Origin of the sequence: Endozoicomonas sp., assembly GCF_965196975.1 — a bacterium.
Classification (GTDB): Bacteria; Pseudomonadota; Gammaproteobacteria; order Pseudomonadales; family Endozoicomonadaceae; genus Endozoicomonas.
This window is the reverse complement of the sequence record NZ_OZ239981.1, coordinates 4,334,277-4,449,619: the sequence shown is the minus strand read 5'-3', so window position 1 is coordinate 4,449,619 and position 115,343 is coordinate 4,334,277. Positions and strand designations below refer to the sequence as shown.

The following is a 115,343-nucleotide window of genomic DNA, read 5'->3' as shown; positions in this document are numbered from 1 at the left end:
CCAACCCCTACCAGAAAACCCTCAGTCCCACCAATTCAGCACAGACCTTCCGACACACCATTAGCATTGGTGACCCGCAAATCGGTTCCGGGTGGGAGATCAGCCGGATTTTGTATTTTGCCAAGGTGGATATACGGCTTGAGGTCAGGAACCTCTACCGCTATGACAGCAAAGCCTGGGGGCAGGACAAGGTAAAAGGACGGGCCAGGGTGCGACTCCCCAATGATCGGGGCGAATACAACACCTACGAGAAAACCACGTCCAATGACTCTTTCACAAAAGAGTGGGAAGTCACCTGGTTTACGGATATTTCCATGCGCTGGGAAGATGTGGTTCACAAAGACGGCAATATCTACCCGGAAGTGGAACTCTGGGCAGAAAGGGCCGGATATGACGGACAGTCACAGGCTGGCAGTTTTTACGAGCCAAACTACGTTCCTTCCAGCCAGGCTTATGTTCATATCCGCGAGATTGCTGCCACGATCTATTACCAGCGGGCGCAACCGGTCAGTGATGCCCCGCTTAACAATTTCTACTGGGACACCACCGCTTATGACCTCGGTGCCACCGATGTCAGCGTAGCCGACGCCATTATCCACTGGACGGCCACCGGCGAATAAACGGCCACGGGCTAATAAACAGGAGACTCACCATGGGCATGACACGTTCACAGGGACTCACCCGTCGGGGAATACCGGACTCTGGCATGAGTTACGGCCTGACCGGCAACAGTGCGTATCAGAAAAGCCTAGACCAGATGGGGAACTTCAATACCTTTTCACTGGGAGGCAGTAACAACCATCGCAACAGCGGTAACGGTTACGGGTTGCCCGATATAACACCCCGCTATGCCTACGATGACAGCGAGCAGCGTTACCAACTCAATATCGATGCAGCCACCGATGTGGCGGACCAGCTAAAGGAGTATGGCGACAAGCTGTTTGACGTGTTCGACAACTACCAGCCCAACTTTCAGTACCTGGGCGACAACGCCACGGTATCGGATGCCCAGTTGGAGAGCCGGTTAGGCGAGGCGACCAGCGACTATCAGGCCAACGCCGACCTGCAACAATCCGAGTACGAACGGGATATGCGCCGGATTGGCGTGAATCCCAATTCGGCACGGTTTGCCGGGTTTGGCACCAGCAATGCCCTGCACAAGGCGGCGGGACTCTCGGCCATCCAGAATCAGGTGCGGGACACCGCCAGAGAGGAAAGCTGGAACCGCAACCTCGATGTGGCGGAGCTGGGGCTGGATACCGCCAAGACCGCCACCGATGGCCTGAGCAGTGCCGCCAATGTCTACAAACTGGCGGCGGATATGTTCACTGACAACAAGATCAAGTACGACCAGCTCAATGAAGCCGCCCGTCAGTACGATCTGGGTTATGGCTTCAAGCAGGACGAGATGAAACTGGCGGCGCAGAACCAGGCGTTTAACCAGGCAGCGAACCGTTGGCAGAACGGACTGGTGCAGACCTACGATAACAACGGGCAGTGGAATTACCGCGAGTCGTTTGATTACGAGTATTAATTCACAGGGTCAGGGAGGATCACCATGTATATCGGACCGGATGGCAGGGTTTATCAGAACAAGTTTGATTCGATTGGCCACAGCACCAAAGTGCCAGGCTACGCCGATGAACAGCACGCCATCAACCAGCGCCTTGGTGAGCTGCGCAGACAGCAACAGGAGTACAATGGTCAGCAACAGCAGCAGGCTTTGAACCAGCAGCAGATAGATCGGACGGAAACTGACAATTTCTACAACCGCCAGCGGCAACTGGCCGAGGTTCAGGGTCAGCCTTATGGTGGTTATGGACAGGGCAACCCGAACAATAGAGGTCAGGCCGGACAGCCGCAAGGCAGTGGCGGTCAGGCCGGTTACGGAATGCCCATGGAGCGCAGGGAAACGGTGCAAAGCCCCCTGACGCAGGACGCGGGAAAGCTGAACCGGATGCTGCAAAAGTATCATCAGGGGCAGGACCCACGGGATGCGCAGGACGCCATCGAGTTTATCAACCAGCATCCCGGCATTAAGGCCAGTAACGTCAGCGGTATCCGCTTCAATCACAGCGACCGCAATGAAGACCCGCTGGTCAGCCTGCTCGGTGACGATGGTAATCCGGTGAAGCAGTTCTACCTCAGTTCCCTCTCCAACCTGAACAACTTTGCCGGTCAGAAGAAACAGACCTTTGATCCGGGCAATAAGGTCAATGATCCCGGGAAGTTGATCGAGCAATTACAGGAAGTCGCTGCCCAGCAGGCACAGGCCGATGTAGCAGGGTTGAGCCTCAAAGACCAGAAAGCCCAGCTACCGGAAGCGATTCAGGATCACTATGGGCAACTGATGAAACAGTATGGCCCCCGCAATCCGGGCTATGTCACCACCGGTGAGGAAACCCCGAACCGGACACCGGGCTTTGACCTGTTTGGTCAGCAGCAACAGCAGCAGCAACAGCAGCAGGACCCGCTGGCGGCTTTGAAGCAGGCATTGGGGGGCGGGGATGCAATGACACCGCCACCACCCCCTCCGGTAACGCCCAATGCCGCCGTGCCGAAGCAGGGGCAGGGTTATGGCTATTCCGGTTACAACCCATTGAACCGCACCCCCGGCACCTTCCGTCACTTCCATCCCTCAGCCGGACGATAACAGACCACTTCCCGCCTCCCGCCGCCCGCTTCCCGAAAAAGACATGCAAAGCAACTGACCCGCTTTTATGGGGAACGGGTAGCGGGTGGCGGCCAGCGTTTTTTCAAGGACGATTCTATGAACTGGAATGATTTCAGCTCGACCCCGCTGTTTCAGCAGGGGGACGATCAGGAACAGGAACGGTTGCGCGAGCAGTATTGGCGGCACTATCTCAAGCCCCAGATACCGGAAGGCTACCATCGGGAAGCCCGTTCTCTGTTTGACCAGCACACCCGCCGCAGGGGTAACCCGGACAGCAGCTATGCCGGTGACCTGTGGGATGCCCTCTGGCATGGCGGTTATGCCGGTGCGGCTGACCTGGTATCCGGTGCGAGCCGACTGGTGGGCGGCGATGGCCATAATGCCGCCAGTGGCTGGCTGCGGGAGAAATCCGAGGAACAGCTCGACAATATGTCCCCGTCCAGCATCGAGGCGATGCAGGGGTTCGGGGTCGAGCGCAAAGGCGACGGGGGTTATGGACTGACCGAGGGCAGTACCGCTGCCGGTTTTGGCCTCCAGTTTGCCTCTGGGGTTGGCTCTCTGGCACCGTCCATGATACCCGGTGGTGTGGCCAGTAAAGGGTTGTCGGCACTGGGCATGAAAGGGCTTCAGGCATCCGGTCCAGCGGCAGCAGTGACCGGTCTGGAAGATGCCAGACGTGTGCAGGGGTTGGCGAATGTCATCGACAAGGGCAGCCATGCCATTGGTTATGGGGCAACCGGTGGCCTGATGATCGGCGGGGCCGGTGCCGAGGACGCCAAAAGCCAGATCATGGGACTGGGCTATGAGCAACTGAAAGACCTGCCGAGGTTCCAGGAGCTCTACCAGCAGACCTACGAGCAGGCCGGAGGCGGCGATACCCGCCAGCCTTTTGAGCAGGCCAAAGCCCTGCTGGCCGAAGAAGCGGCACAGGCCTCCTTTGCCCCGGCTGCCGGGGTGGGGGCGCTTTCCATGGGGCTGGCGGGTCCGGCCATGGAGAACCTGATCCTGAAGAACGCCGGCACCCGTGGCCTGAATGCGGCCAAGGGGTTCCTGACCGAAGGGGCGCAGGAGTTCGGAGAAGGGGTTGGCCAGCAGATGGCGGCCAACTACGGACAGCAACAGGTGGGCAGGGAGGTAGGACTGACTGATGGTGCGTTGGAGCAGGGACTGTCCGGTGCCATTGTTGGAGGTCCGGTGGGTGGACTGGTGGGCGCTGCCGGTCGAACCCGCAATATGGACGACATCAGGGAGAAGCAGCAGAGGCTTAACGACCTGATGAGCCAGCATCAGACCCTGCAAGACCAGATGCAGGAACCTCACGCCGATCAGGCCATGCTGGCGGAGCAACTGCGGCAGAACTCGCTGGCCATTGCCGGACTGGAGAGCCAGCTCCATGAGTTGGGGGAAACGCAGGCGCAGGAAGAACAACCGCAGGCACAGACTAAACCGGAGCTGACCATAGACCCGTCCCAGTGGTCACCGGGCTGGCAGGCTGGGCCGGTGCAGCAGACGCCACAGATTGGCAGCGACAACGCCATCTATGTGAACCCCACTGGCCCTGTACAGCGAGGGGAAACCACCTTTACCGGCCCTGGCTTTGAGCAGCAGACCCGACAGCCAGAACCTTCACCGCAACAAAAGGCAAGCGAACCCCGGCAGCAGGCACTGCCTTACTCCCCGCCTGCCGACTTCACTGGCAACCGTTACGGCACTGTGGATGCTGACCCGGAAGCCGCACAGCAGGACAGCCAGCAACGACGACAGGACCAGATCGATAGGGCTACCCATCAGCATCCGGGTTCAACCGAGTACACTGGCAACCCTGAACGTGATCTGACCAGTTACACCGAACGGATGAACGGCCTGAATCGGTTGTTCCGTTCGTTCAACTGGAAGAAAGGCGACGACAACAAGAAACGCCGTGTCCGTAAGCTGATTGAAGACCAGCGCAGGCTGGAAATGAACGCCCGGAAAAGTGGACGAGGCTTTACCCCGACCTCCATGAAAGAAACACTGGCCAACCTGAAGTCGATGGTTGAAAGCGGGGACGGTATCCGCTTTGAACGGGAAGTGAAAGCCATCGAGGCGCGCCAGCAGCAGGAAGGGATGAGGCTGACAGCGCAAGAGAAGTCAGGAACCCCTTCAGGAAAAAAGCCGGTACTGGGCAAGGCCGACGAATCGGTGATGGCCGATGAGCGTGAAGTCAGCACCCAGTATGCCCTCTATGAGCAGTCCGACCTGATTGCCAGCCATAACGACACCGGCAAGGTAAACCCTCAATACCCGGCAGAGCTGCAACCACGGGATCGGGCACGGCAGGCCAGTGAAACCCAGATCAGGGGGATTGCCAGCAAGCTGAACCCGAAGAAGCTCGGCGCCAACCCATTGGCCAGCAGCGGTGCGCCCATCATTGGCAGTGACCGTGTGGTGGAAAGCGGCAATGGCCGTGTGTCCGCGATCCGCAAAGCCTACCGCAACCATCCTGAACGGTCAGCGGCTTACCGCCAGTACCTGAAGGACAACGCTGAAGTCTTTGGCCTGAAGCCAGGGGATGTGGATAAATTCAGCCAGCCGGTACTGGTTCGCCAGCGGCAGGGCACGCTCGATACCGAAGATCGGGTGTCGTTTACCAATGAGGCCAACAAGCCGGAAACCGCTACGATGTCTCCGGCTGAAAAAGCCAAACTGGACGCGGCTCGCATTACCCAGGAAGACCTGAGCCACTTTGATACCGATGGCACGGGCGATCTGCTGCACCGCAGCAACGACATCTTTCTTGCCCGATTCGCTGACCGGCTGGGTGATGAGGCCGGAGAGCTGAAGACCAAAGAGGGCAACTGGAATAAACAGATGCGTGACCGTGTGGAGTCGGCCCTGTTTATGAAAGCCTACGGTGATGACCGTCTCAACAGCCTGTTTGCCGAGGACGACAAGCCTGACCTGAAAAACCTGATCAAGTCACTGGCCATGGCGGCTCCCCACTTTGCCAGGGCTAAGGGTATTGATCCTGAGCTCGGTGGCTATGGCGTCATTGATTCCCTGGTGGAAGCCAGTCGCATTTTGCAGGACAGCCGCAACCGTGGCCAGTCGGTGGATGAGATTCTGGATCAACGCTCCCTGCTGGACAGCTTCAGCCCGGAGACTGAACTGTTTGCCCGTTGGCTCGATGCCAACCTGAATAAGAGCAAGCAGGTAGGGCAGGCACTCAGTGAGCTGGCCAACCAGATAGAGCAGTACCTGCAAAAGCAATCACAAGCCGATGGGGATATGTTCGGTACCGCAGAGGCGACACTGGACGATCTGATTCAGCAGACCAACCACCAACTGGAGAAAAACCATGGCGATAAATCCACACCGATCATCGACCCGAAGCCGACCCCCAGGGAAGGGGAAAGTCCCACCAAGCGCCCGGAGCGCGACTGGGAGGCCCAACAAACCGGACCTGTTCAAACTGCTGAAGGAAGCAACCGAAGCAGTGATCCGGAAGAACGGACCGGAAGACCAACTGAATCTGCCAGAGAAGCCAAAAGGGACGAAGTAGACGATCTGCTGGATGCGGTTGATCACGGCACTCTTGATAGCGATGAGTGGACGGACGATGACTTTGCCGGGATTGAGGAAGACAAGGCTCAATACGACCCCCAGGATGGGGGAAGTGCCACCAAGCGCCGGGCACCCGAAGGGCATAGAAAGCGCGACAAGTACGCCCCCCAGGACGGGGGAAGTGCCACAAAGCGCCAGGAGCGCGACTGGTACAACAGCCGCAATGCGCCTCACTACTCGGTACCTGGGATCAAGAGTCTGGGCGGTGCTGAACGGGCAGCCATCAAACAGTACCTTGATAACAGAGCTGATAAACCGGAAGTTATCGCAAGACTGAAGAAACTGGCAGACACACCCTGGGCAAGGAAGACCGTGCAGTCCATGCTGATTCGCCAGACCATTGATGACCTGGTGGCCGGACGTGAGGTGGATTACCAGTCGCTGTTGTCCCAGAAAGATAACGCCTCGATCCTCAAAGCGCTTAAAGATCATGGCGAACCCGGACTCTGGCGTTACCTGCACACAGAGGATGTCATGGGGCATGCCGGAAAACCGGAGAACAGCATCAATGGCAGCTTTGTCGATTGTATGCCCAGCCGGGACTGTGCTTCTTTCTGTTATGCGACCAAAGGCAATTACCGGTTCAGTAATCCCATCATTAAATCGGAAATCGTGAACTGGGCGGTGGAGAAAGACCCGGTCAGAACTGCCCGGATTGCGGCCAACGATTACAAAGGCACTCCGGAGTTTTACCAGAACAAAGCCCTTCGCCTGTTTGATATGGGTGATGGCTCCATGGCATGGCTGCCCTTTATCCGAACCATGAACAAAGAGGGTATCCGGCTCCAGATCTTCAGCAAGAATCCGGAGTTCCTGAAGCAGGTGCCCGAACAGAACTGGCGGGCACTGTCGGTGGACAACAGCAACTTTGAACTGGCCGCACAGCACCCGGAGCTGCCACTGGCGGTGGTGTTTGACGGTCAGCAGAAAGGCATTGACTTCGTCCGATCCAATCTTGACCGAATACTGGTGATTCTGCCTATTAAACACGGTCAGCGAGTCCTGGGCGATAAAGCAGCCCTGCGTCGTATGCTCGGGCTGGATGCCATGAAGCGGTTATGCCCTGTCGATGGCGGCTGGAAAAAGATCAAGCACCCCACTGATCCGAAGAAGAACTTTAACTGCACTTCCTGCGACCAATACGGCGGTATGGGTTGCTTCCACGGCAATGTCACCCGCCAGGTGATGAAAGCCGCCACGGAAGCCCCCCACGATAAACATCTGCAACGGCTGAAAGAGGAGATAGAGAATGACCCTGACCGATTCGGTGGCAAAGCGAGCGCGGCAGAGCTGCTTGGAAACCTGGGCAAAATCCGATCTGCGCTACGGGCATCTGCTGACACCCGAACAGAAGCAACAGATGCAGGCGGCCAGGGACAGGAAGCTGAAGGCACAATTGGAGTTCGACAAATTGATGAGGGAACCGGACGCTACCGAGTCGGAGAAGGCGAAGAAGGAAAAATAGAAGAACGCAAACGGCGTGGCAAAAAATCCGATCTGGAAGATGCCGGTCAGAAAGACCTGTTCGCCTCCCCTGATCTCTCCGGTGACGAACGGAAACAGCAGATCATCGAGAACCAGCGTGTTCTGGTTAGGCACGTTGAAACGGGAACCATCAGAGCCGGCACCGACACCATTCACACCTACGATGACCTTGCCCACTTTATTGCCCCGATCCGAAAGCTGGCGCAGGAGGAAATGATCGCCATTGTGCTTGATGGCAATAATAAGGTGATCAATGTCATTAAGCACAGCAAGGGGCAGAAAGCCTCTGCTTCCGTATCCCCATGGACACTGGCCGGTGCTGTGGTGGCGACACCCAATGCAAAATCCGTCTGGTTTGCTCATAACCATCCCTCCGGTGATCCTGAGCCCAGTATGTCGGATGTGCATATTACCCACAGCCTGAACGACGTGCTAGACGGCAGTGGCGTAGTCAATATGGGGCACGCCGTGGTGGGGACCACGGGCCATGCGAAAATCATGGATGCCGATGGCACGGTGCTGATGGGCACCGTGGCTCCCAAACGCATGGCTCGCAATAAGGCATTCCCGATTACCGAACGGCGGCTGCGCTTTAACCGGCCTTACATCAATTTCGGGTCACCGGAAGCAGTGCGCCCCTTCCTCGATACCATCAGCCCCAATGCCGTGGTGCTGCTGGATAGCAAATACAATGTGACAGGGGTTTTGCCACTGTCAGAAAATGACCTGAAGACGTTACGGCATCCCACGAAAAATCCCGCAGCTGCAAGGATCATGCAGGCACTGGACAGCACCAACAGTTCGTCGGTCATCCTGAAAAGCAATGGCTCACCACTGGCCATGAAAGGCACCCGGAACCTGATCAACTTTTTCAATCGGGCCGACCGTATTCAGGTGCTGGATCACTTTACCGGCAGGGACGGCAGCTACCAGTCTGCCGCCGAAAAAGGGTTCCCCGACCTGAATGAACGGGGTTCCTTCTACGCCCTGCGCAAAGACAGCAGCGCCCGTGGCATCCAGTCCGGTCCGCTGCGTCTGAAACTGAAGCCGCTGGAGCAGAAACTGGGGCAGTCCATCCACGTGCTGCAATCAGAAACTGAACTGCCCTACAGCCTCTACCAGAAGGTAATCAGCGACAAGGCTCAGGGACGGGGGCGGGGGATGTTCGACCCGGAGACAGGCGAGACTTACCTGATCGCAGCCAATCTGGACACCACCGGCGAGGCGGTGCGCACCGTCCTCCATGAACTGGTGGGTCATAAAGGCGTACGTGGCCTGCTGGGTAAACGGCTCGATACCGTGCTGGATGAAATCCACCGGGATATGAACGACCGGCTGAAGCAGGCACTGGGCAAGCGGTACGCCCGGCAGACCGAAGGCAAGAGCGAGGCGGAAGCCAATCGGATCATTGCCGAGGAATACCTGGCGCACCTTGCCGAGAAAGACCCGAAAAACGGCCTGTTGACCAAAGTGGTCAGCATGATCCGCAATGCTTTGCGCCGGTTGTTCCCCAACATTAAATGGACGGATGCCGATGCGGTGGAGCTGCTGAGTGCGGCCCGTGGTCATCTGAAGCGCAATGGTAACCTGAATGCCGGTAACGCTAAGGGGAATCGCTACAGCGATTCAGGCATAGCCCCGACCTTCTACTCCGCCGTCGAGCGCAGTGCCGCTGCCGTGAAGTCGGACAAGCTACCTGCCCAGAGCTGGCTGAATGCCATCAAGAAAGGCAACAACGTGCAGGACGAGGAAGTCCAGTGGCTGGGCCTTGACCTGTGGCTGGCGGATAAAAAAGGTGAGAAGCTGACCCGTGCCGAGGTGCTGGACTTTATCCGGCAGAATGAAGTGCGGATCAGTGAAGACTGGAACGTGGACAGTTTTGATGAGCAGGAGCTGGAAGACCGGCTGGAATCAAAGCAGCGGGATTTTATCCGTGAGCGTATTGACGATTATGAGCACGGCTATTCGCTGGATGAGCTGGGCGATGCCCTGGAAGATGCGCGGGAAAGTTTGCGGGAGGACGAGTACGACTACCAGTATCAGGAACTGAAGAATCGGTTTGACGACGAAGCCCTTGACGACCATGAAGTGGATACCCTGGTGGATGACGATGGTTATCTGGACGAGTCTGCCCTGCACGAAGAAGCGCAATGGCGAGCCAATAACAGCGTCGATAATATGGACGACAAGGAGCTGGTACGGGACCACATAAGCTATTCCGACAAGGAAGATGCCGCGCTGGAAGCCTGGGAGAACGACTACGAGTCGGACGTTCGCAGTGACCTGGAAGCGGAGCTGCGGGATGAGTCCGACGTTCAGTACCGCAATTATGCCATGCAAGGTGGTGAAGATTATTCCGAACTGTTGCTGATTCTCGATAACAACAGCCACGTATTCCCCGCTGATCCGAATCACAAGAACCTGAGCCCCATTTCCGAAGAAGAAGCCAAGGCACTGGCGCAGGGCATGATGCCCGCCGGTATGAAGGTGGACGATGTGGGCTGGAGTCAGGCGTTCCGGGATTACACGCTCTACCGTCGCAATGGTGATGACAAGACCATGATCACCACCGGCCATGCCACTGAGGCCTCGGCCATTGCCGCTGCCGTCAGCGAGCATCAATCCTTTGCCCGATGGCGACAGGACGACTATGACGAAAGCCACTGGGGGACGACGGAAAATGTACTGGCTCATGTGCGCTTCCAGACCTTTGATGAAAACATCCATGGTCGTAATGAACGGATTCTGTTTATTGATGAAGTGCAGAGCGACCTGCATCAGGCCGGTCGGGAAAGTGGTTACCGCACGCCAGAGTCGGTACGTAAACAGGAGCAGCGCAATGCCCGGATAAATGCAGTCGATGACAAGATTCGGTCCGTCGTTAAACAACGAGATGAGTTTGGCAAACAGCATGCTGAAACCGGTACCCGGCGTGATGAGCTTACCCGTCAGCTCAAACAGGCAGAGCAGGCCGAAGATCAGACGCAGGTTGATCGGCTGAATAACGAATTGAGCACGGTTGCAGAGGATGTAGAGAACCATTTCCAGCAGTGGGTGGATGCCGAAGCCCAGCTGAAAGCACTGCGAGATGAACGACAGTCACTTTTCGATACCGACAAACACCGGTTCTACCGTCAGGTACCTAATGCGCCCCTGAAAGAGAGCTGGCCAAACCTGGTGATGAAACGGATGATCCGCCACGCTGCCGAAAACGGCTTTGACCGGATCGCCTGGAGCAGTGCGGCACAGCAGGTGGAACGGTATCCCAGCCTTGGGCAGGTGGTAGAGCAGATGAAGGTATCCCCCCAGTTTACCCACGAAGGCCGACTGACCCATGTCACCTTAACGATCAAAAACAGGAATGGCAGCAACCGCAGAGAACACATTGCAGAGGAGCGGCTGGACGCTTATGTGGGTCATCGTCTGGGAGCGAAAATACGGGAGGACAGCCACTCCGTTTATGAATCCTTGCAAGAGGAGCGCAGCCAATGGTCCACCGAGCAGGATAACGACGATCAACAGAAACGCTGGTTTATCCGCGATACCAACGGTGAGGCCTTGCATTCATCGGACGGTTCGCTGCTCTATTACGACACACAGGACACCGCTGATCAGGATCTGGACCGGCTGGTCTTCGCCGAGCACAGTGCAGACTTTACCCTGGAAAACCTGGACGAGCTGATGGGCGACGGTGCCAGGGGAATGCGCGAGTTCTACGACAAGCGTCTGGCCAATTATATGAAGAAGTACACCAAAAAGTGGGGAGCAACGCTGGAGCCTGTCGAGATCCATTTCAACGGCTCGCAGTACCCTTATGGCACCAGGCCCGATAAAGTCTGGTCGGTGACTGTCACCGACAAAATGCGGGATTCGGTATTGAAAGATGGTCAGCCGTTGTTTGCTTTGAAAGATAATAAAAAAGCAAAACAGGATAATGTTCCCCGCTATTCCCTGAAAGACCTCCCCGACGATGTGCAGTCCGTGATCAACGACATCCACGGTGGCATTGCCCCAAAGCCGTGGCACGACCGGTTGCGGGAGTGGTGGGACGCCAAACCGCTGAAAGAGCATATCAAGCGGGGATTGCTGCACGTCAATCAGGGCGTATTCACCGATGCCGCCATTATTGAACAGCAGGAGAAGCTGCTGAACGAGGGCAAGCTGATGGACGCAACGGTGTCTGCCAGCAAAGCCGTTTACCTGGCCCGTAATCTGGACAACGTGACCGATGCTACCTTCCATAAAGGCACCCCGATGCTGAAAGAGGGCAGCATTGTGATCAAGCCGGGCAGCAAGGGGTTGTTTGAACTGCTGAAGCCGGTCACCGAACGGGATGAGCTGGCCATCTGGGAAGTGTACGAAGGCAGCCACCGTGCGCAGCGAATTATGGAGGAAGACAAAGTGGCCAGGGCCAAAGGCAATCAGTTGCTGGCCCAGGGGCAGGCACTGAAAGAAACGCTGGATGCCACGGCACCGGATGAGTATCAGGGCGGTCGCTCGGGGTGGAACCGTGACCGCAGACAGATGGAGAAAGACCTCAAGCTGGGCAAGGAACTGAGCCAACAGAACCGGGAGAACCTTTACGACCAGCAACGGATCGACACCATTCAGAACTGGGTGCATACCCAGCCGGAACTGGCGAAGCGGTTCAAGCAGGTGATGGACGATTACCAGCAGCACAATCGTGACCTGCTGGATTTTATGGAAGCCGCCGGCACACTCGACAAGGAACAGCGTAAGCTGTTCGATACCGGCGACTACATCCCTTTCAACCGGATACACGACCTGGAATACCAGGAAGAAAACCAGCGGTTTATTCGGCCGAAAAAAGGACTCGGCGGCCAGACCACCGGTATTCAACGGTTAAAAGGTGGGGTGGAAAAGATCGCGCCACTGGAAGCGATGGTGCGCAATACCCGTTCCATGCTCGATGCGGCCCTGAAGAATATCGCCCAGCAACGGGTGATCGACAACGCCCTGCAACTGGGGGCCGTGGAGAAAATTGAGAGTGCCATTACCGTTACCGACGACGATGTAAAGGCCGCCCTTCAGGGGATCGGCGTCAGTACCGACCTCACACCAGCGCAGATGCGCGGCTGGAAGTCACTGATGGCCAAATACGAAACCCTGAAAGGGACCACCAGTGTCTCGCGGGGTGGCAAGCTGGAAACCTACGCGGTGGATGATCCATTGCTGCTGGCCTCCATTCAGGACATCGGGCCTGAACTGCACAGCGGCTTTATGAAACTGGTGGGCATTCCCAGCCAAATAGTCCGGCGCGGTGTCACGGCGATGCCTGCTTACTGGTTCCGCAACTTGACCCGGGATACGCTGTCCACGGCTGTGCACATTGCCCCGGACGTTAACGGCAAGGTCGTAGGCATGAACCCACTGGCCGGTGCCATTCGAGGTTTCAGAAAATCCCTGGATGAGGATGAATCCCTGTGGGCGATGAAAATGGCGGGAGGGAGCAGTAGCAGTGGTCACTACCGCAGCAACTACAACAACATCCGCAAGAAGCTATCCCCTGCAGAGCAGAAGCGCATTCTGAGCACGCCCGGCAAACTGATCGACTTCTGGGACAGCATTGGCGCACGGTTTGAGGATTCCAACCGGCTGCACGTTTTTGAACGGGTAAAGGAAGAAGGCGGTTCCACGGCGGAAGCCGCTTATCAGTCGCTGGACGTGATGAACTTTACCCGTAAGGGGCAGTGGGGCATTGTCCGGTTCCTGACCCAATCCATCCAGTTCACCAACAGTTTGCTTCAGGGCGTGAACCGCATGTGGCGAGGCGTGAAGCCCGGTGATGAACTGCACTGGAGCGCCTTATCCGGTGAGGTGCTGACGCGGGGGCTGATGTATGGCTTTGCCTCCTGGTTGCTGGTGCGACTGTTTGAAGACGATGATCGTTACAAGGAACTCAGCACCGACGAGAAAGTGGCCTATCACCACTTCTGGATTGGTGACGGTGAAGACGGTCATTTTAGAATCCCCAAACCGTTCGAGGTGGGGCATGTCTTTGCCACTATCCCGGAGTTTCTGTGGCAGGGCATGATGGGGCATGAGGATGCCAAGTGGACAAAGGATGCCATGGTGACTTTGGGGATGGCGATGTTTAACCTGGAATCCACGCCCATACCTCAGTTCGTCAAACCGATCTGGGAAGTGGGTGAGAACCGCGACCGCTTTCGTGACCGGGATATTGTGCCCATGAGCTTGCAGCACCTGAAGCCGGAAGCCCAGTATGATCCGTACACCAGTGAGACGCTAAAGGAACTGGTGCAGTACCTTCCCGAAGGTGCACCGGAGTGGATGCGATCCCCGAAAAAGCTGGAGCACCTGCTTAAAGGCTATTTCAATGCCTTTGCCACAGGAACCCTGGCGGTGACCGATGCGGTTACCCGACACCTGACCGGTGCTGGGGAAAAGCCGGCATGGAACAAACAGGACTACCCAGTGGTGGGTTCCTTCTTTGGTGATCGCATCAAAGGCAGCACCCGTTACACCAACGAGCTGTATGAGATGAACAAGGATGTAAATGCCATTGCTTCGTCCATCAAGCACTATCAGGAAACCGGGGAAACCCAGCGAGCGAAGGAACTGGAACAGTCAGCCAGCGTCAAACTGAAAAACAAGACCGGGCTCAACAAGGCCAGCCGGGAGATCAGCAAGCTGCGCAGGGAGGTTCGAAAAGTGATGGAAGACCGGATTATGGATCGTCATACCAAACGGGAATGGCTCGACCGGCTGAATCGGCAGATTAACCAGGTGGCCACTAATGCTGTGAAGCATTACCAGAAATAAAGAGCAGCAGCCGTTCCGATAGATAACCGTCAGACAAGGTCTCAGTCGCACCTTTTTAGGTGCTACTACCAATTTCGGAGAAGTGCTGTTTTCAATAGGATGCACTCGTCCTCACGGAATAGGCGCTGTTCCTAATGAACCATGTTTCTTGGGGCACAGTTTACCTACTGTGAATTTTGCAGAGAAAACCTTATCTCACGGGCTTTAGGGTCAGTTTTTTTGTAACTATTCAGCACCCTTCATATAAATCTGGAATTTTCTGATTTTTCGACCATCATCTTATACTCAATTTTTCTAACAAATCTCCAGTATGGAACCAGACTTCCCAGCTACTCCGTTTACCGAAGCTCTCCTTAAAGAGAATGAAGAGCTTCGGACCGAGAATGCGCTTTTACGGGAACGTTGCAGCGAACTGGAAGAAAGGGTTAATAAAAACAGTCAAAACAGTAGTAAGCCACCATCGTCAGATGGTTATCAAAAGCCCAGTAAAAAAGGGAGTGATAAAGGTGATACATCTTCCAAAGAAGCCCCCTGCTCCTCACAGGAAACACCGAACCCCAAAAGCCTTAGACCATCTTCAGGCAATAAACCAGGTGGCCAGAAAGGTCATCAAGGCTCTTGTTTGAGACGTGTCGCCTTACCCGATTATGTCAGGCATCTGAAGGTTGAAAAATGTTGCTGTTGCCAGTCTTCGCTTATCGATATTAAACCCACCAAATACATTGAGCGACAGGTTTTTGATCCAGGTAGACCCGGAGAATTTGAAGTTACCGCGTACTGGGCAGACGTTAAAGTATGTCCTTGTGGTAAACGGAACACCGCTGAGTTTCCCCAAGGAGTGAAAGCCGCTGCTCAATACGGAGAAGTGACTCAGGCAATGGCTGTTCATTTAAACCAGTATCACTTCATCCCATATCACCGGGTGTCTGAGTATTTCAATGCTATTTATTGCATGAGTGTCAGCGCAGGCTCTGTTGCCAATTTTGTTGCCTATACCCATGAGAACCTGGCCTCTACTGAGCAGAGTATCCGCGATGCTTTACAAGAAAGTCCGGTTGCAGGAGCGGATGAAACTGGCATGCGGGTTGACGGTTCACTGTGGTGGTTACACATTATGCGAGATGACCAATGGACGCTTTACTACCTCTCAGAAAGGCGAGGTTGTGAAGCAATGGATGCAATGGGCATCCTGCTGACTTTTGCAGGCATTCTGGTTCACGATCATTGGAAGTCCTACTTTGCCTATGCGGCAGTGCATGTGCTTTGTAATGCCCATCATCTGAGAGAGCTTCAGGGAGTTGTCGATAGGGATGCGAATAAGCTGGCTCTGCGGCTGATGAAATTGCTTACGCTCTCCTGGCACTTCTGCAAGAAATACAAAGCAGCCGGTCTGACTCAAATGCCTGGTGCAATACAGCTTCGCATTGAGACGATATACGACCAAATCCTTCAAAGGGCTCTCACGAAGGAAACCGCTTATATGGAAAAACAACGACAGGTGCTTGGACGTAAGAAGGTCAGGAATACCAAGGCCTACAACCTGTTCAAAAGGCTTATTGAGTTTAAGGTTGAAACGTTGCGCTTCATGTCGGACTTTTCAATTCCCTTCGATAACAATGGCAGTGAACGTGATGCCAGGATGGCCAAACTTAAGCAGAAGATCTCAGGCTGCTTCAGAAGCGAAGACGGAGGTACCATGTTTACCCGAATCCGAAGCTATTTATCATCTGCTAAAAAGCAGGGGTTGAACATATTTCAGGCGCTTCTTAAAGCGGTTCGAAATTACAACAATACGCCTTTGCTGGGTGCTGAATAGTTACGTTTTTTTTTTGCAAAGACGGTTTATGTCGTATTGAAAATGACACACTAAAATACCGCCTCTTACGGAGGCGAATCGGTCAGATCACCAGGGCTGTTATTATTTTTGACAGGTAAACTCTCCAACTTCCTCCCGCCCCACAACCGGCTCATAGATTGTCTCACCCATCACAAGGATCGCTCCCGGCTCTGACTGCGGTTGTTATTAGCCCCACTTTGCCGCTTGGGTATCTCACGCAGTATCAGGTTCAACTGGCTTCTCAGTTTTGAATTGAGCCAGTATTTACCTAACCATGCCATCAAACGTAGGCTGTTAACAATACTGACTTGTGAAACAAGACAAAGCAGGATATAAATTTGCCATGGAGTTTCTTGCTGATACCTGTCCCCCAGATAGTGTCAGCTTTTTTCCCCTGTTCCTCCCTCCATCATATATCCCATCCCCCCTCATACTTCTCTTTTCGACCATAGACTGACTGAAATTTCAGTAGCATCAGAAATGCAAATCCGCCGATAATAAGTATTGATACGTATCAAGGTTTTTGGATCTCGTCTGGTGAATAATTGCGCACCGTCGGAAAGCTGGCCGCTGACGGACAATGATTGCCACAAAAGGGAGATCGCCGGTTATGATGAGCATCGAAAAATACACCCAGAAAGACGGTCAAACCGGTTGGCTTGCGCATATCTCCCAGAAAAAGCGGAATCGTAAATCTTGTGCTCTGACCCGTCGCTTCAGCTCAGCACAATATGGCGATGCGGCTTTTCAGAAAGCCCTGGCCTGGGCGGAGGATCACCAGGACGAAAGGGCGCACTCCTGATGTGACCAACCTGCGACCGAGCGCCAGAGCAGTCTCGTCAATGCGCCTGGCTGCTCTTTATTGCATGGCCATGCAACGCTGTTTAATTCAATACTCCACGCTGCTGATCAATAAAGGCATCAATACAGTGCTGGCATTCATCGTTATCAATGCAGTATCGGACGTTGTAAACCGGTGCATTATCTGCCTCCAGTAATGTGCGTTGAGTGACCTCTATTTTACTGTCGGGCCGTTTCTCCTTGCAGATATGGCAAGTCCAGGCAAGCGCCTCGCCGGTCAGATGATCAAAGATCAGGTAGTCGCGCTGAACCCGTTGGTGGGTATCCAGCTCATCAAAGGTTTCAAAACAGCCGGTCCAGTCGTGGCCATGATGGGTTTCCATTAACTGGCGGGCATCATCGCGGGTGGGCGCCGTAATACGCACATAGCCCGGGTAATCGGGGTGGTCTGCACCTAAAGAGAGGTAATAATTATTCATCTTTGTTTCCTCAACAATGGTGGGAACTTGATGTGTGGAGCTTTGCACTGAACCACACTTAAATGCTGGCAGAGAAAACAGCTGCAATACCTTATTGTGCTAGTGAGCTGAACGAAACTCTTCGTTAAAGTCCCTCGCCATGGCCTGGAGGCTGACCGATAATAGCACCCGTAGCGAGGAAAACAGAAAATTTTCAGAGCAATTTTCTGGCTCCGCAGTAGGGCAGTCCATTCCCGGTCAGCACTCCTAGTGCTATGACTCGTCACTTTATCTTTATGTCCTTTAGGGTATTGTCTTTCAGCTCAGTTCACCAAGCATAAATTTGATGGGTATTACTTTCTGAGTTTTGTATAGACCACACTGTTATCACTGCCGTAAGGGTTGGGCACGTAGTCGTCTGTGTTATGGTCGTTCTCCCAGATGGTCTCATCCAGCAGATAACGGAAATGGAGGGCTTTGATGCCGGGCAGTTTTACTTTGGAGCGGAAGGCGTTTTCTTTCTTGTGGTATTTCATGGAGACGGGTTGCCACTGGTTAAAATCCGCAACCAGCGACACGGACTTGATGCCCGGTTGAGCAAACTCAAACGTCACTTCGGTTTCCGCTGTTTTTTTGATCGTTTTTTTCTTCAGCATGGCCAATCAATCCTCAAGGTTTTCACGGCGTGAAAAACTACGTTACAGCGATCACTAACCGTACAGCGATCACTAACCGTGGGCAAATGAATGTTGGTAATTCCGATTTTTACCGACCTTGAGTGGTGCAATCTGTTCTTTCTCGAGTAATGATTGCTGAAGTATGCAAAGAAATGCAATTTTTTGTATTGTAATCCTTATGTATGCTGTTTACGATGTTTTCTGGGCAAGCAGTTTTCTTCTCAAACATTACGGAACCCAGTCACATGGACGTAGATTTGGAAGCAGCTGTAGCAGACGGCACTGGCAAGCCTCAACAGGAAACAGACAGGTTAAGTTCACGGAAGGTCAATGGGGTGCTGGATAATTTTATCCCCCTGCTGGATGAGATGAGTGACCGGGAGCTTTGGGTTGTGTTTGTCAGGCTGCAACAATACCGGTTGTTAAGGGTTACCCGTTATGAACCACCCGGACATTGCCGATAGACTGGCAAAATCCATGGAGCTGGCAGGCATTGCCAGTATTCCCAAGCTGGCCCGGAAATCCGGTATTGACCAGAATTACCTCTATCGCCTGGCCAAGGGGGAAATAGGTAACCCGCAGAAGTACCTTGAAGTGTTGACCAGAGCCCTGGGGGTGAGCCCTGTGTGGTTTTCCACAGGCCGGGGTGACCCCCATGATCATGAGTCCGTGGTACACCGGGAGGATGCCTGGCAGCAGACCACCATGCTTACCAAGGTGATGGTGGTGCCCACCGAAGGCGACCTCTATGACGTGATTGCCAGGGTGCCGGATTTGTTCAACAGTCCTTACCATGCATACCGGCAGCCCAGTGCTTACCGTTTTTTTTATGTGCCGGAAATGGTGGAGTCCTTCCCCGGTTGTACCCTGCTGACCGTGGAAAAGGAACTTCGCCCGGGCCCCGGCCTGTTTCTGGCCTGGAAAACGGTTCATGGCCATAAACGGTTATTTACGTTTACCTGCACCTATTCCGGACTGGAGGTCAGCAGTACCCAGCAGCCGGACTGGGAAGTGGTTGGTCGGGTACGTAATATGGATTACTGGAAGATCGAGTTGCCTGACTGAGAGCTTCCCAGTTATCCACAAAATCCGTGGATAAACCGGTATACAACCTGTTAACCCATAATCCCACGTCGGATGTTCCGTGCAGCCCAGAGGAGGCTGAACGGTAGATCAACAGCTTTATCATTTTTTAGCCGGGTGTGGTATCCCGATAACGGTAGCCTATTCAGTTGTCCGGGCTGTCGAATGGCCACTTCCCTTGTGCTGCAAGTGATGTAAGCGATCTATAAATTTCATACAGGTACGAAACCTAATGGAGAAATTTACATCATTCGATCGCAGTACTGACACCATTACCACCATCGACCAATTCGACGTGACCAGCAGCTCTGATATTGAGTCTTTTATCCGTTCCGGGAAAATGGCAACGCAGTCATGGCAGTGCAAGGCGAGGCTCTATCCGTACCTGAAAGGGCGTAAGGATATTGTTGCAGACCGTGGCGTAGGTGGCGGCCACAATTTTTCCCTGGTGGGTGATCAGCCGCTGCTGGTCTACCTGTGGGGGCTGTATATGGCCACACTGATTCTATGCCCGCTGTTGTTCGGTTCCCACTTTGGCTGGTGGAGCGTAGATTTTACCCTGGCGTCATTACTGTTCCCGTTGAGCTTCTGCTTTCTTAATCCGGTTTCGGAGTTATACGGTCGGCGTAATGCACGACGACTGTTGAACTCGACAGTGTGGGTATTAATGACTCTGTCGATGCTGGGATGGGGGATACAGACCCTGGCGCTATGGCTGCCAGTGTTTGATCACACCGGGTTCAGCCACGAAACGCTGGTATTTGAAGAAGCGATAGGCCATTACCCACAGGCTGGTATGCTGAACTGGCCGTAGCCCTGTGGATTACCGACAACATCAATATCTGGTTTTTCCAGTTGTTTCGCCGGTGGATGAATCCGCAGTGGTTTGAGCTGCGTGCGTTTTTATCCAACAGCCTGGTTCAGGTGGTGTTCACGCCAGTGTGTGCCTTGTTTCTGTTTGGTGCCTTCTGGCAGAACCCTAAACTTCATCAGCAGGTGTGGGGCATTGCCTGGCTGAAGGTGCTGGTGGTCACTGCTGTCCGGTTAAAAAAACAGAGATCGCAGGAAATGCCTGTCCTAACTGACTTTCGGTAAAATAGCGGTTGCCGAAACAGCTACTTCACAAAAAGCAAAGGACAGGCATGAAGCATAGTAACAGCGTTTTCCATCAACTGCTCAAACACCTTCCCCGCCACCAATTCCAGAAGGCTGTTGACCGTCACAAAGGTGATCACCGCGTACGTAGTCTGCCGTGCTGGACTCAGCTTATCAGCCTGATGTTTGCCCAAATGACGGGCCGAACGTCTCTCCGTGACTTGGAGGAGAACTTCAATACCAAGCGTAATCACCACTATCACCTTGGCGTAGAGCGTATAAAGCGGTCATCCCTGTCCGATGCCAATAACAATCGCCCTTCCGCTATCTTTATGGAAACGTTCTTCTACCTTCTCGGCAAAGTCAGGGGAGAGCTACCCAGAAAAGTGGAAGAAGAGATGGTTCGCCTGATTGATTCCACAACCATTGACATGAATCTCAATCAGTTCGAATGGGCAAGCTTCCGAAGTACAAAGGCGGGCATCAAGCTGCATACCGTTTACGATCCGGATGCAGACATACCGACCTATTTTGAAATGACGGCGGCCAAGATAAATGACCGAAAAGCAGCGCACAAACTTCCCATTATACCGGGAGCAACCTATGTCGTAGACCGCGCCTACAATGATTATGGCTGGTACTACAGCTTGACGCAGCAGGGCACACGTTTTGTTGGACGCATGAAATCGAATGCTATTTATGAGGTCATTGAAAACCGGGAAACCACCGCCAGCCACATTCTGGAGGATCAGATTATTCGTCTCTCATCGGTTAAGGCTCAAAAGGATTGTCCAACAGACCTGAGAAGTGTAACGATAGTCAGAGAGGACGATGGAAAGGTGCTGTCGTTTATCACCAATGACCTTGTCAGAACGGCTCAGGAGATAGCGGATCTCTATAAATCCAGGTGGCAGATAGAACTGTTTTTCATATGAATCAAGCAGAACCTGAAGATCAAACGGTTCCTTGGGCAGAGCGAAAATGCAGTCAAAATCCAAGTGCTCTCAGCCATGATAGTCTACCTGTTGCTGAGGCTTACCCAGATCACAACACACTGTAAATTATCACTACAGCAAATAGCCCGCAGAGTCGGCCTGAACCTAACCAGTCGCTGCTCGTTGTTAGAGTTATTCACCGATCCGCCAGAGAAAAACAAAGTCAATTTACACCATAATCAGGGGAGCCTGGAGCTGGTTTATGCTTAACCGGACAGTAGTGGCTGGTGGTGGTGATTTATCTGCCGTTGTCGTCGTTGGTGGTACGTAAGGCTGGGCAGTGGGGCCAAGAGATTACCTGGTGAGTTAATAATGAGCCCGAAGATCCTATGGTCTTCGGGTTTACAAGGGGCAGCGGTTAGGCATCCATTGAGCAACTGAAATAAGACCCATTTAAAAAAGGAAGGAATGACATTTTAGGGAGCGTGTTAGGTGGGGCATACTTTATTCTAAGTGGCTTCTGAACTATTTCTTATTTGTATCAAAAATGCTGGATTACGGCGAATATGTTGTTGACTAATAGTCGTGTATTTTTAACAATTTAATTGTTTATTGTTGCATTGCAGCATAAAAGATTTTCAGGAGAGATGTTATGCTTGAGCAGATCACTGAGCAGTATCAAAAATCCATGAAACCAATGAGCGAGCTGGCTGATATTAATGCCAAGGTGTGTGAGCAGTTGTTGCAGAAGCAGACAGGCCTAATAACCCGAATGATCAAAGGCTATGTTAATTATGCTCAGTCTGCGGGTCATCCTGACGATGTGTCTGGAGTTATGGAGGCTCAAAAAGCATACGTTGAGAGCCTGCAGGATAATATTGTCACCACTGCGAAAGATACCTATGCCGTGATAACTGAAGCTCAGGAAAAAGTAGGTGAATTGATGAAAGACGCTTTCACCGAAGCTAAGGAATCTGTTGCTGATGTGACATCCAAAGCCTCCAAAGCTTCACTCAAAACTACTGCTGCTACGAATCTTAAGGTATTCGAACAGCTAATGAAGCAGCAAGCCGATTGGCTGACAGGGATGGTTAAAGACAGTGCTAGCTTTGCTCAGTCTCTGGGGCGTCATGAAGATATGTCAGGAGTCATGGAGGCTCAGAAGGAATACACTGAGAATCTGCAGGAAAAAATGGTGAACACTGCAAAAAACACCTACGCAGTCATGTCTGAAGCCCAGGAAAAAGTGGGTGAAATGATGAAAAGTGCTTTCACTGAGGCCAATAAATCGGCGGTTGATGTGAGGGCTAAAGCGGCCAAGTCTACGACAAAAACTTCAGCGGCTACCAATAAGTAGTAAAGATCACCGTAGCTCTTCTCTGAAGGGCTTTTTAACTGGCTTCAAGCTGTTATGCCTGTCTAATAAAGGGTGACCTATGAGATACGAGGCATACGATTTCTATAATAAAAGTGCCAGCGCCATGCACAATATATATGGCCTTATACTGGATATTGGCACCCACCCACTCAATCCATACAGTCATACTCCCATTGGGCGAACGACCAACGCTGCGTTGGAGTTTGCAATGCGCCTGACCAAGAGTTATGAAAAGCTTGATTTTGATATTGATAGCGTGTTGATCAATGATAAAACTGTTCGCGTCCGAGAGGAGGTTGTGCTCTCAAAATCCTTTTGCGAGTTAGTCCATTTCAAGCGAGTAGGAAGGGAAGATAAAAACAAGGTCCTACTGGTAGCACCGTTGTCAGGCCATCACGCCACGCTGTTGAAGGGCACGGTGGAAGGACTCTTGCCCGATCATGAGGTCTACGTTACTGACTGGTTAGACGCTCGGGAAGTACCTTTAGATGAAGGAGCATTTACCTTTGACCTTCATGTCAGTTATCTGATCGATTTTCTTCAGTTCCTTGGTCAGGACGTTCATTTGGTTGCCATCTGTCAGCCAGCGGTGCAGGCACTGATTGCCACTGCCGTGATGGCGGAAGAAAAAAGTACCTCTACACCAAAAACCTTGACGCTAATGGCGGGCCCCATTGATGTCAGTAAAAATCCTACCCGTGTTAATAAATATTCCCAAGAGCACAGTATGGATTGGTTTCGTGGATTTGCCATTATGACGGTGCCGCCAGGTTACCCCGGTGAAGGACGCGAAGTCTACCCAGGCTTCCTGCAGTTGGGCGGTTTTTTATCGATGAATCTTGACATGCATATTTCTAAGTACCTGGGTTTTTTTCAGAACTTGCTTGAGGGCGATGAGGAAGACGCTGATTGTTTCCGAGCCTTCTACGATGAATATATGGCCGTATTAGACATCCCCGCAGAATTTTATTTGGAAACTATAGAACGTGTTTTTAAAGCTAATGCGTTGGCTCGCAACTCCATCACCTACAATGGCAAGTCCGTCAATTTTGGGGCGATCAATAATACGGCTCTACTGACGGTTGAAGGTGCTAGTGATGATGTCTGTGGCATAGGACAAACGCAAGCGGCGCACGCTCTGTGTAAAAACATACCCGAGACAATGCGCTGTCATCACTTGCAGGAGGGGGCTGGCCACTATGGGATTTTCAGCGGCTCCAGGTTTCGAAAGTATGTACGTCCTTTGGTGACTGAATTTATTCACGATTACAGTTGAGGGTGGAATAAACTCATGAGTTTGAGTGAGCAACACGCGAATAGGCCTGTCGCACTGGTGACCGGTGGGGCAAGTGGTATAGGTGCCGCTATTGCCAGAGAGCTAGCCCGCGATGGTTTTTATGTAGTGATCAGCGATATCGACCTGAAGGCAGCAGAGAGTATAGTCGCAACTATATGTGAGCATGGCGGTAGTGCATCAGCTTTGTATTTAGATGTTACCCATCAAGAAAGTATCGATGCTTGTAGAAAAAACATCAAGGGAGAATTTACTCGACTTGATGTGTTGGTCAATAACGCGGGCATTCAGCATGTGGCAAAGTTGGAAGAATTTCCTGTCGATAAATGGCAGCTGGTTATCGATGTGCTATTGGTAGGACCTGCCATGTTGACCCGCGCTTTTTTGCCAATGATGAAAGAACAAAAATATGGGCGCATTGTGAATATAGGCTCAATTCACGGTTTGATCGCATCACCCTATAAGAGCGCCTATATCGCAGCGAAGCACGGTCTGCTCGGTTTTAGTAAAACCATTGCGTTAGAAGTGGCCGAGTACGACATCACCATTAACACTATTTGTCCAGCCTATGTAAAAACGCCGCTAGTGGAAAAGCAGATTGCTGACCAGGCTAAGTACTACGGTATCAGCGAAGATGAAGTGATCAGTAAGATTATGCTGGCCCCGATGCCGAAGCAAAGTTTTATTTCTTTGGAAGAGGTTACTGGTAGCGTTTTGTTTTTGTTGAACCCAGTGAGCCGAAATATGACGGGGCAGACAATAGTGTTGGATGGAGCCTGGACCGCCCGCTAATTCATCGGCTTATTTTTCCTCATTATCTGAGTCTTGGTGGGTGAATTTTTGCCAAGTGTCGAGGTTTTGTTCCATGATTTTACTGATCATGCCGATAGGACCAGCATCAATCATATTTTTAAGCAAGCCTTGCATCGTATCCTGTTGCTTGAGGAAGTGGTTCAGACTCTGCTCCAGGTATTGACGTAAAAAAACTTGCATATCATCGCCGTAAAAACGAATCAGTTGTTTCAGCAACGTATCTGTAAGCAATGATTGCTCGTTACTACTCTCCTGTTCACTGATGATCTGCAGGAGAATGCTCTTGGTGATGTCATCGCCAGTTTTAGAATCAACTACTGCAAAGTCAATATGCTCCAGAGTTAATAATTTTACATAGTCAAGATTAACGTACTGACTCTGAGATGTGTCGTACAATCGTCGGTTGGGATACTTTTTGATTGTGATCAAAGCCAGCTCCTACATGGTGAAGGTTGAAGAAAACATTAAGGGAGCAGGTAACTTCAAAGTAGCGGTTCCCTCAATATCCCGTTGGAGGATAAATTCACAGCATAAAAAACCACGATTATGATGGATCGTGGCATTAATGAGAATACTGATTGGTCAATAATTACAGGCGATATCAATCTTGATATTGTTTTAAATCCGCACTTTTACATAGCTACCAGGAGCGGGTTCCAGCGCTGGAAAATCTGGATGTATCCCAACTTTCTGAGCATCGACTTTGTCACCTGAAAGGCCTGCCAGCCAATGATACCAGTCGCACCACCAGGAGCCCTCCACCTTGGTGGCCTCGTTTAGCCAAGCGTGGGGATCTTCCGGTAAACCTTCATTGCCGACACTGCTGTCGCAGGCCCAGTAAGGGTATTTACCCGATTCAGCGGGGTTGATAATGCCAGCAATATGGCCGGAGCCAGCTAAGATGAAGCGCTTCATGGCTGCCTGGCGGCTGATTCCGTCGCCAAGACGGCGAGCACTTTGGTAGGCGCTTTCCCAAAGAACAATGTGATCAGCTTTAGGGGCTACAAAGTAAGTGGGTAGGTTTATCGTAGACAGATTGATGGGTACCTCATTGAGGATCACGCTACCGGCCTCAACAAAGCAGTTGTTGAGATAGGCGTTGCGAATATAGAAGTTAAAGGTATTGGCGGGCAAGTTGGTTGCATCGCTGTTCCAGTATAAGATATCAAATGCGGAGGGTGTTTCCCCTTTGAGATAGTTGTTAATATAAAATGGCCAGTAGAGGTTATTTTCACGCAAAAGACTAAAGCTCATACCCAGAATACGACCATCCAGCACACCATGAGTGCCAGTCTCTTTTTCTAAATGGGATAATATTTGTTCGGAGATAAAATTTCCTATTTCTCCTGGCTCATCGTAGTCGAGAAGGGTCGTGAAAAATGTCATGCTGTTGATACGTTCGTCGCCAATATTTTGCAGGTAAGATTGCGTAGTGGCCAGCAGCATACCACCAACGCAATAACCAGCGGTGTTGATCTTATTCTCTCCCGTGATAGCTTCCACTGCATCAAGAGCTGCCACCGGACCTTGAAGCATGTAATCGTCAAACTGCTTATCAGCCATTTGCGCCGATGGATTGACCCAGGAAATCATAAAGACGGTGAAACCCTGTTTAACGAGCCAGTGCACCATCGATTTTTTATGATCGAGGTCAAGAATGTAGTACTTGTTGATAAACGGTGGCACAAACAACAGTGGTCGCTGTAGGCATTTTTTGGTATCCGGAGTGTATTGAATTAACTGCATCAGGTCATTTTGGTAGATCACTTCACCTGGTGTGGCGGCAAGATTTGTACCGAGTTCAAAAGCCTCAAGATCCGTTTGCAAAATATTCAAAGCATCGGCTGGGCTTTGTTTGAGGTCACGAACTAGATTTTCCATGCCTTTTAGTAAGTTGGAGCCCTTGCTTTTGAGGATTTCGCGGCAAACTTCCGGGTTACTGTATGCGAAGTTCGCAGGTGAAAGAGCACTGACAAACTGACGGGTGAAGAACTTCGTTTGTTGCTTGAATTGGGGATCTTTAAATTCAAACTGCTCGACGAGATCTTCCAGCATTTTTGCGTTTAACAGATAGGCTTGTTTTAAGAAGTAAAACACAGGCTCTGTGTTCCAGTCACTATCCTGAAAACGAGGGTCGCGCTCGCCCTCGTCAGTAAATTGAGACAGGGTCTGTTTTTTAAAAAAAGCCTGGCCAACTTGTTGCCAAAGCTGCCGCTGATTTTCCATAAAATCCATCTGAAGCTTAATCAGTTGAGCTGCGTCCATTTGTACGGGTTGCTCTCGCCACTGTTTAATCAGATTTTCGAGGATAGCCTTGGGGGTTAACCGGTCGTGCCGGTTTCGCATGGCATGGGAGAGACTATTATCCAGAAGGTTTAAGAACCCTTCAGCTACTTCTTTCACTAGGGGGCTGCTGAATAGCTGCTCGAAGTGATCACTCTGGTTTACCAACCTTACCTCCTCCCAATTAATGCCCCCCAAAGTATTGAGGTACTTAGGTGTCAGCGAATCAATAAGTATCGACTGTCGATTAGTACATGTGTTGGCCGCCGTTAACAGAGAGTGTAGAACCGGTGATAAAACCAGCGTCATCGCTGACTAAGAAGGCCGCTGCTCGGGCAATATCTTTAGGTGTACCCAGTCGACCAACGGGAATACTATCGGTGATTTTTTCCAAGATGGCTTCAGGTAACGCGCGAACCATATCGGTGTCAACATAACCCGGGGTGATGGCGTTGACGGTGATGCCTTTGGCCGCACTTTCAAGCGCCAGTGCTTTGGTGAAGCCCTGTATACCGGATTTTGCAGCGGCGTAATTGACTTGGCCGTATTGGCCTGACTGCCCATTGACTGAACCAATATTGACAATACGACCAAAATTCCTGGAACGCATATTTTCGATCACGGCCTTACAGGTATTGAAGCAAGAGGCAAGGTTGGTTTGAATGACGGCGTCCCACTGTTCGACGTCCATTCGGTGCATGGTTTTATCGCGTGTAATGCCTGCGTTGTTGATAAGGATATCAGTAGGGCCGAAGTCTACTTCGATCTGCGAGATACCCTTTTGGGTGGCTGCAAAGTTACTTACATCAAACTTAATAACAGGGATACCGGTACGATCCATAAATGCTTGTGCTGCTTGATCATTGCTTACGTAATTTGCAATAACGGTGTAACCTAGGTCTTTGAGGTGAGTACTGATTGTTTCACCAATTCCTCGAGTACCACCTGTCACGATCGCTATTTTGCTCAATTGTATCGCCTCCAAATCACGATAATAAATATCAAGTATTTATAGATAAAGCCAAATGCTATAAGCAAGTTTGCAATAAATCGGTTTAAGCGTGTTTTCGCCTATCCCTCTCTAGGGAGTTAACCAAGTAAAATCATATTTTCTAATTGAGTAAGGCTGGCTCACATATACAATTTCAGTTGGTTGTACATATTCTGTCAGTCCAGTGTACAAGCATTAACCAGTAAAAAATTCGTACTAAAAAATTATAGACGTCTTTAATCGTTTAGGTTCTATTTGATATACTTTCATATATATACTTACAATTTCTTTAAAAAAGTAGCATCTGGAATTTTCTGAAAATATCGAGAGAGTGAGTCTATAAAACAGAAGTCGGTAGTCGTATAAATAAAGTGCGAACAACCCAGTCCATTTCATAAGTTGATGGGTTAATCCTTTTCAAACTGGCCTGCTTCTCAGGTTTTGATGGAAAAGTCTCTAATATTCACACACAAATGGTAATATCTTACAGTTTTCGGGCGGGTCAACCCTATGCCCGAATCATTTGACCAAACCTGACGATATTCGCCAGCCCAAACAGTATTGCCAGCTTGTTGTCGTTTTTCTCAAGCCCTTTTTAGATGGCTTTCACAAAACCAAACTGGCATTTGATGATTCTGAAGGGATGCTCCAAAAATGCCCTGATACTGGCCTTGTTGTATTCCAATTTCAATGCATCATTATTCTTTCGAGGGTGCTTTTTCAGCTCTTTGAGCCGGGATGGAATTTCAGCGATAAACCACTCAGCAGACACATCCTGCAACTCGGGGCGTTGTTCTGCTCCATGGTAACCGGAATCACTGAATATAAACTGCTCAACCCATGGAGCAGTTCTCCTGTCTGATTGAGATCATGCTCATTGGCAGAAGTGGTTGTAAGACTATGAGTCAGCACGGTACAGGCATCAACGCCAATGTGAGCCTTCATACCGAAGTGCTACTGATTAACCTTTTTAGTCTGGTGCATATCAGGATCACGCTGCTTATCTTTATTTTTGGTCGACGTCGGTGCTTCGATAATGGTGGCATCCACCAGGGTGCCTTCTTTCAGGATGACACCAGAGTCCGTAAGCCAGTTATTAATCTCAGTAAAAATCGCTCGCCCCAGCTGGTGTTTTTCGAGCAAGTGCCGGAAGTTCATGATGGTTGTGCGATCAGGGATGGCTTTGTCCAGCGATAATCCGGCAAACAGACGCATGGATGAAATTTCGTGCAATGAATCTTCCATGCCCTCGTTGCTGAGACTGTACCACTGCTGGAGGTAATGAATACGAACCATCACCTCCAGTAGGTAAGGGCGACGACCATTACCAGGCTTTGGGTAATAAGGCTCAATGACACTGATAATTCTTTGCCATGGCACAAGCTTTTCCATTTTGGCAAAAAAGCGCTCTTTTCGGGTTGTTCTGCGTTTTTGCAAAAACTCACTATCTGAAAAACTGAGCTGACTCATTGATAGAAACCCAAGCTGGAAGCGGTAGAAATATTATCTCATGACCCGAGACTTATTCGCACTTTCCCTAACTTTATTCCTGATGCCGGTTCCAAAAATGATTTAACTCTATTTGCTACAATTAAGCGACAGATAATGAGTAAAGAGAGTAATTATGGCTATGAAAACTACTTATGAAAGCCCTGTTGCATTTGAAACCGACCTCTCTGCCGATTTGCTCAGCAAAGCCAGAGCGCTGCATGTGGATGTCCATGCCGTGATTCAACGAGCGGTGGCAGCACAAGCGAACCTTTCCGACATTGAACGACAGATCGCCCTTGCCTGTGAACAGCAGAGCAGTCAGATTTATCATCATTTGATTGACAGTTACCCCCTGAAAGAGGTCGGCATCAGGGACTGTTACCGAAAGAGCCGGTAACTTCATCAACATAGCCTGCGCCTCATTCAGTCACGGTATGCGTGCTGTACCGGTCTTTTTTGCTTCAAGTGATACCCAGGTTTGATTCGTTGATCATTTCACGGAGAGACTCGTTGATTGCCTTTCAGGCTACAGGCCTCGTGGGAGGCGTGCATTTGTATTCATGGAACCAAGGAGGCGGTTGTGTTGCCCTGCTGTCTGATCCGATCCGATGTCTTCTTTCTTCCTCTCTATCCATAACGGTGGGATGTCTACTATGTCCATTTTTGCGCAATACCAGCAACGGTATGAAGCGGTTCAACAGGAAGAGCTGAGTCTGCTGGACTATCTCAAACTCTGTAAAGAGGACCCGTCGGTCTATGCCAATGCGGCCGAGCGCATGCTGAAAGCCATTGGTGAGCCAGAAGTAATTGATACCGCCCGTGATCCGCGACTGAGCCGCATCTTCTCCAACAAGTTAATCAAACGCTACCCGGCGTTCAAAGAGTTTTACGGTATGGAAGAGGCCATTGAGCAGATGGTCTCTTATTTCAAACACGCGGCTCAGGGGCTGGAAGAGAAAAAACAGATACTCTACCTGCTTGGCCCGGTGGGAGGCGGCAAGTCTTCTCTGGCCGAAAAATTGAAGCAGTTAATGGAACGGGTACCGTTTTACGCCATCAAAGGCTCGCCGGTGTTTGAATCCCCGCTGGGGCTGTTCAATCCTGATGAGGATGGGGTTATTCTCAAGGAGGAATACGGCATTCCCGGTCGCTACCTCAATTACATCATGTCTCCCTGGGCGGTCAAACGCCTGAACGAATTTGGGGGCGACCTCACCCAGTTCCGGGTGGTTAAGCTCTACCCAAGCCGGCTGAATCAAATCGCTATTGCCAAAACCGAACCCGGTGATGAAAACAACCAGGATATTTCCAGCCTGGTGGGCAAGGTGGATATTCGCCAGCTGGAAGAGTATTCCCAGGACGATCCCGACGCCTACAGTTTTTCGGGGGCGTTGTGCCGGGCCAACCAGGGCATCATGGAATTCGTGGAGATGTTCAAGGCGCCCATCAAAGTGCTGCACCCGCTGCTGACCGCCACCCAGGAAGGCAACTACAACAGCACCGAAGGGTTGGGGGCGATTCCCTACGAGGGGATTCTGCTGGCGCACTCCAATGAGTCCGAATGGCAGTCCTTCCGGAACAACAAGACCAATGAAGCCTTCATCGATCGGGTCAACATCGTGAAGGTGCCGTACTGTGTCCGGGTCAGTGAGGAGGTGCACATTTACCAGAAGTTGCTGGAACACAGCTCGCTGAAGGCCGCGCCCTGTGCCCCGGATACCCTCAAGATGCTGGCCCAGTTTACCGTGCTGTCACGGATCAAGGAGCCGGAGAACTCTTCCATCTACTCCAAGATGAAAGTGTACGACGGCGATAACCTGAAGGACACCGACCCCAATGCCAAGCCATTGCAGGAATACCGGGATATGGCCGGGGTGGATGAAGGCATGAACGGGCTCTCTACCCGGTTTGCTTTCAAGATCCTGTCCAAAGTATTCAACTTCGATCCGACTGAAGTGGCGGCCAACCCGGTACACCTGCTTTATGTCCTGGAACAGCAGATTGAGCAGCACCAGTTTCCGGAAGAAATCCAGGACCGTTACCTCGCCTTTCTCAAAGAGTATCTGACCCCCAAATACATTGAGTTTCTTGGCAAGGAGATCCAGACCGCGTACCTTGAGTCATACTCCGAATACGGTCAGAACATCTTTGACCGCTACATTACCTACGCTGACTTCTGGATTCAGGATCAGGAATTCCGGGACCCGGATACCGGACATATTCTGGATCGGGGCGCCTTGAGCGAAGAGCTGGAAAAAATCGAAAAACCGGCGGGCATCGCCAATCCCAAGGATTTCCGCAACGAAGTGGTCAACTTTGTACTGCGGGCCCGGGCCAACCACGACGGCAAAAACCCCAGCTGGTTAAGCTACGAGAAGATGCGTACCGTCATTGAGAAGAAAATGTTTTCCAATACCGAAGACCTGTTGCCGGTCATCTCTTTCAATGCCAAAGGGTCGCAGGAAGACCAGCGAAAACACGCGGACTTCGTTTCCCGTATGGTGGTCCACGGTTATACCGAGAAACAGGTACGGCTGTTGTCAGAATGGTACATCCGGGTCCGGAAGTCTCAATGATTCCGCACTGACTGACCCGCCCTGTCGCGGACCCATCGCCAGCCCCTTCAGCGGGGCTGATCCACCGAGCACTGCAGCTATCGGGAGTGCGTTCATCATGAGCCTCATCATCGACCGGCGCCTCAATGGAAAAAAGAAGAGCACCGTGAACCGGCAGCGGTTTTTGAAGCGCTACCGGCATCATGTCAAAGCCGCCGTCCAGGATGCCATTGACCAGCGTTCCATCACCGACGTTGACAGTGGCAGTGACGTCACTATTCCCAGGAAAGACCTCAGTGAGCCGTTTTTTCACCACGCACAGGGGGGGCACTGCGGCCACGTGCATCCTGGCAACCACGAGTTCCACCGTGGAGACCGCATTCAGCGGCCACCGGGTGGCGATGGACAGGGCAGCGGTACGGGGCAGGCCAGTGATGGTGGCGAAGGGGCAGATGAGTTCGTCTTCCAGATCAACCGGGACGAGTTCCTGGAATATCTGTTTGATGACCTGGAGCTGCCCAACCTGCTGAGAAAAGAACTGAAAGACAGCACCGACTATCAACTCAAACGGGCCGGGTTTACCACCGCTGGTTCCCCGGACCGGCTGAATATTGTGCGCTCACTGCGGGCTGCCCATGCCCGTCGCATCGCCCTGTCCGGTAAAGACCGGAAAGTGATCCGAACCCTGAAGCGACAACTCAGGGCCATGGAAGTGAGTCCGGACCCTGCCGATCAGCAGCAGGCCACCGCTCTTCGGGAAGAGATCAAGTCGCTCAACAAGAAGCTCAAACGACTGCCGTTTATTGACGATTTTGACCTGCGCTTTAACAACATGACCAAGGTGCCCCAGCCCTCCAGCAAGGCGGTGATGTTTTGTGTCATGGATGTTTCCGGGTCCATGACGCAGGAGATCAAGGACATGGCTAAGCGCTTTTTCCTGCTGCTCTACCTGTTCCTGGAACGCAACTACGAAGCCGTGGAAGTGGTCTTTATCCGGCACCACAGTGAGGCGAGGGAGTGTGATGAGCACGACTTCTTCTACGCCCGGGAAACCGGGGGCACCATTGTCTCAAAAGCCCTGCTGCTCACCCATGACATCATTGAACGGCGGTACCCGCCCAGCCAGTGGAATATCTACATTGCCCAGGCCTCGGACGGGGATAACTGGGGCGAAGACTCCACAAAATGTTATGACATCATCCTGGACAAGCTGTTACCGGTTTGCCAATACTTCGCCTACGTAGAGATTACCGACCTGCACCACCAGAACCTCTGGTACGAGTACGCTACCATAGCCGAATCTTACCCGGATCACTTCGCCATGCAGCACATCCACAGCTATTCGGATATCTACCCGACCTTCCGGCGTCTGTTTGAAAAAAAGGAGGGCTCTCATGTTGGTCGCTGAAGCACCAGAAAAGCACACCATCCGGCGAAAACAACCGCTGTCCACCGGGTCTGAATGGACGTTCGAACTGCTGGACCTTTACGACCGCGAGTTTGCCCGGTTGGCGGATAAATTCCGGCTGGACACCTACCCCAACCAGATTGAAGTGATCAGCTCTGAACAGATGCTGGATGCCTACTCATCGGTGGGGATGCCCCTGATGTACAATCACTGGAGTTATGGGAAAACCTTTCTCAATAACCAACAGAACTATCAGCGGGGGCGGATGGGGCTGGCTTACGAAATCGTGATCAACTCCAACCCCTGCATTGCCTACCTGATGGAAGAGAACACCATGCCCATGCAGGCCCTGGTGATCGCCCACGCCTGCTACGGCCACAACTCCTTTTTTAAAGGCAACTACCTGTTCAGGCAGTGGACGGACGCCAGCGCCATCATTGATTACCTGCTGTTTGCCAAGCACTACATCGCCCAGTGCGAGGAGAAACATGGCGTTGCAGCGGTAGAGGAGATGCTGGACGCCTGCCATGCGCTGATGAACCAGGGTGTCAACCGCTATGTTCGCCCCGCCCCGGTCTCTGCAGAACAGGAACAGGCACGCTTGCGAGAGCGTGAAGCGTACATCCAGCGCAACCTGAACGATCTCTGGCGCACCATCCCGGTCAGCGAGCAATCACAGTCGCACCAAGATGAACGGTTTCCGAAAGACCCGGAAGAGAACCTGCTCTATTTCATCGAAAAAAACGCGCCGTTGCTGGAGACCTGGCAGCGGGAGATCATCCGCATCGTGCGTAAAGTGGCGCAGTATTTCTACCCGCAACGGCAAACCCAGGTCATGAACGAGGGCTGGGCAACGTTCTGGCACTATCACCTGATGCATGAAATGTACGATGAAGGGTTGATCACCGAAGGCTTTATCCTGGAATTTCTGCATTCACACTCCAGTGTCGTGTTCCAGCCGGCCTTTGATGATCCGCGGTACAGCGGGATAAACCCCTATGCTCTGGGGTTCAATATCTTTCGGGACATCCGCAGGATCTGCGAACAGCCCACGGAAGAGGACCGTGAATGGTTCCCCGATCTGGCGGGCAGTGACTGGCTGGACGCCGTGCACTTTGCCATGAAGAACTTCAAGGACGAGGGATTCATTCTTCAATACCTCTCCCCCAGGGTTATGCGGGACATGCGCCTATTCAGCATCGATGACAACGACATCAACCCCTATCTGGAAGTGGATGCCATCCATGACGAGCAGGGCTATCGGCAGTTGCGGGAAAACCTGGCCGCCTTGTACAACCTGGGCAACCGGGAGCCCAACATACAGGTGTACGACGTGGATGTCCGGGGTGACCGCTCATTGACCCTGCGCCATTACCTGCACCAGAATCGTCCGCTGGACAGGGACAGTACCCATGAACTGCTAAAACATCTGCACCGCCTGTGGGGGTTTGATGTCAAACTGGACTCGGTAGACCAGGATAACATCGTCCAGTACACCTTTATTACGAAAAACACCGGCAGCAAAGAACAGGTTAAGGTGACGTCAAAGAAGCGGATCAACCGCTAGAGCTCACAGGCAGGATGCGTCATAGTGGGGGGGGGTGCCCGGTGCAGGTTACACCGGGACTTGGTGCTCCAACGCAAAGGTATGTCGATGAACGACGGTAGAATCATAGTTCATCGACCAATAATCGCAACCCCGGTTCTCATACACCGTGCAACTTCCGAGATTGACCGGAGTTGGCACCGGGCAGACCAGTTCACAGGAGCGTAGCGATGCCTGAAGTTACCGCCAACATGCTGAGACATGCCGCCATGAACCTGATGGTGCAGAAAAATTACACTCACGACGAGCTGGCGCAAAAACTGTCTTATCTCTCTGATAACGATGAACTCATCCTTGATGTGCTTGACCGGCTGGAAAAAGAGCGGCTGTTGAGTAATGAGCGCTACGTGGAAGGCTTCATTCAGCACAGAGCGGCCAAAGGGCAAGGCCCTTCCCGCATTGCCCAGGATCTGGAAAAAAAAGGCATTGAGCCGGAGATGATTGTCGATGCCCTGAAAGCGTCCGGAATTAACTGGCAGGACCTGGCAAAATGGGCTCGTGAACAGAAGTTTGGTCACAAACACCCAGTATCCTCCCGGGAGATCAATGAGCAAAGAGAATTTTTGCACAGCCGGGGCTTCCCACCCGAACTGCTGGCCACCCTGTTTTGATGATCAAATGAGCAGTGTCGTTTTGTCTTGTCCGTCGACGAACACCGGGCATGATGCGCAGAAAACTGACTTAATACTTCCGGTTATGACAGGCCATGTTTTAGTAAAGCAATAATCTCAAAAAAAAAAAAAATAATAAACGACATTGCTATAGTTAAATTCACTGGAATTACGATGGGATCGTGGTGTTATTCTGATGTCTCCGGTGGTCAACCTGCGATTTATCGGCGATGACCCACTTGGCGAGGGCCAGCGAGACCATCGGTGAGATCAGAAATAATGACCTGTCCATCGGATTCCGGTACCTAACGCTTGCCATTTGAGAGTATCGACATGACGGCCTCAACATTGAAAGAAGCGGCAACCGGCATCAAACCTGCCGAAAAAAACGAACTGGCCCAGAAACTGGTGGCTGCCTACAGTGAGCAGCAGGCTATTGTGAACCAGATCAAGGCGGCCCGGTGGAACAATCAGGGAGCTCGTGCTGCTGAGTTTGCGCAGCTGCTGGCGGCTGCGGCTCCGGAAGCGGCCTGCCAGCCCTCCCAATACCAGGCTCGACAAAACCAGACGGTACAACCCTTCCCACCATCGTATCAGATTGCTGAGCGTATCAGCGTGTTCGGGCGTCGTGTGCCGTCTGACTACAACGAATTGTTTGAGTACTCCCGTATTGAAGACCCTCAAACCCAGGAGACGTATCAGAACGCTGAAGCGATAGCGAAAGCCTGTGAAACGTTCGCTCAGACCGCCCGGCATACCATCAAGCTGGCCCAGCAGGCAGACGACCCGGTCACAGCGCAAGTCATGACGGCGCAACTGCAAACGGCCGAGCAGCTGGCGACGCAATTGAGACGATTTGAGTAATGACGGGTAAGACAGATTAGGGGTCAATATAGGTTCATAAGAGATTCCGGTGTTGGTCTGCAGTCCGCACCGGTTTTTTTTCCACCAAGGCGAATTGGCAAAAAACTCCAGATGCTCGGGGCGGGTCGTGTTGTACGCCCCTTTTTTATGTCTTTCCAATTTTCTCCCGCTATGCAAGTTCCTCGACTAGGTAAGACTTGGCGATGTGTTGGCTGGTATTGGCTTTTAAGCTTTGTATGTGGCTTGGCCGAGATGGCTCATGCCGCTTCACCTTTGACACCAGGCTACTTTAACAAGCAATTTAACCAGTTAATCCGAACCACCTACCCACACTGGTGGGGGAACTGGAATTTAAGCTCCAGCATAAAGGTGGGTGCCATCGGCATTATTGATGCCACAACGGGCACATTCAGGTATTCCGGTGTCGACATAGATGACCCTGAGATAGAGTCGATCCCACTGAATAAATCGTTGGTGCTGACCAAAGGTCACGTGCAGCAATCAGGCTTGAATCTGGGGGCTGAGCTTGACGCTGTTGAGGCTTCTGGTAACGCTCAGATGACCTGGGCATTTGCCAAACGCGGATCAATGGTTGCCCAGTGGGCACTTCAAGCTCAACAGGTGATGAGAAACCCTGTTGATACCCTGCATCGAGAAATGAACATACTGAAATCGGTGGCTCATAACAACAACATGCTGGTTGATAACGGAATTATTCAGGGGTTTGGTGTGATTACCAGTGTTATCATGGCCGACGCCGGACTGTCACTGGGCTCAGAATTGAATAACTCTGAATTTCAAATCAGCGGCAGTGCTGAACTACTCAAAGGACTAACAGGTCAGGGTAGTGTGTCTGCTGGTTATTATCAAACGCATGTGAGCGGGCAAGTTGTCAGTTTTATATGGCCTTCGGATCTGACCGATGTGGTTGAGGCTGTTCCCATCGCCTTCACCTTTTCATCCATTGATGGAGAGAGAGTCATCCCGAATTGGCTCAAGCCCATCTCATTTTTTGAAATTAAAGTTAATAACCACGGCAACTATTCCATTCACGCTGACCTTGATTATGAGTGTCCTGAGACTGGTAAAACGCATCGATCCGCCAGTATCTACGCCTATTCGGGGATAACTTTAGGTGAAATTCCATTGGATGCGACTAACGTTGATCTCATACTCAATTATCGAACCATATTTTAATAATTCGGAAACAAAAAAGCATTATTTCTGGAAATCTTTGTTGGGAATATGGCCTGTGGGCAACAAAGCTATCGATATCAGTGGGCACTGGCCGCATGATCTTGAATTTACCGAAAAATAGGCTGTCAATGCTTAGTTTAAGGTAACTAACGATAAACAACTGGGTGATTTGAAATGAACGTAACCTTGGTGTCTGGCATAGTGGCAACCAGTGCCATCCTGTATTCACTGACCGCTTCGTCCGCGGACTATCGTGTAGGTAACTTCAGTCGTTTATCAGGCATACAGGCTGAAGCCATGGATGTGAATGGCGGTTTGGATGCTTTGGAACTGGGACCCTATGATCGTCTTTATGTTGATCTTACCGGTGATGAAGACCCATATGCCGAAATCATGTCAGCCTTTAATGGTGGTGCAACAATCATTCTTTCCAGTCCGGACTTCGTTCAGGCAGGTCCTGCCTCCATACAGACCATGGAGCGGATACAAAATAAATTGATTCAGTTGACGGGGGTAGCGGTGAGTGCACCGTATGTCGTCCTCAGGTCGCAAAACGGTCAACCAGAGTTTAGACTGGCAAGCAGTTCTGAAGCCCTTCAGGCACTGATCGTTGATATGGAATCTGATCTACCCAGCGCCCTCACGCAAGCCAGAGACTACGAAATACCATTTTCCATGACATCTGCCAGGAGTGTTGGGAATCATGTCCCTTACATTCCCGAGAAAAATTTCAACCTCAAGTTAACTCGACGAAACATTCGCTGCAATTTGCACGACTCTAAAGACTTCAACGGAACCATGGATTATTGCCAAGGTGATGCCTCCATTGATGTCAATGTTAATGTATCCATGATCCGTTCAGTGGTTGCACCGAAACCCGATCACTCAGGTAACACACGAAATGTCAAACTGGTGAGATTTTCCGTTTCTGATGGGAATACCGGTGCCGGCATACATCTCAGGGATCGTTTACTTCAGGAGAATGCCTGGAAGCAAAGCAACATTCACAGACATACCCGTCTTGGCCCCTTTGCGCACTCTTATTCAATGAGCGTTGAGCCGGTCAGTGGTGTTCAACCGACAATTATGTCAGGGCTTCCAAGTAACGAAAATCCTGAGTATAACCACCAACAGGTCAGTACCGTCAGCATCGGTGTTAATGGTAAGGTCGGTGCTGAACTGAGTGCTGAAGGACCAAAAGGCTCTGCTGAAGTGGGTGCCTCCTTTGGACTCTCGATGTCACGATCGCTCTCCTGGGATACAAAGGAGTACCGAATCAGAAACAGCAGCAGTCAGAATAATTTTTCCGTTACTTGGGAGCGGAGTCTTGACGAATGTCAATTACTACTGAGGAATGAGTTGGGGTGCTATTTTACCGCCGGTATTGCCTGGGGCGGCAAGATGTGGGATGAAAACAAAATTAACCCTATAGCGTACAGCAACTTCGTACCTAACATGGACGTAGTGTATGAAGTATCGCCAGAGCAAAACGGCACCACCAAATTCCTTGTGACGGCGGCCACAAATATTAAGGCTCAGTTTGGCTATGTTGGCTGGGACTTTCTGTTTGGCTGGTACCAACCCGCAGGTGCTTCCAGCCTGACCCAGTCCACTCAGGCGTTTGTAACCGTTGATTGGTCTCACCCCATATTTGAGCCTGAAGCACATGTAAAACTTCGGTCACTGTATGCTGATAACCTTTGCCTGACAAACCAGAATGGACAGATTATCGCTAAGGCGTGCGTACCCAATAATCGCCATCAAACCTGGGGGCTTGATGCTAAAGAACGTTATAAAAGCCGAAGTGGCAACAACCAGTGTTTGGGTATAGATGATAATAACGGCCTTTATGTCGGCACCTGTAATGAAAATCTGAGTCAGAAGTGGTATTGGGAAGATGAAAAACTGGTCTCTCGTAAAATTGACGACCATGGTCATAATCTGGTTTTGCAATGGCACGGTGAAGAAAGCGATCAGATCGAAGTCATTTCTGAACCTTTGTCAGATGGCCTGAATTCGTCATGGCGAAATGAATTAAGTGTATTGATGTGACTGTGGCCTTTAACAAGTAGCTGGGCATATGGCATCGAATATTTCTGGTTATTTGATATGGTATTGTTTTTTGGGGTGAATGACCAAAAGAATAACTCTGTCTAATTTTTTGGCTCGTTCGTGTTTTCATTAATTATGGAAGTTAGGGGATAAAAAATTAGAGGCAACTGTCAAAACAGCGAATTAAACGGTAATGAATATAAGTTAACTTTTGGTGGGAATAATGCAGCTTCATAGTTATAGTCGCGCTGGTATGTCATCGTTTATAGATGGGCAATGCGAAACCACTCGCCTTGTGAAGACTGAGGATCGCCGCTTTCTTGGTAGGAGTTTAAGTACTAGAGGTGATTTTTTTCGATTTATTAGTGATTCTAGAAACAAAGGTTTGAAATTGGGAGATGTTGTCACCAGTGTACAGGGGCAAGGCATATTCGACAGAAAACTAAAAATACAGAAAGAAGATGGAGTTGATGAACTTGATTGTGTCGATGCTGCTATAAGACCAGCTGAATATAAAGCAGAAAATAGTGCTGGTTTCGGAAATGAAAGAGAATCGTTATTTCCCAGAATGGAAAGAGAACTGGATGAATTGAAGAATTTATTTACACGATTACTCGCATCGGAGAGTGTACATAGGCCGAGTGATGTGGGTGGGGTCATTGGTTTGACAGAATCCACTATACAGCAAGAAGGTGGACTTGATGGTGACGTTGCTACTGGAAGACCAGCTGAATATAAAGCAGAAAATAGTGCTGGTTTCGGCAATGAAATAGAACCGTTATTTACCAGAATGGAAGGAGATTTGGATGAATTGAAGAATTCATTTACACGATTATGCACATCGGAGGGTGAGCATAAAGCGAGTTATGTGGAAGGGGTTATTGATTTGGCAAAATCGACTGCGTCCACCTTGGATAATTTCAATTTAATAATAAGCTCTATTGATAGTAAGGATAGTAATAAAGAAAATATAAAATTTACGGGTGCTCTCTCTGAATGATTGAAACAATAGTGCTCTATTTTCACAGCTACTATGGGAACACCACTCATAATAGTTAACTGTCATGCCCGCTTCTGTTATTTCCAGCTCTACCAAAAGCATCGTTTTGCAAATTGAAGTTTCTATAGATTCAGGCAACATGCTGAATCTTGAAGATAGTTTACAGCGTGCACTCAATGAAGCCGGGCAGCTTGGAACAAAAGAGTTATTGGGGCTATTTGAATCACCCAATAAAGAACCTATCGTCGTTAATCAGCAGAAGTGGAACTACAAAGGAAAGGTTCTTAAGCACTATGAAACCTTATACGGTCGTATACCTTTGGAGCGCTCCGTATATCAGGGTGTCAGAGGTGGCAGTACTCTGGCAGCACTTGATCTTCGTGCCGGTATTATTGGTTCAGCTACCCCCAAATTTGCCAAGTCTATCGCCTGGAAATACAGCCAGATGCCAGCGCCTGCGGTAAAAGAAGATTTTGAGACCAACCATCAAAGGACGCTTTCAAATTCTTATATCAAGCATTTATCGGACAGAGTAGGTGCATTAATTGAAGACCAGCAAGACACTCACTACCACCTTCCTCCACTAAAAGAGCCTGTTGAAACAATAGCCATTGGTCTGGATGGAACCTGCATGCTGCTTTGTGAAGAAGGCTGGAGGGAAGCCATGTGTGGGACATTGAGCCTATATTCTGCAGATGGAGACAGGCTCCACACGATATATACAGCCAGTTCGCCAGAGTATGGTAAACAAAGCTTTATGAGCAAGCTCGACGAGGAGATTGCAGATCTAAAACGACTCTACCCAAATGCCACATACATCGGGGTAGCTGACGGGGCTAGAGAAAACTGGAGTTATTTGAAACAACATACCTCTGGGCAGATACTCGATTTTTATCATGCATCTGAATATTTAGCTGGAGCAGCGGAAGCACTGTTTCCAACCAGTAAGGCGAAGCGACACCAGTGGCTTGAAGACAGGCTACATAGTTTGAAAAACAAGCGTGGAGCAGCCAAAAAAATCCTTCAGGAAATTGAATCAGCCGAGCTCCCGAAAAAGACAATCGCACTGACAGAGAAGCGCTACAAAGCTGTGAGCTATTTTACAAACAATCACCAGTTAATGAATTATCATCAGGCGCTTAAACGCCATTGGCCAATAGGTTCAGGAGTTACTGAAGCGGCTTGTAAGACTCTGGTAAAGCAACGATTATGTGGTTCTGGAATGAGGTGGAAAGCAACAGGAGCGGAAGTGCTTTTGACAACAAGAGCACTGATCCAGAGTAAGGGGCGCTGGGAACAACTTTGGTCTGAGTTCATGACTGGAAAGGTTGAAGCTAACCTATGAGTCAGTTATCAAATTGAGAGAGCACCCAAATTTACGGAATCGATGATTGACTGTCTTGAGCGTATTTACAATACAGTTTTAAGTGATGCTGTAGTTGTTCTGGTTAAATTGAAATCTCTAGATGAAGACATTTCTCTTGTTGAAAAAGCTGAGGTTGATTTGCTAATTGGTAAATTAGAGAGTTTTAAACTTGATTCTTTATCCAGGCAATATAAGGATGGAAGAATAAGGAGAATTGCTTCCGCTTTGGAGCCATATAAGACACCTCTAATAGAAGCAGGCGTGTTGACTACTATGAGTACTGCCATTGCTGCAAATTATAAAGGGCTCGCCGACAGCCTTTCTAAATGTTTGGATCAGAGTAAGCGAGGTTGCGAAAATGAATATGCCTTGCTGTATGGTCCTCTTCTAATCCTTGGCTTTACTGTTCTAATTGTTATTATAGAAAGGTGTTGTAACTCAAAGTGCTTATCTAGAGATCGTCATTCGGGTAGAGATTACCCAAGAGATGGTTTAGAAGAAGTTTAAATATATTCAATTAGTGAAAAATTACTTTAGTCGTGATGTATGATGCTTATCAATGAAATATTTCCGGCGGTGGAATCAGCCAGCAGAGCGTGGCGAATGGCCTTTAATTCTGGTGATCTTATCGGATTTTCCGCTTTTTATGAAAAAAATGCAGTATTACATATTTCACCTTTTGGTTCTTATTCAGGTGTCGATGAAATCAAGGCGTTTTGGCAAAGTTTGATTGACCAAGATCTCAAGGTACTGGAGTATTTTGGTATTCAGATGACGAGGGTAGCTGGTGACCAAATCATATTGCGAGGTAGCTGGACGATGAATAAAGCAAGTGGTTTAATCCATAAAGAGTTGTGGGCTTTACAGGATAATGGTTATGTTTTAATGCGTGAAGCCGAATTAGAAGCGGTCGTCTAATGCGGTTATATATTTGGCTAGTTGGTAATGAGTATCGATGTGGACTCTCTCTGAATGATTGAAATAATAGAACTCTATTTTCACAGCTACTAACGCGAAGGCCGACTTTTCATAAGGCATGACTACACCTTAATCTGCGCTCTAAACAGATTGCTCATATAGCCGGTGACAGTCATGCCTGAAGAAGAGTTTATCATCAATGTCTTTTGTCTGATTGATGATTTATTCAATAAGCTTTTTCCCAGACCTTTACGTACTCGTGGCTATGAGCCCAAGCTCAGTGATAGCGAGGTTCTTACCATTGAAATAGTGGGCGAATGGCTTGGACATCACAAGGACAAGGATATCTGGAAATATTTTCGACGACACTGGCTACACTTTTTTCCAGGCATTCCCGCCAGAACCAAGCTGGCCTCACAGGGGGCGAACCTCTGGGCTGTAAAGCAAAAAATCACAGAGCGTCTGGTGCAGATATTGGGCGCTGACAGTGATGATGTTCACCTGATTGATGGTTTTCCCATAGAGGTGTGCAAGCGGGTTCGGGCAAAACGTCGGAAAATATTTAATGACGAAGTGGCTTATGGCTACTGTGCTTCAAAAGACAAGAAATTTTTTGGCTTTCAGGGGCATCTGTTAATTTCAATGACGGGCATTCCAGTTTCACTGAGCCTGACACCTGCGAACGTTGACGAGAGAGACGCAGCTTACGATTTGATAGAAACGATAGCCGGGTTGTTGTTGGGTGACAAAGGCTACATTAAGCCGATTTTCAAAGAAGATTGCGAAGCAATTGGTATCGACCTGCAAACGCCATTGAAAAAAACATGAAAGATAACCGGCCAAAAAAATTCGTTAAACTGATCATGCGGGTCAGGCGCAGAATCGAAACTGTCATTGGACAGTTGGCACATTATTTCGATATTGAGCACAGTGGCTGCCGTAATATGTGGCGCATGACGGCAAGAATAGCCCGCAAGTTACTGGCTTACAACGTAGGTGTATTCCTAAATGTACTGGCTGGTAAGCCTGCTATTCAGTTTGAGAGTTTAATAACTGCTTGAAAACACGGTTTTCGGGCATGACAGGCAGTGTGCATTCAAAATGGGTTTTCGGTCGGCCATGTAGTATTTATTTCTTGTTCTATAAGTCAAAAGTCGGTCTTCGCGTAGCTACTAGTAGCTACTATAGGAACACCTCTTATGATAGTTAACTGTCATGCCCGCTTCTGTTATTTCCAGCTCTACCAAAAGCATCGTTCTGCAAATTGAAGTTTCTATAGATTAAGGGAACATGCTGAATCTTGAAGATGGCTATGTTGTCGTTAGTGGTTGAGATATTCGTAATCTTTTATTCACTGCGCCCCATTATGGGAATTCGAGTATTAAGACCGATTATATTCGACGAAAACAGAAATAACCGGTTTAGCCATTATTCACTAAGCCTGATATTTTTACAGTTTATAAATATCATGGCTCACTGTACACAACAATTTTCATGAAGCTAGGACTTTCGCATTGACAGGCAGCTGTAAAAATTGCTAGATCAGCAAAAAATAGCGGATGTCGTCGTGCGTAGAAAGATAACAAGACCTACAACAGCTGGGTGTGATTTGCCGAAATATACAGGGTTTCTATTGTGTGAGCCGAAATCAGCAACCTGTACTCGCCTTAGTGAGATCGGAGATATGTCACACCACAGCGTTAACCGTTTTCTACAACGTGAAGACTTTGCTCCCAATGACCTTTTCATGGAAGTAGCCGCAAGGCTGATTCTTGATGGGGGCACGCTATCGGTTGATGATACGGTGCTGGATAAGCCGTACAGTAACTACACGGCATTCATCGGCTATCATTACTCGGGCAAGCATCATAAAGCCGTCAAGGGCATTAATCTCATAACGCTCTATTACACCGATATCAAAGGCTATAGCCTTCCTGTCAATTTCCGTATCTATGACTCTGCGGACGGAAAGTCCAAAAATGATTATTTTCTCGAGATGCTGAAAGAAGTACTTGTATGGGGCTTACGACCTGCATTTGTTACGGGGGATTCCTGGTATAGCAGTGCCGCAAACCTGAAGACTGTGAAAAACAACGGTCTGGGTTTTATGTTTGCCGTTAAAAGCAACCGTACTGTTTCTATCCAAAAGGGTGACTACCAACAAGTGCAGAGCCTGGAGATTCCTGAAGAGGGAATAACCGTTTGGCTACGTAATTTTGGTTCTGTGCGTTTGTACCGGACGCGGCTAAAAAACGAGCTGCGCCATTACGTCGTCTACACACCCCATGCTGGATCAGAGGTATCACCACAGGTAGGCTTTAATGAACTTCACCTGCACCATTGGGCGATCGAAGAGTATCACCGGGCGCTGAAACAACTCTGCAGTATTGAGCGCTTTCAGGTGAGAGGAAAGCAGCAGGTCAGGAACCATATTTTTGCCTCTATCTTTGGGTATGCCTGCCTTCAGGCCAAGAAAGTATCTGAATCTCTCAGTAGCATCTATCGCGTTAAGAATGATGCGCTCAAGGATGCTATTTGGGACTTCATTAAGAGCTTCTCTGATGGTAAAGACTGGCTGAGACCATCTTTTATCAGAGCTGTCAATGCGTAAGTTCTAGAAGCCTTCTCCCACCTGACTTCAAATAGCAGCTCCACTGCTCCACATATTTCTTCCAGCCATTTATCAACGTGATGGAGAATTCTGGCAAGATAATCCAGTCCTGTACGGAAGATGGATTGCGCTTTTCGGCCATGACTTTTTAGCTTGACCGGGGTTGCATCGTTTATCCAATCTCCCGTCTTATATGCTCAGCAGAAGGCTAATGCCAAGGCACAGAGCAACTTTGATATTTTATCCCGATCCTTCAGGTGAGTTTCCTCAAGGTTAAAACCTCTGCCTTTCATAGCTTGAAACATGGTTTCTATTTGCAATCTTTGGAGATAATCTTCAATGGCACGCCAAGATTCAGTATTGCAAATGATCACCATTGGATCATTACCTTTTTTAGAGGCCGCAAGATAGACCATTTGCCCCCACACTTTTATTGGCTGTCTGATGGCCATGGTTTCACCGGTTGTCAGTAAAAATATTCTGGTCACCGGTAATAACCGGTTTTGGTGTTTATTGGGGACCAATGTGTTGCAGGGAACCCTGATGCAAAAAGGCCAGTTCCTATGAACCAGAAATTTCAACCAGCGCTTGCCCTTAAACTCCCTGTCCATGAGTAAACGCTGTATCGCTTGTTCAGGAAATATCTTTTGAAATTTCTGTAGCAGCTCAATGCGCTCCGCCGTATTCGAGCACCCCTTCTTGGGCAGGAGCGTCCATAAAATCGGGATAGCCATGCCCTTGTAGTTACTAGCCAGAAACAGGATGTTGATTTTGAAAATCCCAAACATCCAGTTAGTTCGATCCATGCTGAGTTGCCCTTTGCACTAAGGTGCAATCAGGCCAGCGATTATCCTGGCTGTAACAGCGTCCTCAAAAACCACTTCGAGAAAGAATCGCTGAATGCGGCGGTAACAGGATGCAGTCTGTGACTTTCCGGGAAAGGTGGTTGCAAGGTGTGTGAAGTTTACAATCTGCTTTTGCAGCAGACTCAGCACAAGATGGGCGAGGACGCTCAGTCGGCACTTGTTCCAGTTCAGATAGGTTCTACACTGCGTAATGAGTAAGTCGGCAGGTTCCATTGTCGAGAGGAGTTTTGTGGTAAAAACCTCAAGATAGAGGATCCCGCTGACACACTTCTGATTTTTGTCGTGTACAGTGTCCGGACATATTGAAAAGCGTGAGTTTGAATATAAGCGTCACGGGACTTAGGCCCTGCTGGCAGGAATGGATGTGGTAACGGGCAAGATTATTACTTTGGTAAGAGACACCCGGACGGAACAAGATTTTGCAGGCTGGCTTGATAGCATGCTGATGAGTGATCCAACTGCTACAGGTTGGCATTTTGTCATGGATCGTCTGAATACCCATATGTCAGAGGCTGCGTTCAGGGCGGTCGCCAGAATTGAAGGTACAGCAGAAAAAGAGCTGGGAGTTAAAAAGAAATCCGGCATTCTCAAGAACATGAAAACACGGGCTGCTTACTTGAGCGATGTGTCCCACAAGGTGGTGTTCCACTATACCCCGAAGCACGCATCATGGCTGAACCAGATAGAGATATGGTTTTCGATTCTGGTGAGGCGCTTTCTGAAACGAAACAGTTTTACATCGACCGCAGACCTGAAGGCTCGTCTCCAGCAGTTTGTGGACTTCTTCAATGAGAAAATGCCCAAGCCTTTTAAGTGGACAGTATTTTCCAATCCAGAAATGAGCTTAAAGGTAGGTAGTAACACCTATGCTTCAGCTTGTCGTTCATGAACTGATTTAAACAGTGTTTGCCGTGCTCGTTGAAGCTGTTCAGCAGCTTCATTATCGCTCATGGCTTCCGCTTCTGCCTTCAGCTGTTCCAGAGTGATTCCTTCTTTCAGATACTGCTCCGGTTGGTCAAGCGACAGGAATTTCTCATAGGGTGTCATCATGTTTTCATAACGGTAAACCTTCTTTTCCTTCCCTTTCTTATCGATTAGGGTTTCAGGGTAGAAGCAGGGGCGATGGTAGTTGATGTAAGGGTTCAGATACTTCTTATCAAACTCGTTAAACTGCTCCGCATGGTGTTGTGGTATATGTGCATGACCCAGCAGCTTTCTGATCACTGAACCATTCTTGCTTTCAACCAGTGCGTTGTCATTGCTGTGTCTGGATCGGGACTTGGACAAGGCAATATTGAGCTTGTTCAGCAGTGCCGCTACCTGATGATTAATGAACTCTGAGCCATTATCCGAGTGGAATTCCAGCAGCCTGAATGGAAAGCCTGCCAGCAGGCCTTCAAGCACTGGCACCAGGTATCGCTCGCTGATTTTCTCAACGGTGCATACCACTTCGTACTGGGTCACCTCATCAACCGCATTGATGTGATAAAGCCCCTTAACGCCGTCTTTATCGCCCTGGTGTACCGTGTCAACCCGGATATAGCGCGGTCGACCTTGAGGATCAGGCCTGCGACGCACACCAATCGCTCTTTGCGTTGAGCGTGTACTGTTTTTGTTCCCTCTGGTTCGTTCATAGGTCTTGGATTGCCTGAGGTTATAGAGATGAGAAATGGAGATGGTTGCCAGCCGTTCATACCGGCCATCTCCCTGCTGAAATGCTCGTTCACAAATTTTTTTGATGGCAGGCCCACTCAAGTCGCTGTGTAGCCGATCAGTGTGGGCAAGAAGGCGAATATCGGCTTTGGTATATCTTGTCCTGAAGCCATTGTTGGAAGAGTGATGCCGCTTAACAGTGCCTTTATTGGTGTACTGGTTAATAAGCCGGGTTACTTGAGCCGTCGAATAGCCGCTGGCTACGGTCAGGTAACGCCTGATAAGCCCCTTACCCTCTCTACCAAGAGAGCGGTATTTAAAGTGACTGAGGGTTTGCTCTATCCACTGATAGCATTCGTCTTTGGAGTCCCAGCCGGGCTCAAGACAAGCCTCTTGTGACAAGAGGGTTTTCACATCGTCAAGCGTTTTTATGAAGTGGGTGTTCATGATGATTTTCATGTCCTCATCATGAACGACTGTACAGAAAACTACAGGCTCATTTCGTGCTAGAAACAAGCCTGCCCTTCAGGCTCATTTCATATTGGAAGAGACTTGGACTCATAAAAGGTCGGCCATTACAGATATAATACTGTATGGGGGTTAGCGCTTGGCTGCACTAGCCGTGGCCGTTACTTCTTGACGGAAATTTGTCTGACCCATGCCCGTGGTTTTGTGTCGGTTGCACAGGACTCTCTTCCTTCCCCCTATTTCCCTCCTCAAGCTTGAGTGCTCCTTTCATACGGTTTTCTCCTATTTTTGAATAGCTTTTTGCAGTGATGCGGGCAGGTCAAATGCATCCCGGTTGGCGGCTCCATTGTCTGTGAATGTTTATCATGTCTCCGGTCTGTTTAAAAAGTGGTACAAAATTCAGCAAACAGTGTTGAAATCTTCAGGGTGAGTTAATACGATAGAACTTACGCATTGACAGCTCTGATAAAAGATGGTCTCAGCCAGTCTTTACCATCAGAGAAGCTCTTAATGAAGTCCCAAATAGCATCCTTGAGCGCATCATTCTTAACGCGATAGATGCTACTGAGAGATTCAGATACTTTCTTGGCCTGAAGGCAGGCATACCCAAAGATAGAGGCAAAAATATGGTTCCTGACCTGCTGCTTTCCTCTCACCTGAAAGCGCTCAATACTGCAGAGTTGTTTCAGCGCCCGGTGATACTCTTCGATCGCCCAATGGTGCAGGTGAAGTTCATTAAAGCCTACCTGTGGTGATACCTCTGATCCAGCATGGGGTGTGTAGACGACGTAATGGCGCAGCTCGTTTTTTAGCCGCGTCCGGTACAAACGCACAGAACCAAAATTACGTAGCCAAACGGTTATTCCCTCTTCAGGAATCTCCAGGCTCTGCACTTGTTGGTAGTCACCCTTTTGGATAGAAACAGTACGGTTGCTTTTAACGGCAAACATAAAACCCAGACCGTTGTTTTTCACAGTCTTCAGGTTTGCGGCACTGCTATACCAGGAATCCCCCGTAACAAATGCAGGTCGTAAGCCCCATACAAGTACTTCTTTCAGCATCTCGAGAAAATAATCATTTTTGGACTTTCCGTCCGCAGAGTCATAGATACGGAAATTGACAGGAAGGCTATAGCCTTTGATATCGGTGTAATAGAGCGTTATGAGATTAATGCCCTTGACGGCTTTATGATGCTTGCCCGAGTAATGATAGCCGATGAATGCCGTGTAGTTACTGTACGGCTTATCCAGCACCGTATCATCAACCGATAGCGTGCCCCCATCAAGAATCAGCCTTGCGGCTACTTCCATGAAAAGGTCATTGGGAGCAAAGTCTTCACGTTGTAGAAAACGGTTAACGCTGTGGTGTGACATATCTCCGATCTCACTAAGGCGAGTACAGGTTGCTGATTTCGGCTCACACAATAGAAACCCTGTATATTTCGGCAAATCACACCCAGCTGTTGTAGGTCTTGTTATCTTTCTACGCACGACGACATCCGCTATTTTTTGCTGATCTAGCAATTTTTACAGCTGCCTGTCAATGCGAAAGTCCTATACGATAAACATTCGGTAGGTAGTTTTCATAAACGAACTGCAGGACTTTCTACATGGACGTAGATGGCACACCGAACCTTCCTCTGGATCTCAACGAGATGAATCAGTCGCTGACCATCATCGTTACGGAGCTGGATAAACTGGACCGCCGTGGCGAAAAATGGCTGGTCATCGCACTGGATGTTATTCGCTGCCGTTATGGGCAGGAGGGCAGGCACCATGAATCACCCGGAGATGGCCAGACGGCTGCAACAGGCCATGGAGTTGGCAGCCATTTCCAGCGTACCCAAACTGGCCCGTAAAACGGGCATTGACCGGGGGTATCTTTACCGGTTATCCCAGGGCGAAATTCGTACCCCTCATAAGTACCTCGATACCCTGGCGGAAGCCATGGGGGTAAGCCCTCACTGGCTGGGCGCCGGAATTGGTGAACCGTACGACCATGAACGCACGGTTCCCCGGCATCGCCGCTACTTCAGAACGGTAACGGTCGTACCAAACGAAGGCGACAGTTACGATATCGAGGCGGAAGTACCGAATATTTTCAGCAGCCACCGGCATATACCGGTGGAGGAGGAGCGGTATCGGTACCTCTATGTTCCGGAGACCAATGACTATTTTCCGGCCTACACGCTGCTGACGGTAGAGCAGGAATCGCGCCCGGGCCCAGGTTTTTTTGTTGCCTGGATCAACGGGGAGGGGCGAAAGCGACTGGGCAGTTTTGTTGCCCATTACCAGGGAATGGATTGCGTGTATAGCAAAGATCCCGATATGGAGGTGATCGGCAGAGTGAGAAACATGGACTACTGGCAGGCAGAACCCAGTGAGGAGGTGATCAGAAAGTAAAAGGGGTGATGATGGACCATGAACAATAACAACAGGGCTGTTAACACTATGCGATTAATCGATTACGACCCGGAAAAGGATGAGGTGCTGGTCGTCAAGGCCGGTCTGACCACACACCGCAAAATCCGAACCTTCATAGAAACCGGTCAGGTGGATGAATTGAACCGACAGGATCGGGCCAGGCTCCACAAGATGTTGCAAGGCCATCCGTTTGTGTTCACCGATCATTGCACCTTCGGTGGACACTCCTTCTCAGTCTCCTCACAACATACCCTGCTGCGGGTATTGCGCCTGGCGTATATGGCGGTGGTCATTCTCTGCCCCCTGGCGTTTCTCGGGCAGACTGAGTTGCTGGGTGTTATCCTGACTGGCGGATCACTGTTTTTTTCGCTGTCCTTTACGTTTCTGGATTGTATTTCAGAACTCTATGGGTATCGCCGGGCCAGAGGCTTGGTAATCGATGTCTCTGCTGTGCTGATGGTGGTCGGTCTGCTGGGACAGTGGTGGGCTGAATGGATGGGGTTGGACCCGCTGATCAGGGAACTGACCGGTAATTTTATGGCCCTGGGATGTGCCCTGTTTGTGACCGATATGATCAATATCGGGATTTTCCATAAGCTTCGCAAAAAGATGCAGAACCGAGGCTTTGTGATTCGCTCGGCTTTATCGTCTGTGATTGCCATGGTGGTTTTTGCGCCCGTAGGCGGTTTTATTCGCTTTGGTGAATTTTGGCATAATGATGCAGTGAGCGAATTGATCAAGGACACCACGTTGTCAAAGATCATCCTGTCGCTCTGTTTTCTGGTTATCGGCACGGTGATTGTGTATGGAACCCGGCAGTGGCGTCGTGAATACGTGAAGTAGGGCTTCATTATAAACTGGTCGTGTACTCAACAGGCAGAGACCCGAGCGGTAAAGTGGGGCTAAATAGTCGCCGCAAGCCAGAGTCGGGTCAGTCGATCCTTTTGCAATAGGCAATCTGGCCCTGGTGATCTGGTTATCGTCAGCGGCTATTCAATGTCGGGCACACTGACCCGTTCAGACATTGGTTAATCAAGCTGACCGGGCACATCATCGAACGCTTCGATTTGTGGCTGATAGTATTGCCGTTCGATCCATTCCAGTGCCTTCTGAAAGGCCAGCGCACCGTATTTGGCACAGCTGAAACGACGGGTGTGAACGGTCTCCGATGTGTCGCCTTCCTCAAGCTGAAATCGTGCCTGCCAACCGGTTTGCCCATCCCGCAGTGTGTATTTTTCAATTTTTATCATGACTGGTGATGATTCCCTGTGTCGTGGGTTGCAGGTCTGGCGTCAGCCTGTCCTCCTGAAGGTGCGCGATTATTAACCACTTGGAAGGTGTAAGTATTGATACGTATCAATACTTATTGTTGCCACGTTTTGACAGGGGAGTCCATGGTTGAATCGTGTTGCAGATTAATAGCTTTCCAACTCTGATATGGCCATCTGTTTCCGTTCCGGGCTGGTGTGGAGGTATTTGGCGGTGACATCCAATGACTCATGGCCCATGAGCTCCTGGATGGTGACAAGATCCACTCGAAGCTCAGCAAGGCGGGTGCCGAAGGTATGCCGCAACCCATGGAAATCGATTTTGCCGGTCAGTCCAGCCGCTTCCCTGGCTTTATACCAACGGCGGTCAATGTACTTGTGACTGGCTCTCTGGCCAGAGCTATTTGGGAAGACCAGGTCGGTGTGGCCTGTTTGGTCGAGCCAGACTTTGAGTATGCTGGATGAAACATGATTCATCGGAATGTATCGGGTCTGGAGTGATTTGGTGCGTGCTTTCTTTTTTGGGTGGCTGTCGGAATGATCCCCCATACCCACCACGGTAATGACCCCGGACGAGAAATCAATGTCGTTTACTTTAAGGTTGAGCAATTCACCTTTGCGCATGCCGGTGTGGATGGCCACCATGACTAATGGCCGGAGCATATCGGCAAACTTGCCTTCGTACTGGTTATCCAGTTCCCGACGGTACTCGTCGTATTGATCCAGACCGGCCATGAGTTTTTTCTCATAGTCACGGGTCAGGTATTTGATCTTTTTGCTCTTGTCCTCTTTGAGCCGTTTGACTTCGGACATCGGGGTTTTCTCCAGATAGCCAGCCGCGACGGCTTTGGTCAGAATGCCCCGAAGATCGTTCATAATCCGGTTGCCACCCGTGGGGGCGCCGGGGTAATTGTTGAGCCACTTGCTCATATCAAAGGCGGTAATCTGGGACATGGGCTTATCAAGCCACTTTGCGAAATGACGTTTGATGTTTTTCTCGGCTTCGTCCGCCGTTACCTCAGGGGTGACGCTTCTGAAGTCGCCTTCAATAAAAGCCCGCAGGGTATTTTGTCGGTTTTTTTCAATCGCCTTGCGACGCTCTCGTTTTTGTTCCTGCGGGTCGTTACCCGTTGCCACATCCCCAGAAGCTGCTCTTGCCATTGTCCGGGCCTGTTCGACGGTAATCTCCCCATGCTTGCCAAGGGGGTGTTTTCGGTTGGTTCCGGTAACGGGGGATTTGTATTCGTAGTAGAAGTACTTGCCGGTTTTCTTTAACTGGCAGGAGAACCCACGGATCTCATTGTCCCTGAGGGCTTTCTCACCCATTTTTGATACACTGCTTTCAGTGATTTTCTTGATCATCTCCATCAACCCCAATCATTGCTCATTGATTCGGAATAGATTCGGACTCAGTCTGCCGAAACGGTATTGCAACTTTCTGGTATGATCTTACTAATTAGCTCAGAGTGCCAGATATATCAAGGGGTGTAGGGTTGTTCATTATTGGTGATATAGTACCTAATAGCAGGGTTTCTACGACCTTCCCTCTCCATGTGAGAGTAGGTCATCGCCAGGCACCAATTAGAGAACCCCGATAGAGCAATCTGTCGGGGTTTTTGCTATCTGAAATAATACAAATGATTTTCACGCATATTTCAAATATGCTGCCACGACTTCACTTTATTAAATTCATGGACAGGCAGTATATCGATGATAAGAAAAGCCATTGCAAGCGATTGTGAGCAGATAGCGGATATCTACAACAACTATGTCCTGAACACTACTGTTACCTTTGAAGTTGACCCAGTTACTGCTGAAGAGATTGCCGAAAGGCAGGAGAAAGCCCACTGTTTTCTGGTTTATGAGCAGGATGAATGTGTGCTCGGCTATGCCTATGCCTCAAGTTACCATTCACGGACAGCCTATCGTTACACTGCCGAAGGGTCGATTTACCTGAAAAATGGAGCTGAGGGCCGTGGAATGGGTACCTTGTTATATGAAGCGTTATTCAGTGCTGCAAAAGAGCTTGGGATTCGGGAAATGATAGGCGTGATTGCACTGCCTAATAAGAGCAGCGAGGCATTGCATCAGAAGCTGGGATATCGAAAGGTGGGAGTAATGGAGCGCTGTGGTTTTAAGTTTGATCAAGCCATTGATACATCAATCTGGCAGCGTTCATTATGAGAGAGCATGGATAAGTTGTTGTGCAGCACGTAAATACATGCTGCACAGTTTCATTCTCAGGCCGCTGCTTCTTTCTGGATAAGATGAACATCCCTCTGAGGGAATGGAATTTCAATACCTGCTTCATCAAGAGCCATTTTTATATTTTCATGAAGGCTGAAGTATACATCCCAATAGTCGCTGGATTTTGCCCAAGGGCGAACAGCAAAATTTACGGATGAATCTGCCAACGCCAATACACCAATGGTCCATGCAGGGTCTTTAAGGACTTTTTCATTAGATTGAAGCACTTGCTCAATCACGGTTTTGGTTTTTTTAAGGTCAGACGAGTAGCCGACACCAATAACCAGATCAATTCTTCTTTGGCCGGTTCTTGTGTAATTAACAATATTACCGCTTAAAACGTTGTTATTAGGCACAACAACCATTTTGTTGTCGGGTGTAATGAGAACTGTGGTAAAAATCTGTACGGATTCCACAGAGCCTGCGACACCGGAAACTTCAACAAACTCTCCTTTCTTAACCGGACGAAAAATAATCAGTAGTACGCCAGCAGCAAAATTGGACAGTGAGCCTTGCAGAGCAAGACCAATAGCCAGACCTGCGGCACCAATGATCGCGACCAGAGATGCCGTTTGGATACCAACGCGACTAAGTGCTGCTGCAACCACAAATGCCAGTATCAGATACTTGGTCATGTTACTGGTAAAGCTGGCAACAATACCGTCGACCTGCTTTTTCAACATGATTTTATAAAGGGCATTACTGATCATTCGAGCAATCAGAATACCGATAACCAGTGTCAAAAGAGCAGAGACGATATTGACGCAATACTCAATTAACAAGGTTTGATTATTCTGTAGCCAGTCAGTTGACTGGCCTACAAGATCAAGGCTCATGATTGACTCCTTGTATAGGCAATAGGTATGAAAAGATATTTGGAGTGAGAGGATATCAGAAATCTAAAAGTCGTCAGTCGTTTTTTACCACTACGAATTCCAGTAGATGAAACTCGTAGTCACCATACCTTAGAATAGAGAAAATTAGTCTTGGGCAATGGTTAAATCGCCAAAACCATCATCATCACCTCCGTCCTGATGACCATCCATTTTAATCAGCAGGCGCATATTGTTTGATGAGTCAGCATGTTGGATAGCTTGTTGTGTCGAAATTTTTCCAGCTTTGAAAAGTTTAAATATAGACTGATCAATCGTCTGCATACCAGACTCTTTTGAGCGTTCCATTAAATCACTGATTTCATCCACTTTTCCTTTTTTAATAAGCTCTGCCAGAGCCGGTGTGTTTAATAGAATCTCATGAGAAGGGAAGGCAGTAGAACCATCCTCCGAGCCAATCAGCTGTTGCCCCAGTACACCCTGTAAACTTAGCGATAAATCGAGAAGGACTTCTTCATGCTGTTCCTGTGGGAAAAAGTGAATAATTCTTTCCAGGGCCTGGTAAGCGGTATTCGCATGGAGCGTTGCAATACAGAGGTGACCCGTTTGAACAAATTCAATGGTGTGTTTCATGACTTGAGGGGAGCGTATCTCTCCGATAACCACCAGATCTGGTGCCTGACGGAGGGCATTTGACAAGCCCTCTTCATAGGTTTTTGTATCCAGTCCAACTTCACGCTGAGTTACGATGCACTTATTGTGTTTGTGAATAAATTCAATTGGATCCTCAATAGTAATGATATGTCCTTTACCAGCGTTGTTTCTATGATTGACCAGAGATGCCATCGACGTTGTCTTACCTGCTCCTGCTGGTCCGGTAATCAGTATCAGGCCCCGCTCCTTGAGAATAAGGTCGCAAAATACTTCGGGAAGCCCTAGCTCTTGAGGATCGGGGATATGATGGTGGATTCGTCGAATCACCATCCCGGGTTCACCTTTTTGAAAAAAAGCACTAATACGGAAGCGTCCGGATTCTGGGTTCTGAATGGCGTAATTACTTTCTCGGGTATCACGAAAATCCTGGAAGCGCTCTACACCCATTATATTTTCAAATATCTGGTAAGCCTGTTCACTGGCTAGAGAGGCTTTGGCTATGGATACCAGTTGGCCATTGACTTTCAGGCAGGGTGGGTAGCCGACCGTTAGGAATAGCTCGGAGCCATTACGATCAGCCAGTAACGAGAGTGCTTTATTAATATCCACAGTATAAGAGTTTCAAGTTGTTGAGACTCTTAATTTGTCGGCCTGTTCAACTCTCTCTTAATGCCTTGCAGATATCTTCTTGCATATCTTCTGGTTTGGTCGTTGGAGCATAACGATCAATAATCTCGCCCTTACGGCTGACCAGAAACTTGGTAAAGTTCCATTTGATATTCTGTGTTCCCAGTAAGCCTGGTGCCTCTGCTTTCAAGTCTTTGTAGATTGGTGCAGCAGAATCACCATTTACATCAATTTTTTCAAAAACAGGAAAAGTTACCCCATAGTTTTTCTCACAGAAAGCACCAATCTCATTACTGTCCCCAGGCTCCTGCCGGCCAAACTGGTTACAGGGAAAACCCAAAATCACCAGCCCCTGATCCTTATATTTGTTGTATAGCTCTTCAAGGCTCTGATACTGAGGAGTAAAGCCGCATTTACTGGCGGTATTGACGATTAAAATGACCTTATTTTGGTAGTCGGACAGTTCTTTCATTTGCCCATCAAGCAAAGGCATTTTGTACTTCTGTAGTTCCATGGTTGAACCTCGGTATCGGCTCTTCTTCTGATTAGACCAGTGCAGCATAATTTCCATACAAAGGGTATTGATGAACCAATACCGTGCTGCACACTCAATACATTAAATGTCAGCTTATCAATAATGGACAGAATCTGTTCCAGAAACAACAAAAAAACGGCCTGAAAACCAGGCCGTAAAGATGAGGATTTGCGAATCACTGGCATTAGCCAGTTAGTCAGGTCTGAAATTTCGTTCGATGGCAGTCCCTCCATAAGTCAACTGGTTAAAGTGCTTGGGGTGGCTCAACAAAGGCTTGGGGAGAGTCTGATTGAGCCGAGAGTTATTAAATTATTAACCTTAATGAGAATGGTTATCATTCTAGTATCAGGTTCCGTGATAATGCAAGCCTTGAATGCAAAGAAAAATAGTTTTTTGTTAAAACATGATAATGACCCCTTTGAAAGTGATCAGAGTGGGCATTTGTCTTGATAAATCGTATGCCTGATAGACAGGAGGGTATTGCTGACTTCGAGCTGATCAAGGCCATGGCTAATCATGACAGTTCTTGTTGCTGTTATAGACTGTATAAGATGGGTAAGAAAGAACTGCGAACGGAGGCGATGGAATTGAAGAAACGTTTGGGGATCTTATTGTGTGATGAGCACCATCCAGACTCGATTAAGAGGTTCGGAACCTATGATAATGATTACAAGATGATGGTGGATGCTGTAATGAAGGGGCGATGGCAGTATTCAGTATGGCGCTGTTATGAAGGCAGTTTCCCATCAGGCATTGATCAGTGTGATGCATGGATTATCAGTGGCAGTAAATCTGCCGCTTATGATCCAGATTCATGGATTCAGAAACTCAAGGCATTGATTGTAGAGATGGAGAAGAGCGATGCAGTGCTGGTTGGTATTTGTTTTGGTCATCAAGTGATTCATCAGGCCTTGGGAGGTCAGGTCCAAAAGTCCTCTATGGGGTGGGGGGTTGGTGCTTATCCGGTAAGGGCTCTATCAGATTTTGGTAGCTTCAGGTCCGGTGACAATATTCGTGTTTTGGCAGTTCATCAGGATCAGGTCACTAAACTGGCAGGAGGCTTTTCTCTGCTTGCTACCTCAGATTTCTGTGAGAATGCTATTACCAAAAAGGGAGCTTCAATCCTTACCTGGCAGGCGCACCCTGAATTTGTGGATGGTTTTTTTGTGGATATTTGTGCAAGGCTTCGCACAATGGTGGATGATCGATTGATTGATAAGGCTTTGGGTGACGTTGGACTGCCTGATGACCGCTCTCAAGCAGGAGAAGTCATTGTACATTTTCTTGCAGGAAATGGCCTGAGCTAATGTTGAAGCAGTTCAAGCAATGTTAGTTTACCGTAAGGGTCTCTATAGAGCTCTGCCTGGCAGTTTTTGCCGCTACTCATTTGAAAGGTCAGGAAATAACAGGTACCAAGGATATGTTGAACTTTAGCTTCCGTTACTTTGAAAACGGAATCAAGTTGTAGGTCTCTGGTTGCAAACCTTGCCATCTCTAACATCTCAGGGGTTGCCTTGACTGTTTTCCAACTATTTGTATTTTTTTTACTGCTGGTCACTGCATTTCCTGTAAAACAGGCCGTGAGTAGGGCTGTAAATGTGACAATAACAGAAAGTTTTAACATCACTTTTCAAGTCAACAGAGCTGAGTGCATCTCAAGCATTTTAGATGAACTTCGTCGCTTTAGTTGGAGCTTTTGATTTTTTTCCCGGCTTTGAGGCAAAGTGTATCCAGTAAAACCCCGCAATTACCCTCAGTGACCTGATCACGGGGGATCATTTCGATCCATCCGCTTTTTCCTGATACCACAATAATATTGTCTTCTACCGTGATCATCTTTACTTGCTTATAGGGGCGAAATGCCGGTTTCAATAGTGAGGAGCTGATTTTGATGCCTTTCTCTTCAAGGATAAGGGTGCGGGTTTCCAGGTCAAGGTCTGGTTGGTAGTGGAGACTAAAGCGCTTATGAACGGCAAACTTCAGGCCAAGATTCAGTATCCAAAAGGTAATGAAGGCAGAGCCAAACAGGCCAGAAAGCAGAATGGTGCTCAGACTGTTCCGAAAGACCAGAAGCGGAATCAGTAAACAGGAAAGTGAAGCAACCCATATCACCAAAGTATGCTTCGGGCTGTATTTAAGCATCAACTGATTGATGCGATTCTGGGCTCGCCCGGTAATGTGATAAGTAATATGCATCAGAGCGCTTTGCGGTATTTACCTTCGTAGTCGAACAGCTTATCAATGATCTTCCAGTAATGTTTTTCTTTCTGGGCTATCACAAAATCAGGCTTGCGAAATTTCTTCCTGCTGTGGATAACATTATCCACAGTTGACGCCCTGAATGGCTCCGCACGATTAATCAAGGCATGCTTGCCAAAATGATGGTAGAAGGCACCTTGTTGGGATGGCGTATCCAGTCTGAAAAATTCATTAATTTCGGCGCCATCTTCATCATGGTAGGTGATCTTGATTCTCTGTTTGCCCTGAGGATCTTTATCAGCACTCATTTCCATACCAGAACACCGGATCACCATGCAGTTCTTAAGGTTCAGAGCCTCTCGAAGTTTTTTATCCGGGTCTACCAGTCCGTTCTTGCAGCTGTGGCACTTCCTGGCAGCAATATCATTTTCAGCACCACACTGATTGCACTCTTTAAAACGGTAGCGGAACTCACATTGTTCTTTTACTTCTCTACCGTTGTCATCCAGAAACGCTTCAAAGCCCTGGCAGCGCCGACCATAGTGTTCAACCAGATCGCCGTCACTATCGGTAACGCCCCAGAAATTATTCTCGTGTCCACAGGCCGGGCAGGGAACCGTTACCGGTACAGCTTTGGAGTCCGGTTTGGGTTCACCGACTTCCGGGCTGTATAAACTGAAGCGGTTGCCGGCATAATCAATAATCAGGCAGTCTTTTTTATCGGGCGCGAGACGCAGCCCCCGACCAGCTATCTGCTGATAAAGGCTGACGGACTCTGTTGGACGCAGTATGGCGATCAGGTCAACATGGGGTGCATCAAAGCCTGTAGTGAGTACTGAAACATTCACAAGGAATTTGAGCTGCTGCTGTTTGAAGGCTTCGATCAGGCGATCCCGCTCTTTTGATGGCGTATCACCAATAATCAGAGCGCTCTCATCTTCTGGAAGGTAACCCATGATCTCACGGGCATGGTCTACCGTAGACGCAAACACCATGACGCCTTTACGGGTTGTCGCTTCTCTTTTTACCTGCTCAATGATTTCGCGGGTGGCCCGGGTTTTTCCTTTTAATAACTGATTCAGCTCCTGCTCCCCATAACGTCCAAAGCTGTCTCTGGATAGCTGGCTGAAGTCATAGAAAACAATAGGTGCATCAACGACCTCTGGTGTCGTGAGGTAACCATTGTCAACCATGTAGGCGAGTGGTAGTTCAAACAGACACTCTTTGAAAAAACGAGGCTCTTCTGTTCTGACGGCCCCTTTGTTCTCAGAGCTTTGGTGATACTGGTACAACCAACCCATCCCCAGGCGATAAGGAGTTGCTGTTAAACCGAGAACCTTAAGGTGTGGATTCAGACGTTTAAGGTGTTCAATGACTTTGTGGTAACTGGAGTTTTTTTCCATGGATACCCGGTGGCACTCATCAATAACCAGCAGGGTGAATGTTTTCTCATCCGGCGTGTTTTGAAACTGCTCCAGGTTTCTGACAACGCTTTGTACACTGCCAAATATTACCTGTTCAGAGGCCTCTTTTTGCCCAAGTCCTGCACTGAAGATAGAAGCCTTCAAGTCATAGCTTTCATACTTGGCGTGGTTCTGCTCTACCAGTTCCTTTACATGAGCCAGCACCAGAACACGGCCTCGGGCGATACGGGCCAGTTCAGAGATAATCAGGCTCTTTCCTGCCCCTGTGGGCAGTACAAGCAGGGCCGGATCATCGGATTTGCGAAAATGCCGTATCACACTGTGAACGGCATCTTGTTGATAGGGGCGGAGCTGGTAGACCATTAATCAGCCAAATCTCTTTTGAAGATATTGGATAATATCGCCGGACTCATACATCCAGGTGTCGTCTTTGCCCTCTTCCAGAATACGCAGACAGGGTACCTGAACCTTGCCACCCATCTGTTGTAATTCATTACGGGCCTGAGCGTCATTCATGGCATCCACAGTCTGTATATTCAGTCCCAGTTTATGAATAGCCCTGCGAGCTTTGATACAGAAAGGGCAGGCCTTGAACTGGTAGAGCGTCATATTGGCTGTTTGTGCATTCACCTGGGCTTGCTGTTCTGGTGAGCGAGCCATCGCTTTAGGGCGGGTAAGCTTATCCGCAGCCGCAATACCGTAGCCTAATACATTACGAATAATTTTTAATAGCATAGGTTTCTAATACCAGTGGAAAAACTCATTGTATCAGCTAAGTCAAAGCTTATGACTGATGCCTATGAGGTTTATACGAAATCGAATACTCGGTGTATGATGTGGCACGGATAATAAATGACAATTAAATTTCTACAAGGAAATGCCATGAAGCCGGAAACCATTGCCCTGCATGCAGGCTATGAGGGGGATCCAACAACCCGTGCTGCCACAACACCCATCTATCAGACGGTATCTTACACCTTTGATGATACCCAGCACGGTGCTGATCTGTTTGATCTGAAGGTTGCGGGCAATATTTACTCGCGAATCATGAACCCAACCAATGCTGTGCTGGAAGCGAGACTGGCTGCCCTGGAAGGCGGAATTGGTGCGCTGACGGTTGCTTCCGGCATGATTGCCATCACCTATGCTCTGCAGACCATTGCGGATGCAGGCAGTAACATTGTTTCTACCAGTCAGCTCTATGGCGGGACTTATAACCTCTTTGCCCACACGTTCCCGCGCCAGGGCATTGAAGTACGTTTTGCTTCCCATGACGACTACGATGGACTGGAAGCGCTGATTGATGAAAACACCCGAGCTGTTTTCTGTGAGTCCATTGGCAACCCTGCCGGTAACATTGTCGACATCCAGAAACTGGCCGAACTGGCGCACCGGCACGGTGTAACGCTGGTGGTGGATAACACGGTCGCAACGCCTATCCTGTGTCGTCCAATCGAGCATGGTGCCGATATTGTGGTGCACTCCCTGACCAAGTACGTGGGTGGCCATGGTACAACGCTGGGTGGTGTGATTATCGACAGTGGCAAGTTTGACTGGGCTGGAAACAAAGAACGTTTTGCCATTCTCAATGAGCCGGATCCTTCTTATCACGGTGTCGTTTATACCGAAGCACTTGGAGAGGCGGCCTTTATCGGCCGTGCCAGAGTAGTTCCATTGCGGAATACCGGTGGAGCACTGGCGGCGCAGAGTGCTTTCCAGTTAATGCAGGGGCTGGAAACCCTGGCATTACGGATGGAACGGCACTGTGAAAACGCAGAAAAAGTCGCTGCTTTTCTACAGAGTCACCCTCAGGTCAGCTGGGTCAATTATGCGGGGCTGGATGATAGCCCTTATCGTGCAACGGCGGATAAGATCACCGCTGGTAAGGCTTCCGGAATATTAAGCTTTGGGATTAAAGGTGGAAAAGAAGCGGGAGCCCGCTTTATTGACGCCCTGCAGATGGTTCTTCGGCTGGTGAATATTGGCGATGCCAAGTCTCTGGCCTGCCATCCGGCATCCACTACCCACCGACAGCTTAACCCTCAGGAGCTGGAGTCTGCTGGCGTTTCTGAAGATATGGTTCGCCTTTCCATCGGTATTGAACATATCGACGATATTATTGCGGATGTTGATCAGGCGCTGCAGGTCAGCATGGCTTAATGATCCTGTGCCAGACAGACTCCTGTCTGGCTTTCCCTGCTCAGGCTTTGTACGAATTGCTTGAAGCAATATCGACGTGCTAGCGTTCGGCTTCTTTAAAAACAACGATGGAGGATGGGTTGATGATTGTAGTAACCACTTGCCGGACGCAGATGGAAATAAATCTCTAATCGAGTTTTCTGGTCCGGTCTTTTGTTACCGGGGCCTTACCGCCCTTTGATAAACAATCGTTTACAAGATGATGTCGTTTACTTTGAACCTATAAGTAACGCGTCAGGGCTTTTATTCATGTTGAATTTACTCGCATTAAACCACCTGGGCTGGCGCCCTTTCTTTCAACAGCAGTTATCACTGGATGAACTGAAAGACCACAGTGTTGCCAGAGTGATGGAGCATCATCGCTCAAGCTATGAGCTGATGAGTGATGAGGGTTATATGGCTTTGCCGGCAAATCCCAACTATCCGGCGATGACGGTTGGTGACTGGGTACTGCTGGATAGAGAGCATCGTCTGATACGGTTATTGGAGCGACAATCACTCTTCAGTCGTAAAGCTGCAGGGTCCAGAGTGACTGCCCAGCTGATCGCTGCCAATGTGGATACCGTATTTATTGTCTGTTCAATGAATCAGGATTTCAGCCTGAATCGAATTGAGCGCTACCTTGCACTGGCACATGAAGCGAATGTAGAACCGGTGATTGTTCTTACCAAGGCGGATCTCTGTGACGAACCTGAACAGTATGTAGAGCAGGTAAGACCGCTGGATTCCCTGCTTATGGTGGAAGCCGTTAATGCACTGGATATATCGAGCGTTGAGGTTCTGATGAGCTGGTGCCGACCAGGGCAGACGGTAGCCTTTCTCGGGTCTTCCGGTGTTGGAAAGTCCACACTGTTTAATTCGATCTTTCAGGAGAATAGCCAGCACACCAGCGCTATTCGAGAGGAAGACAGTAAAGGCAGGCATACAACCACGGCAAGATCATTGCGTTGTGCTGCGGGTGGTTTTCTCCTCATGGATACTCCGGGAATGCGTGAACTGCAGCTGGCAGACTGTGAGCAGGGAGTTGAGCAGACATTTGCTGATATCAGTGACATTGCCAGTCAATGTCGTTTTTCTGACTGTCAGCATGACGGTGAGCCAGGTTGTGCCATCAATGCCGCCATTACCAATGGTACGCTTGATCCTCGCCGGTTGAGCAGTTACCAGAAGCTGATGAGAGAGCAGGCCATCAATGGAGCCAGTATTGCAGAACGACGCGCAGCGGATAAGCAGTTTGTGAAAATGTGTAAGACCATCCAGTCAGGAAAAAAGGCAAGAAAGCATGAGATGTAAATAAGTCTTTCTAGGAGCCTGGGGATAGAGTCTGAGTAGCTGCTCAGACTCTATCTGTTTCTTTCAGCAGATCCGTGATCAGTCTGGCTGTCTTCTATACGCTCAATGCTGTTTTCAAGCGATTCAGCTTTTCTTCCAGAATGCTCTTTGGGCAACCAAGGTTCAGACGAATAAAGCCACGACCATCCTCACCAAAGCAATACCCCATGCTGGGAATGACGCCAGTGGCATGAACTCTCTTTTCCAGATCTTCATCGCTTAACTTCAACGTTCGGCAATCAAGCCAGGCAAGGTAAGTGGACTCTTGTGTGCGATACTGAATATGCGGCAATTCGGCTTTGATAAACTGCTCAAGAATACGACTGTTTTCGTGCAGGTAGGCAACGGTTTGATCAACCCATTCAGTACCATCTCGATAGGCTGTCTGGTTGGCTGCCAGACTGAAGGCACTGTAAACATCAATCCCGTATGCCTGAAGCTTGTTCTTCAGCCCGGTTGATTCCTGTTCATTAGGAATCATGGTGTTGGTCAGACGCAGTGAAGGCAGGCCAAAGGTTTTGGTACCGGCAATACAAACCGCCATTCTCTGCTGGTGTTCTTCTCGGGTTCGAAGGCAGCTGAAGAAACGGTGTTCAGAGAAATCGATATCTGCCCAGATCTCGTCAGAGATCAGGTAAACGCCGTATTGATGGCAAAGTTCACAGACACGAGTAATTTCCGCTTCAGTCCATACCCGCCCAACCGGATTGTGTGGGTTGCAGAAGATCATCACTTTGACGCCACTGCGGAATTTACTTTCCAGATCATCAAAGTCGATGGTGTAGTAACCGCTGTCGATGATCAGCGAAGAAGTGGCGAGTGTTCTCTGAGTGTTGGTGATGGTTCGGAAAAATGCATGATACACCGGAGTTAATACCAGCACCTGATCACCGGGCTGGCTCCAGCTTTCGACCAGCATGGCGATGGCAGGCAGGCTGCCGGGTGTTGTGTGAAACCATTCTTTCTGCAGGTGTACCTGATGCCGCTCACGCCACCAGTCAATCAGTGATGAGAAATACTCGTCACTGCGCTCAGAGTAGCCAAAGATGCCATGATCCAGACGTTCCTGAAGTGGCTTCAGGATAAAGTCCGGTGCCTTGAAATCCCAGTCAGAAACCCAGCTTGGCAGTGCTTCGCCCTTTGGGACACCCAGCCACTTTTCCATATAGTCCCACTTCAGGCAGTCCGTACCATAGCGGTTGATCACAGCATCCAGTTCAGGGTGCATAAATATACCTCAGTAAGAAAGCCCCGGTGGGGGCTTTCCTTTCACTAGCAATTGTTAAGCGGTAGCGGGGTTGGCTTTAAACCTGGCTCTTTGGCATCGTTGTTAAGTCTGGCGATACCGATATTCATGGTGGCCAGAATCATGGCAAAGATCACGCCAGCGTAGTTCTGGATGGCCCATGGCAGGTAATCCAGGGTCGATACACCCAGTGTGGCGGCCATGAACACACCGGCGTTTGTCCATGGAACCAGAGGCTCTATAACAGTTCCGGCATCTTCAATGGTGCGGGACAGGTTTTTGGCATCCAGTCCCATGCGCTTATAAGTATCACGAAGCAGTTCAGAAGGAATCAGTAGAGCCAGCTTGCCATCAGATGTTGTACATACCACGGTAAAGGTGGTGGCAATGGTTGCAGCAATCAGGCTGGCGGTGCCTTTGATGCCTTTGATGCCTTTTGCCAGCATGCCTACCATAACCTTCAGGCCACCGGTCAGTGCCAGGGTACCGGCGAATGAAAAGGCGCAGAACACCAGCAGAACCATGCCCATCATGGAGAACAGGCCGCCTCGGTTTACCAGAGTCATAACATCGCTGATGACAGTGATATTGCCCAGACCCGCATCAGCAAACATGCTGCTGTTGAAGCCGTTCAGCATGGCGCTGAGTGCCGTTGCCAGACTGAAGCCCTGGATAGCAACCGCATTGATAATACCAACGACAATGGCCGCGATCATCAGAGGGATGGTTGGCAGCTTGCGGATAGCACCCCACAGGATAATAACCGGTGGCAGCAGCAGGAAAATATTCAGGGTAAAGAGCTGATCCAGGTTGGCCAGAATATGAACAACCTTTTCCGGGGTTTCTGAAGAAACACCGCTGGTGCCTGAGAAGAAGAATACCGTTGCTGCCAGGATAAATGCAGGAAGTGTCGTCCACAGCATGTGCTGAATGTGCGAGTAAAGGTCAGTTCCTGCAACAACCGGGGCAAAGTTGGTACTGTCCGACAGTGGCGAAATCTTGTCACCAAAATAAGCACCGGAAACCACAGCGCCAGCAACCGCAGCAAGATTAGCATCCATTCCAGCGGCAACCCCCATCAGGGCAACACCGACGGTACCTGCAGAACCCCAGGAAGTGCCGGTGCAGAGAGAGACCAGACAGGTAACGAGGAAGGAGGTCAGCAGAAGGTATTCCGGGCTGATAATTTTCAGACCGTAATACACCAGCATGGGGATAGTACCGCCAATCATCCAGCTACCAATCAGGCCACCAACCAGCACCAGAATGAAAACCGCTGGCAGTGTTTTTGCCAGTCGTTCAACAATGGCTTCCTGAATTTCATCCCAGCTGTAACCCTGTTTCCAGGCAACACCGGCAGCAATAATGGCAGAAGTGAGCAGCAGTGCTTCAATAGGCAGCCCGTAAACACCATAGCCAACCATCAGCAACAGCAGCATGGAAAATATGGGAACAAGGGCCAGGCCCGCAGAGGTTTCTTTAACCGTTTGTGAAGTACTCATGTAATTTACACCGCCAGATGATCACTATTTCACAGATGCGCGCATCATATTCGCATTGTTGATCCCGTTTTATGATGTAAATCAATGAAAGAATGTGAGGGGATTTGATGTAATTTACATAAGAAGTAGAGAGTATCTCCATGTCGACCATTAATGATGTTGCGAAAGCCGCCGGTGTTTCAACCGCTACGGTGTCCCGGGTCATCAACCGTTCCCCAAGTGTTCTGCCAGAAACCATTGCCCGTGTTGAACAGGCCATGGAGCAGGTGGGTTATCAAACGAAAGATAATCGTCGTCTGTCCATAAACCAGGGTGGAGATACGATCGGACTGATCCTCAGTAACTTCAACTCACCGTTCTTTGGTTTGTTGACTCAGGGCGTAGAGAAAGTTGCCCGGAAATACGGACGTAAGTTAATTGTTGCCAGTGGCCAGTACGATCCCGAATTGGAAGAGGAGGCACTGAACTATCTGTTGAACAAAGGCTGTCGCAATATCGTGATGCACAGTAAAGCGATGAGTGATGATCAGTTAATACGGATTGCCAGCAAGCTCCCAGGGTTTGTCATTGTTAACCGCTATGTTCCGGGTATGGAAGAGCAGTGCGTCTGGCTGGAGAATCGCAAGGGCACGTATCTGGCAACCAAGCATTTACTGGATCATGGGCATCGAAATATCGCGTATATCAGCTGTGAACTTGAAATTGACGATAAGGCTGAGCGCTTTTTCGGGTATCAGAAAGCTTTGGAAGAAGCGGGTATCAGCGTTAATCCTGACTGGGTTGAAGAAGTACCTTTTGGTGAGCATGGTGGTGCATTGGCAGCAACCAACTTGCTAAATAAAGGGCTTCCGGTGACTGCACTGGTTGCTTACAACGACTTCTTTGCTGCTGCAGCTATCCAGGTATTTGCTGATCACGGCATTTCAGTACCGGATAGATTGTCTGTGGTGGGCTTCGACGATGTTTTGCCCCAGTGTTACTTCACCCCGAGACTGACCACTGTTCGCAGCCCGATTGAGAGCATGGCAATTCATGCCGCAAGATTGTGTGTGGAAGGTCCTGAAAGTGGTGTATCAACACGTTTTCAGCCCTTGCTGGTGCGACGGAGTTCAGTATCGCAGGCCTATGAGGGGTTGTGAGAGCTATAGATAGAGTGTTTTTATTGTTTTTTTAACTAAAAAAAGGTGGTTGAAGCTCCTGTTGGTAAACAGCGATGGCATGACAAAAAAGCATTGTTTATTAGTGCCATCGTTGGAAATCTTAATTAGTTCCCCAGTAGTTAGTGATAGTAACCATATTGTTATCTAAAAAAAAATAACTCCATTGTAAGTTATAAGGAATTAACCAATAACGACTGTTTGAGCAACTCTCTTGAATAGATTCTAATACTTTAGTGGTAAATGAATTCTGGTCGGTTGGAGTATACCTACTGCTTAACCTCAGTCAGATCAGGACAAATACCAGGGATGGAGGTTTAATATGTTGACCAGCACTGTAGTAGCCAATGATCACGTGCATTTATCTTCTCCAAGTCATTCGGATGCCATTTCAGCCAGAAAAGAAGTGCCTTGTTTTTCTTCTAAAAGAATGTTGGAGAGCATTGATGTAACGTCAAAATATACGTCTGTAGATGATTTTTTGAATAAGAATAAACTCCACCAAAGAAGAGAATTAGGCCGAGGTGACTTTGGTAAAGTTCATGCTGTGGATGGAGAGAAGACTAAGAATTTGTGTGTAATGAAAACTGCTATTAGTCATCAGAAAGGGCTGGACTTTTCTGAGCTGAACCCACTTCAGATTCATGATAAAAATGTTGCAGAAACGTACATGGGGTTGGTCAAAGATAAAGAAACCGGAGAGCTGGAAGTTATTACATCTCTGGACTCTATTGAAGGCAAAACCAAAACCAGTAAGCTGATGCTGGTTCTGTCTGAGTATGCTTCAGGAACTGACTTATCCAAATACCTGGATGACTTTGCTGATAGAGATGAATTTATTCCTTATGACTTAGCACGAACAATTGCAGCTAAAGTTGGTCAGGCCATATCGGCAGTTAATAAAAATTTTGTCTATCTGGATCTTAAATCTGACAATGTGAGGGTTAATGTTGATAAAAAAACAGGTGAAGTCACCGTTAAGCTGATTGATTTTGGCAGCTCTTGTCCAGAGAGTCAGGTTGATAAGCTTAGTGCTCAAACAAGTAAAGAAGGTACGCCACTGGGAACTCAGGGGTACATAGCCCATGAAGCCTGGAATCATAAGTACAGTAAAAAAGCAGACTCCTGGAGCTTTGGTGCACTCCTTACAGATCTTATTATTATGAAAACACCGGATCAGATTTATGGAGAGAGTAGTGATGCAGACGAAAAAGGTCTTAGTGACGAAACTCTTGGAGGGATAGATTATCTGAAAAAGATAGCCTTGTTTGCTGACTGGAGTGATGAGCAAAAGGCTGAAGAAATACTTGCTTATTTCGATGAAGATGTTGCTGGGGATTACAGAGAATTAGTGGATGCTATTGTTGCACTGACAAAATCGAATCCTGATGATCGAATCTCGACAGAAGAAGCCTGTAACAGGCTTCAGAAAATTGCAGGATTCCATGGGAAAGAGGTTCATGATGAGATAGCCTCTGACAAAGACTCATCAGAACAGGTAGCTCCTACTAAAAGCAAAGAGGTCGAAGCTGTCAGCAATGATCCGTACTCAGAGGGTGCTCTCTCTGAATGATTGAAACAATAGTGCTCTATTTTCACAGCTACTATGGGAACACCACTCATAATAGTTAACTGTCATGCCCGCTTCTGTTATTTCCAGCTCTACCAAAAGCATCGTTTTGCAAATTGAAGTTTCTATAGATTCAGGCAACATGCTGAATCTTGAAGATAGTTTACAGCGTGCACTCAATGAAGCCGGGCAGCTTGGAACAAAAGAGTTATTGGGGCTATTTGAATCACCCAATAAAGAACCTATCGTCGTTAATCAGCAGAAGTGGAACTACAAAGGAAAGGTTCTTAAGCACTATGAAACCTTATACGGTCGTATACCTTTGGAGCGCTCCGTATATCAGGGTGTCAGAGGTGGCAGTACTCTGGCAGCACTTGATCTTCGTGCCGGTATTATTGGTTCAGCTACCCCCAAATTTGCCAAGTCTATCGCCTGGAAATACAGCCAGATGCCAGCGCCTGCGGTAAAAGAAGATTTTGAGACCAACCATCAAAGGACGCTTTCAAATTCTTATATCAAGCATTTATCGGACAGAGTAGGTGCATTAATTGAAGACCAGCAAGACACTCACTACCACCTTCCTCCACTAAAAGAGCCTGTTGAAACAATAGCCATTGGTCTGGATGGAACCTGCATGCTGCTTTGTGAAGAAGGCTGGAGGGAAGCCATGTGTGGGACATTGAGCCTATATTCTGCAGATGGAGACAGGCTCCACACGATATATACAGCCAGTTCGCCAGAGTATGGTAAACAAAGCTTTATGAGCAAGCTCGACGAGGAGATTGCAGATCTAAAACGACTCTACCCAAATGCCACATACATCGGGGTAGCTGACGGGGCTAGAGAAAACTGGAGTTATTTGAAACAACATACCTCTGGGCAGATACTCGATTTTTATCATGCATCTGAATATTTAGCTGGAGCAGCGGAAGCACTGTTTCCAACCAGTAAGGCGAAGCGACACCAGTGGCTTGAAGACAGGCTACATAGTTTGAAAAACAAGCGTGGAGCAGCCAAAAAAATCCTTCAGGAAATTGAATCAGCCGAGCTCCCGAAAAAGACAATCGCACTGACAGAGAAGCGCTACAAAGCTGTGAGCTATTTTACAAACAATCACCAGTTAATGAATTATCATCAGGCGCTTAAACGCCATTGGCCAATAGGTTCAGGAGTTACTGAAGCGGCTTGTAAGACTCTGGTAAAGCAACGATTATGTGGTTCTGGAATGAGGTGGAAAGCAACAGGAGCGGAAGTGCTTTTGACAACAAGAGCACTGATCCAGAGTAAGGGGCGCTGGGAACAACTTTGGTCTGAGTTCATGACTGGAAAGGTTGAAGCTAACCTATGAGTCAGTTATCAAATTGAGAGAGCACCCTACTCAGATTCTGACCTGGATTTAAATGAGTGGGAGGTTTGTGCACATCTCGATGAGTTTGAGAAACGCGAAGCTGAAAAAAGTGCTGAGTCTTTAAGCTGGCTTAATTTTGGGTTACCAGAGTGGCTGTTTAGTACTTCAAATAATAATTAACCTAATGACCATGAAAAACCATCCATATGGATGGTTTTTTGCTTTTCTCTACACAGGTTATTGCAGTAGGGATATAGGAATTAACCGTGGATATCATTATTTACTCACCCTTTATAGGTATTTGATAATGCTTCTTATTAATTGGGATTTGTTAGGGTGAAAAAGAGAATATTGAGGCAGAATTAAGCATCGATAAATGTGTCAAAATTCTGTGACTTTGATGAAAATAGAAGATGTATGATTTTATTAGTCAATACTTTAATATGTTTGAGACAGGAAATAAATGATAGGGAAGCCTATGTCAACTACGATAACTTGCTGATTTACAGTTGTTGTACAGTTTAGATTTTAATGGTTTATTCTTAATAATTACTTAATGTCTTATTTTAAATGCAAGACTTAGATTGCTAAATTATAGTGTCAATCATATAAGATTAAGTGCCTCAATGGGGTGATCAAATATCACAGTCTTTGATATCCCATTCCAGGGAAGGAATAGAAAATGAATATTGATCCAAATCAATCTGGCTATATATTAAGCTCTGATAGTTCTCCTGTTAAAACGGGTGAAACATCTGCAGAGGTATTCAATAAAAGAAAAATTGAGATTGCAGAGGTTGGTAATAGCATTCCTATTCGTGATTTTTTAAAAGAAAATGGTTTTGTTCAAGACAAGCACTTTACAGGCATGGGAGCATTTGGTCGAGTATATCGTGTTACATCAACAACAGGTGAAAAACAATTTGCTTTAAAAGTTAAGCGTCGTAATCCACTTGATAAAAGTGAATTGAGTTCTTTTTTAGTACAGAATAAAGGAATTCCTGTTGTTGAAGCTTATTTTGGAGTGATCCGACATAAAGCAGACAAACATATTGAAACCATTTATTCGATGGAGGATTTTGAGCTAAAGTCTAAAGATTTTGATCTTGAGGCAGTTGCTCTTGAATATATTGATGGAGAAGATTTTGACAAGTATCTAAAACAGTTTGATATTTCTGGAACGCCAATGACAGAGGATGAACTTCGTACCCATGCGTTGGAAGTATGTCGAGGAGCAATGCTGTTTAACGAGAATAGTTTAGTGCATCGTGATCTGAAACCACAAAATTTAATGCGTGTTGAAAGAGATGGTAAGGTTGAACTTAGATTCATTGATTTCTCTACAGCTGTACATGTTGATGACGCTAAGAATAAAGAGAATGATGGTGTTACTGGATCTGATGGATATATGTCGCCTGAAGCCTATAAAATTAATGGTTTCCCTGATGTTAAGGATGATTCATGGGCAGTAGGTGCAATTCTTTGTTTCATGGCATTTGGAAAAACACCAAATCAAATCTTCGAAGACCATGTTGATGGAGAAACAGGAAGCTTTGAAAAGGATACTGCAGGTTTTGCTGAATTAAGTCCCGATAAAAAAGAAGAGATACTCCTGAAAGAGCTTAAAATACCCCTTACTCCATGGACAAGAGACTATATCAGATGCATTATTAATCTGACCGATAACGATACAGATAAAAGAGCAACTACTGGGGAAGCGTATCTACAATTAAGTGCCGAACCAAGGGTTGATGATGGGTTTGATGAGCCTGTATCTTTTGATGCAACTATTGAACAGGAAATACCAGTCTCTGTTTTAGAGAGAACAATGTCCAGAGACTCAGGAATTGATACACCAGAGCAAATAGTTGATGAGTTGTCATTTGATAATCTTCCAAGTGGTAATCTTGCTGGAGTTGGCTCGGAAGCAGAAAATAGCAATCTCGAAGAAAGCCCTGAAGAAAAGGCTGTTATTCCTACGAATGCTGAAGTTGAATCAGATGATAGTGCAGAACAGTCCACAGAAAAAGCAAAGAGCCCGCTGGAGATGACTTTCCTTGAAAGGCAGGCTGATGCTGCAAATAAAAGGAAAGACAGAGAAGCTCAATATAAGACACGAGCAGAGGCGGAAAAAGAATGGGTTGAAGGTTTTAGGGGAAATAAGACAAAAAATAAGGTAGATAGGAATGCTACCAAGGGGAATAATCAGAAGAAGCAGTGAGTGGAAAATAGCAAAAAGGCCGCATTAAATGCGGCCTTTTTGCTATAGCTTTAGTCACCATGCTTTTTTAGCTATAAACCTTGTCTGGCAACCAGGTTGCCAACTCTGGCCATACAGCTAACGCACACAAAACAAGCAATTGGATAATAATGAACGGGATCACCCCTTTGTAAATATCGGATGTGGCCACTTCTGGCGGTGCAACTCCGCGTAAATAGAAAAGAGCAAAACCGAAAGGCGGTGTCAGGAAAGAGGTTTGCAGATTGACCGCAATCATAATCCCCAACCAAACCGGATCCAGCCCCATAGCCAGCAGCACCGGTGCAACCATGGGCACGACGACAAAAGTGATCTCAATAAAGTCGAGAATAAAGCCCAGCAGAAACATCACCAGCATTACAATCAATACGGCAGTAAATACTCCGCCGGGCATGGCCTCAAAATAACTGTGAATCAGCTCTTCTCCATTAAAGCCTCGAAACACCAGGGAAAAGATGGAGGCTCCAATCAAAATCAGGAAAACCATGCAGGTGACTTGTGTCGTTGATCGAACCACTTCTCTCAATGTATTGATGCTGAGTTGTCTGCGCAGAATCGCCAGCAGGATTGCGCCTACGGCACCGACACTGGCTGCTTCTGTCGGTGTTGCAGCTCCCGCCAGTATTGAGCCCAGAACAGCGACAATCAACAACAGAGGTGGTAACAGACTGAACAAGAGAGAGCTGTTACTGCTCATGGCTTCCAAGTCATCATCAGTCAGTGCCGGTGCCGCATCAGGTTTGACGCGGGCAACAATGATCAGATAAACGACATAACAAAAAACCAGCAGTAAGCCGGGAATAATGGCTCCGACAAACAGATCACCAACTGAAACCGTATCCGGTGAAAAGATGCCCATTTTGATCTGTGACTGCTGGTATGCACTGGATAAGACATCGCCCAGCAGAACCAGGGCTATGGAGGGAGGAATGATCTGCCCAAGGCTACCCGTTGCACAGATAGTTCCGGTCGCCAGCGCGGGGGAATATCCCCGACGGAGCATGGTTGGCAGCGATAACAGTCCCATGGTGACGACTGTGGCTCCGACTATTCCGGTACTGGCGGCCAGCAGCATACCAACAACGGTGACCGAGAGGCCAAGCCCCCCCCGGGTTTTACCAAACAGCCGGGCCATGCTTTCCAGCAGGCTCTCTGCCACTTTGGATTTTTCCAGCATCACCCCCATAAAGACAAACAGCGGTACAGCGATCAGCGTCTGGTTGGTGATCACACCAAACAGCCGGCTGGGCAGGGCATTCATTAACGAGAGATCAAATACGCCAAACAGCGATCCAGCTCCGGCAAACAGCAGGGCTGTTCCTGCCAGTGAAAACGCCACGGGATAACCAGCCAGCAGTACCAGGCAGACGGTGGCAAACATCAAAAAAGGAATGGCATCCATCATGATCTGTTCTCCTGACTGACGTCATTACCGGTAATGATCATCAGGGAACGCATCAGCTCGGCAATGCCCTGAAGCAGAAGGGTAACCACCATCACCAGGAGAAGGCTTTTCAGCAGATAGATAAAAGGCAGCCCTCCGGGATCCGAAGATCGTTCCAGAATGTGCCAGGAGCGTGCGATATAATCCCAGCTCATCACGCCAACAAACAGACAGACCGGTATCAGCATGAAAACCGTGCCCAGGCTGTTAACCAGTGCCTGCTTTTTGGGGCTCATGGTTCGATAGAAAACATCAACCCGGACATGGCCATTGTGCTTGAGTGTGTAGGCGCTGGCTCCCAGAAAGACCATTGAGTGCAGATACATGGCTGATTCCTGCATGGCGATGGAGCCGATATTTAACAGGTAGCGCAGAACCACTACGGTACAGACGACAAATACCAGCAGTAATGTCAGCCAGCTGATTAATCTTCCTGTACGTTCTGTGAATTGGTCGATAGCGGCTACCACCGACCTGACGTATTTCCAGGCGGGATTCATACTGTCTTTCCCCCGGCAGCCAGAACACTCGATACTGGCTACTTGTTATTATCATTATTTTTGTTCAACGCTTCTGATTTATTGTTGGTGTTATAGAATGTCTTGATCAAAAAAACTGCAGTAAACAGAAGGCGTTAAGCGAAGCTATTATAGGCTGTCCAGTGATGGTGGATCAATTTGACCGTCTCTCCGCATGTTTTTTATCCAGATAATTCTTCTGTCTTCACAGAATTGTCATATTCGCGCTCTATATTTGGTTTCCAGAAGTCAAGCAAGGAGGCTCACGCCTCAGATCAATCTTTGATAGCCCTGAATTATTAGAAGGTGCTGTTAATCGAACAGGGCGTGCCAAGCCTGGAGAGCAAATGATGAAAATAAAAAAACTCGTAAGTGCAGCGGCACTGGCACTGGCCAGTGGTTCGGTAATGGCCAGCCAGCTGGATCCATCTCTGCCAGCGTATAATAAGTCCAGTGGCGTATCCGGCAATCTGTCATCCGTTGGTTCAGATACTCTGGCTAACCTGATGACACTCTGGGCTGAAGATTTCAAGCGCATTTATCCCAATGTGAATGTTCAGATTCAGGCTGCGGGTTCTTCTACTGCCCCCCCCGCACTGACAGAAAGTACCTCAAACTTTGGCCCCATGAGCCGGAAAATGAAGGACAAAGAGCTGGAAGCCTTTGAGAAGCGGCATGGTTACAAGCCTACGGCCGTTCCTGTGGCCATTGATGCGCTGGCGGTCTTTGTGAACAAAGATAACCCCATCAAAGGCCTGACCATGGCCGAAGTGGATGCGATTTTCTCATCAACCCTTAAGTGCGGCGCAGACAGTCAAGTAAAGACCTGGGGTGATATCGGTCTGAGTGGATCTTGGACGAACCGCTCTGTGCAGCTCTACGGACGTAACTCGGTATCTGGTACTTATGGCTACTTCAAGAAGAAGGCTCTGTGTAAGGGGGATTTCAAAAACAGTGTGAATGAACAGCCTGGCTCTGCCTCTGTTGTTCAGTCTGTTTCTGCATCGCTGAATGGTATTGGCTACTCTGGCATTGGCTACAAAACCTCCAGCGTAAGAACCGTTGCGCTGGCGAAGAAAGAGGGGCAGGCTTTCGTAGAAGCGACGCCGCTGAATGCCGTTGATGGCAGTTATCCTCTCTCACGTTTCCTCTACGTGTACGTGAATAAGCAGCCTAACAAGCCGTTATCTCCACTTGAGCGTGAGTTTGTTAAGCTGGTGCTCTCTAAACAGGGGCAGGAAGTGGTTGTGAAGGGTGGTTATATCCCACTGCCAGGCAAGGTTGTTGATAAATACCTGGCTAAGCTCGGACTTGATAATACGACAGTTGCCAATAAATAAATTGATTTCTGATTGAAAGCCACTGTCTTAAGTGGCTTTTTTCATTAGTATTATCCCTTCAACTGATCAGTAATGCCTGATCAAGGTCCTTTTTAAGATCATCAATATCCTCTATTCCAACCGAGAGACGGATCAGGTTGTCGTGAATACCAATCTGTCTGAGGGTCTCGGGAGGGATGCTGGCATGGGTCATAATGGCAGGCTGTTCAGCCAGGCTTTCCACCCCCCCAAGACTTTCGGCCAGAGTGAATACCTTCAGTCTGGAGAAAAAGCGTGAGGTTTCCTCAAGTGATCCCTTTATTAACACGGAGATGATTCCGCTAAACCCTGTCATTTGTCGCTTAGCTAAATCATGCTGTGGATAACTTCTTAAGCCGGGGTAAATAACGCTCTCTACCTGCTGGTGGCTTTCCAGCCACTCGGCCAGTTGCTGAGCATTATCGTTATGGGCTTGCATGCGTAATGCCAGCGTCTTGATGCCACGCAATGCCAGATAGCTGTCAAATGGTCCGGCAATACTGCCAATGGCATTCTGCAGAAAAGTCATCCGTTCATTGAGCTCAGGATCATCACCAATAATCACTGCACCACCAATGATGTCAGAATGACCGTTCAGGTATTTTGTGGTTGAGTGCACGACAATGTCTGCCCCAAGATTCAGTGGTTGCTGATTAAATGGGGTAGCAAAGGTGTTATCCACAACGACCAGAATGTTTCGTTTCCGGGCCAGGTCACAGATGGCTTCGATATCAACCAGTTTAAGTAGAGGGTTGGTTGGGCTCTCTATCCAGATCATTCGGGTATTGTTTTGAATGGCTCTCTGAAAAGCCTGTGGGGCAGACATATCAATAAAGCTGAATGACAAACCGGCGCTTCTTCTGCGTACCTGGTCAAACAAGCGGAAAGAGCCACCATACAGGTCATCCATAGCAATCACATGGTCACCGTGATTGAGTAGCTCAAGAACGGTGGCAATAGCGGCCAGACCTGAGGCAAAGGCATAGCCTTTCCGGCCATTTTCCAGGCTGGCCAGCAGGCGCTCAAGGGCAAAACGGGTAGGGTTCTGGCTTCTTGAGTACTCAAACCCGGTGTGTTGCCCGGGAGCCTGCTGTGCATAGGTGGACGAGGTCACAATAGCGGGCATAACTGCACCGGTAACCGGATCAAGCTCTTGGCCACCATGAATGGTAAGGGTAGCAAAACGCATGCTTTTACTGGTCATAGGCTTTCCAGTTCTCCTCTCAGGTGATGCTGTTCAAGCCACTGATGATTAAATGCCTTGGATAGATAGCGGTAGCCAGTGTCACAGGCAAGGGTAACTACGGTTTTAGGGGTGGTCTGTTGCTGGCAATATCTCAGTGCTGCCGCCAGTAAAACACCTGATGAGGTGCCCGCCAGAATCAGTTCCCTGTTAAAGAGTGCTCTTGTATGCCTGAAGGCATCTTGATCTGAAATAGTGAAGGCTTGATCAGCAAGAGACAGGTCGCAGTTATCAGGGACAAAGTCTTCTCCGATCCCTTCGACCAGCCAGCTACCGGGCGTTTTTTCTGGAACGTTGTTGACCTTATCTGCCAGCAACGAACCTTCGGGATCTGCCAGAATCAGTTCTACTCTTGGTTTTTGAGCTTTCAGGTAGCGGCCGGCACCGGTCAATGTGCCTCCTGTACCCACACCACAGACAAACGCATCTACCTTGCCTGCGGTTTGCTGCCAGATTTCCGGACCAGTGGTTTTGAAATGGGCTTCAATATTTGCCTTATTGGCAAACTGGTTGGTGTAAAAGTATCCTTTTTGCTGACTGAGTGTTTCTGCCAGATCCAGATAATAGTCAGGGTGTCCACGGCTAACATCTGAACGGGTGAGAATCACGTTAGCGCCCATCATCTTGAGTAGATCTATTTTCTCCTGACTCATTTTGTCAGGTATGACCGTATTCATCTGATAACCTTTGGCACGGCAAATGGCTGAGAGACTTATGCCGGTATTACCTGCGGTTGCTTCAATAATCTCCTGCCCGGGCTTCAGTTCTCCCTTGCTCTCTGCTGTGTTGATAATGTTCAGCGCCGTTCTGTCTTTGATTGAGCCGTTGGGGTTGTTGCATTCCAGTTTGATGTATAGCTGGCAGCAGCCAGTATCAAAGTGGGTCAGCCGGATAAGTGGGGTATTGCCGATCAGATCTAGTATCGATGTTTTTTGAGTCATACAAGTGGTAACCAACAGTTGTACTGGCGACCACAGTATTGGCAAAAATGGAGAGTGGCTTGGAATGGATTGTTTTAACGATATAGCAGGAAGGAGATTAAAGTACCTGTGCACAGGAAATCATTGGCCATAGGCTGAGACGAGCCTTTGGCCAATGATCATTGCTGATTACAGAATCATCGCTGCAATCCAGGCAAATAGGATCATGGGAATGTTGTAGTGCATGAATGTTGGAATGACGGTGTCACGAATGTGGTCGTGCTGCCCATCGACATCAAGCCCGGCGGTTGGGCCAATGGTAGAGTCCGAGGCTGGAGAGCCTGCGTCACCCAGAGCACCGGATGCACCAACAATCGCTGCTGTAGCCAGAGGCGAAAAGCCAAGGGCCAGTGCCAGAGGGACATAGAGTGTCGCAATGATGGGAATGGTCGAGAATGAAGAACCAATACCCATGGTGATCAGTAACCCGACAACCAACATTAGAAACGCAGCCAGCGCTTTGCTGCCAAACACCAGTTCCTCAACCATGGCGACCAGAGCCGGAATATCCCCCGTTGCTCTCAGCACTTCAGCAAAGCCGGATGCAGAGATCATGATAAACCCGCAGAGGGCCATCATTCTTACGCCTCGGGCAAAGACATCATCCGCTTCTCTCCAGTTTACGATGCCGCCGAGGATCATCATCATGAAGCCTGTGGCTGCACCCATGGCCATAGAGACTGTGAACAGTTGAACACCGAGTGCTGCCGCGATGGATGCCAGAGTAATCAAAACTGCCTTTGGCTCCATGGACTGCTGGTTTTCTTCAGCCGTTTCCAGGGCATTCTCTTCAATGTGGTAATGGCGAGGCTTCCGGTATGTCCAGAACACGGCAACAAGCAGACCAATAAACATGCCAAGTACCGGTAGAGCCATGGCGGATGGCATCAGGTCTGGGTCAATGTTCAAGCCGTTATCGTTGAGATTGCCCGCCAGGATCTGGGTCAGATAGATATTCCCGAAGCCGATGGGTACCAGCAGATAGGTTGCAATCAAGCCAAACGAGAGCGTGCTCGCCACCGCTCTGCGGTCCAGCTGTAAAGAGCTGAAAACGCCCAGCAGCGGTGGAATCAGAATGGGAATAAAGGCAATGTGGACAGGTACAATGTTCTGAGAAGCAAATGCCATCAGAAGGATACTTCCCAGGATCGAGATTCGGATACCTGCGGTTTTGTGAGTGCGAGCTACCCGCTGAATAATACGGTCAGCCAGCCACTGGGGAATTCCAGATGCGGAGATGGCCATGGCAAAGGCACCCAGCATACCGTAGCTGATGGCGATGCTGGCACCACCCCCCAAGCCCTCGGTAAAAGCAGTAAGCGTTGCATCAAACCCCAGTCCTCCTGCAAGACCACCACCGATAGCACCCAGAAAAAGTGCGAGTACAACGTTTACACGCAAGACACTCAAGGTCAGCATGATGGCAACAGCCAAAATGACAGCGTTCATAGTAATCCAGTTTTGTTATATTGGTTTGCGATACTTCAATCCACAGCACAATCCGTAGCAGATCAGCGTAGAGCTCGTTAAGAGCAGTCGCATCCAGCGATTAGTTTTGCCTTGAGATCTTTTTTTCTAGTTGGGAATTTTTATATTCCACATTGAGGCTAGAAGCTCAAGCGATAAAAGTAAATGTGTTCGGGCATGACCGAACCATTAGATCAATGGTGGAGATGGTGTCGGTGGGAATGCAGGGAAGAGGCAATAGAAAGGGCAGAGTTACACTGTTCTGATCGGGTGTCAGCACTTCGCATGGTTAGTAGCTTTCTGGGCAACATCGTTATTTTCTCTGATCATTATGCTCTTACAACAGCTCTGTAAGCTCAGAAATTTTATGCTTACAGCAACCCTTAGCAGTCGCTAAATTACAATGATCTATCTGTTCAGGCAATTATTTTTTATCTTTATGGTTATGAAAAACCAATGCGTTTATCTCAATTTAGTTAGATGCTCTGGAAAGAGCACAGTCATATGAGATGGCCTTCAAATAGGATGATTTTGGGTTAGTAAATACTTATTTTTATCTGCCATGCGTGGAGTGAAATTCTCCATTGTCACATTACTGTCATATTGATTCTGTATGTTACGAGCATGATTTAATCCGGCTTGCGCTATGTATCAAAAATCGATAGATAACAGCCCGGGTATTGATTTCAATACACCGGCACTAAAAAAATATCGTTCTCTGCGCTTCTTAAAAGACCGTCTTGCCCGCTGGGGGGTTGCCTCCGGTGGTCTTGGTGTGATTCTGGCGATTCTCCTGATTTTCTTTTACCTGCTTTATGAGGTTCTGCCGCTATTCAAAAGTGCGGAGATTACGCAGGTTGCTTCTTACCCATCGGCCCAGATCTCCATCGACGAGAAAAACGTCCCCATGTTTCTGTCCGTTGAGGAGCAGGCAGAGGTCGCAATGAAAGCAGAGGCTTCTGGTAATCTGCTTTTTTTCTCAACGGAAACCGGTGAATGGCTACAGAGCGAGTCATTGCCCGTCTCTGGAGGCAGTGGTGTGTCCCGGGTGGTAAAGGATGCTTCCGGTTCTAATCTAATGGCAGCGGGTCTCACTACAGGTGAGATCATCCTTTTTGAGCAGGGCTATAAGATCACCTGGCCTGATGACCGCCGGAAGATCACACCAGAAGTCAACTATCCCTATGACAGGAAGCCCTTTTCCATAAGCGATATTTCAGCCCCGGTTTCACAGCTGGCGATCAGTGATGGTGATGAAAGGCTCCTGGTTGCCGCCAGCATCGATAACCAGCTGTTGATGGATGTTTTTAACAAGGAAGAAGATTTCTTAACCGAGTCAGTCACTATTGAGCAGCAGTCAGTCGTACTGCCCGTTATCAGTGGGCTTTCTGTGGAAGATGATCTTGAAATCCGCCAGTTGCTCATCGATCCCGAACAAACCTGGCTTTACGTCCTCAGTGGCAGCAGTCAACTGACGGTTATCAATATCAGCAATATTGATCGTCCCTATATCCACGCGACGCTCAATCTAACTGCCCAGGGAGTAGACGTTACCGAGTTGGCGTTCCTGTTAGGCGGGGTGTCCCTGTTGGTCGGTGACTCCGAGGGCAATATCGTTCAGTGGTTTATGGTTCGCGAAGATGGCAGCCAGAACCTTAAGAATATTCGTTCTTTCAGTCTCAGTAATGATCCCGTTGATAAGATTGTTCCAGAGCACCGGCGCAAGGGGTTTCTGGCTTCGGATGTTAATGGTCAGGTAGGCCTGTTTTACACGACAGCAAACCGTTCTCTGCTGGTGGAGCCTCTCTCCACTGGTCGAATTGACCAAATGGCCGTAGCACCAAGAGGAAATTATCTGATTCTGGAAAGTCAGGGCGAGACTCAGTTCCTGAACATTGAGAATGAGCATCCGGAAATTTCCTGGTCAGCCCTCTGGGGAAAGGTCTGGTATGAGTCTTACAGTCAGCCTGATTATATATGGCAGTCGTCTGCTTCCAATAATGACTTTGAGCCCAAGCTCAGCCTGATGCCTTTATCGTTTGGGACTCTCAAGGCGGCGTTTTACGCCATGTTGCTGGCAGCACCTCTGGCGATTTGCGCGGCAATCTATACAGCCTACTTCATGGCTCCGGGCATGCGCAGAAAGGTAAAGCCGGTTATCGAGCTTATGGAAGCCCTGCCAACGGTCATTCTTGGTTTCCTTGCTGGACTCTGGCTGGCGCCTCTGATTGAGAATCAGCTGGCGGGTATTTTTGCCCTGTTGCTCTTTGTGCCAGCAGGCATCCTGATGTTTGCTTTTGGCTGGGACAGCTTGCCCTCAAGCATTCGTCACCGGATTCCTGATGGTATGCAGGCCGGGTTACTGGTTCCCGTGGTGTTAATCAGTGGTGCCCTGGCCATGTCACTCAGCTCCAACCTTGAATTGTGGCTCTTTGATGGCGATATGCGAACCTGGCTGACAACAGAGCTGGGTATTCCCTATGACCAGCGTAATGCCCTGGTCGTAGGACTGGCCATGGGGTTTGCCGTTATTCCAACCATATTCTCCATCGCGGAAGATGCGATATTCAGCGTACCCAGACACTTGACCTATGGCTCACTGGCTCTGGGCGCAACACCATGGCAGACCCTGACCCGTGTGGTTCTGTTAACGGCCAGTCCGGGTATTTTCTCTGCAGTGATGATTGGTATGGGAAGGGCTGTGGGTGAAACCATGATCGTTTTGATGGCGACAGGCAATACACCCATTATGGATGCCAATATTTTTGAAGGAATGCGGACGCTGGCGGCCAATATTGCCGTTGAAATGCCTGAGTCTGCAGTGGGTAGCAGCCATTACCGAATTCTCTTCCTTGCCGCTCTGGTGCTGTTCCTGTTTACCTTTGTGGTTAACACGGCGGCGGAGATGGTGCGTCATCGACTCCGTAAGAAATACAGCTCGCTCTAGAAGGGAAAAGGAAAGGAAATCACCATGAAAAATACCCTTCTAAGTTCTAGAAAACGCTCTGTAGGTGAATGGGTTAAAAGTGGTTCCCCCTGGGTCTGGTTAAATGCCGGCGCTGTTGCCATTAGTCTTGTTCTGGTGATTGGGCTGCTGGGTTTGATTGCCTTCCGAGGATTGGGACACTTCTGGCCAGGCCAGATCATTGTTGCCGATTATCAGCCTCCTGGGCAGACCATCAGAATGGTTGCTGGAGAAATTACCGACAGTGAAGAAGTGCCTGCGACCCGTTTGGAGTCATCAGGCCTCGACGTGGTCGATGGGCAGGAGCTCTATACCCGCGACTTATTGAAGCAGGGCAACCGGGACCTGAGTGGTGCTGACTTTGTCTGGATCGTGGATGAGTGGTTAAGCAACCGGCAACACCCTGAAGACATCATGGTCCTTGAGCGTCGTGAGTGGGGTAATTTCTACGGCTTCCTTGATTCAGTTAAGGAAGGCGGAGCCACTGTTGCCAGTGGTGAATCGGCCTGGACCGTCTTCAATGAGCGCTTAGATCGGGCACTCGTGATTTATGAGGCAATCTACCAGATTGAAAAGCACGACATTGGTTCAATCAACGCCTCAATAGAGCAGCTAAGGCTCGCAGAACGTCGTCTGGAGCTGAGCGGTGATATCGACCTGGTTCGTCAGGCAGAGATTCAGGCTGAACGCAAACTGCTGAATCAGGAATATCAGCAGCTGGAAACCCAGCTGGGAGATCTTTACCGGGCGTTCAACCGTGACAGCTTTGTTGCCAGAACGGTTGATGGACAAACACTGGAACAGCCAATCAGTAAAGTGGTTCGTGCCTATCAGCCCAATACCATGTCATTGACTGACAAAATTAGCTTCTACTTTGATAAGGTCGGTGAGTTCATTCTTGATGACCCCAGGGAAGCCAATACCGAAGGCGGTGTATTCCCCGCCATCTTTGGTACGGTCATGATGGTGATTCTGATGTCCATTATGGTAACCCCTTTTGGTGTCATCGCTGCCGTCTATCTTCGGGAGTACGCCAGTCAGGGTTGGATGACCCGGGCTATTCGGGTGGCTGTAAATAACCTCGCTGGGGTTCCCTCAATTGTTTACGGGGTCTTTGGTCTTGGTTTTTTCATCTACTTCGCCGGAGCAAAAATCGATAATCTGTTTTTTGCAGAGGCCCTGCCATCACCGACATTTGGTACACCAGGGTTGTTGTGGGCATCCATCACATTGGCTCTGCTGACCCTGCCGGTGGTGATTGTCGCCACGGAAGAGGGATTGTCCCGTATTCCCCGCTCTGTTCGTGAAGGGAGCCTGGCGCTTGGTGCGACCAAGGCAGAGACTCTATGGCGGGTCGTGCTGCCCATGGCAAGCCCAGCCATGATGACCGGCTTGATACTGGCGGTTGCCCGTGCTGCAGGGGAAGTGGCGCCACTGATGCTGGTGGGAGTTGTTAAGTTGGCTCCAAGCCTACCGCTGGATGGCAACTATCCCTATCTGCACCTTGATCAGAAATTCATGCATCTGGGTTTTCATATTTTTGATGTGGGCTTCCAAAGTCCGAACGTAGAAGCAGCGAGGCCTCTGGTGTATGCCACTGCCTTGCTGCTGGTGATTGTTATTGCTGTGCTGAATCTGTCCGCCGTTGCTATTCGCAACCGGTTGCGAGAAAAATACAAGAGCCTTGAGGACTGAATACCATGGCTTATGACGTCATTGATAGAAGGCCGGAAGAGGCTCTTGATGAAAAGCGGGGTGAAAGCCTGAATAAGACGCTGAATGAGGCACTGACTGTGAAAACCTCCGAAACGTATCCTGAAAACAGTCTGGAAAAACGAGCCGGTGTTTCAGTGGATAGCAGCAGTGCTGAACCGGCTTCCGGGTTCTCCAGAGCCTTTAATCCTGAGTCGCTGGGGCGTGGTCGTTCTGTACTGAGCCTTGAACAGGAACCGACCAGTATGGAAGTGTCTGGCCTGAACCTGTTCTATGGCGAGAAGCAGGCACTGTTTGATATCTCCATGAAGATCCCGCAAAAGCGTGTAACGGCGTTTATTGGACCTTCGGGCTGTGGCAAATCCACGTTGTTACGAAGTATGAATCGGATGAATGATCTGGTGGATGGCTGCCGTGTGGATGGCCAGATATTACTCGACAATCAGAATATCTATGAGAAATCGGTTAATGTGGCCGACCTTCGTCGTCGGGTTGGGATGGTATTTCAGAAACCAAACCCATTTCCAAAGAGTATTTATGAGAATGTTGCCTATGGCCTGAGGATTCAGGGCATCAACAAAAAGCGGGTGCTGGATGAGGTTGTGGAGTGGGCACTGAAAGGGGCGGCTCTCTGGAATGAAGTGAAGGATCGCCTGCATGAAAGTGCGCTGGGTCTGTCCGGTGGACAGCAGCAACGTCTGGTCATTGCCCGGACAATTGCTGTGGAACCCGAAGTATTGCTTCTGGATGAGCCTGCATCGGCACTTGATCCCATCTCCACACTGAAGATTGAAGAGCTGATCAATGAATTGAAATCCAAGTTTACCATTGTGATTGTCACCCATAATATGCAGCAGGCGGCGCGGGTTTCTGACTACACCGCGTTTATGTATATGGGGCGAATGATTGAGTATGGTGACACGGATAGATTGTTCACTAATCCCCGAAAGAAACAGACTGAAGACTATATTACTGGCCGTTATGGCTGAGGATTGCTGACGTTCTTCCTAAATCTCAAAGACCCTGAGCAGCCTCGAAGGATTACCCATGCCTAACCAAAGCGATTTGCTGACCCATCATATTTCCCAGCAGTTCAACCATGAACTGGAGGAGCTTCGAAATAACCTGTTGTCTATGGGCGGCATGGTTGAGAAGCAGGTCAGTGATGCCATTGAATCACTGATTAATGCCGACAGTGATCTGGCCATCGTTGTCTGTGAAAAAGACACGGATATCAACTTTATGGAAACCTCCATTGATCAGGAGTGTTCCAGAATTCTGGCACGCCGTCAGCCAGCAGCCAGCGACTTACGGCTGGTTCTGGCATGTACCAAAGTTGCGACAGATCTGGAACGAATTGGAGATGAAGCGGCCAAAATTGCACGATTCGCCATAAAATTGTCGGAACAGGGTGAAGCGCCTAAAGGTTATATTGAAACCCGTCATATTGGCAGCCATGTTCGTCAGATGACTCAGGATGCACTGAATGCGTTTGCCCGGTTTGATGCCGAGCAGGCGCTTGCGGTGGCCAAAGAGGATAAAGCGGTTGATCGGGAGTATAAAAGTGCTACCCGTGAGCTGGTTACCTATATGATGGAAGACCCTCGTTCCATTACCCGTGTTTTGAATATTATGTGGGTTTTACGCTCTCTGGAACGTATTGGTGATCATGCCAGAAACATTGCGGAATACGTTATTTATCTCGTTAAAGGGACTGATGTTAGACATATTGGCCTGAAACGAATGCAGGAAGAAGTGTTTGATAAACAGATTGATGATTGAAATAGAGAATATAAATTGATGTTTTAAATAAACATTACTTGTTGCGTGAGGTGTTTACTAAACTGGAGTAGTTCAGACTTAATCTGACATTTTCTTCTCATCAAAAGAAAAGGGTTACCGATTTAGAAAGAAGGTGAGTTCACTGAAATCTAAATCATTAAAGGTGACCCTTATGATTCACACCAACCAGAAAATCATCAAGCACAAGGTCGGGCTACTGAACCTTGCAGATGAGCTCGGAAACATCTCTAAAGCCTGTAAAACCATGGGTGTCTCCAGAGATACATTTTATCGTTACCGGGATGCTGTTGATGAAGGTGGGGTCGAAGCACTTCTTGATCAAAGCCGAAGAGTTCCAAACCTCAAAAACCGAGTAGACCCCGCTGTTGAAAAAGCGGTTCTTGAGTATGCGGTAGAAGATCCTGCCCATGGGCAGGCCCGTGTTTCCAATGAACTTCGCAAGCAAGGTATCTTCGTCTCTCCCAGCGGTGTGAGAAGCATCTGGCTAAGAAATGATCTGGGAAGCTTCAAACTGCGCCTCAAAGCCCTTGAAGAGAAAGTGGCTCGAGAAGGAATCATTCTCACCGAGTCCCAGGTCAGGGCACTTGAGCGCAAGAAGCTGGATGATGAGGCCAGTGGTGAGATTGACACAGCGCACCCTGGCTACCTTGGTTCACAGGACACTTTCTATGTTGGAACCTTTAAAGGTGTTGGCCGCGTTTATCAGCAGACTTATGTTGATACTTACTCCAAGGTAGCGCAGGCCAAACTCTATAAGACAAAGACCCCAATTACGGCTGCAGACCTGCTCAATGACCGCGTGTTGCCATTCTATGAAGCTCAAGAGCTACCTGTGCTCAGAATACTGACAGACAGAGGTACAGAGTATTGTGGTCGTGCTGATCAACACGATTATCAACTTTACCTGGCGGTGAACGACATTGAACATACGAAGACGAAAACCCGGCATCCACAAACGAATGGAATCTGTGAACGCTTCCATAAAACGATTCTGCAGGAGTTTTATCAACCTGCATTGAGAAAGACGCTGTATACGAGTATTGAGATGATTCAGTCAGATCTGGACGAATGGTTAATTCACTACAATACTGAGCGTACCCATCAAGGTAAGCAGTGCAACGGGAGAACGCCGATAGAAACACTGATTGATGGGAAAGAGATCTGGAAGGAAAAGTTCATAGCCTGAATTTAACCTGACAGACACCTTCTTGAAAATCGGTAACTGTCAGGTCAGGTCTGAACTTCTACAACTAAACACCTCTTTTCAACCTGTCAGATAAATGTTGAATTCATCTTTATTTTGGGTTTTATTAAAAAAATTAAATTGCTGATTATTAGCCTTGAGTTTTTAATTAATGATTCTCTATTTTACGCTAATCTATAGTTATTAATACCTTTCAGGCAATCACGCTGTTTGTTTCTGAATCAAATTCTTTTAAGAAAACATGGATGAAGCAATCAGCAGGTAGCTATGAATCACTCCAGTACTATGCATGAAGGCTGGGATATCCCCGATGAGCAACCGGCCAGCAGCGATGATCTTCTCGAATGTCTTGCCTTATTAACCCGCCATTATGGGAATCCGTATTCAAGAGAGTCATTAAAGGCTGGAATGCCTCTTGAAAATGGTCAATTTACAGCAGAAGTATTTATCAGGGCATCTGAAAGAGCTGGCTTGGCTTGTAAGGTTCACAAGCGGGATGTTGCAGAAATATCTTCATTGGTTGTGCCTGCTGTTTTATTGCTGAATAAACGAAAAGCCTGTGTTTTGACTGATATTGATCACTCTGAAGGTAGTGCCCAGATTATTATGCCGGAAACTGGGGAGGGAACGAAAACAATAAGTCTTGAAGAGCTAGAAGAGTTTTACAGTGGCTATGTGATCTATGTTCGTGAAAAACATCGTTATGATCGTCGGACACCTCAGAAGTTAAATGTGAAATCCAGGCACTGGTTCTGGGGGACTATTATTGGTTCATGGAGAATTTACCGTGATGTTTTGCTGGCTTCACTGTTAATTAATGTCTTTGTAATTGCCAGCCCTCTATTTGTTATGAACGTTTATGATCGGGTAGTTCCGAATCAGGCGTTCGATACACTCTGGGTTTTGGCTATTGGTGCTTTTATTGTTTTCAGTTTTGATTTTATTCTGAAAATGGTGCGCAGCTACTTTATTGATCTGGCCGGTAAGAAGTCTGATATTTTACTCTCTTCTACCATTATGGAGCAGGTGTTGGGCCTGAGTATGAAAGCCAGACCAGCATCAGTGGGTTCGTTTGCCAAAAATCTCCAGGATTTTGAAAGCATTCGAGAGTTTATTACCTCTTCAACCGTAACGGCTCTGGTTGACCTGCCGTTTACCTGCATCATCCTTTTCGTGATCTTTATGCTGGGAGGCCCAGTTGCCATTATTCCACTGGTTGCCATGATCATTATTGGTCTCTATAGCTTCCTTATTCAGGAGCCTTTGAAGCAGTCTATTGATAAGACGCTACGTTCCAGTCAGCAGAAAAATGCCACATTGATTGAAAGTCTGGCTGGTATGGAAGCATTGAAGATTGCCCAGGCAGAGAGTGATATTCAATACAAGTGGGAGAAGTCTGTCAGCCATATCGCGACCTGGAGTATTAAGACCAAACTGCTCAGTGCTTCCGCCACGAGCTTTAGTGCTTACGTCCAGCAAATGGCAAACATTGGCATGGTCATTATGGGGGTTTATCTGATCTCTGAGGGTGAGCTGAGCATGGGTGGCTTGATTGCATCTGTCATGCTTTCTGGCCGCTGTCTGGCGCCCATGGCACAGATTGCTGGGTTGGCAACCCGTTATAACCAGTCAAAATCAGCGCTTGATGGTTTGAACCAGGTAATGGCTATGCCAACCGAGCGGCATGATGAGCGGGATTATGTTAACCGTCCAGACCTGAAGGGCAGTATTGAGTTTGATGGAGTGAACTTTGCCTATCCTGAGCAGGAGATTCAGGCTTTAAGGGATATCAATATAAAAATCAAAGCTGGTGAAAAAGTGGCGATTATTGGCCGGATTGGCTCTGGAAAGACGACCATAGAAAAACTGATCATGGGCCTGTACGAGCCAGAAGAAGGCGCTGTCCGGATCGATGGTGTTGACTTACGCCAGATCAACCCAACGGATCTTCGCTCCAGTATTGGCTGCGTCAGTCAGGATATCACCCTGTTCTATGGCTCTATTAAGGACAATATTACCCTTGGAGCAAACCATGTAGAGGACAGCCAGTTACTGGAGGCTGCCGAGATTGCAGGGGTGACTGAGTTTGCCAATAAGCATCCTAATGGTCTGGATATGATCGTTGGTGAGCGGGGACAGAACTTGTCGGGAGGACAGCGACAGAGTATTGCCCTGGCCCGCGCCCTGTTGATGAACCCACCGATTATGGTGATGGATGAGCCATCCAGCTCCATGGATAACACGACTGAGCTGCGGATGAAGGAGCAGCTGAAGACCCGGTGCAGTGACAAGACGCTGATACTGGTGACCCACAAAGCCTCAATGCTGGATTTAGTGGATCGATTGATCGTTGTAGACAGTGGCCGTGTGGTTGCGGATGGGCCAAAGGATCAGGTGCATGCTGCATTGAAGCAAGGCAAGTTGAAAATAGAATAGGTTGGAAATATGAGCGCTGATAGCCATGGAAAGCACAATAGCTCAGAGGATGAGGTAATGGAGCAGCATAAGCCAGAAGCTGAGCCTGCTGAGACTAAAAAGGGTCTGGTGGAAAGCTTACTTGATGAAGCTTCGATGTCGATGGAGGACTCTGAAGAGATTACTCATAAAGAAGATATGGAGTATATCTCTGATGCCAATGCCGCCATGTTGATGAAGACACCAAAAGGAGGCCGTCTACTCATATACACTATGCTATTGGCTCTCTTTTTCGCTATTGTCTGGGCCAGTTTTGCCCGATTGGATGAGATTACCCGGGGAATGGGTATCGTTATTCCCTCTTCACGTTTGCAGGTTGTACAGAATCTGGAGGGTGGGATTCTGGAAAAGATCTTTGTTGAAGAGGGTGAGCAGGTTCGTTCCGGACAGCCATTAATGCAGTTGGATGACACTCGCTTTTCTTCCAGTTTTCGTGAAAGTGCTATTGAGTATTTCAGTGAGCTGGCCAAAGCCGCCAGGCTGAGAGCTGAACTTTCTGGCGAAGAATTGAGTTTTCCGGAAGAGCTGAACGAATACCCTGCTTATGTTAAGCGGGAAAAAGAGATCTTTAAGCAGCGTGCTGACCGTTTTAATGCTGAACTGAGTGTAGCGAATCAACAGGCAACCCAAGCTCAACACGAGCTAACCACAGGAGAAGATCAGCTGACGTTTTTGACGACCAGCTTTGAGCTGGGACGAGACGAACTGGAGCTGACGGTTCCTCTGGCGGAGCAGGGCGTGGTTTCCAAGGTTGAACTGATTCAGTTAAGGCAGCGGGTGAATGACCTGGAATCAGAGAAGCGAAGAACTGAATTGAGTATTCCAAAATTGCAGGCTGCTTATCAGGAATCTCTGGCGCGTAAGGAAGAGGTTGTTCAAAAGTACCGTTCAGAAATTGTTCAGGAACTCAAAGAGACCGAAGTTCATTTGGATCAGCTGGGCGAGTCGAACAATGCATTGGAAGACCAGGTAGATCGAACTCTGGTCAGGTCCCCGATGGATGGGATTGTTAAGAAAATTCACGTTACAACCCTTGGTGGTGTAGTTCAGCCGGGTATGAGTATGCTGGAGATTGTGCCATTAGAGGACAACCTCCTGATTGAGGCTCAAATTCAGCCTAAAGACATTGGTTTTCTCCGTCAGGGGATGAGAGCTATCGTGAAGCTGACCGCCTATGATTTTGCTATTTACGGCGGGCTTGAAGGAGAGGTTGAACACATCAGTGCTGATACCATCAAAGACGAAAAGGGTGAAAGTTTTTATGTTGTCCGCATAAGGACAGAAAGCAACTTCGTTGGCTCTGAAGAAAAGCCTCTTTTGATCATTCCTGGTATGAGAACCAATGTGGATATCATTACAGGAGACAAGACGCTCATGGCCTATCTGCTTAAGCCTATCCTCAGGGCTAAGCAAAATGCGCTGACAGAACGGTAACTGCTGATGGGTGAGTGAGCCAGGTTAGCTCACTCATAACCCTCAATCACCGTTTCCGCATCCACACCCGTTTGCTCAAGCTGCCACTCCTCAAAGTCCGAGTCTCGGATGACGGCTCCAATAAAACGACTCCTGCTGAAATGCGCGTCCGTCAGGTCAGTATGCTCGATAACCAAGTGATCCAGGCGACAATGTTTAAAGGTTGGCGCTGTTTCCACGCTGAAACAGTCGGTGAAAAAGCCTTCATTGAAACTGACCTGGTTGAACAGGGTATTGTCAAATTGGGCATCTGTCAGGTTTACCCGCTCCCAAAGACACTGAGAGACTTCGGTATTGGCCAGGTTTACTGATTGCAGATCACAGTCCGCCATGGTTACTTCATTGATTTTTGCATTCGAGAAAGACGGCCCTTCATCAAAACTTTCACATCCCTTGAACGACGTGTTGTTTATCTCTGCGTGGTTGAATGATGTTTTGGTGAGCGTGCAGTGGCGGAATTCCATATCCAGAATTTCAGAATGTGAGAAATCCGCATTATCAAAGAACCCATGGATGATCTGGCTGTTGTATAAACGGATTTCCTTGCAGGAGCTGTTGTGGAAAGTTTGTGCAGCCATATCGCAGCTCTCAATCACAGCCTTGTCCAGCACAGCATGATCAAAGTTTGCTGCTGAGAGGTCAGTATCAATGACTCGGGCGTTGGTCAGGTTGGTGTGACGTAGGTCGGCACCATTCAAATTACAACCGTCCAGAATGCAGTCCCGGAGGTCTGCATGACGAAAATCGGCACCACGGAGGTCACAGTTTTTCCAATGAACGCCGCGCAGTTTGCTGGAGCGAAACTTACAGCGCTTCATGAGGCTGTTTTTGAAGCGCATGCGTTCCAGATCTTGATTGATCAGAGATACGCCCGTGAAATCTGCGCTTTCAGGTGCCGTCCATCCTGGGTGGAGGCTTTCAAGCAATTCCCGCTTTCGAGCTGCCTTTTCTTTCTCCAGCTCAAATTGAGATGTCAGGCCAGATTTCTGTTGTACCTGATAGTTTTCAACACCTTTTTTTAAAAGAATGCTTTTATTGGTCTTTAAGCCAGAAGTTTTAAGCCCGTCGGTATCCAGGATATTATGGTTTCCGGGCTTTGCTGGAGTTTTCTTCGTTTTAGACGTTTTAGACGTTTTAGACGTTTTTGAAGAGGTACGTTTTTTCTGTGACACAGGTGGAAATCTCCGGACGAACTCATTTCATTCTGAGTCGCCCGGAACGGTTAAAGGTTTAGCCTTTCTTCGAATTGCTCGACCTGTTCCTTAAAAGCCGCAGGGCATTCGCTGTGACCAGTGCGGTGGCGCCGGTGTCAGCAAGAACGGCTACCCAGAGCCCGGTCATGCCCAGCAGAGTAGTGACTAGAAACACGGCTTTACTTCCCACTGCCAGAAAAATGTTCTGGCGGATAATGGCCATGGTGGAGCGGGAAAGGCCAATAAGGTCCGCCAGCTCTTCTATTCGGTTATGAGTAAGTGCACAGTCAGCGGTTTCAAGAGCGACGTCGGCACCAGACCCCATGGCAACCCCGATATCTGCTGTCTTCAGTGCAGGGGCATCATTGATGCCGTCACCGATCATTGCGACCCGACCTTTGTCTCGTAACCGCTCTATTTCAGCAGATTTATCCCCAGGAAGAAGGCCTGCACGATATTCCATGCCCAATTGGCTGGCAATGGCAGCTGCAGCACGTGGGTTATCCCCAGTGAGCATGACACTATTGACTCCCATGGCTTTGAGGGCAGCAACGGCTCTTTTGGCATCGGATCTTGGGTTATCACGAAGGGCTATGAAGCCCACTAAATGCCCTTCAACGGTCACTACAGCAATGGTATTACCCTGCTCTTCAAGCTGTTCGAGCGTTTGTCGAGCTCCTGCAACCAGGTCAATGCTGCCCTGTAAGTGCCGGGGAGAGCCAACGACGACCATTCTGCCTTCAACCAGGCCTTGTACACCCAATCCGGCTTTTGCCTCTACTTCTTCAGCTATAGGGAGCCCGATATTCATCTCGTCAGCTCTGGCTACGATAGCTTTTGCAAGTGGGTGGGTTGAACCTGACTCAACGGCTGCAGCAAGTCGAAGAACTTCGTGCTCCGGTTTTTGTATTGAGCTGTCAAACGATGTTATGTGAGTAACTGCAGGCTTTCCTTCAGTCAGTGTACCGGTTTTATCAAAGGCGACAGTTTTTACCGAACCCAATAGCTCAAGGGCTGCTCCACCCTTGACCAGGGCACCATTTCGAGATGCTCTTGCCAGAGCAGAAGTAACAGCAGCCGGCGTTGAAATAACCAGTGCGCATGGGCAGGCAATCAGTAACAGCGTCAGAGCCTTGTAGACCCATTCCACCCAGGGCTCGCCTAATGCGAGTGGGGGAACAAAAGCCACCAGTAACGCCATAAACATCATTAACGGTGTGTACCAGCGGCTGAAGGCATCGATAAAACGCTCAACTGGCGCTTTTCGCTCTTCTGCTTCTTCGATAAGACGGATTATACGGTCAACCGCACTTTCCCCGGGCTTTGAAATGACTTTGAAGCGGGCTACTCGATCCACAGACAGTGAACCAGCCATCACACTTTCACCTGGGTTATGTTCTACAGGGACGGATTCGCCGGTTAGAGCACTTTCATCGAAGCTAACGTTAGGCGTTAAGAGTTCTCCATCAACGGGCAGACGACTACCCGGTAATATTTCGATGATGTCCCCAGGTTTCAGAGTATGGGCAGAAACCTCTGTTTTATTACCATCTTTATCAATTTGGTAAGCCGTTTCTGGTGTCAGCTCCATCAGCCTTTGGACGCCCTGCCGAGCCCTCCCTGCAGCAAACGCTTCCATATGTTCACCGATCATAAACAGCAGAAGCACCATGGCAGCTTCAACCGTTTCACCCAGGAAGAGTGCACCGATAGCAGCAATGCTCATCAGGGTTTCAATAGAAAAGGGGGTGCCATTTCTGGCTAATTGCCATGCTTTAGAGGCAACAGGGTAAAGCCCCCAGATTGTGGCCAGATAAAAAAGTACGTCGCCTACGACTGGAAAGGTTCCCTTAATTAAAACGGCGACCAGCATGACTAAGGCCAGTGAAAGAATGCGCCAGTATTTTTTCAGGAAACTGCTTTCAGCGGGTTCGGAAGAGGTGTCGTCTTTAACTGAAAAACCGAGCTCTCGAATGGTTTTAAGGATGTCATCGCTGATGTTTGCCCGATTTTCAACCTTAACCAGCAGGCGTTCCGTGGCGAAAGTAACCCGAGCCTGGGTAACACCATTCAGATTTTTTACGGCGTTCTCAACTTTAGCGGCACAGCTTGGGCAGTCCATGCCAGTGATGATCCAGCTTAGCTGCATACTACCGGAAATCGAAGACGTTTGATTTTCTAGTGTAGAAGTTTCTGACTGAGTTTTACTGCTGCAGCATGAGGATGCAGCACAACTGCTTTCCATCCCGTTGTTATGTGGGCTGGCATTTTGGGTTGCTGAGCAGGATGACATGACTTCACTCGCAATTATATAAGAATGATTTTATATAAATATAATTTTATATGTTTGGTGCGTCAAGCCGAATATCTTCCAGCGATACGTTGTATCGCCACTTATAAAATAGTGAGTTAAGGGGGAGCTCGCCTGCTTGAGCAGGCGGTAGACCGGTTATGATCAGGTGGACAAGTTGAATACTTTTAGAGCGTTTTCCCTGAGAAACTTGGGCCATACATGTTCTTTAAAGGGAACTTCGGGTAACTCCCGAAAGATACGCTCCAAAGAAAGCCCCATGGGAAAGTACCCTGCATAGAGAATCTTGTCAGCACCACGGGTATTGGCAAACTCGATGATAGATTTTGGGTAAAACCGTGGAGCGAAAGCACTGGTGGAGTAATAGAGGTTTGGGTATTTCAACATTAATTTCCAGGCCAGGTCTTCCCAGGGCTCTGCCCCATGACGCATGACTATTTTCAGCTCTGGGAAGAACCAGCAGACCTCATCCAGAAGCTCGACTTTCTGGGGAGCCATGGGCAGGCGGGGGCCAGGTACTCCAACACAGACGCAAAAAGGCAGCTCGAGTTCTACCAGTTTGGCGTAGATGGGGTACCATTTTTTATCATTAATCGGTACCTGTGGACAGAGGCCGGAAGGGAATCCTGTGACTGCTTTGATGCCGTACTCTCTGTGCAGCCGCTCAATCTTGCGGACCTCATCCATGGCGTTATTCGGGTTAGCTTCATAGGATGCAAAGAATCGTTCAGGGTGTTTTTTCAATGCGGTTTTAGCTGATTCATTATGATCATCCAGCCCAATCATGGCTCGTTCGATATTGTGCTTATCCATCTGGGCAATGGTGTATGCGATGTAATCATCAGCATCTTCAGCGGGAATATCCTTGAACATGTACTGCGCTGGCATTTTGAAATGGTGTCGGCTTTCCTCATCCAGCAGCATGGGTTTCATGTATTCATACCACTGACTGTTATCCTCCCCGGGAATGCTGAGCATCAGGTCAATAACACCAACTTCTGCAGGCATTGGCATGGCTTGGTCCTTTATTGTTTTTTTTCTTTTTGGATTCAGGGTGCTGCGATCATCAACGTTTGGCTGACTTAATCCTGCTCTTTAACGTGATTGGCCAGATCAAGAATGACATGACGGATATGGTGATCATCCAGTTCATAGAGCACCTGCTTGCCCTTACGGGTCGACTTCAGGATGCGGGCTTCCCGCAGGCTGCGTAAATGATGACTGGTTAATGGCTGAGACATGCCCGAAATTTCGGATAGGCAGCATACAGGCTGTGGTTCTTCAAGGCAGGCAATGACCAGCTGCAGTCTTTTGGTGTCCCCCAGCAGCTGGAAAATTTTTGCCAGCCGCCCCATATCTTGTTCAGACAGCTCAGGTAGCAGAGAACAACAGGTTTGATGCATATCGACCATAGGCTTGTCCAAGTCCTAAGAAATAATTATTGGTAATGGTATTGCGCTATAAGGGCTTAGTCTATTTTCCTGAGCTTATATCACCAGACGATAAGCTCTTTTCGCACTTTGCTACTGGTGGCAAAATGCTCCCAATAAAAAAATCGGGCAACAACAATAAGCAGTTTAAGCCTGAACCAATAAATAATCTGGCCAAACTGATGCTGCTGGAAAGGATGGCCGCAAACTAATCGGGTTGTACACTTTGAAAACCAAAGCACTTCGAGCAGATATGCTGCTACTGGTGGTGTCTGCTATATGGGGATTCGCCTTTGTCGCTCAGATCAAAGGCATGGAGCATCTTGGTCCATTTCTGTTTAATGCCTGTCGTTTTGCCCTCGGCTTTCTCTCGTTATTACCCGTTTATTTTCTTCTTGAGGGTATTTCAGGAAAGAAAGCTTCCGTGAATGAAAAGCCATTCGACAATCAATTGCTTCTGAAATGGGGGCCATTAACTGGTGTGGTTCTTTTTCTTGCCTCTTCCTTCCAACAGGTTGGCCTCTTGTATACCACCGCGGGTAACTCCGGGTTCATTACTGGTTTTTATATTATTCTGGTTCCTATCCTTGGAATTTGGTTTGGGCATAGTACTCGCCCTGCAACCTGGCTGGGTGGAGCCATAGCGCTTGCAGGCCTTTATTTCCTGACAGTACAGGATGGATTGAACCTTAATAGAACTTACGCATTGACAGCTCTGATAAAAGATGGTCTCAGCCAGTCTTTACCATCAGAGAAGCTCTTAATGAAGTCCCAAATAGCATCCTTGAGCGCATCATTCTTAACGCGATAGATGCTACTGAGAGATTCAGATACTTTCTTGGCCTGAAGGCAGGCATACCCAAAGATAGAGGCAAAAATATGGTTCCTGACCTGCTGCTTTCCTCTCACCTGAAAGCGCTCAATACTGCAGAGTTGTTTCAGCGCCCGGTGATACTCTTCGATCGCCCAATGGTGCAGGTGAAGTTCATTAAAGCCTACCTGTGGTGATACCTCTGATCCAGCATGGGGTGTGTAGACGACGTAATGGCGCAGCTCGTTTTTTAGCCGCGTCCGGTACAAACGCACAGAACCAAAATTACGTAGCCAAACGGTTATTCCCTCTTCAGGAATCTCCAGGCTCTGCACTTGTTGGTAGTCACCCTTTTGGATAGAAACAGTACGGTTGCTTTTAACGGCAAACATAAAACCCAGACCGTTGTTTTTCACAGTCTTCAGGTTTGCGGCACTGCTATACCAGGAATCCCCCGTAACAAATGCAGGTCGTAAGCCCCATACAAGTACTTCTTTCAGCATCTCGAGAAAATAATCATTTTTGGACTTTCCGTCCGCAGAGTCATAGATACGGAAATTGACAGGAAGGCTATAGCCTTTGATATCGGTGTAATAGAGCGTTATGAGATTAATGCCCTTGACGGCTTTATGATGCTTGCCCGAGTAATGATAGCCGATGAATGCCGTGTAGTTACTGTACGGCTTATCCAGCACCGTATCATCAACCGATAGCGTGCCCCCATCAAGAATCAGCCTTGCGGCTACTTCCATGAAAAGGTCATTGGGAGCAAAGTCTTCACGTTGTAGAAAACGGTTAACGCTGTGGTGTGACATATCTCCGATCTCACTAAGGCGAGTACAGGTTGCTGATTTCGGCTCACACAATAGAAACCCTGTATATTTCGGCAAATCACACCCAGCTGTTGTAGGTCTTGTTATCTTTCTACGCACGACGACATCCGCTATTTTTTGCTGATCTAGCAATTTTTACAGCTGCCTGTCAATGCGAAAGTCCTACTTAATAAAGGTGATGTACTGACGTTGGGTTCTGCACTGATGTATGCGGTTCAAATTCTACTAATTGGCTGGCTTTCCCGGCATGTTCATCCACTGAGGCTTTCATTAATACAGTTTTTTATGACGGCTTTATGCAGCATGATGGTTGCTCTTTATCTTGAACCCATCAGTTTTGATGCCATTACAAAAAGTATCGGGCCTTTGCTGTATGCAGGTGTTATGTCTACCGGTGTTGCTTTTACCATTCAAACCATTGCTCAGAGAGATGCAACATCTTCCCATGCCGCAATAATTATGAGCCTGGAAGCAGTGTTTGCCGTGCTGGGCGGTTGGTTATTGCTGAATGAGCAACTTGGACTGAGGGGCTTGTTAGGGTGTGCTTTGATGATGACTGGAATGCTGCTTTCGCAGCTTAGACGCTCCAGGAAGAGAGCTCTCACTTAATGATGAGTATGCTAAAGAAACGGCCAGCTTGTTGCTGGCCGTTTTGGATTAGTCCGCTAACTTGATCATTGAATAGTTTTGTGACCTGGGACGCAAAGCCGACATCACGATGGGTACAACGATAAGGGTTGAGAGAGCTCCAGCCCAGAAGCCTTTAAAGACTGCGTAATCCACAGGTGCAAATTGTTCCACTCCGAGTATTGCAAAACCAGCGAGTGGTAATGGCACCGCAATCAGTAACCCAAGTAAACCAAAGCAGAATGCATTTCCCAGCTTGCCGGAAGGAAGGCGGTTCACCCATTGCTGCAGGCGAGATCCGGGGCCAAAATCAATTTCACCTACTTTTCCCTTGATCAGCTTGCGCTGGTTAACGGAGATCAGGATCAGTGAAATAATGAATGAAAGAAGAAATGAAGTCGCAATCATGTCCCCGACAAAGTTATTCTCGCCTTTCCAGCTTATAGGGTTACCATCTTTCAGTAACAGCCAGGCAATCAGCATATTGAGCAGGGTATTGGACGTTCCGCAGACCAGCATTTCGTGCTTCAGGTACTTTGGGGCCGAAAATGACATGTAGGCTTCCGTTCTTAGACAGGGAAGGTCTTGTCATCAAAGAAGTGGGGCTTAAAAAGGGAAACAAACAGATGGGTTTGCAAGCTGTGTGGAAAATAGCTTTGTTTAACTTCCGTATTTCCAGTTTTGCTTGGCCGCCTTTCCGATATTACTTCGGATTTAGCTGATCTTCTAAGCTTTCTGGCATCCTTGTTGGTGCTGAGTCCGCAAAAAAGCACCTTGTAAACCCATCTGCTTGTTACTGCCGACACCTTATTATTATTCTGATGAGTCGACGCTAAACCCTGTTGTTGTTTTTATTGTGGGTGTTTTGTTCTTGTTGCTTTACTAATACAACTGTCGTGCCAAAAATAAGTAAAATCCCTTAATGTCTTGCTGTACGTAGTTTCCGAATGAGTGGGTGTTTTTTTGTGGCTAAATAATGTTCAGTTTCTGTGTTGTTATTTGTTACCTATTTCCCACAAAGTGTGGCAATACTCCCTGCAAAGTAACAAATACTCGCTCTTTGCTCTCAGTATGAAATCAATAAAATCGCTTAGACACTGTGTTTTTCAGACAGTTGCTGCCGACGTTATACATATGTGATTGTTTGATTGTTTCGGTTATTCCGTTTGTTCTGCTCCTGCACTAGGGATTATCCTTTGTACCCCTGCTGACACTGACTGTTATATCGGCAGTCCTGGTCGCACTCTTGCTGACAAATCGGCTGAAAAAACGTAGGAAAAAAATGAGCGAACACGACCAATGCATCCATACTGGCCTCACAGGCCGTTTGCTGCTGGAAAACTCCCTGCTGAATAAAGGCACTGCTTTTTCTATGGAGGAGCGGAGTGAGCTGGACCTTCATGGTCTTCTGCCGCCAAGGGTAGAGTCGATGGAGGAGCAATGTCATCGAGCTTATAAGTCATTCTCAATTAAGCCTACGCCGATACTGAAGCATATCTACCTGCGCTCATTGCAGGATACGAACGAAACACTGTTCTATGCTCTCCTGCAACGTCATCTTCAGGAAATGCTGCCGGTCATCTACACACCGGTTGTAGGGCAGGCTTGTCAGCGATTCAGTGACCTCTACCGTCGACCAAGGGGCATCTATATTTCCTACCCCCAGCGCGAACATATCTCAGCCATGCTGGCCAACTTCAAACGTAATATTGAAGTGATTGTTGTCACTGATGGTGAGCGCATCCTGGGTCTGGGCGACCAGGGCATTGGTGGTATGGGAATCTGTATTGGCAAGCTGTCTCTCTACAGTGCTGTGGGTGGGATTGCACCGAACAAAACACTGCCTATCGTACTGGATTGCGGAACCAATAACCGACAGTTGCTGAATGACCCAAATTACCTGGGGTGGCGTCATGAGCGGATTGGAGACGATGAATACTATGCATTTGTGGACGACTTTATCCGTGCATTGAAACGTCGCTGGCCAAAAGCACTGCTACAGTTTGAAGACTTTGCCATTAACCATGCAACACCACTGCTGGAAACATACCGGGATGAGCTCTGTTCATTCAATGATGATATTCAGGGCACGGCAGGGGTTACTGCAGCATCACTGCTGGCGGCAGCCAAGGCAGCGGGTAAATCCATCGAGGACATGAAAATTGCCTTCCTTGGTGCAGGATCGGCCGGTTGCGGTATCGCTGAGCAGTTGATCCGCCTGATGGTTGGCCGGGGGCTTAGTGATGAAGAAGCCCGTCAGAGAATATTCATGGTTGATCGCTATGGAGTGCTGAATGATCAGATGGAAGACCTGAGGCCGTTCCAGCAGCGGCTGGTACAGAGCTGTGAAGAACTTCGTCAATGGGGTTGTGAAGAAAATCCAGGATTGCTGGAAGTTGCTACTCATGCAAAGCCTGACGCCATTATTGGGGTATCCGGTCAGCCAGGACTGTTCACTCGGGAAGTCATTGAGAAGATGGCTGAGAACCATGAGCGACCCATTGTCTTTCCTCTGTCAAACCCAATCAGTCAGGTTGAAGCAACACCAGAAGATATTATTGAGTGGAGTGAGGGTCGAGCTTTGATTGCTACTGGCAGTCCATTTGACCCAGTTGAGTACAATGGTAACCGTTACCCGGTTGCTCAATGTAACAACATCTACATCTTCCCTGGGCTGGGTCTTGGTGTTCTGGCCAGTGATGCGGAAAGAGTCTCTGATGGCATGCTGGATGCAGCGGTCGAAACTCTGGCCATGGCTTCACCAGCTGTTATGAATCCGGAAGCGGCTCTTTTGCCTGAATTGAACCGTATTCACCAGGTGACCTGTGAGATAGCGATTGCCGTAGCCAGAAAAGCGCAGGAAGAGGGGCTGGCACCAAAATGTGAGCAGACTGCATTGGAAGCCAGAGTCAGAGGCAAGCGCTGGAGCCCTGAGTATCGCAGAGTCTATCTGTCTGATTCTTAATAAGTAGTGTCTATGAGAAGGGAATTTTTCTTCTTGGTATAAAGAAGGATAAGCAGATAAGTTTACAAACTACCAGGCATCTTTATTGTTATTATTGACTGACAGATGTCTGGTATGTCCTGTTGCCTTCCTGATGGTGCAGTCTTCGAAGAAGCTGCGGCAATCTTTTTAACATCCCATCAATTTGCCAGTTGATGTCCTTCAGTATCCTGCAAACTTATCTGCTTTAATCACTGACCTGTTGTTTTTGTTATTGGTGGTCAGGATATGCCATGTTGTTGTTATTGTATGGCATTTTTTGTTTGCGACTGGTCATATACAAAGGGTGTGCCAAGAATGATTATTGTTTGCTAACTGGTTGATATTTAAAAATAAAATATTTTGTCAGTCTTTCGGTCTATGCTGCAGGCGAGAGATGATCTGTTACTTGTTGAGTACTGGGTTGTGAAGATTGTAACCAGGGTAACAGGTTAGAATAGTTCAAGCTTTATGCACTTCTATACGACTGATCAGTCCTTCGTTAGAGAAAAAGATCCTCTCTATACCTGGTACATTTATCGACTCATCCGACTCAAGATCCGTACCGGTTCTGACAAACTCAAGTTCTACACAACTGCCGTTCAGGTTTCGGTAGCTGTTGACATGCCAGTTCACGTCGGGGATTTTCGAAAAAAAAGCGGTCATCATATCGAGAATGGCACTCTTTCCCTGGAAGTCACCAAGAAATGCAGAGTAGTAGCTGGCACTTTCATCAAGCATGGGAGATATCCAGTCCAGCCTGTGGGCATTGGACAGGGCAACATAAGCTTTGGCGGCTTCAACCTGTTCATCGTTTGTCATAATGTGAGATGCCAATGGTTAGTGAGTAGATACTCAAAACTCACAACATAGCACTAAGTCGACATATCGACCTGCTTCAAGTTGTCACACGTAGGATAGTTCCAAGTAAATGAAAGAAGGTAGTTAATCCAAAAAGGGGGAAGAGGCTTATGGAATTAGGAAAATAAACAAACAGACAGGTTTACAGATACACAGAAGCGCTTTATTTCTTCCTTGTCGAATGCCCGCGCTGCCTTTTGTAGTCTGTTACCAGACTCAGTCAGTCTTCTCGGCTTTCTTGTCCCTGTTTGTCGGCTACCTTGAGGTACCGTGCAAACCTGTCTGCTTGAGTCACCCGACCTGATATTATTATTTTTGTAGGCTGGGAGTCGTCATTATTGTTGTTGTTATATTCTGACGATTTTTGTTCTCGCCTGACATAATACAATTGGCGTGCCAGTTTTTATAAAAATCTTTGCAGGTCATAGTAAACGGGGGGTAAACAGGAAATTACTATTTTATAAATAGATGTCTTCTGTTGTTTTCCTGTTACTGCGTTTACCCACTGAATGTAACCTTCGGAATATACGTAACACATTTGGACTAGCATAGTCATACTAGTAATTTCAGGTGATCAAGAGGGTTGCTCATGTTGCGTTATAGGTATCAAATGCACATTGATACTTTAAATCAGGCAGTTTGACCTTATAGAGTAATCAGAGATTTTCCCCAGCAGGCTTTTGCCAACTCTGCAATGATCAGGACAATAAAATGACGACATCAAACCACTTTGATTATCTGGTAATCGGCGGTGGAAGCGGTGGTATCGCTTCAGCAAATCGTGCAGCTATGTACGGTAAAAAAGTGGCGCTGGTAGAGGCTAAGCACTTGGGGGGAACCTGCGTAAACGTGGGCTGTGTTCCTAAGAAAGCCATGTGGTTTGCCGGACAAATTGCTGATGCCTGTCGTTATGGACCTGACTACGGCTTTGATATCAGTATTGAAGAGCAGTTGAAATCGTTCAGCTGGAGTAAACTCGTCGAAAGTCGGGAGGCTTACATCAGCCGCATACATGCTTCATATGAGCGAGTTCTGGGTAACAATAAAATTACCGTTATAAACGGCTATGGACGTTTTGTTGACGCAAAAACCGTAGAAGTTAATGGTGAGTACTACACAGCTGACCATATCACTATTGCAACCGGTGGTGAGCCGCTGATTCCAGACGTTCCAGGAGCAGAGTACGGTATTGACTCCGATGGTTTCTTTGAGTTGACTAAGCGCCCTGGTCGGGTGGCTGTACTGGGTGCAGGTTACATAGCTGTTGAGCTGGCCGGTGTTTTACACGCACTGGGCAGCGAAACGCACTTGCTGGTTCGTAAACACAAACCCCTGCGTAATTTTGAAGAGATGCTATCGGATACGCTGGTAGAAGTGATGGAGTCCGAAGGTCCTCAGCTTCATACTCATTCAGTACCAAGAGAAGTTGTAAAAGAAGACGATGAGAGTCTGACTGTTCATTTGGAAAATGGTAATTCAGTCAATGTTGATACCGTGATCTGGGCTGTAGGCCGTAAGCCGCATACTTCTGGCATCAACTTGGGCGCAGCAGGTGTTACGGTTGATGCACGGGGTTACATTCCTGTTGATAAGTATCAGAATACCAATGTTGATGGGGTTTATGCCGTGGGTGACAACATCGGTAAAATTGAGTTGACTCCCGTTGCTGTTGCCGCAGGTCGTCGTCTGTCGGAGCGCCTGTTCAATAATAAGCCGGATGAGCATTTGAACTACGACAATGTGGCCACAGTTGTTTTCAGTCACCCCCCAATTGGCACCGTGGGTTTAAGTGAACTGGCTGCCCGTGAGGAGTACGGTGACGAGAATGTCAAAGTGTACACCAGCCAGTTTACGGCGATGTACAGTGCATTGACCAGTCATCGACAGCCATCACGCATGAAGCTGGTGACCGTTGGCCCAGAAGAAAAAATTGTCGGTATCCATGCTATTGGACATGGTGCGGATGAGATGCTTCAGGGTTTTGCCGTGGCTTTAAAGATGGGGGCTACCAAAGCTGACTTTGATAATACCGTTGCCATTCATCCAACTTCTGCTGAAGAGTTTGTCACAATGCGGTGATGGTCTTTGTGGAGAATTAGAAGAAGGCTTTTAATTCTCCATCTTAATCACACAAATAAAGTGCCAATTTGTCAGCAGACAACCACCTTTGTCTATCCCAGCTTGAGCTGTTCCAAAAGCGGCATCGGAGGTTGTGCGTCAGTAAATAGCGTATCAATGTCTGCAACATAGCCCAGTCAAATCATGGCACTTCGTCCAAATTTACTGTGATCCGAAATAGTCAGGGTGTTTCGGGCGTTGGCCATCATTGCCTGCGCCACACAGACTTCATGGTAATCAAAATCCAGCATGTTGCCATCCATATCAAAACTGCCTGATCGTCAGCCCACTTTTATGAGAAGGTAGGGGTAAGGCTCCTGCCAGTTAAGGAATTAAGGACAGAAGAATGACCACTGACAAGAAATACATTGTTTCTCTCGACCAGGGTACAACCAGTTCACGTGCGATCATTTTTAACCATGATGGTGAAATCGTAGGGACTTCTCAACGCGAGTTTACCCAGTACTATCCTCAACCAGGCTGGGTTGAGCACAACCCAATGGAAATCTGGGCGACCCAGAGTTCGGTTCTGACCGAAGTGCTGGCTAAAACCAATATTCGTCCTGATGAGGTGGCTGCTCTTGGTATTACCAATCAGCGTGAAACCACCGTCGTCTGGGATAAAAATACCGGTCAGCCTGTCTATAACGCCATTGTGTGGCAGTGCCGTCGTACAACAGACATCTGTGAGCAGTTGAAGAAAGCGGGTCTGGAAGGTCATATCAGGAAAACGACGGGTCTGGTTCTGGATGCTTATTTCTCCGGCACCAAAATCAAGTGGATTCTTGATAACGTAGAAGGTGCCCGTGAAAGTGCGGAGAAAGGCGACCTGCTGTTTGGTACTGTGGATACCTGGCTGACCTGGAAGCTCACGAATGGTCGTGCCCATGTTACAGATGTGACCAACGCGTCACGGACCATGTTCTTTGATATCAATTGTCTGGAATGGGATGACACTATCCTGAAGGCACTGGATATTCCTCGCAGTATGCTGCCTGAAGTGAAGTCCAGCTCTGAAGTTTATGGCAAGACCAACATCGGTGGTAAAGGTGGAACACGGATACCGGTTGCTGGCATGGCGGGTGATCAGCAAGCGGCTCTGTTCGGCCAGATGTGCCATGAAAAAGGTATGGCCAAGAACACCTATGGCACAGGCTGCTTCCTGTTGATGAATACCGGAGAAGCATCCGTTAAGTCTGAAAATGGTCTCTTAACCACCATCGCCTTTGGCATTGATGGCAAGGTGAACTACGCACTGGAAGGTTCTGTCTTTATGGGAGGGGCTTCGGTTCAGTGGCTTCGTGATGAGCTTGGCCTGGTTCGTGATGCGGCTGATACCGAATACTTTGCCAGTAAAGTACAAGACACGAATGGTGTTTATGTCGTGCCAGGCTTTGTTGGTCTTGGAGCGCCATACTGGGATCCTTATGCCCGTGGGGCAATTTTTGGTCTGACCCGTGGTGCCAACCGTAACCATATTGTTCGTGCGACGCTGGAAGCCATTGCGTATCAATCCCGTGATCTGATTGAGGCGATGCAGCAGGATGCTGGCATTGAAATGAAACAGCTGCGTGTTGATGGTGGTGCAGTAGCCAACAACTTCCTGATGCAGTTCCAGTCAGACATTCTGAATAAGGAAGTTGTGCGCCCAACGGTTACTGAGTCAACAGCGGCGGGCTCGGCTTACCTTGCGGGACTTGCAGTGGGTTTCTGGAAGAGTATTGATGACCTGAAAGATAAGGTCGGTGTTGATCGTGTCTATACCCCGGTTATGGATGATGAACAGCGCGCAGGGTTATACAAAGGCTGGAAGAAAGCGGTAGAACGCAGCCTGAGGTGGGAAGATCAGGAATAAAAGGAAATACCCTCAGGGCTTAGGGTGTACTGCACTCTAAGCCCGTACAGTCTGAAGCAAGTGGTTATCTGGCATTGGTAGGCGCAGTGAGCACTGCTTTGGCTAATGTGTGCTGTAGAATATAAAAGCCAGCCATTGCTGGTGATGCACTACTGTTTACATCCAGGTTAGGAATGTCGAGAGCGTAAACGGTAATGTGATAATTGTGTGGTGCTGAATTTGGTGGGGGGCATGCACCACCGTAGCCTTTAAATCCAAAGTCATTTCTCAGCATGCTTGCCCCTTTTGGAAGACTCTTTCCACCCTCTGTACCCGCATTTAGCGGTAGATTTTTGACATTGCCGGGAATATTAATTACCACCCAATGCCACCAACCACTACCGGTGGGAGCATCTGGGTCGTACATGGTCACGGCAAAGCTTTTCGTTCCTTTGTGGATATTGGTCCACTTCAGTTCCGGTGATGTATTTTTACCTGTACAGCCCCATTGGTTGAAAATTTGCTGACTCTGGAAGGATTTGCCGTTGGTTACCTGGTTGCTCATCAACGTCATGATATCTGAATCGGGCTTTTTCCCCATGCCTGGCGTAGAAAGGCTGATGGCCAGTAACCCTATACCAACAAGAGTAACTACACGTTTCATCACTCAACCCTTTTAGATGGTTCCTGTGGAAGATTAGCTGCGGATCATTGAAGCTGCCCAAACTTTTGAGTGAAAGTTGTCGTTTTTTTGAGTGGATTTCAGCAAGTAACAAAGAAGGACATTAAGAGACACTGGGTTACTGTTTTTACTGCATAGCGGTGGGAATATCAGCCTGATTTTCGATGTAATATGCAAAAAAAATAGTTATTTATTCATTTTTTGGTTTTTTTATTAACTCCGGTTTTGGTGGTTTTTTTCTGGTTATTTGCGTGTTTTCCCACCTTTTTGAGAAAAATTGCTGATATTTTTGATGCAAAAGTAAATAGGTAATCTCACTGACAAGTGTTGTTAATTACCACTTTGTCAAAAAATCACTTACTATGTGTGCCCTGATTTATGAGAAGGGCTTTTGAGACAGGCTGCCTGTAGCTGGTTTCCATCTTATGAAACAGCTCAATATGCCTGAATTTTTGGTGTGAGAATGACGTCGTGTACTGACTACTGTGTTACAGGTTCGTGTGATCTTGTCAACGTACAAATCAGGTAAGAATTTCGATCGTTTTCACAGTAAAAGTTCCTGCAGTTTTGATTGGGGTCGGCATTCTGGAAATGACAAAAGTACATGATGGTTACTTAGTCATGCCCAGGAACGCTGGGTGCTGATGCACTGAACGAAAAGACTATTAATTTAGCTTCCTAGCTAGGTGACCGTTATGCGCATAGGGATCCCTGGAGAGGTCCAGGAAAACGAGAATCGCGTTGCTGCAACGCCCGATACAGTGGGTAAATTGCAGAAGCTCGGTTTTGACGTCGTCGTTGAACGAGGTGCAGGGGTAAAAGCGAGCTTTGAGGATGAAGCATTCACTCAGGCTGGCGCCCAGATAGTTGATCGTGATGATGTCTGGAATTCAGACATTATTTTGAAGGTTAACGCTCCGATTGATGATGAAATTGCACTGCTGAAAGATGGCGCTACCCTGGCCAGTTTCATCTGGCCTGCCCAGAATGAAGAGCTGATGAACAAGCTCAGCCAGCGTAATGTGAACATTCTGGCGATGGACAGCGTACCACGTCTGTCTCGCTCCCAGTCTCTGGATGCCCTGAGTTCGATGGCCAATATCGGTGGTTATCGTGCAGTGGTTGAAGCATCTCATGAGTTTGGCCGCTTCTTTAATGGTCAGATCACGGCAGCAGGTAAAATTCCACCCGCCAAGGTACTGGTTATTGGTGCCGGAGTTGCTGGTCTGGCTGCCCTTGGTGCAGCGGGCAGCATGGGTGCTATCGTGCGTGCATTCGATACCCGGCCTGAAGTAAAAGAGCAGGTTGAGAGTATGGGGGCCGAGTTCCTTGAGCTGGACTATGAAGAAGAGCAGGACTCTTCTGATGGCTATGCCAAGGAGATGAGCCAGGCATTTATTGATGCCGAGATGGCACTCTTTATGGAACAGGCCAAAGAAGTTGATATCATCATCACTACTGCGCTTATTCCTGGCAAACCGGCACCAAAGCTGATCACCGAAGACATGGTTAAGGCAATGAAGCCTGGCAGTGTTATTGTGGATCTTGCTGCCCAGACCGGTGGTAACTGTGCATGCACCGTCAAAGATCAGATTACGGTTGCTCATGGTGTAAAAGTTATCGGTTATACAGATCTGCCAAGCCGCCTGCCTACCCAGTCATCTCAACTGTACGGCACTAACCTGGTAAACCTGCTGAAACTGCTCTGTCCAAACAAGGATGGAGAGATTGATATCAACTTCGATGATGAAGTTATCCGTGGCTTGACCGTTATCCGTGACGGCAGCATCACCTGGCCACCACCCCCTGTTAAAGTCAGCGCTGCCCCTGCTGCCAAACCAGAACCTGTAGCTGAAAAAGCAGTGAAAGAAGAGGCAAAACCCAAGCCCTGGCTGAAACCACTGTTGATGTCTGTAGGTGCAGTGTTGTTTGGCTGTATTGCCAATTCAGCGCCAACCGCTTTCCTTGAACATTTCACCGTTTTCGTACTTGCTTCCATCGTAGGCTATTACGTTATCTGGAATGTGACATCAGCGCTGCATACGCCGCTGATGAGTGTCACGAATGCCATCAGTGGCATTGTGGTTGTTGGAGGTCTGGTCCAGATGGGCAGTGATAACAATATTGTACTTGCACTGTCGGGTATCGCCATCACGGTTGCTGTCATCAATATTGTTGGTGGATTCGCTGTTACTCAGCGGATGCTCAAGATGTTCCGTCTGGATTAACAGGAGTCGCTCGCAATGTCTGAAGGATTACTGGTAGCGGCTTATCTGGTCGCTGCATTAATGTTTGTTATGAGCCTTGCCGGGCTTAGCCGACAGGATACGGCAAAAAACGGCAATATATACGGCATCACCGGTATGGTGGTTGCGGTTCTGGCAACTCTTGCTCATGCCCATATTGCCGGTGTTACCCTGGTCACTCTCTGCATGATTGTTGGTGCCGGCGTTGGTCTTTATCTGGCGATTAAGGTTCAGATGACGGAGATGCCACAGCTGGTTGCCATTCTGAACGGCTTTGGTGGTCTGGCAGCCGTTCTGATCGGTTTTGCCAGTGCGCTGGAAGTGAATGACTCGCTGGTGGGCCAGTTTAAAGACTTGGTCATGTCGACTGAACAGCTGATTCACAGCTCCGAAATCTTTATCGGGATTATCATTGGTGCGGTGACGTTCAGTGGTTCGGTTGTGGCTGCGCTGAAGCTTCATGGCAAGATTTCCAGCCGCCCTGTGTCACTGCCTGGAAAGCACTGGACCAATCTGGCCATTCTTGCCCTGGCGGTTTTGATGGGTGTTGTGTACGTACAGCAGCACAGTATTCTGGCTCTGTTGCTGGTTACCATCCTGGCGTTTGCTTTTGGTGTAACCCTGGTGCTGGGCATCGGCGGTGCGGATATGCCTGTCGTGGTATCCATGCTGAATGCTTACTCAGGTCTGGCGGCGGCCATGACCGGCTTTATGCTGGGCAACAACCTGCTGATCATTACCGGTGCCATGGTTGGTTCTTCCGGTGCAATCCTCTCTTACCTGATGTGCTCGGCCATGAATCGCTCGTTTATTTCGGTGATTCTGGGTGGCTTTGGTACCGAAGAAGGTACGATCGTCGAAGGTGGTGATCAGGGTGAGTACACTGAAGTCAGCGCAGAAGAAGTTGCGGAGCGTCTGAAGAACTCTTCCAGTGTCATTATCACCCCAGGCTATGGCATGGCCGTTGCTCAGGCTCAGCACCCTGTTCGTGATCTGGTCAATAAGCTGCGGGACCGTGGAATCAAGGTTCGTTTTGGTATCCATCCGGTTGCCGGTCGTCTGCCGGGTCATATGAATGTACTGCTGGCAGAGGCGAAAGTGCCTTATGACATCGTTGAAGAGATGGATGAAATCAACGATGACTTTGCCGATACCGACACGGTACTGGTCATCGGTGCAAACGACACTGTGAACCCGGCTGCTGCCGAAGATCCTAATAGCCCAATTGCCGGCATGCCGGTACTGAGGGTCTGGGAAGCTGGAGAAGTGATCGTATTCAAACGTTCAATGGCCACCGGTTATGCGGGTGTTCAGAACCCACTGTTCTTCCGTGAGAATAGCCGTATGCTGTTTGGTGATGCGACTGACAGTGTTGAACAGATTCTCAAACAGTTCTGATAATCCTTCCTCCCTGGCTGGCAGCTAACGCTGCCAGCTGGCACTCTCTTCAAGATTAAAACGACGATGGATATTCCTGCCCTGAAGTCCTGGTGTGATGAACTGTTAGGCATTCGCTTTGATGTTAAATGGGGTGGTGTCGACGTTTACAGTGTCCACAAAACCAAGATGGTCTGTATCTTTTACGACGGCTGCAAGATGGCCTGTAAGTTACCAGATGACCTTTTTCTGATGATGACGGGAATACCCGGTTGTCGACCAGCGCCACATCTGGCGAGAGCTGGATGGGTGGAGTTTGGTGACGATTGCCATTTATCAACAGCAGAGTTACAAGATCTGATTACCCAGTCCTGGAATCTGGTGGTGGATAAGTTGCCCAAGTACGCCCAGAAAGCCTTAAGACCAGACTCCTATACTGCACGTAGCTCTGTGTGAGCGTACTGAACTCTTCACACGCATGTTTAAGCCAATGCGAAAATACCCGTATTCTTGGGTCAGATTGACTGTCTGGACGACTGACGAGGTAGTAGGAAAAGCTGGATTCCAACACCAGCTCAAAAGGTTTGATCAACAACCCTTTATCCAGATCATCTTTGACCAGTGATGCCCTGCTCAATGCAACGCCATGACCCGTTCTGGCCAGATCAAGTAAAAGTCCAGCGTCTGTTATTTGTGTGCCGTAACGTACCTCAAGCTGAGTACCTCCGGCTTGGTCCAGCCACTCCCGCCATGTTATGGCGCCGACCCCGGCATCCTGCAGGAGTGGCACTCCATCGAGCTCATGAATTCCTGGATTATCAGTACTAAAGAAATCAGGTCTGCATACTGGAAACGCCTTTTCTTCCATTAAGAACTCAGTACTCACTCCGGGATAGTTGCCCGCACCAAATCGAATGGCCAGATCAATGTCTTCTCTGGAAAAATCCGTCAGTGCCAGCGAGGGCAATAAGCGAATTTCGATATCAGGGTGTTGTTGAGAAAATTGACCCAGCCTGGGTATAAGCCAGCGTGAGGCGAAGGATGGGAGTACTGATATGTTGAGGTAGTGGTAACGATCAGTACGAACTTTGTTAAGGCCTTTTTCCAGCTCCCTGAACGCTTTCTGTACATGAATAAGCAACCGTTCGCCATTGTCGGATAAGTGCAGTTGGCGGGTCGTCCTTCGAAATAGTGGTATCCCAAGTTCCTCTTCAAGGTTCCGTATCTGCTGGCTGACAGCTGCCTGAGTAATATTCAGCTCATCTGCTGCACGGGTAAAGCTGAGATGTCGTGCAACGACTTCAAAGGTTCGAAGCCCTTTCAGAGAAGGAGGGCGGGCCATGGCGTACCTATTTATTAGTTTTTCTTATAAATGGAGAAAAAATATATCGTTTGTCCGGAGTGAAGATCAACCTTAATTTATAAGCCCAGATCAACAACATTTATGGAAGGAAAATACAAAGATGGATACTTCTATAGCTGGAGAGTTCTCTTATTTTGATTTGAGTAAAAAAGTAATCAGGAAATTAAAATCACTGATCATTACCTGGAAAGTGCGAGCCCAGTCCCGCAAACATCTTGCTGAAATGGATTCGCGGCTATTGAAAGATATTGGCTTAACAGAAGCAGATCGCTCTCAAGAGATAGTTAAGCCATTCTGGAAAAGGTAATGACTATCGATCACCTGTTATTGCTATATTTTTTAAGTAACTATACGCTCACAAGAATTGGAGAATGATGACTCGGTGAAACTGTTCTTGAAAACAGTCTGGATCGCATTTCATCAAGCTTTGCCTGGGACCAGAAATTAATTTGCCATGGGGCATAGTTACTGGTCCACAAAAACAATTTTAATAGGTTTACGAACAGGTTTTTAGCTGGAGTAGTTCAGACTTAATCTGACATTTTCTTCTCATCAAAAGAAAAGGGTTACCGATTTAGAAAGAAGGTGAGTTCACTGAAATCTAAATCATTAAAGGTGACCCTTATGATTCACACCAACCAGAAAATCATCAAGCACAAGGTCGGGCTACTGAACCTTGCAGATGAGCTCGGAAACATCTCTAAAGCCTGTAAAACCATGGGTGTCTCCAGAGATACATTTTATCGTTACCGGGATGCTGTTGATGAAGGTGGGGTCGAAGCACTTCTTGATCAAAGCCGAAGAGTTCCAAACCTCAAAAACCGAGTAGACCCCGCTGTTGAAAAAGCGGTTCTTGAGTATGCGGTAGAAGATCCTGCCCATGGGCAGGCCCGTGTTTCCAATGAACTTCGCAAGCAAGGTATCTTCGTCTCTCCCAGCGGTGTGAGAAGCATCTGGCTAAGAAATGATCTGGGAAGCTTCAAACTGCGCCTCAAAGCCCTTGAAGAGAAAGTGGCTCGAGAAGGAATCATTCTCACCGAGTCCCAGGTCAGGGCACTTGAGCGCAAGAAGCTGGATGATGAGGCCAGTGGTGAGATTGACACAGCGCACCCTGGCTACCTTGGTTCACAGGACACTTTCTATGTTGGAACCTTTAAAGGTGTTGGCCGCGTTTATCAGCAGACTTATGTTGATACTTACTCCAAGGTAGCGCAGGCCAAACTCTATAAGACAAAGACCCCAATTACGGCTGCAGACCTGCTCAATGACCGCGTGTTGCCATTCTATGAAGCTCAAGAGCTACCTGTGCTCAGAATACTGACAGACAGAGGTACAGAGTATTGTGGTCGTGCTGATCAACACGATTATCAACTTTACCTGGCGGTGAACGACATTGAACATACGAAGACGAAAACCCGGCATCCACAAACGAATGGAATCTGTGAACGCTTCCATAAAACGATTCTGCAGGAGTTTTATCAACCTGCATTGAGAAAGACGCTGTATACGAGTATTGAGATGATTCAGTCAGATCTGGACGAATGGTTAATTCACTACAATACTGAGCGTACCCATCAAGGTAAGCAGTGCAACGGGAGAACGCCGATAGAAACACTGATTGATGGGAAAGAGATCTGGAAGGAAAAGTTCATAGCCTGAATTTAACCTGACAGACACCTTCTTGAAAATCGGTAACTGTCAGGTCAGGTCTGAACTTCTACATTTTAGCTCTGGCTTTGAATCCTTCCAGCAGAGCTCTTCTTCCAGCATATGATTCATAGTCCTTTCCTGCCTTACTTAATTCTGCCTTAGTTACAGAACCAAGCTTTCTCCCCAGTTCAGCACCTACCACAAGAAAGTTGTTCAGAGAACGGAAGTAGGGCAGTGATGTGGCTGCATCGCCTGCAATACAAATGAGTTTTCCAGAGGGAGTTACATGTTGAACTTTTCTGGCATGAAAAGAGGAAAGTACATAGGGAGTGATCTCTTCACTACCTATAATAGCGGCTTCCTGACAAAAATTATTTTTGATAGACATCCAGTTTTCTATTTTTTCTTTAAGTGATGGTGCAAGTTTGCTTGCAGATAGCTTTGCGCCTTTTTTCAAATTATACCCATGTAGGCTTTTGTATTCGTCTTTGGTTATAAAAAAGTCGATGGTCACTTCTTGCCTGTTATCATCCAGAGTTCTGACTCTTTCATCGACAGGAGATAACATGGCTTTGAAGGTAGCATACCCATAACGGAAAAAGTTAAACCAGCTGCTGGATAGCCTCTCTGTCTGTCCTTCAATCTGATATTTCACACGGACTCGGTATTGGTAATCTCGA

The 115,343-nt window shown here is 48.5% G+C and carries 95 protein-coding genes and 1 pseudogene (2 of these 96 cut by a window edge); 59 read left to right on the top strand and 37 right to left on the bottom strand.

The genetic code is table 11. From position 1 onward, the window contains the following. Window positions 1–620 carry the 3' portion of a hypothetical protein gene (locus ACOCLE_RS19935; RefSeq protein ID WP_419533947.1) on the top strand. The gene continues 1,513 nt to the left of window position 1, outside the view, so the window shows 620 of its 2,133 coding nt (coding positions 1,514–2,133); its start codon lies beyond the left edge, outside the window; its stop codon occupies window positions 618–620. Window positions 621–652: 32 nt separating this feature from the next. Beyond that, window positions 653–1,534 carry a hypothetical protein gene (locus ACOCLE_RS19930; RefSeq protein WP_419533946.1) on the top strand — a complete coding sequence of 294 codons (882 nt, stop codon included), beginning with the start codon at window positions 653–655 and terminating at the stop codon, window positions 1,532–1,534. Window positions 1,535–1,543: 9 nt separating this feature from the next. Here the strand turns inward: ACOCLE_RS19930 and ACOCLE_RS19925 are convergent, their stop codons facing one another. Then, a complete protein-coding gene (locus tag ACOCLE_RS19925) occupies window positions 1,544–1,966 on the bottom strand; it encodes a hypothetical protein (RefSeq protein ID WP_419533945.1) in 423 nt (140 codons plus the stop codon). On the opposite strand from ACOCLE_RS19925, the gene ACOCLE_RS19920 reads away from it, so the two are divergent. From ACOCLE_RS19920 to ACOCLE_RS19905, 4 genes are all read left to right on the top strand, one after another. After that, a complete protein-coding gene (locus ACOCLE_RS19920) occupies window positions 1,958–2,653 on the top strand; it encodes a hypothetical protein (protein WP_419533944.1) in 696 nt (231 codons plus the stop codon). The two genes, ACOCLE_RS19925 and ACOCLE_RS19920, sit on opposite strands and share 9 nt — an antisense overlap. 117 nt (window positions 2,654–2,770) lie before the next feature. Beyond that, a complete protein-coding gene (locus tag ACOCLE_RS19915) occupies window positions 2,771–14,566 on the top strand; it encodes an LPD38 domain-containing protein (RefSeq protein ID WP_419533943.1) in 11,796 nt (3,931 codons plus the stop codon). A 310-nt stretch (window positions 14,567–14,876) separates the two neighbouring features. Continuing rightward, window positions 14,877–16,382, top strand: a complete 1,506-nt coding sequence (gene tnpC / locus ACOCLE_RS19910) for an IS66 family transposase (RefSeq protein ID WP_419533942.1) — start codon at window positions 14,877–14,879, stop codon at window positions 16,380–16,382. Between the two features lie 631 nt (window positions 16,383–17,013). Next, on the top strand, window positions 17,014–17,205 hold the full coding sequence (locus ACOCLE_RS19905) for a hypothetical protein (RefSeq protein WP_419533941.1): 192 nt from the start codon (window positions 17,014–17,016) through the stop codon (window positions 17,203–17,205). An 82-nt stretch (window positions 17,206–17,287) separates the two neighbouring features. Here the strand turns inward: ACOCLE_RS19905 and ACOCLE_RS19900 are convergent, their stop codons facing one another. Next, window positions 17,288–17,683: a hypothetical protein gene (locus ACOCLE_RS19900; protein WP_419533940.1), complete on the bottom strand. Its 396-nt coding sequence runs from the start codon at window positions 17,681–17,683 to the stop codon at window positions 17,288–17,290. Between the two features lie 332 nt (window positions 17,684–18,015). Next, a complete protein-coding gene (locus tag ACOCLE_RS19895; protein ID WP_419533939.1) occupies window positions 18,016–18,318 on the bottom strand; it encodes an isoamylase early set domain-containing protein in 303 nt (100 codons plus the stop codon). A gap of 266 nt (window positions 18,319–18,584) precedes the next feature. Between ACOCLE_RS19895 and ACOCLE_RS19890 the strand changes: the two genes are divergently transcribed. The 8 genes from ACOCLE_RS19890 to ACOCLE_RS19855 all read left to right on the top strand — a co-directional run bounded on the left by ACOCLE_RS19890 (window position 18,585) and on the right by ACOCLE_RS19855 (window position 24,916). Then, window positions 18,585–18,803, top strand: a complete 219-nt coding sequence (locus ACOCLE_RS19890) for a hypothetical protein (protein ID WP_419533938.1) — start codon at window positions 18,585–18,587, stop codon at window positions 18,801–18,803. Continuing rightward, window positions 18,778–19,404 (top strand): helix-turn-helix domain-containing protein, encoded by a 627-nt coding sequence (locus ACOCLE_RS19885; protein ID WP_419533937.1) that lies wholly within the window; start codon window positions 18,778–18,780, stop codon window positions 19,402–19,404. Before ACOCLE_RS19890 ends, ACOCLE_RS19885 begins: the two co-directional genes overlap by 26 nt. Before the next feature lie 250 nt (window positions 19,405–19,654). After that, window positions 19,655–20,236, top strand: coding sequence for a hypothetical protein (locus ACOCLE_RS19880; protein ID WP_419533936.1), 582 nt, complete (start codon window positions 19,655–19,657; stop codon window positions 20,234–20,236). Window positions 20,237–20,292: 56 nt separating this feature from the next. Then, window positions 20,293–20,517, top strand: coding sequence for a hypothetical protein (locus ACOCLE_RS19875; RefSeq protein WP_419533935.1), 225 nt, complete (start codon window positions 20,293–20,295; stop codon window positions 20,515–20,517). Window positions 20,518–20,564: 47 nt separating this feature from the next. Beyond that, the gene (locus ACOCLE_RS19870) at window positions 20,565–21,452 is read left to right on the top strand and encodes an IS4 family transposase (protein ID WP_419533934.1); all 888 of its coding nucleotides are present in this window, start codon (window positions 20,565–20,567) and stop codon (window positions 21,450–21,452) included. A 652-nt stretch (window positions 21,453–22,104) separates the two neighbouring features. Continuing rightward, a complete protein-coding gene (locus tag ACOCLE_RS19865) occupies window positions 22,105–22,809 on the top strand; it encodes a phasin family protein (RefSeq protein WP_419533933.1) in 705 nt (234 codons plus the stop codon). 79 nt (window positions 22,810–22,888) lie between these two features. Beyond that, on the top strand, window positions 22,889–24,106 hold the full coding sequence (locus ACOCLE_RS19860; protein ID WP_256493248.1) for a polyhydroxyalkanoate depolymerase: 1,218 nt from the start codon (window positions 22,889–22,891) through the stop codon (window positions 24,104–24,106). A 15-nt stretch (window positions 24,107–24,121) separates the two neighbouring features. After that, a complete protein-coding gene (locus tag ACOCLE_RS19855; protein WP_419533932.1) occupies window positions 24,122–24,916 on the top strand; it encodes a 3-hydroxybutyrate dehydrogenase in 795 nt (264 codons plus the stop codon). Window positions 24,917–24,925: 9 nt separating this feature from the next. Here the strand turns inward: ACOCLE_RS19855 and phaR are convergent, their stop codons facing one another. The 4 genes and pseudogenes from phaR to ACOCLE_RS19835 all read right to left on the bottom strand — a co-directional run bounded on the left by phaR (window position 24,926) and on the right by ACOCLE_RS19835 (window position 29,681). Further along, window positions 24,926–25,366, bottom strand: coding sequence for a polyhydroxyalkanoate synthesis repressor PhaR (phaR, locus tag ACOCLE_RS19850; RefSeq protein WP_066016645.1), 441 nt, complete (start codon window positions 25,364–25,366; stop codon window positions 24,926–24,928). A 189-nt stretch (window positions 25,367–25,555) separates the two neighbouring features. Beyond that, window positions 25,556–27,388 (bottom strand): class I poly(R)-hydroxyalkanoic acid synthase, encoded by a 1,833-nt coding sequence (gene phaC, locus ACOCLE_RS19845; RefSeq protein WP_419533931.1) that lies wholly within the window; start codon window positions 27,386–27,388, stop codon window positions 25,556–25,558. Between the two features lie 79 nt (window positions 27,389–27,467). Further along, window positions 27,468–28,190: an acetoacetyl-CoA reductase gene (phbB, locus tag ACOCLE_RS19840; protein WP_419533930.1), complete on the bottom strand. Its 723-nt coding sequence runs from the start codon at window positions 28,188–28,190 to the stop codon at window positions 27,468–27,470. A 529-nt stretch (window positions 28,191–28,719) separates the two neighbouring features. Then, window positions 28,720–29,681 (bottom strand): annotated as a pseudogene (locus tag ACOCLE_RS19835) (IS5 family transposase). Between the two features lie 154 nt (window positions 29,682–29,835). Between ACOCLE_RS19835 and ACOCLE_RS19830 the strand changes: the two are divergent. The 15 genes from ACOCLE_RS19830 (at window position 29,836) to ACOCLE_RS19760 (ending at window position 45,890) form a co-directional block, all read left to right on the top strand. Further along, window positions 29,836–30,099: a hypothetical protein gene (locus ACOCLE_RS19830; protein WP_419533929.1), complete on the top strand. Its 264-nt coding sequence runs from the start codon at window positions 29,836–29,838 to the stop codon at window positions 30,097–30,099. Between the two features lie 256 nt (window positions 30,100–30,355). Next, window positions 30,356–32,278 carry a PrkA family serine protein kinase gene (locus ACOCLE_RS19825; RefSeq protein WP_066017856.1) on the top strand — a complete coding sequence of 641 codons (1,923 nt, stop codon included), beginning with the start codon at window positions 30,356–30,358 and terminating at the stop codon, window positions 32,276–32,278. Window positions 32,279–32,375: 97 nt separating this feature from the next. Beyond that, the gene (locus ACOCLE_RS19820) at window positions 32,376–33,665 is read left to right on the top strand and encodes a YeaH/YhbH family protein (protein ID WP_419533928.1); all 1,290 of its coding nucleotides are present in this window, start codon (window positions 32,376–32,378) and stop codon (window positions 33,663–33,665) included. After that, the gene (locus ACOCLE_RS19815; protein WP_419533927.1) at window positions 33,652–35,232 is read left to right on the top strand and encodes a SpoVR family protein; all 1,581 of its coding nucleotides are present in this window, start codon (window positions 33,652–33,654) and stop codon (window positions 35,230–35,232) included. Before ACOCLE_RS19820 ends, ACOCLE_RS19815 begins: the two co-directional genes overlap by 14 nt. 209 nt (window positions 35,233–35,441) lie before the next feature. After that, window positions 35,442–35,882: a regulatory protein RecX gene (locus ACOCLE_RS19810; RefSeq protein ID WP_066017859.1), complete on the top strand. Its 441-nt coding sequence runs from the start codon at window positions 35,442–35,444 to the stop codon at window positions 35,880–35,882. A gap of 312 nt (window positions 35,883–36,194) precedes the next feature. Further along, the gene (locus ACOCLE_RS19805) at window positions 36,195–36,746 is read left to right on the top strand and encodes a hypothetical protein (protein WP_139117616.1); all 552 of its coding nucleotides are present in this window, start codon (window positions 36,195–36,197) and stop codon (window positions 36,744–36,746) included. A gap of 243 nt (window positions 36,747–36,989) precedes the next feature. Then, on the top strand, window positions 36,990–37,943 hold the full coding sequence (locus ACOCLE_RS19800; protein ID WP_419533926.1) for a hypothetical protein: 954 nt from the start codon (window positions 36,990–36,992) through the stop codon (window positions 37,941–37,943). 297 nt (window positions 37,944–38,240) lie between these two features. Then, window positions 38,241–39,995 carry a leukocidin family pore-forming toxin gene (locus ACOCLE_RS19795; protein WP_419533925.1) on the top strand — a complete coding sequence of 585 codons (1,755 nt, stop codon included), beginning with the start codon at window positions 38,241–38,243 and terminating at the stop codon, window positions 39,993–39,995. A 223-nt stretch (window positions 39,996–40,218) separates the two neighbouring features. After that, complete coding sequence (locus ACOCLE_RS19790; protein ID WP_419533924.1) at window positions 40,219–40,995, top strand: hypothetical protein; 777 nt, start codon at window positions 40,219–40,221, stop codon at window positions 40,993–40,995. A 64-nt stretch (window positions 40,996–41,059) separates the two neighbouring features. Further along, window positions 41,060–42,340 carry an ISKra4 family transposase gene (locus ACOCLE_RS19785; RefSeq protein ID WP_419532972.1) on the top strand — a complete coding sequence of 427 codons (1,281 nt, stop codon included), beginning with the start codon at window positions 41,060–41,062 and terminating at the stop codon, window positions 42,338–42,340. A gap of 42 nt (window positions 42,341–42,382) precedes the next feature. Beyond that, the gene (locus ACOCLE_RS19780) at window positions 42,383–42,868 is read left to right on the top strand and encodes a hypothetical protein (RefSeq protein WP_419533923.1); all 486 of its coding nucleotides are present in this window, start codon (window positions 42,383–42,385) and stop codon (window positions 42,866–42,868) included. Window positions 42,869–42,907: 39 nt separating this feature from the next. Further along, window positions 42,908–43,279: a YybH family protein gene (locus ACOCLE_RS19775; RefSeq protein WP_419533922.1), complete on the top strand. Its 372-nt coding sequence runs from the start codon at window positions 42,908–42,910 to the stop codon at window positions 43,277–43,279. Window positions 43,280–43,453: 174 nt separating this feature from the next. Beyond that, window positions 43,454–44,107, top strand: coding sequence for an IS982 family transposase (locus ACOCLE_RS19770; protein ID WP_419533921.1), 654 nt, complete (start codon window positions 43,454–43,456; stop codon window positions 44,105–44,107). Beyond that, the gene (locus ACOCLE_RS19765; RefSeq protein WP_419533920.1) at window positions 44,104–44,340 is read left to right on the top strand and encodes a transposase; all 237 of its coding nucleotides are present in this window, start codon (window positions 44,104–44,106) and stop codon (window positions 44,338–44,340) included. Before ACOCLE_RS19770 ends, ACOCLE_RS19765 begins: the two co-directional genes overlap by 4 nt. Before the next feature lie 506 nt (window positions 44,341–44,846). Continuing rightward, entirely contained in the window at window positions 44,847–45,890 is a 1,044-nt protein-coding gene (locus tag ACOCLE_RS19760) for a transposase (protein ID WP_419533005.1), read from the top strand. Window positions 45,891–46,087: 197 nt separating this feature from the next. On the opposite strand, the gene ACOCLE_RS19755 is transcribed toward ACOCLE_RS19760, so the two are convergent. Then, window positions 46,088–46,696 carry an IS4 family transposase gene (locus ACOCLE_RS19755; protein ID WP_419533919.1) on the bottom strand — a complete coding sequence of 203 codons (609 nt, stop codon included), beginning with the start codon at window positions 46,694–46,696 and terminating at the stop codon, window positions 46,088–46,090. 424 nt (window positions 46,697–47,120) lie between these two features. Between ACOCLE_RS19755 and ACOCLE_RS19750 the strand changes: the two genes are divergently transcribed. Beyond that, window positions 47,121–47,645 (top strand): transposase, encoded by a 525-nt coding sequence (locus ACOCLE_RS19750; RefSeq protein WP_419533918.1) that lies wholly within the window; start codon window positions 47,121–47,123, stop codon window positions 47,643–47,645. On the opposite strand, the gene ACOCLE_RS19745 is transcribed toward ACOCLE_RS19750, so the two are convergent. Together ACOCLE_RS19745 and ACOCLE_RS19740 are read right to left on the bottom strand one after the other, a co-directional pair. Beyond that, window positions 47,621–48,856: a hypothetical protein gene (locus ACOCLE_RS19745; protein WP_419533917.1), complete on the bottom strand. Its 1,236-nt coding sequence runs from the start codon at window positions 48,854–48,856 to the stop codon at window positions 47,621–47,623. The two genes, ACOCLE_RS19750 and ACOCLE_RS19745, sit on opposite strands and share 25 nt — an antisense overlap. Before the next feature lie 467 nt (window positions 48,857–49,323). Continuing rightward, a complete protein-coding gene (locus ACOCLE_RS19740) occupies window positions 49,324–50,367 on the bottom strand; it encodes a transposase (RefSeq protein WP_419533005.1) in 1,044 nt (347 codons plus the stop codon). A 119-nt stretch (window positions 50,368–50,486) separates the two neighbouring features. On the opposite strand from ACOCLE_RS19740, the gene ACOCLE_RS19735 reads away from it, so the two are divergent. The 3 genes from ACOCLE_RS19735 to ACOCLE_RS19725 are packed head-to-tail and all read left to right on the top strand — an operon-like array spanning window position 50,487 to window position 52,143. Continuing rightward, window positions 50,487–50,735 carry a hypothetical protein gene (locus ACOCLE_RS19735; protein ID WP_419533916.1) on the top strand — a complete coding sequence of 83 codons (249 nt, stop codon included), beginning with the start codon at window positions 50,487–50,489 and terminating at the stop codon, window positions 50,733–50,735. Next, complete coding sequence (locus tag ACOCLE_RS19730) at window positions 50,653–51,279, top strand: helix-turn-helix domain-containing protein (RefSeq protein ID WP_419533915.1); 627 nt, start codon at window positions 50,653–50,655, stop codon at window positions 51,277–51,279. The genes ACOCLE_RS19735 and ACOCLE_RS19730 overlap by 83 nt, the downstream gene beginning before the upstream one ends. An 18-nt stretch (window positions 51,280–51,297) precedes the next feature. Further along, entirely contained in the window at window positions 51,298–52,143 is an 846-nt protein-coding gene (locus ACOCLE_RS19725) for a VUT family protein (RefSeq protein WP_419533914.1), read from the top strand. Between the two features lie 185 nt (window positions 52,144–52,328). Here ACOCLE_RS19725 and ACOCLE_RS19720 read toward each other — a convergent pair whose 3' ends face one another. Together ACOCLE_RS19720 and ACOCLE_RS19715 are read right to left on the bottom strand one after the other, a co-directional pair. After that, complete coding sequence (locus ACOCLE_RS19720) at window positions 52,329–52,550, bottom strand: hypothetical protein (RefSeq protein WP_419533913.1); 222 nt, start codon at window positions 52,548–52,550, stop codon at window positions 52,329–52,331. A 165-nt stretch (window positions 52,551–52,715) separates the two neighbouring features. Next, complete coding sequence (locus ACOCLE_RS19715; RefSeq protein ID WP_419533912.1) at window positions 52,716–53,936, bottom strand: tyrosine-type recombinase/integrase; 1,221 nt, start codon at window positions 53,934–53,936, stop codon at window positions 52,716–52,718. A 342-nt stretch (window positions 53,937–54,278) separates the two neighbouring features. Here ACOCLE_RS19715 and ACOCLE_RS19710 point away from each other — a divergent pair, with 342 nt between their 5' ends. Continuing rightward, window positions 54,279–54,752, top strand: coding sequence for an N-acetyltransferase family protein (locus ACOCLE_RS19710; RefSeq protein ID WP_419533911.1), 474 nt, complete (start codon window positions 54,279–54,281; stop codon window positions 54,750–54,752). 56 nt (window positions 54,753–54,808) lie between these two features. Here ACOCLE_RS19710 and mscS read toward each other — a convergent pair whose 3' ends face one another. The 3 genes from mscS to ACOCLE_RS19695 form a co-directional block, all read right to left on the bottom strand. Then, window positions 54,809–55,651: a small-conductance mechanosensitive channel MscS gene (mscS, locus tag ACOCLE_RS19705; protein WP_419533910.1), complete on the bottom strand. Its 843-nt coding sequence runs from the start codon at window positions 55,649–55,651 to the stop codon at window positions 54,809–54,811. Between the two features lie 144 nt (window positions 55,652–55,795). Then, a complete protein-coding gene (locus ACOCLE_RS19700; RefSeq protein ID WP_419533909.1) occupies window positions 55,796–56,911 on the bottom strand; it encodes a PilT/PilU family type 4a pilus ATPase in 1,116 nt (371 codons plus the stop codon). A gap of 46 nt (window positions 56,912–56,957) precedes the next feature. Next, window positions 56,958–57,443: a glutathione peroxidase gene (locus ACOCLE_RS19695; RefSeq protein WP_419533908.1), complete on the bottom strand. Its 486-nt coding sequence runs from the start codon at window positions 57,441–57,443 to the stop codon at window positions 56,958–56,960. A gap of 572 nt (window positions 57,444–58,015) precedes the next feature. Here ACOCLE_RS19695 and ACOCLE_RS19690 point away from each other — a divergent pair. Further along, the gene (locus tag ACOCLE_RS19690; RefSeq protein WP_419533907.1) at window positions 58,016–58,771 is read left to right on the top strand and encodes a type 1 glutamine amidotransferase; all 756 of its coding nucleotides are present in this window, start codon (window positions 58,016–58,018) and stop codon (window positions 58,769–58,771) included. Here the strand turns inward: ACOCLE_RS19690 and ACOCLE_RS19685 are convergent. The 4 genes from ACOCLE_RS19685 to ACOCLE_RS19670 are packed head-to-tail and all read right to left on the bottom strand — an operon-like array spanning window position 58,768 to window position 61,822. After that, window positions 58,768–59,088 (bottom strand): hypothetical protein, encoded by a 321-nt coding sequence (locus ACOCLE_RS19685; RefSeq protein WP_419533906.1) that lies wholly within the window; start codon window positions 59,086–59,088, stop codon window positions 58,768–58,770. The genes ACOCLE_RS19690 and ACOCLE_RS19685 overlap by 4 nt on opposite strands. A gap of 59 nt (window positions 59,089–59,147) precedes the next feature. Then, window positions 59,148–59,660 carry a hypothetical protein gene (locus ACOCLE_RS19680; RefSeq protein WP_419533905.1) on the bottom strand — a complete coding sequence of 171 codons (513 nt, stop codon included), beginning with the start codon at window positions 59,658–59,660 and terminating at the stop codon, window positions 59,148–59,150. Further along, on the bottom strand, window positions 59,660–61,450 hold the full coding sequence (locus ACOCLE_RS19675; protein ID WP_419533904.1) for a DEAD/DEAH box helicase family protein: 1,791 nt from the start codon (window positions 61,448–61,450) through the stop codon (window positions 59,660–59,662). The genes ACOCLE_RS19680 and ACOCLE_RS19675 overlap by 1 nt, the downstream gene beginning before the upstream one ends. 3 nt (window positions 61,451–61,453) lie before the next feature. Beyond that, on the bottom strand, window positions 61,454–61,822 hold the full coding sequence (locus ACOCLE_RS19670; RefSeq protein ID WP_419533903.1) for a glutaredoxin family protein: 369 nt from the start codon (window positions 61,820–61,822) through the stop codon (window positions 61,454–61,456). Window positions 61,823–61,969: 147 nt separating this feature from the next. Here ACOCLE_RS19670 and ACOCLE_RS19665 point away from each other — a divergent pair, with 147 nt between their 5' ends. Both ACOCLE_RS19665 and rsgA read left to right on the top strand, forming a co-directional pair. Beyond that, window positions 61,970–63,247, top strand: coding sequence for an O-acetylhomoserine aminocarboxypropyltransferase/cysteine synthase family protein (locus tag ACOCLE_RS19665; protein ID WP_419537236.1), 1,278 nt, complete (start codon window positions 61,970–61,972; stop codon window positions 63,245–63,247). A 288-nt stretch (window positions 63,248–63,535) separates the two neighbouring features. Beyond that, a complete protein-coding gene (gene rsgA, locus ACOCLE_RS19660; protein WP_419533902.1) occupies window positions 63,536–64,579 on the top strand; it encodes a ribosome small subunit-dependent GTPase A in 1,044 nt (347 codons plus the stop codon). Between the two features lie 94 nt (window positions 64,580–64,673). Here the strand turns inward: rsgA and ACOCLE_RS19655 are convergent, their stop codons facing one another. Both ACOCLE_RS19655 and nhaC read right to left on the bottom strand, forming a co-directional pair. Further along, the gene (locus tag ACOCLE_RS19655; protein WP_419533901.1) at window positions 64,674–65,846 is read right to left on the bottom strand and encodes a MalY/PatB family protein; all 1,173 of its coding nucleotides are present in this window, start codon (window positions 65,844–65,846) and stop codon (window positions 64,674–64,676) included. Window positions 65,847–65,890: 44 nt separating this feature from the next. Then, window positions 65,891–67,366, bottom strand: a complete 1,476-nt coding sequence (gene nhaC, locus ACOCLE_RS19650; protein ID WP_419533900.1) for a Na+/H+ antiporter NhaC — start codon at window positions 67,364–67,366, stop codon at window positions 65,891–65,893. A gap of 140 nt (window positions 67,367–67,506) precedes the next feature. Between nhaC and ACOCLE_RS19645 the strand changes: the two genes are divergently transcribed. From ACOCLE_RS19645 to ACOCLE_RS19630, 4 genes are all read left to right on the top strand, one after another. Next, complete coding sequence (locus ACOCLE_RS19645) at window positions 67,507–68,505, top strand: LacI family DNA-binding transcriptional regulator (RefSeq protein WP_419533899.1); 999 nt, start codon at window positions 67,507–67,509, stop codon at window positions 68,503–68,505. 340 nt (window positions 68,506–68,845) lie between these two features. Further along, window positions 68,846–70,096: a protein kinase domain-containing protein gene (locus tag ACOCLE_RS19640; RefSeq protein WP_419533898.1), complete on the top strand. Its 1,251-nt coding sequence runs from the start codon at window positions 68,846–68,848 to the stop codon at window positions 70,094–70,096. A 64-nt stretch (window positions 70,097–70,160) separates the two neighbouring features. Next, window positions 70,161–71,441 carry an ISKra4 family transposase gene (locus ACOCLE_RS19635; protein WP_419532972.1) on the top strand — a complete coding sequence of 427 codons (1,281 nt, stop codon included), beginning with the start codon at window positions 70,161–70,163 and terminating at the stop codon, window positions 71,439–71,441. Between the two features lie 682 nt (window positions 71,442–72,123). Further along, window positions 72,124–73,662: a protein kinase domain-containing protein gene (locus ACOCLE_RS19630; protein ID WP_419533897.1), complete on the top strand. Its 1,539-nt coding sequence runs from the start codon at window positions 72,124–72,126 to the stop codon at window positions 73,660–73,662. A gap of 67 nt (window positions 73,663–73,729) precedes the next feature. Here the strand turns inward: ACOCLE_RS19630 and ACOCLE_RS19625 are convergent, their stop codons facing one another. After that, complete coding sequence (locus tag ACOCLE_RS19625) at window positions 73,730–75,106, bottom strand: TRAP transporter large permease (RefSeq protein WP_419533896.1); 1,377 nt, start codon at window positions 75,104–75,106, stop codon at window positions 73,730–73,732. Next, on the bottom strand, window positions 75,103–75,645 hold the full coding sequence (locus tag ACOCLE_RS19620) for a TRAP transporter small permease subunit (protein WP_419533895.1): 543 nt from the start codon (window positions 75,643–75,645) through the stop codon (window positions 75,103–75,105). The genes ACOCLE_RS19625 and ACOCLE_RS19620 overlap by 4 nt, the downstream gene beginning before the upstream one ends. Before the next feature lie 368 nt (window positions 75,646–76,013). Here ACOCLE_RS19620 and ACOCLE_RS19615 point away from each other — a divergent pair, with 368 nt between their 5' ends. Next, the gene (locus tag ACOCLE_RS19615; RefSeq protein WP_419537235.1) at window positions 76,014–77,003 is read left to right on the top strand and encodes a PstS family phosphate ABC transporter substrate-binding protein; all 990 of its coding nucleotides are present in this window, start codon (window positions 76,014–76,016) and stop codon (window positions 77,001–77,003) included. 58 nt (window positions 77,004–77,061) lie between these two features. Here ACOCLE_RS19615 and ACOCLE_RS19610 read toward each other — a convergent pair whose 3' ends face one another. The 3 genes from ACOCLE_RS19610 to ACOCLE_RS19600 form a co-directional block, all read right to left on the bottom strand. After that, a complete protein-coding gene (locus tag ACOCLE_RS19610; RefSeq protein WP_419533894.1) occupies window positions 77,062–78,225 on the bottom strand; it encodes a trans-sulfuration enzyme family protein in 1,164 nt (387 codons plus the stop codon). Next, entirely contained in the window at window positions 78,222–79,205 is a 984-nt protein-coding gene (locus tag ACOCLE_RS19605) for a PLP-dependent cysteine synthase family protein (RefSeq protein ID WP_419533893.1), read from the bottom strand. Before ACOCLE_RS19605 ends, ACOCLE_RS19610 begins: the two co-directional genes overlap by 4 nt. Window positions 79,206–79,373: 168 nt before the next feature. Beyond that, window positions 79,374–80,693 carry a Na+/H+ antiporter family protein gene (locus ACOCLE_RS19600; RefSeq protein ID WP_419533892.1) on the bottom strand — a complete coding sequence of 440 codons (1,320 nt, stop codon included), beginning with the start codon at window positions 80,691–80,693 and terminating at the stop codon, window positions 79,374–79,376. 664 nt (window positions 80,694–81,357) lie between these two features. Between ACOCLE_RS19600 and ACOCLE_RS19595 the strand changes: the two genes are divergently transcribed. The 7 genes from ACOCLE_RS19595 to ACOCLE_RS19565 all read left to right on the top strand — a co-directional run bounded on the left by ACOCLE_RS19595 (window position 81,358) and on the right by ACOCLE_RS19565 (window position 92,305). Beyond that, window positions 81,358–83,658, top strand: coding sequence for an ABC transporter permease subunit (locus tag ACOCLE_RS19595; RefSeq protein WP_419533891.1), 2,301 nt, complete (start codon window positions 81,358–81,360; stop codon window positions 83,656–83,658). A gap of 24 nt (window positions 83,659–83,682) precedes the next feature. Further along, the gene (pstA, locus tag ACOCLE_RS19590) at window positions 83,683–85,371 is read left to right on the top strand and encodes a phosphate ABC transporter permease PstA (RefSeq protein WP_419533890.1); all 1,689 of its coding nucleotides are present in this window, start codon (window positions 83,683–83,685) and stop codon (window positions 85,369–85,371) included. 5 nt (window positions 85,372–85,376) lie between these two features. After that, a complete protein-coding gene (gene pstB, locus ACOCLE_RS19585) occupies window positions 85,377–86,378 on the top strand; it encodes a phosphate ABC transporter ATP-binding protein PstB (RefSeq protein ID WP_419533889.1) in 1,002 nt (333 codons plus the stop codon). Between the two features lie 58 nt (window positions 86,379–86,436). Further along, window positions 86,437–87,171 carry a phosphate signaling complex protein PhoU gene (gene phoU / locus ACOCLE_RS19580; protein ID WP_419533888.1) on the top strand — a complete coding sequence of 245 codons (735 nt, stop codon included), beginning with the start codon at window positions 86,437–86,439 and terminating at the stop codon, window positions 87,169–87,171. Window positions 87,172–87,343: 172 nt separating this feature from the next. After that, complete coding sequence (locus ACOCLE_RS19575; RefSeq protein ID WP_419533178.1) at window positions 87,344–88,378, top strand: IS481 family transposase; 1,035 nt, start codon at window positions 87,344–87,346, stop codon at window positions 88,376–88,378. Between the two features lie 285 nt (window positions 88,379–88,663). Further along, entirely contained in the window at window positions 88,664–90,832 is a 2,169-nt protein-coding gene (locus ACOCLE_RS19570) for a type I secretion system permease/ATPase (protein WP_419533887.1), read from the top strand. Between the two features lie 9 nt (window positions 90,833–90,841). After that, entirely contained in the window at window positions 90,842–92,305 is a 1,464-nt protein-coding gene (locus ACOCLE_RS19565) for an HlyD family type I secretion periplasmic adaptor subunit (RefSeq protein WP_419533886.1), read from the top strand. Window positions 92,306–92,334: 29 nt separating this feature from the next. Here the strand turns inward: ACOCLE_RS19565 and ACOCLE_RS19560 are convergent, their stop codons facing one another. The 4 genes from ACOCLE_RS19560 to ACOCLE_RS19545 all read right to left on the bottom strand — a co-directional run bounded on the left by ACOCLE_RS19560 (window position 92,335) and on the right by ACOCLE_RS19545 (window position 97,272). Next, window positions 92,335–93,516 carry a pentapeptide repeat-containing protein gene (locus tag ACOCLE_RS19560; RefSeq protein ID WP_419533885.1) on the bottom strand — a complete coding sequence of 394 codons (1,182 nt, stop codon included), beginning with the start codon at window positions 93,514–93,516 and terminating at the stop codon, window positions 92,335–92,337. Between the two features lie 58 nt (window positions 93,517–93,574). Beyond that, window positions 93,575–95,782 (bottom strand): zinc/cadmium/mercury/lead-transporting ATPase, encoded by a 2,208-nt coding sequence (locus ACOCLE_RS19555; RefSeq protein ID WP_419533884.1) that lies wholly within the window; start codon window positions 95,780–95,782, stop codon window positions 93,575–93,577. 210 nt (window positions 95,783–95,992) lie between these two features. Beyond that, window positions 95,993–96,856: an amidohydrolase family protein gene (locus ACOCLE_RS19550; protein WP_419533883.1), complete on the bottom strand. Its 864-nt coding sequence runs from the start codon at window positions 96,854–96,856 to the stop codon at window positions 95,993–95,995. 74 nt (window positions 96,857–96,930) lie between these two features. Then, window positions 96,931–97,272, bottom strand: a complete 342-nt coding sequence (locus ACOCLE_RS19545) for an ArsR/SmtB family transcription factor (protein WP_419533882.1) — start codon at window positions 97,270–97,272, stop codon at window positions 96,931–96,933. Window positions 97,273–97,531: 259 nt separating this feature from the next. Between ACOCLE_RS19545 and ACOCLE_RS19540 the strand changes: the two genes are divergently transcribed. Further along, window positions 97,532–98,089, top strand: a complete 558-nt coding sequence (locus ACOCLE_RS19540) for an EamA family transporter (protein ID WP_419537234.1) — start codon at window positions 97,532–97,534, stop codon at window positions 98,087–98,089. Here ACOCLE_RS19540 and ACOCLE_RS19535 read toward each other — a convergent pair. Next, on the bottom strand, window positions 97,978–99,021 hold the full coding sequence (locus ACOCLE_RS19535) for a transposase (RefSeq protein ID WP_419533005.1): 1,044 nt from the start codon (window positions 99,019–99,021) through the stop codon (window positions 97,978–97,980). The two genes, ACOCLE_RS19540 and ACOCLE_RS19535, sit on opposite strands and share 112 nt — an antisense overlap. Before the next feature lie 90 nt (window positions 99,022–99,111). Between ACOCLE_RS19535 and ACOCLE_RS19530 the strand changes: the two genes are divergently transcribed. Further along, window positions 99,112–99,531, top strand: coding sequence for a DMT family transporter (locus ACOCLE_RS19530; protein WP_419533881.1), 420 nt, complete (start codon window positions 99,112–99,114; stop codon window positions 99,529–99,531). Window positions 99,532–99,579: 48 nt separating this feature from the next. On the opposite strand, the gene ACOCLE_RS19525 is transcribed toward ACOCLE_RS19530, so the two are convergent. After that, window positions 99,580–100,104, bottom strand: coding sequence for a hypothetical protein (locus ACOCLE_RS19525; RefSeq protein ID WP_419533880.1), 525 nt, complete (start codon window positions 100,102–100,104; stop codon window positions 99,580–99,582). A gap of 727 nt (window positions 100,105–100,831) precedes the next feature. Between ACOCLE_RS19525 and ACOCLE_RS19520 the strand changes: the two genes are divergently transcribed. After that, window positions 100,832–102,514 carry an NAD-dependent malic enzyme gene (locus ACOCLE_RS19520; protein WP_419533879.1) on the top strand — a complete coding sequence of 561 codons (1,683 nt, stop codon included), beginning with the start codon at window positions 100,832–100,834 and terminating at the stop codon, window positions 102,512–102,514. Between the two features lie 480 nt (window positions 102,515–102,994). Here ACOCLE_RS19520 and ACOCLE_RS19515 read toward each other — a convergent pair whose 3' ends face one another. Continuing rightward, on the bottom strand, window positions 102,995–103,354 hold the full coding sequence (locus tag ACOCLE_RS19515; protein ID WP_419533878.1) for a nuclear transport factor 2 family protein: 360 nt from the start codon (window positions 103,352–103,354) through the stop codon (window positions 102,995–102,997). A 750-nt stretch (window positions 103,355–104,104) separates the two neighbouring features. Between ACOCLE_RS19515 and gorA the strand changes: the two genes are divergently transcribed. Next, the gene (gorA, locus tag ACOCLE_RS19510; RefSeq protein ID WP_419533877.1) at window positions 104,105–105,472 is read left to right on the top strand and encodes a glutathione-disulfide reductase; all 1,368 of its coding nucleotides are present in this window, start codon (window positions 104,105–104,107) and stop codon (window positions 105,470–105,472) included. Window positions 105,473–105,648: 176 nt separating this feature from the next. Here the strand turns inward: gorA and ACOCLE_RS19505 are convergent, their stop codons facing one another. Then, window positions 105,649–105,774, bottom strand: coding sequence for a hypothetical protein (locus ACOCLE_RS19505; protein WP_419533876.1), 126 nt, complete (start codon window positions 105,772–105,774; stop codon window positions 105,649–105,651). A gap of 83 nt (window positions 105,775–105,857) precedes the next feature. Between ACOCLE_RS19505 and glpK the strand changes: the two genes are divergently transcribed. Then, the gene (gene glpK, locus ACOCLE_RS19500; RefSeq protein WP_419533875.1) at window positions 105,858–107,366 is read left to right on the top strand and encodes a glycerol kinase GlpK; all 1,509 of its coding nucleotides are present in this window, start codon (window positions 105,858–105,860) and stop codon (window positions 107,364–107,366) included. A 64-nt stretch (window positions 107,367–107,430) separates the two neighbouring features. Here glpK and ACOCLE_RS19495 read toward each other — a convergent pair whose 3' ends face one another. Then, window positions 107,431–108,009, bottom strand: a complete 579-nt coding sequence (locus ACOCLE_RS19495) for a YbhB/YbcL family Raf kinase inhibitor-like protein (RefSeq protein WP_419533874.1) — start codon at window positions 108,007–108,009, stop codon at window positions 107,431–107,433. 713 nt (window positions 108,010–108,722) lie between these two features. On the opposite strand from ACOCLE_RS19495, the gene ACOCLE_RS19490 reads away from it, so the two are divergent. The 3 genes from ACOCLE_RS19490 to ACOCLE_RS19480 all read left to right on the top strand — a co-directional run bounded on the left by ACOCLE_RS19490 (window position 108,723) and on the right by ACOCLE_RS19480 (window position 112,106). Beyond that, window positions 108,723–110,255 carry a Re/Si-specific NAD(P)(+) transhydrogenase subunit alpha gene (locus tag ACOCLE_RS19490; RefSeq protein WP_026258586.1) on the top strand — a complete coding sequence of 511 codons (1,533 nt, stop codon included), beginning with the start codon at window positions 108,723–108,725 and terminating at the stop codon, window positions 110,253–110,255. A 15-nt stretch (window positions 110,256–110,270) separates the two neighbouring features. Then, entirely contained in the window at window positions 110,271–111,671 is a 1,401-nt protein-coding gene (gene pntB, locus ACOCLE_RS19485; RefSeq protein WP_419533873.1) for a Re/Si-specific NAD(P)(+) transhydrogenase subunit beta, read from the top strand. Window positions 111,672–111,737: 66 nt separating this feature from the next. Further along, window positions 111,738–112,106, top strand: coding sequence for an MmcQ/YjbR family DNA-binding protein (locus tag ACOCLE_RS19480; protein ID WP_419533872.1), 369 nt, complete (start codon window positions 111,738–111,740; stop codon window positions 112,104–112,106). Here the strand turns inward: ACOCLE_RS19480 and gcvA are convergent. Next, window positions 112,012–112,992 carry a transcriptional regulator GcvA gene (gene gcvA, locus ACOCLE_RS19475; protein WP_419533871.1) on the bottom strand — a complete coding sequence of 327 codons (981 nt, stop codon included), beginning with the start codon at window positions 112,990–112,992 and terminating at the stop codon, window positions 112,012–112,014. The two genes, ACOCLE_RS19480 and gcvA, sit on opposite strands and share 95 nt — an antisense overlap. A 121-nt stretch (window positions 112,993–113,113) precedes the next feature. On the opposite strand from gcvA, the gene ACOCLE_RS19470 reads away from it, so the two are divergent. Next, the gene (locus tag ACOCLE_RS19470; RefSeq protein ID WP_419533870.1) at window positions 113,114–113,320 is read left to right on the top strand and encodes a DUF1127 domain-containing protein; all 207 of its coding nucleotides are present in this window, start codon (window positions 113,114–113,116) and stop codon (window positions 113,318–113,320) included. A gap of 317 nt (window positions 113,321–113,637) precedes the next feature. Continuing rightward, window positions 113,638–114,672 carry an IS481 family transposase gene (locus ACOCLE_RS19465; RefSeq protein ID WP_419533178.1) on the top strand — a complete coding sequence of 345 codons (1,035 nt, stop codon included), beginning with the start codon at window positions 113,638–113,640 and terminating at the stop codon, window positions 114,670–114,672. Window positions 114,673–114,730: 58 nt separating this feature from the next. On the opposite strand, the gene ACOCLE_RS19460 is transcribed toward ACOCLE_RS19465, so the two are convergent. Further along, a protein-coding gene (locus ACOCLE_RS19460) for a hypothetical protein (protein WP_419533869.1) crosses the window boundary here: on the bottom strand, window positions 114,731–115,343 show its 3' portion. The gene runs 170 nt beyond the window's last position; only the last 613 of its 783 coding nucleotides appear in the window; its start codon lies off the right edge, out of view; its stop codon occupies window positions 114,731–114,733.

Excerpts from the sequence above, each read along its gene's own strand:
- ACOCLE_RS19930 (WP_419533946.1), top strand. The coding sequence starts at position 653 with ATGGGCATGACACGTTCACAGGGACTCACCCGTCGGGGAATACCGGAC.
- ACOCLE_RS19920 (WP_419533944.1), top strand. The coding sequence starts at position 1,958 with ATGCTGCAAAAGTATCATCAGGGGCAGGACCCACGGGATGCGCAGGAC.
- ACOCLE_RS19915 (WP_419533943.1), top strand. The coding sequence starts at position 2,771 with ATGAACTGGAATGATTTCAGCTCGACCCCGCTGTTTCAGCAGGGGGAC.
- tnpC (WP_419533942.1), top strand. The coding sequence starts at position 14,877 with ATGGAACCAGACTTCCCAGCTACTCCGTTTACCGAAGCTCTCCTTAAA.
- ACOCLE_RS19905 (WP_419533941.1), top strand. The coding sequence starts at position 17,014 with ATGATGAGCATCGAAAAATACACCCAGAAAGACGGTCAAACCGGTTGG.
- ACOCLE_RS19900 (WP_419533940.1), bottom strand. The coding sequence starts at position 17,683 with ATGAATAATTATTACCTCTCTTTAGGTGCAGACCACCCCGATTACCCG.
- ACOCLE_RS19895 (WP_419533939.1), bottom strand. The coding sequence starts at position 18,318 with ATGCTGAAGAAAAAAACGATCAAAAAAACAGCGGAAACCGAAGTGACG.
- ACOCLE_RS19890 (WP_419533938.1), top strand. The coding sequence starts at position 18,585 with ATGGACGTAGATTTGGAAGCAGCTGTAGCAGACGGCACTGGCAAGCCT.
- ACOCLE_RS19885 (WP_419533937.1), top strand. The coding sequence starts at position 18,778 with ATGAACCACCCGGACATTGCCGATAGACTGGCAAAATCCATGGAGCTG.
- ACOCLE_RS19880 (WP_419533936.1), top strand. The coding sequence starts at position 19,655 with ATGGAGAAATTTACATCATTCGATCGCAGTACTGACACCATTACCACC.
- ACOCLE_RS19875 (WP_419533935.1), top strand. The coding sequence starts at position 20,293 with ATGAATCCGCAGTGGTTTGAGCTGCGTGCGTTTTTATCCAACAGCCTG.
- ACOCLE_RS19870 (WP_419533934.1), top strand. The coding sequence starts at position 20,565 with ATGAAGCATAGTAACAGCGTTTTCCATCAACTGCTCAAACACCTTCCC.
- ACOCLE_RS19865 (WP_419533933.1), top strand. The coding sequence starts at position 22,105 with ATGCTTGAGCAGATCACTGAGCAGTATCAAAAATCCATGAAACCAATG.
- ACOCLE_RS19860 (WP_256493248.1), top strand. The coding sequence starts at position 22,889 with ATGAGATACGAGGCATACGATTTCTATAATAAAAGTGCCAGCGCCATG.
- ACOCLE_RS19855 (WP_419533932.1), top strand. The coding sequence starts at position 24,122 with ATGAGTTTGAGTGAGCAACACGCGAATAGGCCTGTCGCACTGGTGACC.
- ACOCLE_RS19830 (WP_419533929.1), top strand. The coding sequence starts at position 29,836 with ATGGCTATGAAAACTACTTATGAAAGCCCTGTTGCATTTGAAACCGAC.
- ACOCLE_RS19825 (WP_066017856.1), top strand. The coding sequence starts at position 30,356 with ATGTCCATTTTTGCGCAATACCAGCAACGGTATGAAGCGGTTCAACAG.
- ACOCLE_RS19820 (WP_419533928.1), top strand. The coding sequence starts at position 32,376 with ATGAGCCTCATCATCGACCGGCGCCTCAATGGAAAAAAGAAGAGCACC.
- ACOCLE_RS19815 (WP_419533927.1), top strand. The coding sequence starts at position 33,652 with ATGTTGGTCGCTGAAGCACCAGAAAAGCACACCATCCGGCGAAAACAA.
- ACOCLE_RS19810 (WP_066017859.1), top strand. The coding sequence starts at position 35,442 with ATGCCTGAAGTTACCGCCAACATGCTGAGACATGCCGCCATGAACCTG.
- ACOCLE_RS19795 (WP_419533925.1), top strand. The coding sequence starts at position 38,241 with ATGGATGTGAATGGCGGTTTGGATGCTTTGGAACTGGGACCCTATGAT.
- ACOCLE_RS19790 (WP_419533924.1), top strand. The coding sequence starts at position 40,219 with ATGCAGCTTCATAGTTATAGTCGCGCTGGTATGTCATCGTTTATAGAT.
- ACOCLE_RS19785 (WP_419532972.1), top strand. The coding sequence starts at position 41,060 with ATGCCCGCTTCTGTTATTTCCAGCTCTACCAAAAGCATCGTTTTGCAA.
- ACOCLE_RS19780 (WP_419533923.1), top strand. The coding sequence starts at position 42,383 with ATGATTGACTGTCTTGAGCGTATTTACAATACAGTTTTAAGTGATGCT.
- ACOCLE_RS19775 (WP_419533922.1), top strand. The coding sequence starts at position 42,908 with ATGATGCTTATCAATGAAATATTTCCGGCGGTGGAATCAGCCAGCAGA.
- ACOCLE_RS19770 (WP_419533921.1), top strand. The coding sequence starts at position 43,454 with ATGCCTGAAGAAGAGTTTATCATCAATGTCTTTTGTCTGATTGATGAT.
- ACOCLE_RS19765 (WP_419533920.1), top strand. The coding sequence starts at position 44,104 with ATGAAAGATAACCGGCCAAAAAAATTCGTTAAACTGATCATGCGGGTC.
- ACOCLE_RS19755 (WP_419533919.1), bottom strand. The coding sequence starts at position 46,696 with ATGGATCGAACTAACTGGATGTTTGGGATTTTCAAAATCAACATCCTG.
- ACOCLE_RS19745 (WP_419533917.1), bottom strand. The coding sequence starts at position 48,856 with ATGAACACCCACTTCATAAAAACGCTTGACGATGTGAAAACCCTCTTG.
- ACOCLE_RS19735 (WP_419533916.1), top strand. The coding sequence starts at position 50,487 with ATGGACGTAGATGGCACACCGAACCTTCCTCTGGATCTCAACGAGATG.
- ACOCLE_RS19730 (WP_419533915.1), top strand. The coding sequence starts at position 50,653 with ATGAATCACCCGGAGATGGCCAGACGGCTGCAACAGGCCATGGAGTTG.
- ACOCLE_RS19725 (WP_419533914.1), top strand. The coding sequence starts at position 51,298 with ATGAACAATAACAACAGGGCTGTTAACACTATGCGATTAATCGATTAC.
- ACOCLE_RS19720 (WP_419533913.1), bottom strand. The coding sequence starts at position 52,550 with ATGATAAAAATTGAAAAATACACACTGCGGGATGGGCAAACCGGTTGG.
- ACOCLE_RS19715 (WP_419533912.1), bottom strand. The coding sequence starts at position 53,936 with ATGGAGATGATCAAGAAAATCACTGAAAGCAGTGTATCAAAAATGGGT.
- ACOCLE_RS19710 (WP_419533911.1), top strand. The coding sequence starts at position 54,279 with ATGATAAGAAAAGCCATTGCAAGCGATTGTGAGCAGATAGCGGATATC.
- mscS (WP_419533910.1), bottom strand. The coding sequence starts at position 55,651 with ATGAGCCTTGATCTTGTAGGCCAGTCAACTGACTGGCTACAGAATAAT.
- ACOCLE_RS19695 (WP_419533908.1), bottom strand. The coding sequence starts at position 57,443 with ATGGAACTACAGAAGTACAAAATGCCTTTGCTTGATGGGCAAATGAAA.
- ACOCLE_RS19690 (WP_419533907.1), top strand. The coding sequence starts at position 58,016 with ATGGGTAAGAAAGAACTGCGAACGGAGGCGATGGAATTGAAGAAACGT.
- ACOCLE_RS19685 (WP_419533906.1), bottom strand. The coding sequence starts at position 59,088 with ATGTTAAAACTTTCTGTTATTGTCACATTTACAGCCCTACTCACGGCC.
- ACOCLE_RS19680 (WP_419533905.1), bottom strand. The coding sequence starts at position 59,660 with ATGCATATTACTTATCACATTACCGGGCGAGCCCAGAATCGCATCAAT.
- ACOCLE_RS19675 (WP_419533904.1), bottom strand. The coding sequence starts at position 61,450 with ATGGTCTACCAGCTCCGCCCCTATCAACAAGATGCCGTTCACAGTGTG.
- ACOCLE_RS19670 (WP_419533903.1), bottom strand. The coding sequence starts at position 61,822 with ATGCTATTAAAAATTATTCGTAATGTATTAGGCTACGGTATTGCGGCT.
- ACOCLE_RS19665 (WP_419537236.1), top strand. The coding sequence starts at position 61,970 with ATGAAGCCGGAAACCATTGCCCTGCATGCAGGCTATGAGGGGGATCCA.
- rsgA (WP_419533902.1), top strand. The coding sequence starts at position 63,536 with ATGTTGAATTTACTCGCATTAAACCACCTGGGCTGGCGCCCTTTCTTT.
- ACOCLE_RS19655 (WP_419533901.1), bottom strand. The coding sequence starts at position 65,846 with ATGCACCCTGAACTGGATGCTGTGATCAACCGCTATGGTACGGACTGC.
- nhaC (WP_419533900.1), bottom strand. The coding sequence starts at position 67,366 with ATGAGTACTTCACAAACGGTTAAAGAAACCTCTGCGGGCCTGGCCCTT.
- ACOCLE_RS19645 (WP_419533899.1), top strand. The coding sequence starts at position 67,507 with ATGTCGACCATTAATGATGTTGCGAAAGCCGCCGGTGTTTCAACCGCT.
- ACOCLE_RS19640 (WP_419533898.1), top strand. The coding sequence starts at position 68,846 with ATGTTGACCAGCACTGTAGTAGCCAATGATCACGTGCATTTATCTTCT.
- ACOCLE_RS19635 (WP_419532972.1), top strand. The coding sequence starts at position 70,161 with ATGCCCGCTTCTGTTATTTCCAGCTCTACCAAAAGCATCGTTTTGCAA.
- ACOCLE_RS19630 (WP_419533897.1), top strand. The coding sequence starts at position 72,124 with ATGAATATTGATCCAAATCAATCTGGCTATATATTAAGCTCTGATAGT.
- ACOCLE_RS19625 (WP_419533896.1), bottom strand. The coding sequence starts at position 75,106 with ATGATGGATGCCATTCCTTTTTTGATGTTTGCCACCGTCTGCCTGGTA.
- ACOCLE_RS19620 (WP_419533895.1), bottom strand. The coding sequence starts at position 75,645 with ATGAATCCCGCCTGGAAATACGTCAGGTCGGTGGTAGCCGCTATCGAC.
- ACOCLE_RS19615 (WP_419537235.1), top strand. The coding sequence starts at position 76,014 with ATGAAAATAAAAAAACTCGTAAGTGCAGCGGCACTGGCACTGGCCAGT.
- ACOCLE_RS19610 (WP_419533894.1), bottom strand. The coding sequence starts at position 78,225 with ATGACCAGTAAAAGCATGCGTTTTGCTACCCTTACCATTCATGGTGGC.
- ACOCLE_RS19605 (WP_419533893.1), bottom strand. The coding sequence starts at position 79,205 with ATGACTCAAAAAACATCGATACTAGATCTGATCGGCAATACCCCACTT.
- ACOCLE_RS19600 (WP_419533892.1), bottom strand. The coding sequence starts at position 80,693 with ATGAACGCTGTCATTTTGGCTGTTGCCATCATGCTGACCTTGAGTGTC.
- ACOCLE_RS19595 (WP_419533891.1), top strand. The coding sequence starts at position 81,358 with ATGTATCAAAAATCGATAGATAACAGCCCGGGTATTGATTTCAATACA.
- pstA (WP_419533890.1), top strand. The coding sequence starts at position 83,683 with ATGAAAAATACCCTTCTAAGTTCTAGAAAACGCTCTGTAGGTGAATGG.
- pstB (WP_419533889.1), top strand. The coding sequence starts at position 85,377 with ATGGCTTATGACGTCATTGATAGAAGGCCGGAAGAGGCTCTTGATGAA.
- phoU (WP_419533888.1), top strand. The coding sequence starts at position 86,437 with ATGCCTAACCAAAGCGATTTGCTGACCCATCATATTTCCCAGCAGTTC.
- ACOCLE_RS19575 (WP_419533178.1), top strand. The coding sequence starts at position 87,344 with ATGATTCACACCAACCAGAAAATCATCAAGCACAAGGTCGGGCTACTG.
- ACOCLE_RS19570 (WP_419533887.1), top strand. The coding sequence starts at position 88,664 with ATGAATCACTCCAGTACTATGCATGAAGGCTGGGATATCCCCGATGAG.
- ACOCLE_RS19565 (WP_419533886.1), top strand. The coding sequence starts at position 90,842 with ATGAGCGCTGATAGCCATGGAAAGCACAATAGCTCAGAGGATGAGGTA.
- ACOCLE_RS19555 (WP_419533884.1), bottom strand. The coding sequence starts at position 95,782 with ATGGAAAGCAGTTGTGCTGCATCCTCATGCTGCAGCAGTAAAACTCAG.
- ACOCLE_RS19550 (WP_419533883.1), bottom strand. The coding sequence starts at position 96,856 with ATGCCTGCAGAAGTTGGTGTTATTGACCTGATGCTCAGCATTCCCGGG.
- ACOCLE_RS19540 (WP_419537234.1), top strand. The coding sequence starts at position 97,532 with ATGCTGCTACTGGTGGTGTCTGCTATATGGGGATTCGCCTTTGTCGCT.
- ACOCLE_RS19525 (WP_419533880.1), bottom strand. The coding sequence starts at position 100,104 with ATGTCATTTTCGGCCCCAAAGTACCTGAAGCACGAAATGCTGGTCTGC.
- ACOCLE_RS19520 (WP_419533879.1), top strand. The coding sequence starts at position 100,832 with ATGAGCGAACACGACCAATGCATCCATACTGGCCTCACAGGCCGTTTG.
- ACOCLE_RS19515 (WP_419533878.1), bottom strand. The coding sequence starts at position 103,354 with ATGACAAACGATGAACAGGTTGAAGCCGCCAAAGCTTATGTTGCCCTG.
- gorA (WP_419533877.1), top strand. The coding sequence starts at position 104,105 with ATGACGACATCAAACCACTTTGATTATCTGGTAATCGGCGGTGGAAGC.
- ACOCLE_RS19505 (WP_419533876.1), bottom strand. The coding sequence starts at position 105,774 with ATGGATGGCAACATGCTGGATTTTGATTACCATGAAGTCTGTGTGGCG.
- glpK (WP_419533875.1), top strand. The coding sequence starts at position 105,858 with ATGACCACTGACAAGAAATACATTGTTTCTCTCGACCAGGGTACAACC.
- ACOCLE_RS19495 (WP_419533874.1), bottom strand. The coding sequence starts at position 108,009 with ATGAAACGTGTAGTTACTCTTGTTGGTATAGGGTTACTGGCCATCAGC.
- ACOCLE_RS19490 (WP_026258586.1), top strand. The coding sequence starts at position 108,723 with ATGCGCATAGGGATCCCTGGAGAGGTCCAGGAAAACGAGAATCGCGTT.
- pntB (WP_419533873.1), top strand. The coding sequence starts at position 110,271 with ATGTCTGAAGGATTACTGGTAGCGGCTTATCTGGTCGCTGCATTAATG.
- ACOCLE_RS19480 (WP_419533872.1), top strand. The coding sequence starts at position 111,738 with ATGGATATTCCTGCCCTGAAGTCCTGGTGTGATGAACTGTTAGGCATT.
- gcvA (WP_419533871.1), bottom strand. The coding sequence starts at position 112,992 with ATGGCCCGCCCTCCTTCTCTGAAAGGGCTTCGAACCTTTGAAGTCGTT.
- ACOCLE_RS19470 (WP_419533870.1), top strand. The coding sequence starts at position 113,114 with ATGGATACTTCTATAGCTGGAGAGTTCTCTTATTTTGATTTGAGTAAA.
- ACOCLE_RS19465 (WP_419533178.1), top strand. The coding sequence starts at position 113,638 with ATGATTCACACCAACCAGAAAATCATCAAGCACAAGGTCGGGCTACTG.